Source organism: Lachnoclostridium phytofermentans, assembly GCF_000733755.1.
In the GTDB taxonomy this organism is placed as follows: Bacteria; Bacillota; Clostridia; order Lachnospirales; family Lachnospiraceae; genus Lachnoclostridium; species Lachnoclostridium phytofermentans_A.
Genome location: NZ_JPOF01000007.1, coordinates 173,015 through 288,357 on the forward strand (window position 1 = coordinate 173,015; position 115,343 = coordinate 288,357).

General features: G+C 35.0%; 94 protein-coding genes, 1 pseudogene and 3 riboswitches (1 of these 98 cut by a window edge). Of the genes and pseudogenes, 87 read left to right on the top strand and 8 right to left on the bottom strand.

Going from position 1 to position 115,343, the window contains the following annotated elements; all coding sequences use genetic code 11:
- Positions 1–293 precede the first annotated feature (293 nt).
- The 34 genes and pseudogenes from CC92_RS0116725 to CC92_RS0116900 all read left to right on the top strand — a co-directional run bounded on the left by CC92_RS0116725 (position 294) and on the right by CC92_RS0116900 (position 43,880).
- Positions 294–1,802, top strand: coding sequence for a Na+/H+ antiporter NhaC family protein (locus tag CC92_RS0116725; RefSeq protein ID WP_031420495.1), 1,509 nt, complete (start codon positions 294–296; stop codon positions 1,800–1,802).
- Positions 1,803–2,173: 371 nt separating this feature from the next.
- Entirely contained in the window at positions 2,174–2,656 is a 483-nt protein-coding gene (locus tag CC92_RS0116730; protein WP_029501494.1) for a hypothetical protein, read from the top strand.
- Positions 2,657–2,872: 216 nt separating this feature from the next.
- Positions 2,873–4,234 (top strand): MATE family efflux transporter, encoded by a 1,362-nt coding sequence (locus tag CC92_RS0116735; protein ID WP_029501493.1) that lies wholly within the window; start codon positions 2,873–2,875, stop codon positions 4,232–4,234.
- 114 nt (positions 4,235–4,348) lie between these two features.
- A complete protein-coding gene (locus tag CC92_RS0116740; RefSeq protein WP_029501492.1) occupies positions 4,349–5,923 on the top strand; it encodes an IS1182 family transposase in 1,575 nt (524 codons plus the stop codon).
- A gap of 469 nt (positions 5,924–6,392) precedes the next feature.
- On the top strand, positions 6,393–7,118 hold the full coding sequence (locus CC92_RS0116745) for a helix-turn-helix transcriptional regulator (protein ID WP_029501491.1): 726 nt from the start codon (positions 6,393–6,395) through the stop codon (positions 7,116–7,118).
- Between the two features lie 163 nt (positions 7,119–7,281).
- Positions 7,282–7,530, top strand: coding sequence for a lipoprotein (locus tag CC92_RS0116750; RefSeq protein ID WP_029501490.1), 249 nt, complete (start codon positions 7,282–7,284; stop codon positions 7,528–7,530).
- 101 nt (positions 7,531–7,631) lie between these two features.
- Positions 7,632–7,802, top strand: a complete 171-nt coding sequence (locus tag CC92_RS22640; RefSeq protein ID WP_156037023.1) for a hypothetical protein — start codon at positions 7,632–7,634, stop codon at positions 7,800–7,802.
- Between the two features lie 1,105 nt (positions 7,803–8,907).
- Entirely contained in the window at positions 8,908–11,409 is a 2,502-nt protein-coding gene (locus tag CC92_RS21860) for a PstS family phosphate ABC transporter substrate-binding protein (RefSeq protein WP_051650580.1), read from the top strand.
- A 92-nt stretch (positions 11,410–11,501) separates the two neighbouring features.
- A complete protein-coding gene (locus CC92_RS0116770; protein WP_029501487.1) occupies positions 11,502–12,419 on the top strand; it encodes a DMT family transporter in 918 nt (305 codons plus the stop codon).
- Between the two features lie 12 nt (positions 12,420–12,431).
- Positions 12,432–13,424 carry a YitT family protein gene (locus CC92_RS0116775; RefSeq protein WP_242841309.1) on the top strand — a complete coding sequence of 331 codons (993 nt, stop codon included), beginning with the start codon at positions 12,432–12,434 and terminating at the stop codon, positions 13,422–13,424.
- Between the two features lie 252 nt (positions 13,425–13,676).
- Entirely contained in the window at positions 13,677–15,623 is a 1,947-nt protein-coding gene (locus CC92_RS0116780; protein ID WP_051650579.1) for a cellulase family glycosylhydrolase, read from the top strand.
- Positions 15,624–16,225: 602 nt separating this feature from the next.
- Positions 16,226–18,394 carry a glycosyl hydrolase gene (locus tag CC92_RS23250; protein ID WP_051650578.1) on the top strand — a complete coding sequence of 723 codons (2,169 nt, stop codon included), beginning with the start codon at positions 16,226–16,228 and terminating at the stop codon, positions 18,392–18,394.
- A 334-nt stretch (positions 18,395–18,728) separates the two neighbouring features.
- The gene (gene cls / locus CC92_RS0116795; RefSeq protein WP_029501484.1) at positions 18,729–20,258 is read left to right on the top strand and encodes a cardiolipin synthase; all 1,530 of its coding nucleotides are present in this window, start codon (positions 18,729–18,731) and stop codon (positions 20,256–20,258) included.
- 58 nt (positions 20,259–20,316) lie between these two features.
- Positions 20,317–20,529 (top strand): annotated as a pseudogene (locus CC92_RS23255) (DUF2500 family protein); the annotation flags it as partial.
- Between the two features lie 342 nt (positions 20,530–20,871).
- Positions 20,872–21,924, top strand: a complete 1,053-nt coding sequence (locus tag CC92_RS21870; RefSeq protein WP_051650577.1) for a helix-turn-helix domain-containing protein — start codon at positions 20,872–20,874, stop codon at positions 21,922–21,924.
- A gap of 439 nt (positions 21,925–22,363) precedes the next feature.
- A complete protein-coding gene (locus tag CC92_RS0116810; RefSeq protein ID WP_029501482.1) occupies positions 22,364–22,813 on the top strand; it encodes an ATP-binding protein in 450 nt (149 codons plus the stop codon).
- 8 nt (positions 22,814–22,821) lie between these two features.
- Complete coding sequence (locus CC92_RS0116815; protein WP_029501481.1) at positions 22,822–23,721, top strand: LytR/AlgR family response regulator transcription factor; 900 nt, start codon at positions 22,822–22,824, stop codon at positions 23,719–23,721.
- A gap of 131 nt (positions 23,722–23,852) precedes the next feature.
- Complete coding sequence (locus tag CC92_RS22645) at positions 23,853–24,011, top strand: hypothetical protein (RefSeq protein WP_155998573.1); 159 nt, start codon at positions 23,853–23,855, stop codon at positions 24,009–24,011.
- 84 nt (positions 24,012–24,095) lie between these two features.
- Complete coding sequence (locus tag CC92_RS0116825; RefSeq protein WP_029501480.1) at positions 24,096–24,899, top strand: biotin/lipoyl-binding protein; 804 nt, start codon at positions 24,096–24,098, stop codon at positions 24,897–24,899.
- A gap of 181 nt (positions 24,900–25,080) precedes the next feature.
- Positions 25,081–27,234, top strand: coding sequence for an NHLP family bacteriocin export ABC transporter peptidase/permease/ATPase subunit (locus CC92_RS0116830; RefSeq protein ID WP_029501479.1), 2,154 nt, complete (start codon positions 25,081–25,083; stop codon positions 27,232–27,234).
- A gap of 21 nt (positions 27,235–27,255) precedes the next feature.
- On the top strand, positions 27,256–29,847 hold the full coding sequence (locus CC92_RS0116835; RefSeq protein WP_029501478.1) for an ATP-binding cassette domain-containing protein: 2,592 nt from the start codon (positions 27,256–27,258) through the stop codon (positions 29,845–29,847).
- A 185-nt stretch (positions 29,848–30,032) separates the two neighbouring features.
- Complete coding sequence (locus tag CC92_RS0116840; protein WP_029501477.1) at positions 30,033–30,332, top strand: STAS domain-containing protein; 300 nt, start codon at positions 30,033–30,035, stop codon at positions 30,330–30,332.
- A gap of 26 nt (positions 30,333–30,358) precedes the next feature.
- Complete coding sequence (locus CC92_RS0116845) at positions 30,359–31,663, top strand: radical SAM/SPASM domain-containing protein (RefSeq protein WP_029501476.1); 1,305 nt, start codon at positions 30,359–30,361, stop codon at positions 31,661–31,663.
- Between the two features lie 103 nt (positions 31,664–31,766).
- Entirely contained in the window at positions 31,767–31,919 is a 153-nt protein-coding gene (locus CC92_RS22650; protein ID WP_155998571.1) for a hypothetical protein, read from the top strand.
- Between the two features lie 21 nt (positions 31,920–31,940).
- On the top strand, positions 31,941–32,903 hold the full coding sequence (locus tag CC92_RS0116855; RefSeq protein ID WP_029501475.1) for a radical SAM protein: 963 nt from the start codon (positions 31,941–31,943) through the stop codon (positions 32,901–32,903).
- 42 nt (positions 32,904–32,945) lie between these two features.
- A complete protein-coding gene (locus CC92_RS0116860; RefSeq protein ID WP_029501474.1) occupies positions 32,946–33,194 on the top strand; it encodes a hypothetical protein in 249 nt (82 codons plus the stop codon).
- 201 nt (positions 33,195–33,395) lie between these two features.
- A complete protein-coding gene (locus CC92_RS21875; RefSeq protein ID WP_051650576.1) occupies positions 33,396–34,937 on the top strand; it encodes a PP2C family protein-serine/threonine phosphatase in 1,542 nt (513 codons plus the stop codon).
- 132 nt (positions 34,938–35,069) lie between these two features.
- Positions 35,070–36,884, top strand: coding sequence for a B12-binding domain-containing radical SAM protein (locus CC92_RS0116870; RefSeq protein ID WP_051650575.1), 1,815 nt, complete (start codon positions 35,070–35,072; stop codon positions 36,882–36,884).
- Positions 36,885–37,097: 213 nt separating this feature from the next.
- Positions 37,098–38,834, top strand: a complete 1,737-nt coding sequence (locus tag CC92_RS0116875) for an ABC transporter ATP-binding protein (protein ID WP_051650574.1) — start codon at positions 37,098–37,100, stop codon at positions 38,832–38,834.
- Positions 38,835–39,228: 394 nt separating this feature from the next.
- Positions 39,229–40,068 carry a hypothetical protein gene (locus CC92_RS0116880; protein WP_029501470.1) on the top strand — a complete coding sequence of 280 codons (840 nt, stop codon included), beginning with the start codon at positions 39,229–39,231 and terminating at the stop codon, positions 40,066–40,068.
- Positions 40,065–41,021 carry a U32 family peptidase gene (locus CC92_RS0116885; RefSeq protein ID WP_029501469.1) on the top strand — a complete coding sequence of 319 codons (957 nt, stop codon included), beginning with the start codon at positions 40,065–40,067 and terminating at the stop codon, positions 41,019–41,021. The genes CC92_RS0116880 and CC92_RS0116885 overlap by 4 nt, the downstream gene beginning before the upstream one ends.
- A 78-nt stretch (positions 41,022–41,099) precedes the next feature.
- The gene (locus CC92_RS0116890) at positions 41,100–41,753 is read left to right on the top strand and encodes an ATP-binding cassette domain-containing protein (protein WP_029501468.1); all 654 of its coding nucleotides are present in this window, start codon (positions 41,100–41,102) and stop codon (positions 41,751–41,753) included.
- A gap of 148 nt (positions 41,754–41,901) precedes the next feature.
- The gene (locus CC92_RS0116895) at positions 41,902–43,353 is read left to right on the top strand and encodes a M1 family metallopeptidase (RefSeq protein ID WP_029501467.1); all 1,452 of its coding nucleotides are present in this window, start codon (positions 41,902–41,904) and stop codon (positions 43,351–43,353) included.
- Between the two features lie 143 nt (positions 43,354–43,496).
- Positions 43,497–43,880 carry a YbaN family protein gene (locus CC92_RS0116900; protein ID WP_029501466.1) on the top strand — a complete coding sequence of 128 codons (384 nt, stop codon included), beginning with the start codon at positions 43,497–43,499 and terminating at the stop codon, positions 43,878–43,880.
- A gap of 159 nt (positions 43,881–44,039) precedes the next feature.
- Here the strand turns inward: CC92_RS0116900 and CC92_RS22655 are convergent, their stop codons facing one another.
- Together CC92_RS22655 and CC92_RS0116910 are read right to left on the bottom strand one after the other, a co-directional pair.
- Entirely contained in the window at positions 44,040–44,204 is a 165-nt protein-coding gene (locus tag CC92_RS22655; protein WP_155998569.1) for a hypothetical protein, read from the bottom strand.
- A 355-nt stretch (positions 44,205–44,559) separates the two neighbouring features.
- On the bottom strand, positions 44,560–45,840 hold the full coding sequence (locus CC92_RS0116910; RefSeq protein ID WP_029501465.1) for an aminotransferase class I/II-fold pyridoxal phosphate-dependent enzyme: 1,281 nt from the start codon (positions 45,838–45,840) through the stop codon (positions 44,560–44,562).
- A 965-nt stretch (positions 45,841–46,805) separates the two neighbouring features.
- Here CC92_RS0116910 and hflX point away from each other — a divergent pair.
- The 7 genes from hflX to CC92_RS0116945 all read left to right on the top strand — a co-directional run bounded on the left by hflX (position 46,806) and on the right by CC92_RS0116945 (position 53,471).
- Positions 46,806–48,107, top strand: coding sequence for a GTPase HflX (gene hflX / locus CC92_RS0116915; RefSeq protein ID WP_029501464.1), 1,302 nt, complete (start codon positions 46,806–46,808; stop codon positions 48,105–48,107).
- A gap of 151 nt (positions 48,108–48,258) precedes the next feature.
- Complete coding sequence (locus CC92_RS0116920; RefSeq protein ID WP_034218551.1) at positions 48,259–48,762, top strand: RNA polymerase sigma factor; 504 nt, start codon at positions 48,259–48,261, stop codon at positions 48,760–48,762.
- Position 48,763: 1 nt separating this feature from the next.
- A complete protein-coding gene (gene lepB / locus CC92_RS21880; protein ID WP_051650573.1) occupies positions 48,764–49,528 on the top strand; it encodes a signal peptidase I in 765 nt (254 codons plus the stop codon).
- Between the two features lie 161 nt (positions 49,529–49,689).
- Positions 49,690–51,138 carry an FAD-dependent oxidoreductase gene (locus CC92_RS0116930; protein ID WP_029501461.1) on the top strand — a complete coding sequence of 483 codons (1,449 nt, stop codon included), beginning with the start codon at positions 49,690–49,692 and terminating at the stop codon, positions 51,136–51,138.
- A gap of 171 nt (positions 51,139–51,309) precedes the next feature.
- Entirely contained in the window at positions 51,310–51,825 is a 516-nt protein-coding gene (locus tag CC92_RS0116935; RefSeq protein WP_029501460.1) for a DNA-deoxyinosine glycosylase, read from the top strand.
- Positions 51,815–52,366: a hypothetical protein gene (locus CC92_RS0116940; RefSeq protein WP_029501459.1), complete on the top strand. Its 552-nt coding sequence runs from the start codon at positions 51,815–51,817 to the stop codon at positions 52,364–52,366. The genes CC92_RS0116935 and CC92_RS0116940 overlap by 11 nt, the downstream gene beginning before the upstream one ends.
- An 82-nt stretch (positions 52,367–52,448) precedes the next feature.
- Positions 52,449–53,471, top strand: a complete 1,023-nt coding sequence (locus CC92_RS0116945) for a M42 family metallopeptidase (protein WP_029501458.1) — start codon at positions 52,449–52,451, stop codon at positions 53,469–53,471.
- Between the two features lie 184 nt (positions 53,472–53,655).
- On the opposite strand, the gene CC92_RS0116950 is transcribed toward CC92_RS0116945, so the two are convergent.
- On the bottom strand, positions 53,656–54,528 hold the full coding sequence (locus CC92_RS0116950) for a LysR family transcriptional regulator (protein ID WP_029501457.1): 873 nt from the start codon (positions 54,526–54,528) through the stop codon (positions 53,656–53,658).
- 340 nt (positions 54,529–54,868) lie between these two features.
- Between CC92_RS0116950 and CC92_RS0116955 the strand changes: the two genes are divergently transcribed.
- Positions 54,869–55,843 carry a Gfo/Idh/MocA family protein gene (locus CC92_RS0116955; RefSeq protein ID WP_029501456.1) on the top strand — a complete coding sequence of 325 codons (975 nt, stop codon included), beginning with the start codon at positions 54,869–54,871 and terminating at the stop codon, positions 55,841–55,843.
- A gap of 15 nt (positions 55,844–55,858) precedes the next feature.
- Positions 55,859–56,686, top strand: a complete 828-nt coding sequence (locus CC92_RS21155; protein WP_034218550.1) for a GNAT family N-acetyltransferase — start codon at positions 55,859–55,861, stop codon at positions 56,684–56,686.
- A gap of 139 nt (positions 56,687–56,825) precedes the next feature.
- Here CC92_RS21155 and CC92_RS0116965 read toward each other — a convergent pair whose 3' ends face one another.
- Positions 56,826–58,388 carry a right-handed parallel beta-helix repeat-containing protein gene (locus CC92_RS0116965; RefSeq protein ID WP_029501455.1) on the bottom strand — a complete coding sequence of 521 codons (1,563 nt, stop codon included), beginning with the start codon at positions 58,386–58,388 and terminating at the stop codon, positions 56,826–56,828.
- Between the two features lie 251 nt (positions 58,389–58,639).
- Between CC92_RS0116965 and CC92_RS22660 the strand changes: the two genes are divergently transcribed.
- The 30 genes from CC92_RS22660 to CC92_RS0117120 all read left to right on the top strand — a co-directional run bounded on the left by CC92_RS22660 (position 58,640) and on the right by CC92_RS0117120 (position 91,364).
- Positions 58,640–58,780, top strand: a complete 141-nt coding sequence (locus CC92_RS22660; RefSeq protein ID WP_155998565.1) for a hypothetical protein — start codon at positions 58,640–58,642, stop codon at positions 58,778–58,780.
- Between the two features lie 332 nt (positions 58,781–59,112).
- Positions 59,113–59,318, top strand: a riboswitch (cobalamin riboswitch).
- Between the two features lie 369 nt (positions 59,319–59,687).
- Positions 59,688–60,446, top strand: a complete 759-nt coding sequence (cobM, locus tag CC92_RS0116985) for a precorrin-4 C(11)-methyltransferase (protein ID WP_029501452.1) — start codon at positions 59,688–59,690, stop codon at positions 60,444–60,446.
- A gap of 49 nt (positions 60,447–60,495) precedes the next feature.
- A complete protein-coding gene (cobJ, locus tag CC92_RS0116990) occupies positions 60,496–61,260 on the top strand; it encodes a precorrin-3B C(17)-methyltransferase (protein WP_242841308.1) in 765 nt (254 codons plus the stop codon).
- A gap of 79 nt (positions 61,261–61,339) precedes the next feature.
- Positions 61,340–61,553: riboswitch (cobalamin riboswitch) on the top strand.
- 382 nt (positions 61,554–61,935) lie between these two features.
- The gene (locus tag CC92_RS0116995; RefSeq protein ID WP_029501450.1) at positions 61,936–63,165 is read left to right on the top strand and encodes an ABC transporter substrate-binding protein; all 1,230 of its coding nucleotides are present in this window, start codon (positions 61,936–61,938) and stop codon (positions 63,163–63,165) included.
- The gene (locus CC92_RS0117000) at positions 63,162–64,184 is read left to right on the top strand and encodes a FecCD family ABC transporter permease (protein ID WP_029501449.1); all 1,023 of its coding nucleotides are present in this window, start codon (positions 63,162–63,164) and stop codon (positions 64,182–64,184) included. The genes CC92_RS0116995 and CC92_RS0117000 overlap by 4 nt, the downstream gene beginning before the upstream one ends.
- A 30-nt stretch (positions 64,185–64,214) precedes the next feature.
- Positions 64,215–65,354 carry an ABC transporter ATP-binding protein gene (locus CC92_RS0117005; protein ID WP_029501448.1) on the top strand — a complete coding sequence of 380 codons (1,140 nt, stop codon included), beginning with the start codon at positions 64,215–64,217 and terminating at the stop codon, positions 65,352–65,354.
- Positions 65,355–65,372: 18 nt separating this feature from the next.
- Positions 65,373–66,815, top strand: a complete 1,443-nt coding sequence (locus CC92_RS0117010; RefSeq protein WP_034218549.1) for a cobyrinate a,c-diamide synthase — start codon at positions 65,373–65,375, stop codon at positions 66,813–66,815.
- A gap of 69 nt (positions 66,816–66,884) precedes the next feature.
- On the top strand, positions 66,885–67,511 hold the full coding sequence (locus CC92_RS0117015; protein ID WP_029501446.1) for a precorrin-8X methylmutase: 627 nt from the start codon (positions 66,885–66,887) through the stop codon (positions 67,509–67,511).
- Positions 67,508–68,704 (top strand): cobalt-precorrin-5B (C(1))-methyltransferase CbiD, encoded by a 1,197-nt coding sequence (gene cbiD, locus CC92_RS0117020; protein ID WP_029501445.1) that lies wholly within the window; start codon positions 67,508–67,510, stop codon positions 68,702–68,704. Before CC92_RS0117015 ends, cbiD begins: the two co-directional genes overlap by 4 nt.
- 19 nt (positions 68,705–68,723) lie before the next feature.
- Positions 68,724–69,737, top strand: a complete 1,014-nt coding sequence (locus CC92_RS0117025) for a cobalt-precorrin 5A hydrolase (RefSeq protein ID WP_029501444.1) — start codon at positions 68,724–68,726, stop codon at positions 69,735–69,737.
- Positions 69,731–71,704, top strand: coding sequence for a precorrin-6A reductase (cobK, locus tag CC92_RS0117030; protein WP_029501443.1), 1,974 nt, complete (start codon positions 69,731–69,733; stop codon positions 71,702–71,704). The genes CC92_RS0117025 and cobK overlap by 7 nt, the downstream gene beginning before the upstream one ends.
- Positions 71,705–71,752: 48 nt before the next feature.
- The gene (gene cobT / locus CC92_RS0117035) at positions 71,753–72,820 is read left to right on the top strand and encodes a nicotinate-nucleotide--dimethylbenzimidazole phosphoribosyltransferase (protein WP_029501442.1); all 1,068 of its coding nucleotides are present in this window, start codon (positions 71,753–71,755) and stop codon (positions 72,818–72,820) included.
- Positions 72,817–73,344 (top strand): bifunctional adenosylcobinamide kinase/adenosylcobinamide-phosphate guanylyltransferase, encoded by a 528-nt coding sequence (locus tag CC92_RS0117040; RefSeq protein WP_029501441.1) that lies wholly within the window; start codon positions 72,817–72,819, stop codon positions 73,342–73,344. Before cobT ends, CC92_RS0117040 begins: the two co-directional genes overlap by 4 nt.
- An 8-nt stretch (positions 73,345–73,352) precedes the next feature.
- Positions 73,353–74,138: an adenosylcobinamide-GDP ribazoletransferase gene (locus CC92_RS0117045; RefSeq protein ID WP_029501440.1), complete on the top strand. Its 786-nt coding sequence runs from the start codon at positions 73,353–73,355 to the stop codon at positions 74,136–74,138.
- A complete protein-coding gene (locus CC92_RS21160; RefSeq protein ID WP_034218547.1) occupies positions 74,116–74,532 on the top strand; it encodes a bifunctional adenosylcobinamide kinase/adenosylcobinamide-phosphate guanylyltransferase in 417 nt (138 codons plus the stop codon). The genes CC92_RS0117045 and CC92_RS21160 overlap by 23 nt, the downstream gene beginning before the upstream one ends.
- Positions 74,510–75,121, top strand: coding sequence for a histidine phosphatase family protein (locus CC92_RS0117055; RefSeq protein ID WP_029501439.1), 612 nt, complete (start codon positions 74,510–74,512; stop codon positions 75,119–75,121). Before CC92_RS21160 ends, CC92_RS0117055 begins: the two co-directional genes overlap by 23 nt.
- A 133-nt stretch (positions 75,122–75,254) precedes the next feature.
- Positions 75,255–76,256 carry an adenosylcobinamide-phosphate synthase CbiB gene (gene cbiB, locus CC92_RS0117060; RefSeq protein WP_029501438.1) on the top strand — a complete coding sequence of 334 codons (1,002 nt, stop codon included), beginning with the start codon at positions 75,255–75,257 and terminating at the stop codon, positions 76,254–76,256.
- 121 nt (positions 76,257–76,377) lie between these two features.
- Complete coding sequence (locus CC92_RS0117065; RefSeq protein WP_029501437.1) at positions 76,378–77,427, top strand: pyridoxal phosphate-dependent aminotransferase; 1,050 nt, start codon at positions 76,378–76,380, stop codon at positions 77,425–77,427.
- Between the two features lie 28 nt (positions 77,428–77,455).
- Positions 77,456–78,997, top strand: coding sequence for a cobyric acid synthase (locus CC92_RS0117070; RefSeq protein WP_029501436.1), 1,542 nt, complete (start codon positions 77,456–77,458; stop codon positions 78,995–78,997).
- Positions 78,994–79,518, top strand: coding sequence for a cob(I)yrinic acid a,c-diamide adenosyltransferase (locus tag CC92_RS0117075; RefSeq protein ID WP_029501435.1), 525 nt, complete (start codon positions 78,994–78,996; stop codon positions 79,516–79,518). The genes CC92_RS0117070 and CC92_RS0117075 overlap by 4 nt, the downstream gene beginning before the upstream one ends.
- 317 nt (positions 79,519–79,835) lie before the next feature.
- Positions 79,836–80,396: an NADPH-dependent FMN reductase gene (locus CC92_RS0117080; RefSeq protein WP_029501434.1), complete on the top strand. Its 561-nt coding sequence runs from the start codon at positions 79,836–79,838 to the stop codon at positions 80,394–80,396.
- A 659-nt stretch (positions 80,397–81,055) separates the two neighbouring features.
- Positions 81,056–82,333, top strand: a complete 1,278-nt coding sequence (gene serS, locus CC92_RS0117085) for a serine--tRNA ligase (protein WP_029501433.1) — start codon at positions 81,056–81,058, stop codon at positions 82,331–82,333.
- A 148-nt stretch (positions 82,334–82,481) separates the two neighbouring features.
- A complete protein-coding gene (locus CC92_RS0117090; protein WP_051650572.1) occupies positions 82,482–83,852 on the top strand; it encodes an MATE family efflux transporter in 1,371 nt (456 codons plus the stop codon).
- A gap of 26 nt (positions 83,853–83,878) precedes the next feature.
- Positions 83,879–84,040, top strand: coding sequence for a hypothetical protein (locus CC92_RS23520; RefSeq protein ID WP_334290892.1), 162 nt, complete (start codon positions 83,879–83,881; stop codon positions 84,038–84,040).
- 255 nt (positions 84,041–84,295) lie between these two features.
- Positions 84,296–84,808, top strand: coding sequence for a hypothetical protein (locus tag CC92_RS0117095; RefSeq protein WP_029501431.1), 513 nt, complete (start codon positions 84,296–84,298; stop codon positions 84,806–84,808).
- Between the two features lie 444 nt (positions 84,809–85,252).
- Positions 85,253–86,239, top strand: a complete 987-nt coding sequence (locus CC92_RS0117100; RefSeq protein ID WP_081841991.1) for an ABC transporter ATP-binding protein — start codon at positions 85,253–85,255, stop codon at positions 86,237–86,239.
- A 68-nt stretch (positions 86,240–86,307) separates the two neighbouring features.
- The gene (locus CC92_RS0117105; RefSeq protein WP_029501429.1) at positions 86,308–87,099 is read left to right on the top strand and encodes an ABC transporter permease; all 792 of its coding nucleotides are present in this window, start codon (positions 86,308–86,310) and stop codon (positions 87,097–87,099) included.
- On the top strand, positions 87,083–87,877 hold the full coding sequence (locus CC92_RS0117110; RefSeq protein ID WP_029501428.1) for an ABC transporter permease: 795 nt from the start codon (positions 87,083–87,085) through the stop codon (positions 87,875–87,877). The genes CC92_RS0117105 and CC92_RS0117110 overlap by 17 nt, the downstream gene beginning before the upstream one ends.
- Positions 87,878–87,978: 101 nt before the next feature.
- A complete protein-coding gene (locus CC92_RS0117115) occupies positions 87,979–88,233 on the top strand; it encodes an RDAC family protein (RefSeq protein WP_029501427.1) in 255 nt (84 codons plus the stop codon).
- Positions 88,234–88,487: 254 nt separating this feature from the next.
- Positions 88,488–91,364: a helix-turn-helix transcriptional regulator gene (locus CC92_RS0117120; protein ID WP_029501426.1), complete on the top strand. Its 2,877-nt coding sequence runs from the start codon at positions 88,488–88,490 to the stop codon at positions 91,362–91,364.
- 451 nt (positions 91,365–91,815) lie between these two features.
- On the opposite strand, the gene CC92_RS0117125 is transcribed toward CC92_RS0117120, so the two are convergent.
- A complete protein-coding gene (locus CC92_RS0117125; RefSeq protein ID WP_029501425.1) occupies positions 91,816–92,406 on the bottom strand; it encodes a hypothetical protein in 591 nt (196 codons plus the stop codon).
- 187 nt (positions 92,407–92,593) lie between these two features.
- Positions 92,594–92,681: riboswitch (cyclic di-GMP riboswitch) on the top strand.
- Between the two features lie 160 nt (positions 92,682–92,841).
- Between CC92_RS0117125 and CC92_RS0117130 the strand changes: the two genes are divergently transcribed.
- From CC92_RS0117130 to nudC, 3 genes are all read left to right on the top strand, one after another.
- The gene (locus tag CC92_RS0117130; RefSeq protein ID WP_051650571.1) at positions 92,842–95,241 is read left to right on the top strand and encodes an EAL domain-containing protein; all 2,400 of its coding nucleotides are present in this window, start codon (positions 92,842–92,844) and stop codon (positions 95,239–95,241) included.
- Between the two features lie 288 nt (positions 95,242–95,529).
- Entirely contained in the window at positions 95,530–95,952 is a 423-nt protein-coding gene (locus CC92_RS0117135; RefSeq protein ID WP_029501423.1) for an Hsp20/alpha crystallin family protein, read from the top strand.
- Positions 95,953–96,239: 287 nt separating this feature from the next.
- Positions 96,240–97,097, top strand: a complete 858-nt coding sequence (gene nudC, locus CC92_RS0117140) for an NAD(+) diphosphatase (RefSeq protein WP_029501422.1) — start codon at positions 96,240–96,242, stop codon at positions 97,095–97,097.
- A gap of 254 nt (positions 97,098–97,351) precedes the next feature.
- Here the strand turns inward: nudC and rsgA are convergent, their stop codons facing one another.
- Complete coding sequence (gene rsgA, locus CC92_RS0117145) at positions 97,352–98,431, bottom strand: ribosome small subunit-dependent GTPase A (RefSeq protein ID WP_029501421.1); 1,080 nt, start codon at positions 98,429–98,431, stop codon at positions 97,352–97,354.
- Positions 98,432–99,319: 888 nt separating this feature from the next.
- Between rsgA and aspS the strand changes: the two genes are divergently transcribed.
- From aspS to CC92_RS0117165, 3 genes are all read left to right on the top strand, one after another.
- Positions 99,320–100,645: an aspartate--tRNA(Asn) ligase gene (gene aspS / locus CC92_RS0117155; RefSeq protein WP_029501419.1), complete on the top strand. Its 1,326-nt coding sequence runs from the start codon at positions 99,320–99,322 to the stop codon at positions 100,643–100,645.
- A 130-nt stretch (positions 100,646–100,775) separates the two neighbouring features.
- Positions 100,776–101,903 carry an SGNH/GDSL hydrolase family protein gene (locus CC92_RS0117160; protein ID WP_029501418.1) on the top strand — a complete coding sequence of 376 codons (1,128 nt, stop codon included), beginning with the start codon at positions 100,776–100,778 and terminating at the stop codon, positions 101,901–101,903.
- A 127-nt stretch (positions 101,904–102,030) separates the two neighbouring features.
- Positions 102,031–102,990: a tocopherol cyclase family protein gene (locus CC92_RS0117165; protein ID WP_029501417.1), complete on the top strand. Its 960-nt coding sequence runs from the start codon at positions 102,031–102,033 to the stop codon at positions 102,988–102,990.
- Between the two features lie 179 nt (positions 102,991–103,169).
- Here CC92_RS0117165 and CC92_RS0117170 read toward each other — a convergent pair whose 3' ends face one another.
- Entirely contained in the window at positions 103,170–104,096 is a 927-nt protein-coding gene (locus tag CC92_RS0117170) for a hypothetical protein (protein ID WP_029501416.1), read from the bottom strand.
- The gene (locus tag CC92_RS0117175) at positions 104,093–104,653 is read right to left on the bottom strand and encodes an RNA polymerase sigma factor (protein ID WP_029501415.1); all 561 of its coding nucleotides are present in this window, start codon (positions 104,651–104,653) and stop codon (positions 104,093–104,095) included. The genes CC92_RS0117170 and CC92_RS0117175 overlap by 4 nt, the downstream gene beginning before the upstream one ends.
- Before the next feature lie 397 nt (positions 104,654–105,050).
- Here CC92_RS0117175 and CC92_RS21885 point away from each other — a divergent pair, with 397 nt between their 5' ends.
- The 8 genes from CC92_RS21885 to araA all read left to right on the top strand — a co-directional run.
- Positions 105,051–105,611, top strand: coding sequence for a DUF1836 domain-containing protein (locus CC92_RS21885; protein ID WP_051650570.1), 561 nt, complete (start codon positions 105,051–105,053; stop codon positions 105,609–105,611).
- A 65-nt stretch (positions 105,612–105,676) separates the two neighbouring features.
- Positions 105,677–106,318 (top strand): hypothetical protein, encoded by a 642-nt coding sequence (locus tag CC92_RS0117185; protein ID WP_051650569.1) that lies wholly within the window; start codon positions 105,677–105,679, stop codon positions 106,316–106,318.
- The gene (locus CC92_RS0117190) at positions 106,303–107,721 is read left to right on the top strand and encodes a flotillin family protein (protein ID WP_029501412.1); all 1,419 of its coding nucleotides are present in this window, start codon (positions 106,303–106,305) and stop codon (positions 107,719–107,721) included. Before CC92_RS0117185 ends, CC92_RS0117190 begins: the two co-directional genes overlap by 16 nt.
- A 225-nt stretch (positions 107,722–107,946) precedes the next feature.
- On the top strand, positions 107,947–109,482 hold the full coding sequence (locus tag CC92_RS0117195) for an alkaline phosphatase (RefSeq protein WP_029501411.1): 1,536 nt from the start codon (positions 107,947–107,949) through the stop codon (positions 109,480–109,482).
- 201 nt (positions 109,483–109,683) lie between these two features.
- On the top strand, positions 109,684–110,832 hold the full coding sequence (locus tag CC92_RS0117200) for a YibE/F family protein (RefSeq protein ID WP_029501410.1): 1,149 nt from the start codon (positions 109,684–109,686) through the stop codon (positions 110,830–110,832).
- A 394-nt stretch (positions 110,833–111,226) separates the two neighbouring features.
- Positions 111,227–112,822 (top strand): xylulokinase, encoded by a 1,596-nt coding sequence (locus CC92_RS0117205; RefSeq protein WP_029501409.1) that lies wholly within the window; start codon positions 111,227–111,229, stop codon positions 112,820–112,822.
- 357 nt (positions 112,823–113,179) lie between these two features.
- Positions 113,180–114,286, top strand: a complete 1,107-nt coding sequence (locus tag CC92_RS0117210; protein WP_029501408.1) for a GntR family transcriptional regulator — start codon at positions 113,180–113,182, stop codon at positions 114,284–114,286.
- An 11-nt stretch (positions 114,287–114,297) separates the two neighbouring features.
- A protein-coding gene (gene araA / locus CC92_RS0117215; protein ID WP_029501407.1) for an L-arabinose isomerase crosses the window boundary here: on the top strand, positions 114,298–115,343 show its 5' portion. The gene runs 451 nt beyond the window's last position; the window shows 1,046 of its 1,497 coding nt (coding positions 1–1,046); the start codon lies at positions 114,298–114,300; the stop codon falls past the right edge of the window.

The window sequence follows — 115,343 nt, forward strand, 5'->3', positions numbered from 1 at the left end:
TACTTCCTTATGTAGAATTTTAGTCATGAAGCAGCGCTAAGACTGTTTCATGGCTATTTTTTATTAAGGAGGACATTATGATATACATTAAGAGAAGATGGTATAGTTTCTTTATTGCCCTATTTGCAGTAATGATGCTTTTTGCACCGATCACCTGTAAGGCAGAAGAAGATACTAACTTTGGCTCAGTTAACGAGGCAGAGGAATACATCTTAGAGCAAGAGGAGATAGCAGGTACTGCAAGCGAAAACATAGAGCAAGCAGAGCTTTATATCAAAGAACAAACAATTCCAATGTATGCTACAATTTGGGCTTTGGTACCACCAATTGTCGCAATTGCGCTGGCATTAATAACGAAGGAGGTTTACATCTCGTTATTCATTGGTATCTTGACAGGTGCATTATTCTATGCAAACTTTAATTTAGAAAAGATGATTAACACTGTCTTTGTATCAGGTGTTATCAGTAAGTTGTCCGATTCCTATAATGTTGGAATCTTAATCTTCCTTGTTATCCTAGGTATCATGGTATCACTGATGAATAAAGTTGGTGGTAGTGCTGCGTATGGCAAATGGGCTAGTCAGAAAATTAAGTCAAGAAGAGGTGCTATGTTATCGACTTTCGGTCTTGGAGCATTAATTTTTGTGGATGATTATTTTAACTGTTTGACGGTTGGTAGCGTTATGAGACCAGTAACTGATAAGTTTAAGATCAGTAGAGCGAGACTTGCTTACATTATCGATGCAACAGCAGCTCCTATCTGTATTATTGCACCGATTTCCTCTTGGGCAGCAGCAGTAACTGGTGTTGTTGAGGGGACTGATGGATTTGCTTTATTTTTAAAATCGATACCATATAATTTCTATGCGCTTTTGACCATTGTAATGGTAGTGGCTATGGCAATCATGCAGTTTGACTTTGGGCCAATGAGAAAGCATGAGGAAAATGCACTGAAAGGTGATCTATTTACCACAGATAGCCGTCCATTTGAAGAGGGAGAAATAGTATCCAATGGAAAAGGAAAGGTAATCGATCTTATTCTTCCAGTTATTGTTTTAATCATTTGCTGTGTAGGCGGAATGGTTTACACAGGTGGTTTTTTTCATGGAGAAGCTTCATTTATAGAAGCTTTTGCAAATTGTGATGCTTCTTTAAGTTTAGTGTATGGATCTTTCCTTGCTCTTGTGATTACGTTCTTTTTCTATATTCCTAGAAAGGTATTAACATTAAAAGAATTTGCAGAATCTTTTAGTGAAGGTTTTAAAGCTATGGTTCCTGCAATTTTAATCTTAATATTTGCATGGACATTAAGTGGAATGACTCGTATGCTAGGAGCAGATGTTTTTGTGGCAAATATAGTTCAAAATAGTGCCGAAGCATTACAATTATTCTTGCCAGCGATAATCTTTGCAATATCCGTTGGTCTAGCATTTGCAACCGGTACTTCTTGGGGAACTTTTGGTATTCTTTTACCAATCGTAGTTGCGATACTTGATCCAAGTAGTGAGATGCTCATTATTTCAATTTCTGCTTGCTTAGCAGGTGCTGTTTGTGGGGATCATATCTCACCTATTTCAGATACTACAATTATGGCATCAACAGGAGCTCAGTGTGACCATATAAATCATGTTTCTACACAGCTTCCTTATGCGTTAATCGTAGCAGCGGTAAGCATGGTTTCTTATATCATCGCTGCATTTGTTCAAAATGTTTGGATTGCGCTTCCAATAGCGATTGCAATCATGTTATTAGTTATTTTCGTACTAAAAGCAAAGTACGGTAAAGATGAGGGAATAGAATAAATTTAAATAAAATATAACAGAAATGAGTTTTGTAGGATACTCCTGCTTTCATTAGAGCTAACTAGAATAAAAACTAGATGCTGGATTGTTAGAAAGCAGGGGTATTTTTTGTTATTCATGACAAGGAAATTTTCGTGAATCGTGCTTTTTCTTCTTTTCTACATGTAGATTAATATAGTGCAAGTAAGCAAGCAAGTAAGTATAAATTAAGTAATTAAGTAAGTGATAAGAAGTATGAAATTGATTTATGTTTACAAAATTCTGGAAATAGTCTACTATAATAATAGTGCTTAAGGCAATCACGACAGGATTACTGTAGTCTAGTTTGTCATACACGAGAGTGTCTTTAAATAAATTAATGGAGTGAGTTTATGAATAGATTTTTAGTGATAGTTTCTGTTATAGTTGCCATCTACGGAGTTTACAACATCATAAGACCAATTTTTATAAGGAAGAAGTTACGAGATGGATATCAGATTATGTTTTTAGCTTCCAAATCGGTTTATTACTTTATCATTGTCTTTGAGTTGGTCTCTATCATGATGATTATCGCATATATTTATGAAAATCACATGGTATATATTTTGCTTGCTAGCCTATGTTTTACCAGTGGATGTACAGAACTTTCTAAAAGCTATATTATATTTTTAAAAGAAGGTTGGTATATCAATGGAACTTACTTTACATTAGAAGAAGTTATGAACCATGGAGAATTATATATTTTACCTCATTTGAATTTTAGAAGTATTTTTAAGGTAGCAACAAAAAATAAGAAAGCCTATGGATATGTCTGCAAAAAGAAAGAAAGTATAATAAGTAGTAGAATCAAGTCAATAGGAATAAAAAAAACTTAATTATGAAGTAACCTAATCTTTATGAAGTAATCTAATTTTTATGAAGCAACGTAATCTTTATGAAGCGACGTAATCTTTATGAAGTAACGTAATCTTTATGAAGCAACCTAATTTTTAAGTTACCTTATCTTACTATTGATTAATAATAGAAACCTTGTTATCATAGAAATATTGACGTCAAAAAGAAAATAGAAGAAATTACATAACGAGGAAATTATGTTTAAATTTGAAAACAAAGAAAAAAACTACTTATTATTACAAGAGAAGAAATTATATCAGGCATTTTTATATCTTGCACTACCAGTAATGGCTGCAAATCTACTAAAATCAGTACACGATTTAGTCGATACCTACTTTATAGGGCAGTTAGAAAACTCGGTTGCTGCACAAGCGGGGATTTCTCTTACTTGGCCATTGCTTAATATTTTTCTTTCTTTAAGCGTTGGATTAGCTGTTGCTGGAGTTGCTATTATTAGCCAATTTCTAGGTGCTAAGGATAAAGAGTCTGCGAGAGAGTATTCTGGATTGTTATTTATTCTTAGTATAGGGATAGGTCTAGTTGTGAATGTATTACTGTTTATATTCTCTCCGATGGTTCTTCGGTTAATGGGGGCAAAAGGAGGTGTCTATGACTCGGGTCTAATATACCTTCAAGTACGTTCTTTTGAAATGGTATTTCTTATGTTATTCACCGCTTTTCAGTCTATGAGACAGGCAAGAGGTGATACAGTATCACCGGTTATCTTCTCTGTTATTTCCATTCTTATTAATATTGTACTTACTGCATTATTTACCAGTGTATATAAAATGGGAGTCTTTGGCGCAGCAATTGCGACATTAATCGGACAAGTAGCAATTGCACCAGCCTTACTATATATGATGTTTCGAAAGTCAGATGAGCTCTCCATTGAAAGAAAGCACCTTAGAATAAAAAGGGGTAGCATGAAAAAATTGATTCTGATTGCTATGCCTTCTGCAGCTAGTCAGGCGTTAAGTTCATTAGGATTTTTAATTTTACAAGCTGTAATCCTAAAATATGGCGATGTAGTGTCAGCAGCATTTAGCTTAGGAAACAAGGTATCGAATCTATTATTAATACCGATTATGGCAATCGGTTCTATCTTAGCAGCTTTTGTCGGTCAGAACATTGGTGCAAAAAACAAAGAGAGGGCAAGAAAGTCTTATCATGCCAGCAGAAATATAGCCTTGATTCTATCCGTTGTTGGATGCCTTATCATCTTTCCGTTCCGAGCTCAGATGTTAAGTTTATTGACTAATGATGCGGATACACTGAAAATTGCGTTGGAATATATGATATGGGTGCTGTTAACTCAACCATTGATGGCACTTTTTCAAAATTATATGGGTGTTTTTAATGGCTCAGGTAATACAAAGTATTCTTTTATTATCGCGTCAGTAAGGCTTTGGATGATACGTTTACCTCTAATTTTTTTCTTTAAGTATTTTACAGATTTAGGTCGAAGTGGAATCTGGTATGCAATGGTGATTAGCAATATTGTAATATTAATGTTGGCACAGGTTTTATTTCGTAAAGTTGATTTTGAGAGAAAAGTATGATAATCATATAAATATTAATAAGGGGCTGTGAAAAAAGCACCTAACTAGAAAAGAGGATTTTTAATTCACGTTAGTGAGTTAAAAATCCTCTTTTTGTGGTAAAATTTATCTGCAATGAAAAATCAAACCACAACTTATTCTAAATCAAAACAAGGCATTTTGCCAATGTTTATTTCAGATTTTCTTGATATTTGTGATCCGGTTTTGACATTTGACGAATTCATGGAGGGAATTGACTTAGCTAAGTATCTGAGAAACATACCAGAACATGAAACTGGGCGCATCAGATATAATCCCGTCAACATGCTGAAAACGGTGCTTTTTGGATTTATGACCCAGGGCTACATGTCACTAAGAGAACTGGAAGATAACTGCAGAGTAAATATCAGATTCATGTATTTAATTGATAACGAAAGACCTTCCTACAGGACTTTTTCCTATTTCATCAATGATGTTTTAGGTGACTCCATTGAAGATATTTTCAACGATATCAATAAAAAGATTTTTGAACAGGAAAATGTAGACCTCAACCACCTTTACATAGACGGTTCAAAATTTGAAGCAAATGCGAATAAGTACAGCTGGGTATGGAAAAAAGCTACTGAGAAATCCAGATACCGACTGTTTGAAAAGATAACTGCCCTTTTTCATGAAATCAATACAGACCTTGAATGGTCAGGGCTTAAAATAGAAGCAAACGTAGAGTATGCACCTGAACAGCTACGTGAAATAGCTGATCAGTATGCCAAGGTTTGGAACGTTGATAGATCCGATTTTGTTTATGGAAAGGGACATCGAAAAACCTGTCAGCAGAGGCAGTATGAGAAGCTTTTAGAGTATGCCTCAAAGCTGGAGGAATACATAGAAAAGGTGAATATCTGTGGCCCTGCACGTAACAGTTATTCCAAAACAGATCATTCCGCCACATTTATGAGGATAAAAACGGATTACATGGGAAATGATCAGTTACTTCCGGCATACAATGTACAGGTTGGGGTAGCTGATGAATATATAGCAGTTGTTGACGTTAACCAGTATCGTTCAGACATGGACTGTTTTGTACCACTCATGGAGCAATTCAAAAAGACATATGGATTTTACCCGAAATATCCAACTGCGGATGCCGGATATGGTTCATATAATAACTATATTTACTGTGAACAGCATGATATGGAAAAATACATGAAATTCACTATGTTCAAGAAGGAAACCGAAGATAAAAAATACCATAATGATCCGTTCAGAGCTGTCAATTTCAGATTTAATTCGGAAGGATACATGATATGTCCAAATGAAAAGAGATTTATTTTTTCTCACCGAAGAGCAGTACGTGGAAATGAATACGGACGTCAGGAAGAAATCTATGTCTGCGAAGACTGCAGCAACTGTCCATATACAGCTCAATGCAAGAAAACAGAGAATAATCGTACTATAAGAATCAATCAAGAACTGACAGCGATGCATCAGGAAGTGATTGAAAATCTTGAAAGTATACATGGTGCACTTTTAAGAATGAATCGATCCATTCAAGCAGAAGGAACATTTGGAATCATGAAAAATGATCGAAACTATAAAAGAATTGTCAGAAGAGGAATCAATTCTGTACGATTAGAGATTTTTTTAGTTTCTATCGGACAAAATCTATATAAATATCATAATAAAAAGATGCGACTTCAAAAATCAGCATAAAATCCAAAATGCTGATTCTATGGGGTAGGGGGATTTATGCTCTTTTTTAGAGTGTTGATTTAGATTAAAAACAACTAGAGACGTCGGTTAAACCGACGTCTCTGTGTTAGGGGCTTTTTTCACAGCCCCTTTTTATGTACTATTCTGTAGTAGAGAATGGCAAACGGCTTCTCAGAATAAAACCCAATAAATACCATTATTTCATTTGTATTATAGATGAAAAAGCATTATAATTGAAGTGATTTATTGCATATTATTTATTAAAATAGGTATTTATGGATTATTAAATGATACCGAGTTTATTATATAAATTAGTTATCACAATAAGAAGCATCCAGTATCTTTATAATACGAATTTTTATGAGTGCTGACCAATTTGGTAAGTAAGGTTCAGTTTTCGGAGTAGTGTAATCGAAAGACGGTAGATATAGGAGTATAATATAAAAATTTGACATATAGGTGGAAAAGTTTGATTCTGGCTGTGCTACTACCTAAAGTGCTGATGTATGTAGAACCGAAATTAAGAAGTACGCATTCTTACCTGAATCCGACCATCCTTCTTATATTGTTTATCATGATAACCTTAGCTTTCAGTTACTATTTGATCAAACGAAATATCGCTACGGTACCTACCTGCAAAAAAGTGAAAGCACCTAGAAAGGCATACTCGCTGATGCCAGTGGTTTTTGTAGTCTTTGCCCTTAACGATATCATAGCACCAGCTGCCCTTCAACAAATGAGTAGCTTTCGAAGCATTTCTTTCTACCGGATTGGCATCCTCCTTTCCGCTTTATATTACTTTGTCACATCAATTTTAGTACATATTTTTGAGCAGAGTAAGTTGTTGGTTCCAACGGTATGGATGGCGTTTATTTCCGTTTGTATTGTAATTCTTTTTTTTATCCTATCACCCTTTTTCTTTAAAATGCTGTACTCAGGGGAATGGATAGATGACGCCTATCGTGAGGATGTCAGTCAATGCTCACGACTTGAAGCAAAGCTAAAGGATTATAAGCTGACCCCTGCTGAAATAGAGGTGTGTAGTCTTCTTCTTGACGGATACACTCTTAGACAGATTTCAGGAATGCAATCTAGAGCATATGCGACCATCAATACTTATTGTACCTCCATCTATCGAAAACTTAATATCAACAGCCGGACAGAGCTTCTTATACTCCTACAGGAGTATAAGTAATAACGAATGGCTGCAAAAATCCCCTCTCATTAGTTCTAATGAGAGGGGATTTTGCTTATATCACGTAAAATACTGAAGTGACACCAGATTTGGAGGGAAAGCAAAGCAACTCCCCCTCATTGGTAAGATGACCATACTGAAATAATTATAAGGAGAGAGGACTATGAAAAAGATATTAATTGGCTTATTGGCTTTTGTGGTGGTATTTTCACTTACTGGATGCGGTGCTAGAGAAAAATTAGAGAAAAAAGCGGAAGAGGAATTTACGGAAAAGATACTGGAGGAAGCCGGTGCTGGAGACGTTGACGTCGACGGAGAGAAGATTACCATTAAGGGAGAAAGTGGTGAGGAAGTTACCTTTGGGGGTGGCGAATGGCCTACGTCGGAGCTGGCGAAAAGTATAGCGGATTAAACGACGTGGGTATTGGTGTTTCTATTGTATACGCAGATGAAGTGATGACGATTACAGTATTTGCATCCCAGCAGGAATGATTTACTAGGAATATTTGAAGTATGCAGCAAAACAAAATTGTGTACTTAATTCCATGGGCGAATAAGTCATACAATTATTATAAAAAGGCAGGTCGAAACCTGCCTTTTTCCGTGAGAAAAGATTGCATGAGAGCTGATGGTAGAGAGAATATCTATATATTAACATTAGTAGATCTTGGATTAAAAAAATGAGGACTAGCAGTTCCAAGATGTGATAAAAAGGTATATATTTTAAAGCGAAATAATGACTATCTAAGTTTTTCGCCGCAGTGAGGACAGAAGAGTAAATCGCTGTTCTGGCCTTTGCGTGTATCGAGTAGATGATTGCACTTTGGACATCTCCAATGCTTTATAAGTAAAATTAATGAAGTTACAATCAGGATTAATCCAATGCTAGCAACAATGTAGAAGAGATTAAGATTAACCCTCATAAAAATGATACTTAAATAGCTTACAACTATACCTAAAATAAGTAATCGAATGATTTTTCCTCTCTTTTCAAATATATTCATATAAATTTACTCCTTCCATTTAGATTAGGTGTTTGCTAAATGCCGCAACGCGTATAATACTGGATATTTTTCCTTACAAAATAAATAACTCCTCACTGTTTTATGGTGATATTTAAGTACGAATAAAAGTAATAATCACACACCAAGAAAGGAGTTGATCTTATATGATACCATACAAACAGCTATTTCAATATTGACAAGAAAAATTACACTTTTCTGCAATGGAAAGTCATAATAATCTTTGCTTTTGATAATATGAATTATAGTTCTAAAATAGTTTAAATATTACCTAATAAGTATAAATATTAAAGAGTCATTATATCACTAATGTAATTATATGACAAATAATTATTACAAGCAAGGTGAATCATATTATTGGGGATATGAAGTAAAGCGCTTATATATTGCGGCAACATTAACCGATACATTCCATGATTAAAAAATAAACCTCCTTCAAAAAGCAGTATATTTGAAGGAAATTTTTCATCACCGACAAAACAGCGAGAGAAAGGTGAAATAAATTTAAATATCTATATGCAGCAGGAGCTAATTGTGGCGCCTGCTGTTCTTACCTTTGAATTCAGCTACCCTATTGCTAGGAGACATTTTGATCTTATGATGATTTCTTTTATATAGCCAGGGAATTATTGTAAAATCAAAAACATTACGATATAATTATGATAAGACTTACGTATTATTCTTATTATGTATTATTTATTGAAAGAGTATAGAAGAATATAGGGAAGGCCGACGCAAGTTTTAAATTATATCTTAGGGGGGATTTCATGAGGTTATTGAAAAGAGGAATGATTCGTTTTATCCTGATTGTAATGCTTTTAACAGCATGTAAGAAAACAGAAAAAGAGCGCACTAGCGAGGAGGTATCATTTCCAACCGGTATGGATATAGTAACGGATCAACCTACACAAACAGTGTCACCATTACCAACAAAAACGGGTGTTCCTACAAAACCACCATCACCAACCAAAGTAGTGATTCCCACCAAAACTCCAACACAAATCATGGAAATGCTTACCTTTGACGTTCAACCAATCAACGTTCCACAAGATATGGAAGTACCTTACATGACGAAGGAGGAATTTCCAAGATTAGATGGTTCTACAGCAAATATACCATTAGGGGAAGCTTTATATTGTTACATAACGAACGCAACCATAGAAGAAGCCAAGGAAAATTTAAAATTTTATAAAACACCCCAGTCATATCGTAATTTAATCTATGAATCCTCGGATATTCTTATCGTATACGAACCACCCCAGAGTATATTAAAAGAAATACAAAGGTACGATACGGAATTGGAATTTAAGCCTCTAGGCAGGGATGCATTGGTGTTTCTTGGAAATGAATCAAATCCCGTAACGAATCTAACAAAAGAACAAATTACGGATATTTATACAGGAGTAACTACGAATTGGAAAGAACTAGATGGTGTAGAGAAAGAGATTCTAGCTTTTCAGCGTCCAGAGTCTTCTGGAAGTCAAACATTAATGGAGAAATTAGCGGTATCTTCTGATAAAATTATGAGAGGACCAACCGTAGTAAGCCCTGAAGAGATGGGCTCTTTAGTAGATGCAATTGCACAATACAATAATGAAAGCAATGCAATTGGATATTCTGTTTACTACTATGCTAAGAATATGTATCAAAAACCAGGAATTAAATTTTTCGCCATTGATGGTGTTTTGCCAACGAATGAAACAATCCAAAGTGGTGAGTATCCGTATGTAAATGATTTCTATGTAGTGATTCGTAAAAGTGAACCGAAAGATTCCAAAGCACGTTTACTTTATGAATGGCTAACTTCATTAGAGGCTCAGAAATTAGTAGCCAAAGCAGGTTATGTGCCAGTAGTTAAGGTTGAGCAAGAAAAAGTAGAACAATCTGTGGATTCCTCCTTGCCAAAGTCAGTTTCGATTGGAGAGGATGAATTCGTGATAATACATAATTCGAATGCTCAGAAAGAACCACTTGGTGATGTATTACTAAATCACAACTTAGAAGAAGAACTGATTTTCTCTGGAAAACGAGTTGTAACAACCAATTTGCTGTGTAATAATAAAGATTTGCTAATTTTAGAGAGTATAAAGCCACAGCTTAAGCTGAAAGAGGATAGTCAGTACCAGTATGAATTGTACGATTTAGAGAGTAGGAAGTATCTTACCGACCGGAAATATGACAATATACATCAAATAGATAGTGATATCTATGTCGCTAGAGTTAGTGATGGCGAGGAAACAACCTTATCCATTTTATTCTCTAAGAAAAAACGGCTGGATTTTAAAGAAAAAAAGTATCAATACTATCAATATGTAGTTTCAAAGAGCAGATTATTTGTTTTTGATTATCAAGAAATAAAGATCTATGATAAACAAGGGATGTTGATAAATACATTACCTTTCTTAAATGATGGATATTTATCTGAAGTGCAAGGGTCAAAAAAAACTAATTATGTAGAGATATTTAATAGACAAGATGGCTCGTACTTGATAAACGAACAAGGTGATTTTATTAAGGCTGATACATTTTTAAGAAATACTGAGTGGAAATCGAAAGCTGGGGAAATCTCAGATGTTTTTCTTGATGAGAAGGGGACAATATGGGCTGCAATATATGTTGATGGTAATCTACTTGTGGTTTCAATGTCAGGAGATGTGCAATTTAAGTTTAAAGCTACCAAGGAAGATTCATGGGTATCTTTCCATTCAGGGTATATTATGTTTTCAAATAAAGAAATGAATGAATATAAAACACATTACTTCACTTGGGATGGGGAAGAGATTGGTGTAAATGAGGGAGAAGAATTTGGATTCTTAAATTACAATCTGATTGTCTGCCGTCAAAGTGGCTTTACGATGTATAGCCAAAAACAAAAAGAACATTATGATATCAATGTAAAGAATTATAGCAGAGATAACTTTTGGGGGAGTGAAAGTTATACGATTCCAGACTTGGTATCCTTTGATGCAAAAGGGAAGAATGGCGAGTTAAAAGAATATACTTTTTATAAAGGTAAACTTCTATTGAACAAACGTACTTATGCGATACGAGAATTAGATGATTACATTATTATAGGAGATACTAATTATAGCTATGTCTTTACAAAAGAAGGAAAGAAAGTGTATGAGGGGAATAAGGAAGAAATGATACGCGAACTTATCCTTGGAAAAGAATTGTATTTTTATGTAGAGCAGGGAAATTATAGGGGCATTAAGGACATAGACGGAAATTTCCTTTACAGAACCTATTCTCCAACCTTGGATGATTAGAACTTAGTTAGTATTTTGTGTAAACAATAAAATAGTGCTTGTATTGTGGTAACCTTCCGTATACAATAGGAAAGGATGGGGAGGTTGTCACAATGCCACGAAAGACTTTAGGGCATGCTTTTGCTCTATTTACGATTATAATTTGGGGAACAACTTTTATAGCAAGTAAGATGTTATTAACAGAATTTTCGCCTTTTCAAATAATGTTCATGCGTTTTCTTGTTGCTTATGTTGTTCTACTTCTTATGAATCACAAATTACATAAGATAATATGGAAAGATGAGATTATGTTTTGCCTACTTGCCATATTCGGTAGCACCTTGTATTTTATCTGTGAGAATATTGCGTTAACCTATACTTTGGCATCCAATGTCAGCATAATCATTGCATTAGCTCCGATAATAACGGCATTATTGGCTCATTTTACAACGAAGGATGAGCGGTTACACAGAGGAATCTTTCTTGGATTTTGCATTGCTTTTATTGGAGTTATTTTAGTGGTGTTTAATGGAACCGTGCTACTTAAATTAAATCCTATAGGGGATATTTTATCGTTGCTCGCAGCAGTTATGTGGGCAGTGTATTCTATATTACTAAAACGTTGTGTACATAAATACGATGGTATCTATCTGACTAGACGAGTTGTATTTTATGCAATACTTACGACCTTACCTTTAATTATGGCGGAAAACAAGATTTTTCCGTTAGAGACATTAAAGGAACCGAAACTATTTTTCAGTTTGATGCTTCTAGGAATCTTAGGGAGTGGTATTTGTTATGTTACATGGAACTACGCAACAAAATGGCTTGGTATCGTAGTTACGAATAATTATATTTATCTTAATCCGTTTGTTACAATGGTTGCAGCAGGAATACTCTTAGGAGAAACTGTGACTATTATGGGATTACTTGGAGCGGTTCTGATTATTGGTGGAATTATTGTATCCGAAAAGCTCTCAAATAAAGAAAATCAAGATGTTAAAAATTATGAGATTGGGAAGGAATTATAGGAACGTTTTGTCATGAAGGAAAATGAAAACATGGGGATAAAGGTGGAAGAAGCACAAGCGAAGGGAAGGAAAGAGTTACAATCAAAGGGGCAGGAAGAAGCACAGACTGTTACAGTTAAGCTCGAAACAAAGGATAAAGTTGAAAGTGTGGAGGAACTTAACCCAATTAAAAAGATAATAAACGATTATTTATTAATTACGTTTAGTGTTATTCTTATTATGATGGGATCTTACTACTTTAAGTTTCCAAACGATTTCACATTTGGTGGTGTTACCGGTTTATCTGTTGTAATTGGTAAACTAGAGTTAATGACACCTGGTGCTGCCAACCTAGCACTAAATATCATCTTACTATTTTTTGGATTTCTCTTTTTAGGGAGAGGGTTTGGTTTAAAAACAGTATATTCCAGTTTATTACTATCTTTTGGACTATATATTATGGAGTTTATTGATCCAGTTACAGCACCTCTTACGGATGAACCATTCTTGGAACTTATTTTTGCTGTAGCACTTCCAGCAGCCGGTGCAGCAATATTGTTCCGCATTGGTGCATCGGGTGGTGGTACTGATATCATCGCGATGATAATAAATAAGTATACGAAGATTTCTGTGGGAAAAGCTTTACTATGGTCAGACGTTTTAATAACATTAAGTGCAGTATTCGTATTGAGTTTTAAAACTTTCTTATTTTCAGTGTTAGGTATGTTTTTGAAATCCTTTGTTATTGATGATATGATTGAGAGTATGAATCAGTGTAAATATATGAATATAATTTGCACAAAACCAGATCTTATCTGCGATTATATCACGCATGATTTAAAAAGGAGTGCAACGATATGCCAAGCGGAGGGTGCATATAGTCACTCTCAAAAAAGCTTAATTTTGACTGCTATGAAGCCAGCACAGGCAAATAAATTAAGAATTTACCTTGCGAAAGTTGATCCTTCCGCATTTACTACAATTATAAAAACGAGTGAGATAATTGGAAAAGGATTTTTAAAATAAATATCTTTCCAATATTAATATGAGCGAAAGCAGTCGATTGCTTTCGCTTTTTTTTAGTAGATAGGAAATTGCAAGGCTATTTCCTATCTATTAAAAGCTCTACGAGGGATGCGCACTCACCCTATGGGGTTGGCGCGACAAAGAAACTAAAACTATAGGTAAAACAAGGAAAATAATCTGGGTATTCAGAGAGTAAAACTCTAATTATAATAATTATGGTAACTATCATAATATTAACGGAGGGTTTACATTATGAGGATTTGGAAAAAGATTGTAGCAGCTAGCTTATGTGCAGCACTAGTTTTTACGGGACTAGGTGGATCAAGATTAACTGTGAAAGCAGAGGAAGAAACGGTCAGTACATCGCAAGCTTATGTTAATGCCATGAACCCTGGATGGAATCTGGGAAATACGTTCGATGGATTCGATACTGGCGGAGACAGAGGCGAAGAGTCATGGGGGAATCCTAAGGTTACAAAGGAGTTAATCGCAACAATAAAGGAACAGGGATTTAACAGTATCAGAATACCATTTACAAGTGTTATGAGGACTGGAGAAGCACCAGACTATAAACTGGATGAAGTATTCCTTGCTAGATATGCAGAAGTTGTGAACTGGGCATTAGAGGAAGGACTTTATGTTATGATAAATCTTCATCATGATTCTTGGAACTGGGCAGCTGCAATTGGAGCAGACTGGGATGGCGGTGCATCGATAGTTCGTTACAAAGCGATATGGACTCAGCTTGCAGATTATTTTAAAGATTATCCAGACAAGCTTTGTTTTGAATCATTAAATGAGCCACAATTTTGGAGTGGAGATGAGGCAAGGCAATTAGAAATCAATGATGAAGTGAATCAAGCATTTTATGATATTGTAAGAAATTCTGGTGGTAAGAATGGAACTCGTATGTTAGTATTACCTACACTCAATACGAATGATTCTCAGAGCAGATGTGATGCCCTTTATAGTATGATGAAGGAATTAAAGGATGAAAATATCATTGCTACATTCCACTATTATGGATATTGGCCATTTAGTACTAACATAGCAGGAACAACTACTATGGATGCAACTGTAGTGAAGGAATTAGAAGCAGCATTTAACCGTGTTTACAATACGTTTACTAAGAATGGTATTGGTGTGATTTGTGGTGAGTATGGGTTACTTGGATTTGATAAGTCGTTAAATGCAATTGAACATGGTGAAGTATTAAAATACTTTGATTACATAAACTACTACTCCAATAAAACCAATATCCCGCTAATGCTTTGGGATAATGGACAGCATATGAGTCGTACGGAATATGTTTGGGGTGATCAATCTTTATATGATACGATCAAAGCTTCCTTAACAGGACGCTCTTCTTATACAGAAACAGATCGAGTATTTCTTACCGAGGACTCTTTGAACAAGAATATACTCTTAAACTTAACTCTCAATGGAAATAAGCTAAAGGAAGTATATTACGGCGACGAATTATTAACTAATGCAAAAGATTATGTTTCTACTCCGAATAAATTTATCTTAAAGTCAACATTTGTGAAGAGTATAGTTTCTGGTGAATATGGGGAAGTCGCGAAACTTCGCTTAGTATTTTCTGATGGAGCTGATTGGATGCTTTATTTAAATTACTGTAAGGCTCCAGTTGTTTTAGAAGGCAGTGGTGATAAGTCTGGTTATGTAATACCAGTTGAGTTTAATGGTAATGTACTTTCTACGTTGGAAGCAGTCAAAGAGGATGGAAGTGGTGTTGGCCCTCAAAACTGGACTAGTTATAAGGAATATGATTATGCTTTCTCAGTAGATTATAAAGCAGGAACCGTAAAGTTTACGGATAAGTTTTTTAGTGAAGCTGAGGATAGTACTGTTATTGTAACCTTACATTTCCAAAATGGTACAACAGCAAAAACCCAATTTACAATCGAAGGTGATAAGGTTACCTTTGCAAAAGATGTCAATACTGGTGTTGACGATGAGGAAACGGAAGTAACGGAACCAGAGAAAGAAGATACGGAGAAAGAAAATCCAGAAAAGGAAGAAGCTTATACTGTACAAAAGGGTGACAGCCTTTGGAAGATAGCAAAGAAACTTCTAGGAAAAGGAAGCGAATGGACTAAATTATATCAATGGAATAAAGATAGTATTAAAAATCCAGATTTCATACAGATTGGACAGAAATTAGTGGTTAAGAAGTAGTATAGGAAGGTATAGAAGTAGATTTAAGAGAAAGCAATCTTAATAAAGTGGCTCTTTAAAAAGTACTTGGATAAAGATAAAGTAGCTGATAGATAAAGTGCTAAATAGAGAAGGGAACTATTAATAAAGTAGCTCTTAGATAAGTAGCAATACTAAATTAGCTATGAGTAAAATATTTAATTGAAATATTTGTACATACCAAGCGAGTTTCCTACTTAATGAAGATAATATAAAGTAGAAAACTCGCTTTTGACTGCTACACTATAAAATTCAATACACGGTAAATAATCACTGCAAGAGTGAGAATCTTGTAATATAGTAATAAATAATAACAATTTATCAAACAAAATGAAGATATTATACAAAAAGTCCGTCTAATTTTGTCTAAAATTAATATTGTCAAATATTGGCATGTCCGATATAATTCAAGTAGGAAAAAATAGTAATTGCAATAGACTGTGAAGCAGTACTCTCGGAAAAGATTAATATCAGAGCAAATCTGGTTTGTACTTTTCCTTTAAAATAGAAGTTCTTCTTACATAAGCCGATAGTTTTGATTTTTTTGAATTTCCGAGTGTAAAAAAATCAAGGAGGGTATTATAATGATAAGAGGTAAAAAGAGAGTAATTGCAATGGCTGTATCTTTATGGGTTGCTGTAGCCTTGCTATTTACTAGTGTACCTGGACCTATGGGGTTAATGACAGGTGCAAAAAGCGGTACCAAAGTACAAGCTGCTGAGAGATTTACGACGAAATTAGAGGCAGAGAATGGTACGATGACTGGTGCTGTTACGACAGCTAGTACAAGACTTGGGTATAGTGGGACTGGATATGCTACAGGGTTTAATCAAAGTAGTAATAATTCTTGGTCAACATCTGTAGTGATTCCAACAACTGGTCACTACACCTTCACAATCAGAAGTGCTGCAGACAGTTATAAAGAAAATTATCTTTATATTAATGGAACACAAGCTGGAATTATTTATAGTACAGGTGATAGTAAGTGGGGAGATACTGTCATCGAAAGTGTATATTTAGAGGCAGGTACGATCACTTTATCCGTTAAGGAATCTTGGGGATGGTTTGATTTTGATTACATTTTAATAGAGGCAGGTAGTAGTGTAGATAGCTCTATTTATCAAAAAGCAACTTCTACTCTAGTGAATCCGAATGCTAATCAAAAAACAAAAAATATTATGGCATACCTTAAGAGTATCTATGGGAAAAAGACATTATCAGGTCAGTCTTGCACGTTAAACGCTAGTACTGAAATTGAAACTATTTATAAAACAACTGGTAAATATCCTGCAATTCGTATGCTTGATTTAATCTTTTGTTCTCCTGCAAGTGACTGGCACTCCACAGGTGAAGTTGATTTAGCGCTTGATTGGGATAAAAAAGGAGGCCTCACGACCTTTCAGTGGCATTGGCATGCTCCAAAAGGTGGCGCATCCTTCTATACCAATAAGACAACCTTTGATTTATCCAAAGCCGTAACAACGGAGAATATTAGTAGATTACCTTTGGCAGATGTAAAAGCTCTGTATGATGCGGGTAAGATATCAGAAGAATGTTATCTGATGGTACGTGATATTGATGCAATCTCTGGTTATCTAAAGCAATTAGAGAACGCAGGTGTTACTGTTCTTTGGAGACCACTCCATGAAGCGAGTGGTGGATGGTTCTGGTGGGGAGCAGCAGGAAAAGATCCTTATCTTTGGTTATATCGATTAATGTTTGATCGCCAGACTAATTATCATAAATTAAACAACTTAATATGGGTATGGAATGGACAGGATGCTGCTTGGTATCCAGGTGATGCATATTGTGATATTGTAAGTACTGATATTTATGCAGATAATCGTAATTATAGTGCACAGACTGCTCAATTTAAGAAAACGGTAAATTATGCTAGCGGAAATAAGATGGCGGCTCTTAGTGAAAATGGTGTAATGCTTGATCCAGCGTTAATGACGAGAGACAATACTTTCTGGTTATGGTTTGCTGTGTGGTATGGAGATTTCCTTATTGATTCTTCAGGTAACTTAAATGGAACCTATACCGAGGCTACTATGGTGAATAAGGTTTATAACAGTAGTGAAGTTATAACCTTAGACGAACTTCCAAATTTTAATGGAACAACGCCGACGGTGACACCAACAGTAACTCCAACAGTAACTCCGACGGTGACCCCAACAGTAACCCCAACAGTAACCCCAACAGTAACTCCTACAGTTACACCTACAATAACGCCAACAGTGACACCGACGGTTACACCTACAGTAACACCAACCGTAACGCCGATTCCTGGGAATTTCACTTTAACTTTAACCAATACAGGGAATACGAATGTTTCAACAAATACGATCAATGCAAATTATAAGATTAAGCATGAAAAAGGAAGCGATATTGACTTATCCAAGTTAGTAATTCGTTATTATTATACGAAGGAGGGAACTGTGAAGGAGAACTTTTACTGTGATACAGCTGCAGTACAGTTAAACAAGGCTCCATGGTATGCCACATATAATACAGTGGTTACCGGAACCTTCCAATCAATGGCGGTTCCAAAAACGAAAGCAGATTCCTATCTTGATGTGACGTTAAATACAACGGATAAGCTATCAGCAGATTCTACTCTAATGGTCAATATTAGGTTTACTAAGAATGACTGGAGTCTATATAACCAAGAGAATGATCATTCCTATGGAGATAATACCAAGGTTGTAGTGTATTATAATGGGAAAGTGGTACTTGGTGTGGAGCCGTAGTGGAAAGAAAAATGGATGAATATATCAGCTTTTTTATTATCATAAATAATAAAAACAAATATAATGTGATTTTTAAGAAATCATAATGGAAAGGTCTTTTGCTTACTATGTTTAACGTACGAAGCAAAGGACCTTTTTTATAAAAGTTAGTAAAATAATGTAAAAACCATATTGTAAAAAAGGCTATTTGTGATAAAATAATGTTAGAATGTTTTTTATTCTTCTTATGTGGTTACTTTACTGTCTAATCCAGTAGATTACTATAGGAAAGTAGAAGGCTTTGAATTAATTAGATATAAGCGTACATAAGGTTATTTTTACTAAGGAGATAGGAATGAGATTTTTTAAAAAGATAGGTAGTCGAATCGTAATTGTAGGATTGTTAATAGGAATACAAATCCTCTGGTTTTTAGGTTTTATGAAGTATCTAACAGAGTATTCTGTTGTTATAAATTTGTCCCTAAAACTTATTAGTGTGATTGCTGTTCTGTATTTGGTGAGTAAGCGAGAAAATCCTGTAAATAAGTTGGCATGGGTAATACCGATTTTGTGTTTTCCACTATTAGGTGGACTTATGTATATTCTATTATATGAGAGTAAACCAAGTAAACACTTGCAAAAAAAGTTCCAAGAATCGGAAGAAAGAATAAAACCTTTGTTAACACAAGACGTAAATGTGCGTCAAAAGATTATAAAGGAATCAAAGAGTGTAGCAAGCCAAGTAGCATATTTAGCAGACACTGCAGGATTCCCTATCTATGAGAATACAGAAACAACCTACTATTCCTCTGGAGAAGCTAATTTCCCAGATTTATTAGATGCTATAAAGAGTGCAAAGCATTATATTTTCTTAGAGTATTTTATTATTGAAGAAGGCACCATGTGGAATACCATACTTGAGGTGTTAAAGGAAAAGGTGGAGAGTGGAGTACTTGTTCGAGTACTTTATGATGACGTAGGCTGTCTTATGACGTTACCGGCTCATTATGACAAAGAGTTACGCAAGATGGGTATTGAATGCATGGCATTTAATCCATTAGTTCCCTTCTTAAAAGTTACGATGAATCATCGAAATCATCGAAAACTAACAGTGATTGATGGACATACAGCGTTTACTGGTGGAATTAATTTAGCAGATGAATATATCAATGCCATTCATCGCTATGGATATTGGAAAGATGCAGGAATTCGTATAAAAGGCGATGCGGTTTGGAGTTTAACTGCTATGTTTTTAACTACTTGGAATGGTTTAAAGCATTCCGATGAAACTTTTGAAAAATATATGCCGACACGATTCGATACTAAGAAGTATCAGGTAAAGGGTTTTGTACAACCGTATGGTGACACACCGTTAGATAACGAAACAGTAGGAGAGAATGTTTATTTGAATATGATTCATGCTGCGCTTGAGTATGTTTATATATTTACTCCATATTTAATCATTGATAATGAGATGGTCACTGCTTTAACTTTAGCTGCAAAACGGGGGGTAGACGTAAGAATTATTACTCCTAGTGTTTCTGATAGTAAGATGGTTTTCTGGTTAGCTGAGTCCTATTACCTTGAATTGATGGAAGGTGGTGTGAAAGTATACTATTATATGCCAGGTTTCTTACATTCCAAATGTTTTGTGTGTGATGATATGGTTGCAACCGTTAGTAGTATTAACATGGATTTTCGTAGTTTATATTTGCATTTTGAAAATGGTGTCTTCCTTTATAATACAGATTCAGTTCTAGAAGTGAAAAAGGATGTCATCAATGCACTGGAAGAATCTAAATTATTAACGAAAGAAGAATTACATCGCAACTGGTTTCTACGATTGTTAAGAATGATTTTAAGATTATTTGCACCGTTACTATAAGTGTATATTTTTAGAAGATTAATTTATATTAATAAACAAATAACAAAAAAGTCATGGGACGAGATATGAGTTATATTTTCAGTTAAAGAATGGAAAATATCTAAGTTTTTTTGTACCAAAGAAGTTGTATGATACAATGAATGAGGGAAAAGAAGGCAAATTACAATATCAAGGAGAGAATCTAATCGGATTTTCGAATCAAAAATTATATCATCAGAATGGAGACGAATCGAAAGGATTTGTTTCTATTGGTGATGATTTTAAAAAGTAATAGGAAACGGTATCACCTTATAGATAGGGGATACCGCTTTTTTATTCATGACAAGGAAAAGTTCGCGAATCGTCCTTTTACTTGATAGTATATAATAGGTTGAAATTATCTAGATCATCATGTATAAATATATCTTCCACATAGTCTCTCAGAATCGCCCCAACACTTTTCTCAACCACCAGTTGAATGAACTGTTAGGATAAGTTATTGTAAGGTATGAGAAGAATTGATATGCTTATATAGCCGGCAAAACAAAAATATGAGATTCAATCTTTAAGTCAGATTGTGTATCATTATGTTAACTATATATAAAGGTGCAAATGCGTCAGAATGGAGATTCATATGGAATTAGGAAAAAAGATAAAGAGTTTACGTATACAAAAAGGAGTTACACAAGAAGTATTAGCAGAAAAATTAGGAGTTACTTATCAAGCAGTATCAAAATGGGAAAATGAGCAAACGATGCCAGATATTAATCTGTTACCAGAAATCTCAATTTACTTTGGCATAACGATTGACGAATTGTTTGAAATGTCGGAGGAGTCACAATTAGAACGCATCCAAAATATGCTTTGGGACGAGCGGGTACTTAGTAAAGATGATTTTATTTATGCAGAGCGTTTCCTTACTGAGTATACGAAGACCTCTAAAAAAGAAAAGAAACAAATAGCAGAGGGGTACCGCCTACTTTCTGAACTCTATAACCATCGTGCAGCAAGTGATCATGAAAAAGCAGTAGAATGTGCAAAATTATCGTTAAGCTATGTAGCAGAGAATAAAGATGCTCATTGTAATTTAGTAGAAGCATCGAAAGGCGCGATTGATGACTGGAACTTTAAGAATCATCATAGTCTCATCTCATACTATCAAGAGTTTACAAAGAAAAACCCGAATTACTGGTCTGGATATCTGTATTTGATGGATAATCTGTTGGAGGATTACCGTTTGGATGAGGCTAGAGAAGAATTGGAAAAATTCAAAAAAGTACGCCCTTGCTACTTGGTAAAACAATATGAAGGAAGGATTTATTATTTAGAAGGAAAAACACAAGAGGCATTTCAGTGTTGGAATCAGATGGTGGAAGAAAATCCTAGCGAATGGCTTGCTTTCTCTTGTAGAGGACACAATTTTGCAAAATTGGCTCGATATGAAGAAGCAATCCCAGATTTAAGAAAAGCTTGTGAATTGCAGCCAAAACCTCGATATACAGATAACTATGAGGCGATAGCACATATCTATGAGATTCTTGGGGATTATAGATCTGCAATTAAAGAGTACGAGAATGAAATTAAACTTCTTCGTGAAGAATGGAAGATAGAATTTGGCGAGACTGTTGAAAAGCCAAGGAGAGAGATAGAGAGATTAAGAAGAAGGATGATGGGGGATTCTAATTAATAGAAATATTAAACTTATGTTTTCTTTTTATTGTTAATAGAAAGAAGTCTTACCACTATTTAGCGGTATGGCTTCTTTTTGCTAATTCAGTTTTTGTATTATCTATAAAGAGTACTTGATATGGTAACTATTTATTATATATATTGATAAATAGAAGAATACAAAATAATTATATAGAATGGGTAGATAAAGATACTATTTTATATCAAGAGTAAAAAATTGGTAATATATAAAAAATGACTTGCATTTACAAATAATGGATGATATATTGATATTAAATCTAAATAATTCTTTTATTAATCATGTAGTAAAATCCAATAACTATAAAATTAATGAACTAGAATTTTTCTTATTATGAAGTACTTAGTATTTTCTATAATAAGAAAGGAAAAATCTTATTCTTAACTGTAAAAATATGTAAATCAAAGGGGAGAATTCATTGGTTAATGATATGTGCAAAAATAAAATCAAACTCATATCGGATAAAATAACATTAGATGCCAAAATTGAAAACTCTATGGAAGCAATGAACTTTATTGATAATATGTTAAAGTTAATTAACTGTTCAAAAGATATTTATTACAAGGTTGTCATTATAGCGGATGAATTATTTTCTAATATTTCGAACTATTCTTTTCCGAAAGGTGAGGGGAAATTAGTCATAACCTATACAATTGATATGTCATCGAAAGAAATTAATCTTTCTTTTATCGATGGTGGGATACCGTTTAATCCACTGACAGTAGAGGAACCTTCCGTAATTGGAATGGCTTCCGAAAGAAAAGTGGGTGGGTTAGGAATACATATAGTGAAATCGTATGCAGAAGACTTATCGTACGAATATAAAGATGGATGCAACATTATAACGGTTAATAAAAAATATAGATAAGATGGGTGATGGCTGTGATTATCGATTATAGAATTTTGTTATATAGTGAAGATACAAAATTCCTTGAAGGGTTAAAGTCTGCAATAACTGATATTATGAATTTGTATCATATAAAAAATTACTCCATTTGTGCTTTTGATAATATTTATTATGTTACAAATTATGTTTATGTTCATAAGAAAAAGGTACATATATTTTTTCTTGATATAGTACAACCTAAGAATATAGCAATATCTTTCGCTTCATTTTTAAGAAATATAGGGATACAGAGTTCCATTGTATATATTGGCGATGAATATATCTCAGATACCAATCGATGTAAGATAAAAATTGTAGATTACCTGGTCAAACCAATCAATATAGAGGTAATAAAAAACTTATTATATTATGATTATCAATGCAATTTTATCGGAAAATACATTTATTTAAACAAGAATTCAAATAACTATAGAATTGATATTAACAATATTGTATGTGCAGAAGTATCAAGAAGAGGAATTAAGATTTATTTTGATAAGATTGGTGAATTAAAACGCTTGTCAAAATCGCTAGAGTTAAATAAGGATATCGATTTTGAAGAAAAATCATTATTTTATGCAGAAAAGATTTCTTCTTTTAAATACAGATTAGATAATCGGTATTTTATTCAATGCCATCAAAGTTTTCTGATTAACATTAAAAAAATAATATCATTACAAAGATATTATGCCATTGTTGATAATGGTACAAATGAAGGTATGTATATTGATATAAGCAAAAATAATTGGAAATTAGTTAGAGAATTGTATGATAAAATACATAAAATAAGTGAGTTGGATCATTTTTTGGACCAAAGTGAATTAGAAATGGTACAAGCAGGGAATCCAACAACTCTGTATCCAGAATTATTCCATGAACGTGAATTGTGATTTAGATTTTCCTGAATAGGAAAAAAATCTAACCAAATAAGCAAATAGCTTGAACCATTAAATATTTCTCTATAATATTTATATCAGTACAGCATTTGATGTACTAAAAAAAGGAAAGGAAGGTATGAGTTATGTCAGAACAAAACCTTGCAGAAGAAATGGAGAAAAATTTAGAACAAGAACCGGTAAGCGAAGAGAAGGTTGAAAATGCAGAATGTGAATTAAGTGAAACTGATATTGAAGGTGTAGAAGGCGGAGCGGTAGCCTTAGCTGGTATGTATACATACTAAGTTTCATAATTTAATTGTTATTTGATGCAGTAATAATATCCTCAAGATATTATTACTGCATCAAGTAAGAAAGAGGAATCTTGTATGAATAACATTTTTCGAAAATCATCCTTAGATAAGTTATCTTCTGTTGATCAATTAGATAAGATGATAGGCGTTTCTAAGGTTTCATCATGGTTTTGTTTGTCAGGAGTCGCAATCATAATGATTGCTGCCTTAATGTTTTTATTCACTGGTAAAATATATAGCGAAATAAAGATGGATGGAATATATATTGGGGATGGAAAAATTAATAATATCTATTCCTATTCTCAGGACTATGTTAAGAGCATCTATTATGATGTTGGAGACAGGATTAGTAAGGGTGATATTATTGGTTATATTGGAAATGAAAAAATAATATCTGATTACAATGGAATAGTAAATGAATTATACATAGAATATGGTCAACTTATACAAAAAGGTGATTTACTTGCGGAAATAAGAGAAGTAAATGATAAAGATAAGATTGTAATCGCATATATAGGATTACAGGATGGGCGTAAATTACAGGAAGGAATGAAGGTAAATGTTGTCCCTAATATAGTAAATGAGGCTCAAACAGGCCATATGACAGGAACTATACATAAAATAGGATTATATGGTGTATCAAGTGATGAGATGTACAGAAGGTTGGGTGATTGGAATTTAGTGAATTATTTTATGAGTCATCATAATAGTGGGTCTTTACTAGAAATTATTATTAAGCTTGATACAAGTAATAATACAAAAAGTGGATTTCAATGGTCTACGAATGCAGGAGAAAAAATTGAATTAATGGATAACTTATTAACGAATATACGAATTATTATTCAAGAAAAAACACCCGCAGAAAGTATTTTTAATTAGTAAATGTTATCAAGGGGCATTCTTGCTGTCGTTAAACATGAAGTTAGTGTAAAATAAAAAGCAATTTTCACTCGGATATTTTTGACTGAGTAATCCTGACTACTGAGCAGGCATGTTTTGTTAGTGAAACGATTGCAACAGAATGAAAAGTTTAAAATGTAGGAACGAGAAGGATTGTATTATGGAGAAGAAAGAGAAAAGACATCGACGAGCAAATGTTCCAATCGTATATCAAATGGAAGTTACTGAATGTGGAGCAGCTTCCCTATCCATGGTTTTACAATATTACGGTATTTATATACCGCTTGAACAAACCCGTGTAGATACCGGAGTGAGCAGAGATGGGTGTAAAGCGAATAAAATTCTTCAAGGAGCTAAAAAATATGGGTTTAAAGCTAGTGGCTATAAGATGAGTCTTGACGCTCTTTTGAATACAAAACCTCCTTGTATCATCCATTGGAATTTTAACCATTTTCTTGTTTATGAAGGTAGAAGAGGAAAGTATGTTTATTTATCTGATCCGGCAGAGGGTAAGAGAAAGATAACGATTGAAGAACTGGATGAAAGCTTTACTGGTGTAGTTTTAAAGATTACTCCAGATGGCACGAAGGTAAGTAAGAAAAAAGATAAATCACACTTGGATATAATAAAGGTCAGATTAAAAGGAAATGAAAAGAATATTCTATATCTATTTCTTTCAGGACTTTTTCTTGTTATTCCTGGAACCTTAATTCCTATGTTGTTTCAATTCTTAATTGATGAAGTAGTGTTATCGAATAATTATGGAATTGTTCCCCTTATTATAACTATTATGTTAATATTAGCTACCGTACAGATGGGATTTAGATTTTATAGAAGTATTATTTTAATAAGACTTCAGACAAAGATGACCTTAAAAACAGCATACTCATTTTTACATTTTATGTTTCAGCATCCCATGAGCTTTTTTGATCAAAGGTTTGCAGGCGATTTAACAGAACGAGTAGAAAGCAGTAATAGTATTGATGAATTTCTGGCAGGTGAACTTGCTACTAATATATTAAATATTGTTATTGCATTTTTTTATTTCATCGTATTATTTCAATATAGCGTACCATTAACACTGATAGGTGCATTCTTTACAATAATCAACTTTATGATTATAAGGTTAACATCAAAAGTTGTTAGCAGAACAATAACAAAAGTGCAACAGGATAGAGGAAAACTAATTGGGGTTTTATATTCAGGGATAAGTATAATATCAACATTAAAAGCATCCGGAATGGAGAATAAATACATAGGCCGTGTTTTGGGATACTATTCCAAATACATGAGAGGTAAGCAAAAAAACACTAAAATACAAAAAATCCTTAATGTAATACCTAATATATTAGGGCAGATTAGTAGTATTGTTGTATTGATTATTGGTGCTACTATGGTGATAAAAGGTAATATGACAATAGGGGGATTAGTAGCATATCAGACCCTACTAACACTATTTTTAGATCCAATCAGTGAGATAACTGGATTTGTTGAGCGCTTACAGACAATGAAAGCAGATGTAATGAGAGTTGATGATATTTATAAATATGGCTCCACGGAAAGTAAGATTAGGTTACCGATACTCCCTTTAAATCAAAAGTTGGCTGGTAAAATTACGTTAAAAAAAATCACTTATGGATATTCTAGTCTAGAAGCGCCACTAATCACTGATTTTCATTTTGAATTACCAACTGGCAGAAGTATAGCTTTTGTGGGTGGTTCAGGAAGTGGTAAGTCCACAATAGCAAAATTACTGAGTGGACTTTATAGACCATGGGATGGAGAAGTATTATTTGATGATATCAACATTGAACAAATACCACGAGAGATTATTGCTACCTCTGTTGCAACTGTAAGCCAAGATATCTCGATATTCTCTGGTACGATTAAAGAAAATATAACGATGTGGAATACAACAATTCGCGATGAAGATATTATTCGAGCTGCAAAAGATGCGATGATCCATGATGTTATTACTCAAAAACCAGGCGCATATGAATACCACCTGGAAGAAGGTGGTAGAAATTTAAGTGGTGGTCAAAAGCAAAGGCTTGAGATAGCAAGGGCGTTAGTTTTAAATCCAAGTATTCTTATCATGGATGAGGCTACCAGTGCTCTGGATTCGTTAACGGAAAAAACAATTATTGATAACATAAAACGACGTGGTTGTACTTGTGTAATCATAGCACATAGGTTAAGTGCGATTAGAGACTGCGAAGAAATACTAGTTATACATAGAGGAGAAGTGCTACAAAGAGGAAATCATGAGGAACTAATTGTGCAGGAAGGAGTATATAAAGAATTGTTTGGATAATGAGTAAAGGTGGAGAATTGTATGGAAAGAAAAATTCTTAACGGTGGACAAATACTCCTAACCTTAGAAGAAAATTACTTGTATGAGGTTATTGAGGGGACTGCATTAATTTATATCTCATTATTAAAAAACAATGATGAGTTAGGGAAAAGATACTTTTTAAAAGAAGCAAAACAGGGAAAATTCTTGATACCTAGTTTTAAGTTTTTGGATGAAAATGAGGGAACATGGGTATTTTTAATTACCGCTCAAAAAAAGGTTGTGATCGAAGAACATCATAGTGAGTCACAAGAAGCGTATAATTTAGCAATTGAACAATTTTCAGAGGAAATTTCCTTAGAAATACAATCTGCTTCCTATTTTGGTGATGAACTTTTAGAATTGATACAAAGAAAGTTAGTTGCTGAAGAAATCTTTATCTATCGTACCAAGCAGGAGTTAGAAAAAGAGTACGAAGATGGCTTACAATCGATAGCCAGCATCTTTCACAAGGAGGGATACTTAAGCCAAAGTAAAGCGCAACATAATTTGTACGATGCAGTCTCTATTCTTTGTAAGAAGGGGGATATAAATCTTTGTTCCTATGATACAGTTGTAGAGTCTTGTGGGAAAAGATTTACAATAGAAGACCTTGCAAGGGTATCTCATTTCATGATTAGAGAGATACGATTAGAGCCAGATTGGTACAAAAAGGATTATGGAAATATACTAGTTTATAAAAAAGAACTTGATGAATTCGAGATCCCTATCGCATGCGTTTCCTGTGACGATAAAGGCTATGTAGAATATAACGTTGTCGAAGGAACAACGAGTAAAATAACAAGTATCAATTCAATGCATTATGCTAAGACTGCTTATATGATTTATAGACCTTTTCCAAATAAGCATTTGGAATTAAGGGAGTTAATCAGTTATTGTAGCAAAGGGTTAAGAAGTAAAGACATGTTATCTATTATGCTATTATCATTAATCATAATGGCAATTGGACTTTGGATACCATATTTAACACAGGTGATATATGATAAATATATTTATTATAATAACACATCAATGATATATCAGATTGGTATGGTGGCAATTGCATTTACCTTGGGAGAATTAATGTTTGATATCTTTTCTAGACTAATTCTTTATAAAAACAGCAATCGCATGGAAATGATGATACAAAGCGCAATGTTTGATCGATTATTTAATTTAAAAATCAATGTCTATAGTAGATATGAGACTTCTGATTTAATAAGAAGAACATTGAGTACTACAGACATTGGAACGATTGTTTTGGATGAAGTTATTATATCCTCATTTATCCATTGTTTTTGTATTGTATATTTGGTACGCATGTATCAATACTCAGAAAAGTTAGCCTGGATTGGATTACTAATAATATTAATAGGTCTAATATTTAGTATATTAATTTCGCTACTTCAAACAAAGTATAAGAAAAAAATAATTGAGTTTAATACGAATGCATCCTCCATTATGTACCAAGCAATCATGGGAATCAGCAAGATTAAAATTTCGTCTGCAACGAATAGGATTTTGAATAAATACATAAAGGAAAAAGTAAAATCAAAAGAATTGGATATGAAGTATGAAGTATTAGCGACTGCTGATCATTGTATCCATTTATTTTTATCTATTTTAAGTACGATTCTGTTTTATAAAATAGCTTTCATGAATCAATTAAATATTACAGTAGGTGAATTGCTTGCTTTTATTTCCGCTTTTAATTTGCTTTTTTTTTCAGTTAGAAAGTTGGAAAAAAATTTTGCTAAGATTCTTCAAGTTCAGCCTCTTTACAAGAAAGCAAATTTACTATTAGCAGAAACTCCAGAGTCAATGGAGGGGAGCCGTTCTATAGGCAATTTAGAGGGAAAAATCGAATTAAGCAATGTATCTTTTCGGTATGATTCTAATGAACCAATGGTGATTTCTAATATATCGTTAACGATTAATAAAGGGGAATACATTGGAATCGTTGGAAGTTCAGGATGTGGAAAGTCCACTCTTCTAAAATTATTATTAGGCTTTGAAAGTACTACAAGTGGAAAGATATATTATGATGATATGGATTTGGACACCTTAGATAAAAGAGAACTAAGAAAACGTTTAGGTGTAGTGTTACAAGAAGGGCAGTTAATTTCAGGAAGTATTTATGAAAATGTTGTAATTGCAAGCAGCGCCACTAACAAGGAGCAATATAGAGAAGAAGTGGAAAAAGTACATCAAACGATTAAGATGGTAGGATTGGAAGAAGATATCAAACAAATGCCAATGGGGTTAGAAACTGTTATTACAGAACAGGGTGGAACAATCTCTGGTGGTCAAAGACAAAGGATTCTTATTGCCAGAGCTATCTTTTATAATCCTTCTATCATATTTTTTGATGAAGCTACCAGTGCACTTGACAATATTAATCAAGCTTTAATAGCAGAAAACTTAGATAAACTTAAGTCGACTCGAATTGTAATTGCGCATAGACTTTCAACAGTGATGAATTGTGACAGAATTATAGTAATGGACAAAGGACAAATTATTGAAAGTGGTACCTATGATGAATTAATTGGTTTAAAGGGTATGTTTTATGAGCTATCAATGCGACAAATTGCATAGAACGAGTTTAAATATCTTGATATGTACGTGTGATAAAGCACACAGATGGAGCTTTATTTAAGCAGTATTCCATCGGCTTGCAGATGGAATATGCATGGGTATTCGTCTGAAAAACCAAGATTTTTCACACACGAATTGGTGCTGTATCCTAAAATCGCCGGATAGCAACAGAATGGAGGATTAGAATGAAGATAATGGAGGAAGAAATTAGAGACAGTATTAAAATCAGCATCAGTGGAAATGTGGAAAACAACACGTGCAAAGAGTTTCAAAATCATTTACTTGAAACCTTTCAAAGAACGAAGAAAGTTATTTTAGATTTCGGAGAGGTGAACTATATTAATAGTATGGGTTTGAGGGCACTTTTGTTAACGCTTCAAAAAGCTGAGAATGTTCAAGGGGAACTTATTGTAAAAAATGTGAATGACAATATCATGGATTTATTTCGAATAACAGGTTTTGATGAGATGCTTAGAATAGTGTAAGCAGTAAGCTTTAAAGGGGTGTATAGATGAATTTATATGTATCAGAAATTGATGATGAGAAAAGTATCGTTTTTTTCCCAAAAAATCTATCTCTTTTTCTCACAAGTAATAGTATAGGAGAAACAGCAAAAATGATATCGGAAGGCAAAACATATGATGCTGTGAGAGAGAATTATAGGGAAGTAACGCAACATGATTATGATAAACTACGATCGTTATACGAGGACACTAGTTTAGATGTGGGGCTCAATTTAAATCACAAAAGACTGCAACGTTTGGTTTTAAATATCAGCAATGACTGTAATATGGATTGCGCTTATTGCTATGCCAACGGAGGTAATTATCATGAAAAGGCTGATATGATGTCAACCAAGACTCTGATAAAAATATTAGAGACAATGTATGGTAAGTTTCAGGAGATTGAGCTGATTCAATTATTTGGTGGAGAACCTATGCTAAATGAAGCAGCAGTTGTAGCAACCTGCGAATTTATTAAAAAGAATAAAAAGATTACAAAAGTAGGAATGGTTAGTAACGGTACAATTATAACGGAAGATTTAATAAAATTAGTAAGTAACAATGAATTAAGCATTACAATTAGCCTTGATGGAGAACAGGTTCATGATGAACTTAGAAAATTTAAAAACGGTAAAGGTACGTTTGAAATTATCAAAAAAAATATATTAAAGCTTAGAGCAATATCAAAGGAACCTTCCTGTATCGAAGTAACTTATTCAAAATATCATCAGGATAAAGGCATCAGTATAAAAGATATTAGCAAAGAAATTAGAAATCAATTTCCTGGAGTATGGGTACATATTGTAGAAGTAGCGAGTACAGATGAGAACTATAAAAACACTGGAGTAACAAATATATTGGATTCTGTAACGGAAGAATTAGAAACGATACATAGGCTAGAAGAAGTTTCTCTTACCATGGTAGATCGCTTTATGTCGCCTTTAAAAAGGAAAAAGACATGCAATCATTTCTGTAATGCCGGATTTGATTCAATCAGTGTGACTACTAAGGGAGATATCTATCCATGCTCAGCGATGATTGGTAAGAAAGGGCATTATGTTGGAAATATCTACGATGAAGAAAACGCTTTGTTTGACTCTATTGAAGAGATGCGTTTGAAATATCTTAATCATGACAGAAGAATGGATGGAAAATGCAAAGAATGTTTTGCGAATACAATATGTACTGGATGCTTGTTCGATAATTATATTAATACTGGAGAATTGCTCGTAGCCAGTGAAGAATTTTGTGCGAAAGCGAGGGCATGTGCAGATAAAATTCTGAAAGGTATTGTTCTAATTCGTAATAAATAATTCCAAATATGTATAGAAATTACCCAAATCAGAAAATGTATTGTTTCTTATTCGTGTACGATGTATAACATAAATATAGTAAAAAAATGGGAGATGGTATAGTATGAAAAAGGTAGAGCAGGGGAAAGTAGAAAAGGAGAAAAAGTTAAAAGAGGTATCTAGTATTCAAGAAAAGGATATTACGGATAATTTATCTGCTGAGGATTTAAATGAGGTACAAGGTGGGGTGGCTCCAATCTTAGGTCCTATTAAATAGTAATAGATCAGGGGGATTAGAATGTATAATCATTTTACAATCATTTTACATAGAAAATGTACTGCAAGCTGCGATTTATGTTGTGTTCAATCGAAACCTAGTTGCCAGGAGAGTCTGGATATTGATAGGGTTAAGGATTACATAAGCTCATCTATTTATTGTGAGAGCATTAAATCGATTGGTATTTCTGGAGGAGAACCATTTCTGGAGTACGATAAGGTAAAAGAACTAATTACCTTGATAAAAAATACTGGGAAAAAGGCTTCTTTAATGACAAATGCTTATTGGGCTACCAGCTATGTTGAAGCCTATGACAAGCTCACCGAGTTAAAAAAATGTGGCCTAAGTTCAATTGGGTTAAGTTACGATTACTTTCATTCTCCTTACATTAAATCAGAAAATGTTAGTAATGTATTGTTGGCAGCAAATGATATGGAATTGAATGCTGGACTTAATATAGTAATCAGCAAAAGTCATTTGGCAGGAGAGGCAATCGATTCTTTAGGGGCTGCCACGAAAGAAGCACAAATAATGATTTTTCCTTGTCAAAAAGTTGGTAATGCAGCGATAAATTTTGATGACACGGAATATCTTCGGACAAGAAAATCAGCTGGCTGTTACTGCAAAAAAGGAAGAGGTTATTCAGTAACCTATGACGGTACAATTTTACCATGTTGCTCACCATCAGTTTTTAGTACAGCATTATCAATTGGTAATTATGAAGACTTAGATGTTACCTCGACTTTAGACAAGTTAAAAAGAAACCCTTATCTTTATCTACTTAGAACTTATGGATTTGACTATTTTATTGATATAGCTAGAAACAAGCTAGATATCGAAGTCCCAGAGTATGTTGTTTCAGCTTGTGAATTATGTGCATTATTTTTTAATGAAAAGAATATAAAGAAATTTGATAGCTATATTGACCTAGATCTTGTAAAGTTCCATGGTAGATTTAAAGAAAAAAGCTTAATGAGGTTTTAAATATTTATATATTTAAAATAAATAAAAAATGGAGGATATGTAATGAGTAAGGAGTTAGTAACCCAAATTATCGATTTACTAAACAAAGATGAAGTATCTCAAAAGGTAAAAGCATGTTCAACTAAGGAAGAAATTTATGAGACATTAAAGCCAGAATTAAGTCAATGTTCTGTTGATGATTTTTATGTAGCACTTGATGAAGTTAAGAATCAAAGTGTAGAATTTAATGATGCTGAGCTTGAAGGCGTTGATGGTGGATTTTTAGATCTTCATTATCATGCTGCAAAATAATCTTAGTATAATTTGAATCAAAAATAATAGGAATAGAAAAGATCTTTAGTGCAGATGAGTAAGTATCATACCAATAAAGATCTTTTCTTATATTATGAATTTAACATGCAAAATTCATGATCATGATCTACATAAGCCTTGGGCATGGCAGTTTTATGATATCGTAAATTATTGAATTTGTTGAGAAAGAGGAGAAGCGGAATGTTTTTCGAGCTGTTTATGGATGGCATACGGAAATATTATTTGGATGATTTATATCTGATCATTTTATTTCTTGGAATGATGTGTCTATTTCACTGTACCTTAGTCAGGAAATACAACTATAAAAAAACAATATTAGGGTATTTGGGATTAACTCTATGCTTATATATAAGCTTTCGTATACTTTTTGCTACTCAGTATACTGTGTTTTATACGTATCAAGATTTTTTTCAAAAACATCAATTATTATATGATATCTTCTATAGTTTTGGCATTTGGATGTTTTTTGTTCAAGTGGTATATTTAGTAGTTGGTGCAAAAATGTTATATGAGGTAACGACATGGAATGCTATGTTTTCTGGAGTATTCTATTACTTATATGTAAGTTTGTTTGCGGATTATGTTATGCCATTAACATTAGTAGCAGTATGTCCAAGAGTAGGGAGTAGTGGATATTACTACTTATTCGAAATTGGAGGAGGAATCCTATATCCTATTGTTGGTATCATGCTTGCTTTTGTTTTATTTATTATTTACAAAAAATATATTTGCAGATATATCATTACGATTTTTTCTCTTCCATCGAATCAAATGAAACATTTGAGTGCAATACCTATCATTTCATGTATCACATATAATGTATTTTATTTATTAATGAGTTACGTCAAAGTCTACCCAAATACACCAGATGGAATTTTGTACTTCATCGTTATATTTGGTACTAATATTATAGTATATACCATTATGTATATCGCTATGTTTTTTGGCATTTTTTCAACAATTCAAACGACAAAAGTAAAAGCAGAGTTAGAAATTGCAGCTCAGATCCAAAAAGAAAATCTTCCGGATGAAGATATGACCTTTGAGTGTAAGGAAAAGGTTGAAATATATGGCTATATGAAAACAGCATTTGAAGTTGGTGGAGACTTCTATGACTATTTTATGATTGATGAAAATCATGTAGCTTTTTTGATTGCTGATGTTTGTGGTAAAGGTATTTCCTCAGCCTTGTTTATGATGAAAGCAAAAACTCTAATAAAGAATTGCTCCTACTATAGTAAAGATCCTAGTGAAATTCTTACGGCAGTGAATCATCAGTTGGAAAGTGATAAGTACAAGATGTTTTTAACTGTGTTTTTAGGTGTAATTGATTTAACAGATGGAATGCTTAGTTTTACAAGTGCAGGTCATAACTACCCATTTTATAAGCAAGTTGGAAGTTCTTATGAACTTTTTATTATAAAAAATGATTTTATTCTAGCTGGAGAAAGAAAAATAAAATATCATACGAACCATAAAAAGTTAGAAAAGGGAGATGAATTGTTTCTTTACACGGATGGCATAACGGAAGCAAAAGATTCTAAAGGAATTTTATTTGGGGAGAAAAAATTAGAAACGATTTTAAATAGTAAGGAAATACAAGAGCTTCCTATGAGCCAGAAAATAGACTTTATACAAAAAGAAATTGATAAATTTACTAAGAATCAACAATATGATGATATAACAATGCTAATGCTTAAAGTAAATGAATCGTTAGCATAAAAAAGAATACGTTGCGTTAGCAAAAAAATAAGGTGGATAGTATGAAAATAAAATTGATTTTTACACGCAAGTTTGTGCTGCGCACCGCAAACTTGTTATGCGCAAAAACCGTGCGCAAGAATGGGGATTATGATGAAAATTGTTTTTGTGAATTTATCAGATTATAACAACATATATGATGGTGGGATACCTCTGGGTATACTTTCTCTAGCAACTATAATCTCAAAAGAAACGGATTATCATGTTGGTATCATCGACTTCTGTCGTTTATATTATGATAAAGAGATAGAGTTACATAGCAAGTTCTTATCTAACATTAATGAAAATTGTAATTATATACTAAATCAAGAACCTGATATTATAAGTCTGTATACGATGTGTAACAACTTTCATGTTGCCTTATTAGTAGCAAAAGAGATAAAAAACAGAAACAAAAATATAACCATTTTATTAGGTGGACCCCATGCTACGGCTGTTGCAAAAAGTACTCTTAAAAAATTTGGGTATATCGATGCGATTGGTCTTGGCGAAGGGGAAAAAACTATTGTTAGTATTATAGAGGGATGTACACAGAATAGTTTTCTTAACTCGAAGGGGATAGCATACAAGAAAGAAGATAAAATTGTTGTGAATGAATATAATGAGCTATTAGAAAATCTCGATGAAATACCAATGTTAGATTACAGTCTTTACCCTCATACAATAAAGGGTAACTTAAATATTGATATAGGTAGAGGGTGTCCTTTTAGTTGTAGTTTTTGTTCAACAAAAACATTTTGGAAACGTAAATTTAGAATGAAATCGAGCCAAAGAATATTAAATGAAATTCTGTATGCAAAAAATCAATTAGGAATATCATCTTTTGGATTCGAACATGATTTATTTATGACAAATCATAAATTAGTGAAAGAGATTTGCGATCATATTATTCAGAGAAATTTGGATATCACGTGGGGATGTAGTTCTCGACTAGATACAATTAATGAGCAGTTAATTATAAAAATGAAAGAAGCAGGCTGCAAAAATATATATTTTGGTGTGGAAACTGGGTCTGAGAACTTGCAGAAGTTAATTAATAAAAATCTTAAGATATCACAGCTTAATAATGTAGTTAGTTTATTAAACAAGCATAACATCAAAGCCACCTATTCTTTTATTTATGGATTTCCACAAGAAACAGAAACAGATTTAGAATATACGTTAAGTGCAATATATTCAATCTATAATCAAGGAAACAAATTATTTAAAAAAAACTTAGTTACAGTCCAATTTCACAAGTTATTATATTTCCCTAGTACAGAATTGACAGATGTTTATTTTAACAGTTTACAAAAGCAAAATTATTATGGACTAGAAGTATCTTTAGGGAAAAAAGAACTGGAATGTGAAGAAATAGTTAAGATGATTGAGGAAAAAGAGATATTTCCCCAGTACTTTTATTACTCTAATGAATTGATAGAAAAAACAAAATTACTGGATATATTTATCAACATGTTAGTAAATCCATTACTATATCTATTTGAAGGTACCTACAGGCTTTTATTAAATGAGATGCAGGGAAAACATTTATTTATATATTATGAATTTCATCATATGTTTTCTGAGCAAATTTTTTATGAAATCAAAGATTTATACAAAATAGATAGAAAGAAATATAAAGAAAAGGTTCTATCCACATTTGAATCGTTTATTAGTACATATCAATTTAAATATATAGAAGAATCCTTAATAAAAACTATATTTTTATTTGAGAAAGAAATTATGTTAGGAAAAGTGATGAAAGATGGAGAAAATAAAAACATTACCTATCCATATGACATCATTTTAATCAGAAATAAGCAACTAACTCATTCACCTAAGAAAGCTACTACTGTTATTATGCAAAAAAGAAAAGGAATATTACAGGTGATAAAAGAAGATGTTCCACTACTATCGATAGGTTCCTAGAAAGCATAGATAAGGTATAAATAATGATAGAAAAATTTTGGTTAAGTAATACATAAAATTATAGAGGTTGATTTAAATGGGTAAATATGGTAGAATTCTTAATAAATGTAATTAATTACCATTAATTACAACGTTTTAACAACTCTAAATCAAAAAGCTTTAAGGGGAAGTCAATGATTTGGATAGGAAATTCATAAAACGAGGTGGAGTAATATGGACAATAATAGTAAAGAACTTCTGAAAAGAAAAGGGAAAAGGGAGTATAAGAAACAATTTTATCACAAAAATCACATTAATTTTATAGGTGCAATCATCGGAAATTTAGGGATAGCAGCTATAAACATTGGAATTGCTTTTATCCTGCAGATTATATTAGATGTAGCGACTAGAGGCGAGTTGGATAAATTAAAGAAAGTTATTATTGGAACGGTAATATACCTAGGTATTATTGTAATTGTTCTTACTTTTAAGCGCTTCTTTTATAACAGATTTATAAAGAAAGCAATATATCAATACAAGAATTATGTTTTTAAACAAATCATGAAGAAAAACATTAACTCTTTTAACAAAGAATCTAGTTCTAATTACTTATCTGCATTCAGCAACGATTTAACTTCTATAGAACGAAATTATTTAGGTAGTAATATGGATATTGTTTATCAGTTAATACTTTTAATTGGTGGGCTATTATCTATGGCTTATCTGAATTGGAAGATGCTTCTCTGTGTAATCGTAACAAGCCTTTTATCTGTAGTACTTACCGTATTATTTGGCGGAAAGTTAGCAGCTTATGAGGTAAAAGTTTCGGATCACAATGCTAGCTTTGTTGCTATGATGAAAGATTTATTATCAGGTTTTTCTGTAATAAAAAGTTTTAAAGCGGAAAAAGAAATTAGTACTATATTTGAAGAAGCGAACAATTCACTAGAAAGTGTGAAAAAAGCTAGAAGAGATATGTCAGATTATATTTCATTGTTATCGTTTTCCTCAGGTTATTTAGTGAATGTATCTATCTTTGCCTTAGGTGGGTATCTAGCTATAAAGGGAGAAATATCAATAGGTGTTGTTGTAGCAGTAATTCAGCTGGTTAATTATGTTGTAAATCCAATTCAAGCGTTAGGGGAAGATATTTCTGGGAGAAAAGCTGCGAAAGCTTTACTTAATAAAATTCAACTAATAACGGAACTATCAGAAAGTACGGTAGGTACAGAAGTTATTGAAGATTTTAATAACGGTATAGTTTTAGAAAATGTTACTTTTGGTTATGAAGAATCTAGTAATAATCTAGAGAACATTAATTTAAAATTTGAAAAAGGCAAAAGCTATGCTATCGTAGGTGGAAGTGGTAGTGGTAAATCTACACTTTTAAATCTACTTTTAGGTTATCATACAAATTACACGGGTAAAATTTGTTTTGACGATAAAGAGCTTAAAGAGTTAAATGCCGATAATTTATATGATTTAGTTTCTGTTATCCAGCAAAATGTATTTGTATTTGATAACTCTATTATAGATAATATCACGATGTTTAAGAAGTTTAATGAAAGTACGATAGAACGTTCAATAAAACAAGCAGGCTTAGATAAACTTATTATTGAAAAAGGACAAGACTATTCTTGTGGCGAAAATGGTGTCAATCTTTCCGGTGGAGAAAAACAAAGAATATCCATTGCCAGATCTCTGATTCGTGATGCTAAAATATTGCTTATGGATGAAGGTACATCGGCTTTAGATAATAGTACTGCGCAGATGGTGGAAGAGGCTATCCTTGGAATTGATAAATTGACAAGAATTATTATCACACATAAACTAAATCCTAAAGTGCTTAATATGTATGATCAAATCATTGTATTAAATAAAGGGATGATTGTCGAACAGGGTTCTTATAAAGAGTTGATGGATAAGGAAGATTATTTTTATAGATTATATAATATTGCTAATGCAGTATAATGAAATTGAAATTAAAAATTTTTTGGTAGCATAATAAAAAGCATAGTAAAGCAAAGTAAAATGCTATGTAAAAAGAATTGTAAGAAGCAAAGTAAGAAGCATAGAAAAAAATAATATAAAGCATAGTAAACAGGTAGCTTACGAGAAAGAATAAGCTACCTGTTTTTTTATATAAAGGGAGAAATTTGAATATATTTTATTTGTTTGGTAACGATAGAGAATAAACGGGTTGATGTAAGGTGAATTAATTTGTTTTACAACAATCTCTATAAATACAACTAGAAAGTCAATATGATAAGAATAAGAGTGAAAAAAGTCCTTCACTCAGCAAGTTTGTGTCTGTAAGCATCCAAAACTTGAGAGAGTAAGAGACAGCGCAGAAATGAGGTGGGTAATGGAGAAAAAGCAATGTTTAAATCTCTGTGAGATACTAGAAAATATTATGACGATAGCTCCCAAGGTAGATACTGTAATACAAAAAGTGATGGAACTGGCAGGTTATACGGAATGTGAACGTATTTATGTCGGTTCCTATTTTTGCAGTCAATATGTACTTAATTTATCAGCAGAGCTGATGAAAAAAGTGATAGTGGAACTAAAAAACATAGGTATAAAAATCACCTTGGTATTACCTATATTTACAGAAAAAGATTTAGAAAACGGTAAGGAAAAAATCCATGAATTCTCTACCTATTATAATAAGGGAATAGATGAAATCACAGTGAATGATTATGGAATGTTAGATTATATTCATAACAAATATCATATGAAGATTAATCTTGGAAGGCTTATGTTTAAGGATTATCGTGATCCTCGTTATGAAGAATATTACCGTCAAACAAGTAAACCAAAGTATTTTACATCCTATTTAAAGAAAATATGCGATGAGTATCAGGTGACAGGGTTAGAGCTTGATATTACACATGAGAGTATAGAGTTATCCGACGCACCATCTAATCTTGAGCTTGCGATCCATGTGCCCTATAGCTATATGACAGTAGGAATGGTTTGTGAATTTGCTTCTATACCGTATGAGATAACAGAAAAATTCCGTCCGAATCTTCCCTGTCATAAAGAATGTTTGAGAAACCGAATTAATTATCAGATGTTAAAAGACAGAAAATATATAAAAATAGGGCGAACAGTTTATTTTGAACATAAGGATGGAATAGTTTGTGGAGATAGAAGTTACCGTGAAATATATTCGCCTATTGATTTGGAGGTGAAGGAATGAATATCTTAGTTCCACTAAATAGTGCAGAACATCTGAAAGATTATATGGATTGTGGTACCAGAGAATTCTATATTGGGTTCTATGATAAAGCGTGGACTGAAAACTTTGGTGAATATGCGGATATCAATCGTCTTACTGGATTTAAGGAAAGTGCCAATCCGAATAATTTAGACGAAATGATAAAAGTAATAGAGACAATCAAAGAACTAGATGGGATTGTATTTGTGACGTTTAATTCCAGTAGCTATAATGAGCAGCAATTGGAGTTTATACGAAGTTATTTTAAACAATTAGCAAAAACTAGTGTCGATGGAGTAATTGTTTCATGTATTGAACTGGTTGATATTGCAGTCGAGGAAGGATTGTATGCCAGCATCAGTACCATAAGCGGTATCTATAATTCCGATATGGCAAGATTTTATTATGAACATGGAGCAAGTAGAATTATATTACCAAGAGATTTATCACTCGATGAGATTGAAAGGATAAAGAAAAATGTACCACAGCCGGAGTACGAGGTGTTTCTAATGCGAAATGGTTGTACATTTTCTGATTCCAACTGCCTTGGGTTACATCGGAGGGAACTTAATTCTTTTTGTAGTTGTTTATTAGGATCGAAGAATGAGTTTGTAAAACCGATTGAGGAATTTGAACTTCGACATCAGATGGAATTAAATAATATCCTTTATAACCAGTATTATCACAATATGGCTTGTGGAATGTGCGCTATCTATCGGTTGTTAAATATGGGCATTTCTGCATGTAAGATAGTTGGACGATCTGATGATTGGGGATATATCTGTGCAGATATTAAGGCCATTAATGAGAATATTCAGATTGCTACTGATTGTAAAACGGAAGAAGAGTATAAAAAGCGCATGGTTTTTCCGGATAATAGCAGGGATATTTGTAAGCTTGGTTTAAGTTGCTATTATCCAGAAGCAAGATTTTAATAAGACATAGGATTGACATGATTTTTTTTATATGATAGAATGATACGCTTTTAGTAGTAAATATGAAAGGTAATAGTTATGAGTTGTGAAATACAAATAGATAAAATCTCAAAAAGGTTAGAAAATAGAAACATTTTGCAAAATGTGAGTTTGAATATAGAAAAGGGGGATACCATCGTTTTTTTTGATACAGGTGATGGCGAAAAGTCTGCTTTAATACAGTTATTATGTGGAGAACTGACTCCAGATCAAGGGAAAATATATTTTCGAGGGGAACAATTGGGAAAATATAGTGAAATACCAAAAGATGTTGGAATTGCTATCCATCCAATGGGCTTTATCAGAGAGTTTAACGGTTATAAGAATTTAAAATATATTGCTGGAATTAATGGAACTATCGAAGATAAAGAAATCTATGAGTCTATGAGAATCGTTGGCTTGAAACCTGAGAGTCGCACAAAAGTTGGTGATTTTAGTACACGTATGTTGCAAAAGTTAAGTATTGCTCAGGCAATAATGGAACGACAAGATATCGTAATCTTTGATGATTTATTTACAATAGAGAATATAAAGAATCATCGAGAACTCCGTAAAATTTTTCGATTATTAAAAGAACGAAACCTCACCATCCTATTAACAAGTGAAAAAAAAGAATTTATAGATACAATTTGTGATAGAGGATACTTGCTTCAGAATGGAAGAATAAAGGAAATGATATTAAAAGAAAAATAGTAGTAGAAGTGAAACTAATGATAACCAAAAGTTCAGTTAAGATGATTTCACTTTCTATTTTCAGAAATGTATTGTAAGGTTATGGTAAATATGGTATTCTTCGTTTGATGAGTTCTAGTTAACTTAAATGAAGGAGTGGGAGTATTATATGAATCAGGGAGATATGGATAGTAACGAATGTAATAAGAGAAGGAGATCAGCCATCAGATTGATGTTTCTTGGTATTATGATATTATGTATTGGGCTGACTGGGTGTTCAAGTAAACAAAAAAGTTCTGAAACGTTACATGATGGGCGTACACTTTATGAGCTTGAGGGAACATTAGATACGAAAGAACATGTTTTAAACTTCACAGAAACAATTACATACCAGAATAATGAAGAAGTTACACTTTCAGAGTTATATCTTCATATCTATGGAAACGCATATCAAATTTATGATAGTACCAAAGGAATTCAAGTATTAACTGTTAATAGTTTATCAAAAGATACACTTACTTATGAAGTATTAGATCAGAATCAGTTACTGAAAATAGTACCTGAAAAGCCGTTGGAGCCAGGGAAAGCAATTCAGTTTAAGATAGACTGTAAGTTTTTAATACCTGATTTGGTGGATCGCTTTGGTTATTATCAAACACAGTATTGCTTTAGTTTTTTTAATCCGCAGATGGCAGTTTACGACGATGCTGGATGGGATCTCGCACCAATGAGTTTAGTAGGTGACGGAAGATATCATGACATGTCAGATTTTCGTATTAAAATTACGGTACCTAAAGATTATGTAGTTGCTTGTGGCGGAGTTGAACGGAAGAAAGAAGTAAAAAATGAGTCAGTGACATATACATTTGAAAATAGTAATGCAAGAGATATCTGTATGTCAATATCAGATCAGTATGAAATTGTGGAAGATGAGATCAATGGTATCAAAGTTTATGCTTACTTTGAAAAGAATGTGGTCAGTCAAAAAAGTAAAGATTCTACAATGCAGCAAATAAAGGGATCACTTGATTGTTATGAAACGGTTTTTGGTGACTATCCATATGATACATTTCGTATGGCAACGATTACGCAAAAGCCTAATATTAGTGTGGCCATGGAGTATAGTGGATTGATCTATATGCCAAGAGAAGCCTTCTTAGATAATCAGTTTGCTAATTATGAAGAAGTACTAAGTCATGAAATTGCTCACCAGTGGTTTTACGGAATTATCGGAAACAATGAAACAACAGAAGCTTGGTTAGATGAGGGGTTAACAACCTTTGCTGTTGGAGTATATTTAGAAAAAGTAAAGGGAAAAGAACAGGCAGAGGACTATTCTACTAAGGGTCAGTACTTAAAATTAGACCCAATCCCAATTAATAAGGAGATTACAGAGTATCAGAATACTGCTTATTATATGGTTTGCTATTACAAAGCACAGTATTTCTTATATGAGCTAAGAGAACGAATGGGAGAAGAAACTTTTTATAGTGCGATAAAAGAGTATTATGATACCTATGCGTTTAAACAGGCTAATACAGAAGGATTTATAAGCATAATGGAGAGTAACTCACCTGTTGATATTAGCGACCTTGTAGAAACTTATGTAGCATTGCCATAGTAGGTAGGTAATAAGTTTCAACTGAAGCAAGAAAAGTGTTTTCTCACGATAAGCTTAATGATAAGCCAATCGTAATATGATCTGGATTGATAAGATAATGTGATTCCTCATATAATATAGAAATAACTAGGTTGAGGTGTAGTATGAAAAAACATTCGATAAAACGATATTGTTTGTTATTGGTTGGAGGAGTTGCACTCTTTTTAGGTGGAATAGGATTATTTTTGCCTGTATGGCCAACAACACCCTTTGTTGTTTTAGCTGCTGGATGCTTTGCTGGAAGTAGTCAAAGAATGTATGAGCGTCTAATTAAGTCTAAGTATTTTGGTGAGTTTATACGAAATTATCGTGAACATACTGGAGTTTCTAAAAAGTCAAAACGTAATGCTATTCTCTACCTTTGGATCATGATGTTACTATCAGCAGTTATTATACAAAATCCATGGATGTATTTGGTGCTAGGCTTAATTGGAATTGGAGTAACGCTACATATCACTCTTTTAAGGAAGAAGCATGGCGAGGGTTAATGTAGATCATAGTAGGGTAAGAGGAAGAAGGAGAAATTAACCTAAAGGGAATTTAAAAGAAGGATATGATACTTAGGAAAGTGAGTGTATATCGAAATCCATATGGGTGCAATTGCTTCCATGAGTACGATTACAATAACACTCACTTTTTTATTGTTGTTAGTTATTTGACTTATTCTTAGATAATTGCTTTTGTGTTATATATGAACTGTCTGATGAGTTGGAAGCATTGCTTGTAGAATTAGAGCAATTATCATCTTTATTCTTTCCTTGTAATTGTTTCTCTCTTTCTTTTTCATAACGCTGTTGGTATTGTTTACTCATAATAACCTCCCAATCTTCGTAAATTTCCTTGCACCAACCGATACTAAGTATGCAGATACATAAACTCAGGGTGAATAAGGAACGTTTTTAATTTTCACTAATTACAATAATAGTATGACATGAAGTGACGGAGTTTATATTGTATCTTTATGTAAATATTGGTAACATATGTTACTTATTACTGAGAATGACTGGCCAACAGCAGATTTGAATATAGATCAATTTAACTTTTCAATCCAATTATTTAGTATACAGCTATGGATGAAAGAATTGTTGGAACGTAAAGAGAGATAGCGCCTCTGTTGTGGTGCTATCTCTTATATAAAGGTAAACTATTAAACTTTTTACTTTATTACTATGCAAGTAATTTTTCAACACTAACTAACTTTACACATAAAACAAAAAGTTCCGCTGCTTGTTTTAACTCATCTAAGGTAGGAAAGGATGGGGCAATACGAATATTGCTATCATGAGGATCTTTACCATATGGATAAGTTGCTCCAGCACCAGTCATAACAACTCCGGCATCTTTAGCCTTAGCAACGATATCTTTGGCACATCCATCCATAGATTCAAAGGATATAAAATAACCGCCTCTTGGCTTAATCCAACTTGCGATTCCAAGGCCACCAAGTTCTTTTTCTAGAATATCAATTACAGCTTCGAATTTTGGTCTCATAATATCTGCGTGCTTTTTCATATGAGCATGAACATCGTCTAAACTTTTAAAGTAACGCACGTGACGAAGTTGATTTAACTTATCATGACCGATGGTCTGCAAGGCCAATTGTTTTCTAATATCTGCAAGGTTATTCTTAGATGTCGCAATTGCTGCAACGCCAGAACCTGGGAAACTAATCTTTGAAGTTGAAGTGAATTTATACACGATATCAGGGTTACCAGCTTTTTCGCATTCTGCTAGAATTTCTAAGCAGAAATCATGTTGGTCTTCATATAAATGATGTACGTTATATGCATTATCCCAATAAATTCTAAAATCTTTTGCAGCTGGTTTCAGTCTTGCAAATCGCTTTACTGTTTCTTCAGAATAAGTGATTCCTTGTGGATTAGAGTACTTTGGTACACACCAGATGCCCTTAATAGAGGCGTCAGAACTTACTAGTTCTTCAACCAAATCCATATCAGGACCATCAGTCGTCATAGGTACATTGATCATTTCGATTCCAAAATGTTCTGTAATTGCGAAATGACGGTCATATCCAGGGACTGGACAAAGGAATTTCACCTTATCTAATTTGCACCAAGGAGTGCTTCCCATAACTCCATGTGTCATAGAACGGGAAACCGTATCATACATTATATTTAAACTGGAGTTTCCATAAATAATAATGTTATCAGCAGGCACCTCGCTTATTGCACCTAGAAGTTCTCTTGCTTCTTTGATACCATCAAGAATACCGTAGTTTCTGCAATCTACTCCTTCTTCACATATGAGGCTTACGTCACTATTTAAAACATCCATCATACCCATGGAGATGTCTAATTGTTCTACAGAAGGTTTCCCTCTTGACATATCAAGTTTTAGTCCCATTTCCTGGAATTTCTTATATTTTGCTTCTAAATCAGTTTTCAAACTGGTCAACTCTTCTTTGCTCATAGATTGATAAGTTTTCATATCCTTACACCCTTCCTTTTGCAATTGTAGTTGCTGTATACATATTCGTTCTATTCATATTTAAATCATATCAACCTTACCACACGATGATACATATGTCTACTATATTTTCTTGAGTATTTGATATTTCTTACCAGCTATAAGTGGATGTTATGATAGGTATAAATAATACTAATCAGTGTATTTTTACACTAACAACCGAAAGATGAAGTGTAATAATAGTTTTTATTTTTCTATTTCTCATAGAATCATTCTTATCAAGTAGTTATAGGAAGCTATTTCTCGTTTGACAGAAGATTAGCAATGTGATATTGTTATTATATTAGTGTGACAAAGGAGAAGATACATGTTTATTAGTCGTTTAAGATAAGTTTATGAAAAGAGCAGATATTGTTTTAGAAACCCTGAAGCAAGGCTTTTTTGTTATGCTTAAACGGCAAATATGTTTCATTTCTATGAGTGAGGTCTAATTTTTTATTCCTGTATTAGTATAGTATACTGAGGTGATAGGAGATTAATTAAACTAGACAATAAAGATACTCATGATATTGGTACGTTAAATGCATCTATAGCAGACAAAGGCCTATCTAGGTTTTGTCTGTTTTTTTTATTCATGACAAGGAAAAGTTCACGAAGTATACTTTTTCTTGATGTAAATCTATTCGCTATTGTGCAGTAATATTTCTTTTCACAAACAAGGAGGTTTTGGAGCATGATTATTTTTATTAGATTACGTTATTAGTACTGGATTATGGTACTCGGATTAATAAAAACGTTTATCATAATCCTTTTCGTGCAAAAGTGTGAAAGGTGAACTTCACACGCAAGTTTTTATTCATAATAAGAAGAGCTCAAAAAGCGTGTTTTTCTTATATGAAAATTAGTGGAACTTGTCAAAAGAAAAGTATGTAGGCATCCAATGATGGTTTCTTACAAACCATCATATAGTAAAGGAGATTATGATTATGAAACAAATCGGAATTATAGTAGGAGTAAACGTTAAGAATGAAGAGCATTTCAGTGAGGGAATGCAGGAATTAATCGCATTAAGTGATGCGTGTGATATTGAGATTGTTGATAGTTTAGTACAAAATGCAGATAGCATAAATAAAGCGACTTATCTTGGAAAGGGGAAGCTTGCAGAGCTTTCCGAATTAGCGAGAGCACAAGGTGCAGAGGTTGTTATCTTCAACGGAGAATTAACAGCATCTCAAATTCGTAATATTCAAGAGGTGGTCGATACGGTGGTACTCGATCGAACCAATCTGATCTTAATGATATTTGCAAGTCGTGCAAAGACGAGGGAAGCAAAACTTCAAGTGGAAGTGGTAAGATTACAGTATGAATTACCTCGATTAATTGGAGCAAATGAAAACCTATCGAGACAGGCAGGAGGTATTGGCGGTGGAACCGGAGCTGGTGGAAGGAATAAAGGTGCTGGTGAAACCAAACTAGAACTTGATAAGCGAAGAGTAGAAGAAAAAATCAATGTGATGCAAAGAGAACTGGAAGAGCTTATCACGCAACGATTAACTCAGAGAAATAAGCGTAAGAAGAATGAGATAAAAACTGTTGCATTAGTAGGGTATACCAATGCAGGAAAATCAACGGTAATGAATTATATGGTTCAACAATTTATCGGTAAGGAAGAAAAAGAAGTTTTAGAGAAGGATATGTTATTTGCCACACTAGAGACTTCTGTTCGTAAAATTAAGTTAAAAAGCCGAAAAGAATTTTTATTATCCGATACCGTTGGTTTTGTAAGTAACTTGCCACATAAGCTGGTGAAAGCTTTTCGTTCTACATTAGAAGAGGTATGTGAAGCTGATTTGCTTATTCATGTAGTAGATCGCTCGAATGAGGATTACAAGAGTCAGATAGAGGTAACAAACGATACCTTAACTCAAATAGGGGCGGGTCATATTCCAGTTGTCTATGCTTATAATAAAGCAGATTTAATCAAAGAAGAGGATATGTTAGAAAATAAGGAAGGTAGATTATCGTTAGATTCTAAGGAAGACATTGTGTTAATCTCAGCTAAAAAAGGTGATGGTATGAATGCATTGATAGAACTTATTAGCAAGCGTTTATATCCGAATGAAGTAAAAACCAAGGTTTTAATTCCATATCATCTAGGTTCGTTAATAGCAAAGATAAATGCTTCGACAAATATCCTTTCTTCCACCAGTAAGGAAGAGGGAATGATATACGAAATCGAGTGCAATGAGCAATTTTTTCAGCAGGTTGAGACTTATGTTATAAAATAAAAAAGAGATGCTATCATAGATATGATATACTATAAGGGAATATTTCAGGGACTATAATATGAAATATTCCCTTATTATTTTGTAACCTTTTCAATTGTATTGATACTAATAGATAGTGTGGTAATAAAACTCACACAGATGGAGGCAAAGGATGAAGGAAGAGTTTCAACAGTTATATGAAAAGTACTATTCTCGAGTCTATTACTTTTTGCTTAAACAAGTTCATAACCGCAAAGATTTAGCAGAAGAACTTACCCAAGAGACCTTTTATCAAGTATTTATCTCATTGCACCGATACCGAGGAGAATGTGATATTGTGACATGGATCTTACAGATTGGTAAGAACACAAGTTATCGTTACTTTAAAAAGAATCCGTTTCATGCTGATTACGATAGTGAGGTAATAGTTACAAAAAGCGAGATCTCAAATGTTAAGAGTGTAGAGCAGGAGTATGAGGATAAAGTAAGGGTAGAGTCAGTAATTGATTGTATTAAGCAGTTGAAAGAAAATTATCGGGAAGTTATGTTATTAAGACTTCAAGAAAATCTTTCCTTTCGAGAGATAGGGGCAAAACTACATATTAGTGAAAATTCTGCAAAAGTAATCTATTTTCGAGGAAAAGAAATGATAAAAAAAGAGTTGGGGGATGAATAGTATGGAAAAACAGACATGCATATTAGTAAAAGAATTACTTCCTTTATATCAGGATAAAGCAGTCAGTGAAGAAAGTAATCATATTATTGAGGAGCATCTTAAAGAATGTGACTCGTGTAAAGTATTATTAGATGAAATGAGAAAGGAGGATGAATTAGAAGAAGGAATAAACCAACCCACTGAAGAAATTAAGGGGGATTATAAGAAGGAAAGAGAAAATTATATTAATTTAGCAAAACGTCTAAAGAAACGCCGAAGAATAATCATATGCAGTACAATAGTTGCAGTTCTTTTTCTATTTATTTGCTTTACTTCGTGGTTTCAAACATTTTTTATTGCAGGAGGGATGGAACCAACCTATGAAGCTGGAACAAACTGCGTGGTAAATAAGTTGATTTACAACTTCCGCGCTCCAAAGAGAGGAGAGGTTGTGGTATTATCCCATCATGATATTGTTATAATGAAACGCATCATTGGAGAACCTGGTGATACCATAGATATTAGACATGGCAAAGTTTATATAAATGAAGAATTATTAGACTCAGAATATACTTTTGGGTCTTTAAACCAGAAAGGCAATATTAAATATCCGATTGTTCTAGGCGAGGAGGAGTATTTTGTTCTTGGAGATAATTATGAACAATCGCTTGATAGTAGATATTTGGAATTTGGTCTAGTTTCTAGAGATAAAATTTTTGGAAAAGTAATGTTTCAAACAAAGTTTAGTTTGATTAGAACAACAGTTACTACAGCTACAAAGGAATAAGGATATGTTTTAGTACTTGTTCTCATAAAGATGCAGAAACAATGTAATACTAGGAAGGTATAATATGTTCCACATAAGTATGAGTGAATTGATAGCAAGCAAAAATTAACACACATATGTTGTTGGGAAAAGGCGTAATAACGCCAGAATCGAGGTTTCATATGGTATCTTTATGGGAAGAAACTTATTCCATTGCAAAAAGAGGTGAGTTGACTGGTAATTTATCTACCGAAGTAGCAGTGATTGGTGCAGGAATAGCAGGTATATTGACTGCTTATTATCTTACAAAAAGAGGAATACAAACGATTGTTGTAGAAGCAAATCGCATTGGGAGTGGTCAAACAAAGGGGACGACAGCAAAGATTACTTCACAGCATGAAGATATCTACCATAAACTCATAGAGCAATTTGGAGAAGAGAAAGCGAAGCAATATGCTTTTGCTAATGAACATGCAATAGCAGAATATAAAAATTTAGTAAGTGAACTACAAATTGATTGTGATTTTGAAGAAAAAAGTTCCTATCTTTATACGTTAGAAGATACTACGCTCTTACAAGAAGAGGCTATTTCAGCAAGAAAACTTGGAATTGATTCGGAGTATATTACTGAAACAGAGTTGCCTTTTCAAGTGAAAGGTGCAGTAAAATTTGCGAATCAAGCTCAGTTTCATCCGTTAAAATTTTTATCAGCGGTGGCAGAGAATTTAACCATTTATGAAAATACAAAGGTACTTGAGGTAGAGGATAACATACTTCGAACAAACAGAGGCGAAATAACAGCAAAATATATTGTGTTTGCATGCCATTATCCTTTTATCAATGCTCCAGGATTTTATTTCTTACGGATGCATCAAGATCGATCTTATTTTCTTGCATGCAAGAATGCAACTACGTTAAATGGAATGTATCGAAGCTTGGAGAAGACAGGATATTCGTTACGATGTTATAAAGATGTCCTACTATTTGGTGGCGGTAGCCATCGAACCGGTGAGAATTCTCATGGTGGACAATATAGTGCTTTGCGAAGCGCATTAACACAATTTTATCCAGAGGCGAAAGAGTTTACTCATTGGTCTGCACAGGATTGCATGACATTAGATGGGGTACCATATATCGGTCAATTTTCAAGTGGTAAACCAAACTGGTATGTGGCAACTGGCTTTGGTAAGTGGGGAATGACCAGCTCTATGGTCTCAGCACAACTTATTTCAAGTCAAATAGCTGGTGAAGAAGTGTGGTATGCACCGGTATTTTCTCCTGAAAGGTTTACCCCAAAAAGCAGTGCAAAGGCTTTGCTAGATGAGGGAATGCATGCAATAAAGGGGTTAACAAGAAGGATATTTCAGCTTCCTAAAGCTACAGAAGAAGAGCTTCCATTAGGGCATGGTGGAATTATTGAAGTGGAGGAAGAAAAGTACGGAGTTTATAAAAATGAAAAAGGCGAAATTTTCATCATAAGTCCGAAATGTCCGCATCTTGGTTGTCAGTTGGAGTGGAATCCAGATGAGTTAAGTTTTGATTGCCCATGTCATGGTTCTAGATTTACTTATACTGGGGAATTAATTGATAATCCTGCGCAGACCGACGTTGTTGATAAAAAAGGAGATTGATTCCTTGATTTTAAGATAGGAATCTATTACACTAATGGAAAGAAGAAGTAAAGCGAGTTTATATCGTTTAGAAGAACAGATATGCTATCAACAAACAAGCTTGTGAGAATCACAAGCTTGTTGTTTTAGATAAAAAAGATTATGGCTTTTATAGCAGAATAAGAGGTTACAATGGGTGATTATCAGCATGTTTCGCATACCTTTAAGCCGGTTTTTAATGAAGACAGTAAAATCTTAATATTAGGTAGTTTTCCTTCGGTAAAATCAAGGGAGCAGGAGTTTTATTATGGGCATCCCATGAATCGGTTTTGGAGGATGTTAGAAGTGTTATTAAAAAAAGAGGTGCCACTGGATAGTTCAAAAAAAAGAGATTTTTTATTAGAACATCATATAGCATTATGGGATGTCATTGATAGTTGCGATATTATCGGCTCTAGCGATAGCAGCATCAAAAATGTGATTCCGACTGATTTAACAAAAATATTGTCAGTAAGTCCGATACGTAATATTTATGTGAATGGTAAAACTGCAAAAAGGTTATATGACCGATTCAGTGAATCAGTTACTGGAATAAAGGCGATATGTCTTCCCTCCACCAGTCCAGCGAATGCTATGTTTTCGCTTGAGAAACTAGTAAACGAATGGAGAATAATTCTAGAGCCTTTGGGAGGTGCTTATGAGAATTGAGGTCTTACAAAAAGAAATCATAGCGCGCGGTGGATTCATGATTACGCAGGTTACAGATGGGTTTGAACTGTATCCTTATCATATCATAACTGGTGATAAACTTAAGATACATGAATTACTAAAAAAATTGAAAGATTTCAATGGAGAAGAAAATTCCTATGTGGATTTTTACTTTGAATTATTATCGAATGATGAGCAAGAGAGGATAAGAGAAAGGTTATCAAAGGAAGAAAAAGAGTTATTAAACCAATTTCTTAGAGAAGGTAAAGAAAGAGTAGGCCAATTCTCTATAGAAGGAAAAGGCTTAGCTCAGGCTTTACAAGAGAATCAAAAACCTTTGTATTTTCAATTAACAGATGACATGCTTAAGTTAACAGCAGAGCTAAGTACGACAGAAATCCTATTTAGCTCATTTTATTTTTGCGAATATCCTGTGGTTGTATGGACCAATTATGAAGGGAAACATCCGATTTTCTTTAAAGACAAACCAACACAGAGATTCCTTTCTGAACAGGGGATAATTTTTGACATGGATATGTAATGGTATTATAATAAGAGATAGGTTAGAAAATATAATAGAATACGAAACGAGCATAGTTGATTTATATGTAGAGGAGAACTGTATGGAAACAAAAGAATATATCATAAAAACGTTAGAAACTTTGGTGAATATACCAAGTCCTTCTGGATTTACAAAAGAAGTGATGGAATTTGTTGAAAAGGAAGCAAAACAATATCAATATTCTTGTGAATATATCAAGCGAGGAGGATTAATTATTACGGTTCCAGGAGAAAGTAGTGATTGTCTTGGCCTATCTGCACATGTAGATACCCTTGGTGCCATGGTTCGTTCGATAAGTAATGATGGTTTTCTTCGTTTTACTTGTGTAGGTGGTTATACAATGAATAGTATTGAAGGAGAGTATTGCAAAATTCATACAAGAGAGGGCAAAGTGTATACTGGAACTATCCTTTCCAAAAGCCCATCAGTACATTCTTATGATGATGCAAGAACACTTGAACGCAAGGATCGAAACATGGAAATTCGCATCGATGAGAAAGTAACGAATAAAGAAGAAGTTCTAAATCTTGGTATTCATCATGGGGATTACATTAGTTTTGATGCACGTTTTGAATATACCCCAAGCGGATTTATAAAATCCAGACATTTAGACGATAAAGCTAGTGTTGCAGTGCTTTTAGGTTTACTAAAAGAGCTGTCAGAACAAAAAATTACACCGAAGAGAACCTTAAAGATATTAATAAGTAATTTAGAAGAAATCGGTATGGGAGCCTCTTATATACCTGCTGATATTAGTGAATTTATTGCAGTTGATATGGGAGCCATTGGAGACGATTTGGCAGGAAATGAATACTCAGTATCAATTTGTGCCTTAGACTCCTCAGGACCATATGATTATGAGTTAACAACGGACCTAATGAATCTCGCAAAAGAGAATCAGATTCCTTATGTTGTAGATATCTTCCCTCATTATGGTTCCGATGCATCCGCAGCTATGCGTGGAGGAAATAATATTAGAGCGGCGCTAATTGGTCAAGGAATTCATGCTTCTCATGGTATGGAGCGTACCCATGAAACAGCACTAATAGCTACGTTAGACTTATTAAAAGCATATGTAAGATAAGAGTTAATTTCACTATGTAAGTTATCAATAGAATAAGAAAAGAACAACAATAAAGAACAACGATAAAATACAATAGTAAAGAACAACAATAAATAAAAAACAAAGAAGCACGCCAAAATAAAATAGTTTTGGTGTGCTTTTTTTACTTAATATAAGGTAATATATTTCTATCAAATGGAGCATTCTAATCGAATTGTGGAATGGAATCTAGGAACTCATCAATTACAGACTTGTCCCCAACATTATCTTTTCTTAGAATATAGCTATTAATTTTGGGTGTATCAAAATCAAGTAGTGGAATCATAATCAGCTGACCATTCGCCAAATGCTGTTTAACGAAGCTTTTTGGAAGAAAGCTAAAGCCAATTCCATCTAATAGATATTGTAGAAGAGTTGGGCTCTTGTCAATTTCAAATCGAAAGTGATGATGCTTTGGGAATAGCTCACGAATGTAGAGACCTACATCTTGCAAAGCAAAATTGCAATAAAGATAATCAGTGCTCACCAATTGTTCTTTGGTAATGCCATTGGCATATTCTATGTTTTTTGGATGAGTTACAAGAACTAACTCATCGGTATGAAAAGAACTACACTCGAAGTATTTTTTATTCACCGGTACATAAGTAAATGCAAGGTCTATTAATTGATCTTGAAGCATTTGGACTAAAGTAAAGGAATGGTCAATCGTAACCTTCATCGATACATCAGGGTGATTTACAACAAAGGAGCGTATCGGTTCATATAGATGACACTCGTACACTGTATTTGTAGTACCAATACGCAGAGCGGCACGAAATGAATTTTGTGTGCTAAATTCTTGTATCGCAGTTTCTTCAAGTTCGACAATACGCTTTGCATACTCCAAAAAAATTTCCCCGTCTTTGGTTAAAGTGAGATTATTCCGTTCTCGAAGGAATAATTTTTTTCCTAATTCTTTTTCTAACTCCATGATGCGGTTTGTTACTGTCGATTGAGCAACAAATTGTTGCTCTGCTGTTTGAGTAAAATTTTTTATTTTTGATAACAAGAGAAAGGTTTTTAAATTTTGAGTTTCCATAGTAACCTCCATTCTGTTACAAAAGTGTGAAAAATCTTGATATTTCACACTTACCTCATTCTGGCTATTCACCTTATCATGTATCCCAATTTTATGCTAGCATATAGTCCCAGTTTACATTTGTTTTTCAACGGATAAGCTTCTTCTAGTATTAATAATTTAGATTAAAGTTAATGTTTAAATCAGATATATTAATTATATAATGTTCCCAAGATTCAGTCAATTGGCTTTCGAAAACGGTATAATTTTTACCATATTTATGTTACAATATGAAATGGGTGAATATATTTGTTACTTATAAGATTAGTATCAAAGAGGTAGAGAAAGGAAGGATTTTGTTATGAAAAATATTGCAATTTTAGGTGCTGGAAGAATTGCTAAGATGATGGCTCAAACTGTAAATGGAATGAAAGATGTAAAGCTATATGGTATTGCTTCCAGAGATATCAATAGAGCAGAAGATTTTGCGAGGGAATTTAACATAGAGCATGCCTATGGTTCCTATGAAGAGATGTTAAAGGATCCGAATATAGATTTAGTTTATATTGCAACGCCACATTCTCATCACTACGAACAAGCAAAGTTATGTTTAGAGAACGGGAAGAATGTCTTATGTGAGAAAGCATTTACGGCGAATAAAAAACAAGCAGAAGAAGTACTGTCTTTAGCGAAAGAAAAAGGACTATTAATCACGGAGGCAATTTGGTCTCGTTATATGCCAATGGCTCAAATAATAAAAGAGGTTATGGATAGCGGAATCATTGGCACTCCAACCTCATTAATTTCAACGTTTGGTGCATTGGTAAGTGAAAAGCCAAGGCTTAAAGAGCCTGCGTTAGCTGGTGGAGCGTTACTTGATCTTGGTATTTATCCATTGACATTTGCACTGATCGCATTTGGCAATGAAATCTCGGATATTAAGACTTCTGCTGTATTAAGCGATGCTGGCGTGGATGAACAACATAGCATTATCTTGACTTATCAAGATGGCAAGATTGCAACCCTTTACAGTTCTATGATTAGTGCGATGGAATCTAAAGCCATTGTTTATGGAACGAAAGGTTATCTAAAAATTCAAGGTATGACAAATTATGAGAGCATTGAAGTATATAATGCAAGCCGTGAATTAATAAAAACGATTGAAAGACCAGAGCAAATTACCGGGTATGAGTATGAAGTAATGGCAGCTCTCAAGGCAATTGAGGAAGGTAAATTAGAATGTTCGCAGATGCCACATATGGAAACACTTCGTGTGATGGAACTTATGGACGGTCTAAGAGCTAGATGGGGAGTACATTATCCTTTCGAATCCTAAGAGAATAGGAGAACTATGATTGATCAAGAAACATATGATTTAATAAAGCGCAAGTTAAGAGACTTTAAGTTTAATTCTTTAGAGTATACAGAATATGAATCTATTGCGGATTATGATATAGCAAAAGAGGATGAAGAAGGCCTCATACTATTTGGTAAACAAGAGGAAACTGGTAAATTCGAGGTTCACTGGGCAACAAACCAAGTGGAGATTCTTACAGAGCAGGTAAGTAAATCGGGAAATGATATTTTAGTAACCTTTCTACCATTCGAATGGAGAGACTATCTTGTTAGCCAAGGCTTTTATGAGTATGGATTTTTAAGAGAGTATTGGATAGAACAAATAAACAAGGTGGATACCGAAGGAATACAGATTAAGTACCTAGGAGAAAATCGTGAGAGAGAAGCCTCCGAGGTAACTTATTCCTGTCAGTGGCAGAGCAGAGAGTTTCGTGGAGAGAGCGAAGAATGGGTAAAACAATGGCTTAATGGGACTTGTCCTGATGCATCTAATTGTAGCAAAACCAATATTCTGGTTCAAGAAGAAGCTGGAGTTCTTTCCGGTATCGTATGTGTTGGTATCTACGGGGAGAACTCAGTACGTGGGAAAGTTGTCTGGGTTCGTGAACTCGCAGTGAACCCGAAATTCCAGGGAAAAGGAATAGGGCAGAATCTAATATTACAAGCGATAGCCTATGGAAAAGAGCAAGGAGCAGTCCGTTCTTTTCTTATGGCAGACGAGTTGAATGAACCAGCAAAGCATGTATATAAAAAGATTGGATATGTCGGCAGTGAAACGGAAATCCAGCTTGATATGATTTATGGAAAAAGTCCTGAAGAATAAGGAAAATGCGACAAAACCTTATTTCATGATGAATGGATGTTGAATCAGATAAACTGAATAAGATAATAGAAAGAAAAAGTTTAGGGGATGTATCGGTTTTACGGATGCATACCCTAAACTTTTTTGTAGCAATGTTTGACTATTTTTTTACCTTAGGTGTATTATTTTTCACTGTATGTCCAGCTTTTAGATTTGCATAGATAGCTTGAGTGGCTGCTACACCAGAAATCTTATTCCAAGTAATGTTACAGTTTTTTGTGGTTGAATTAAGGTAAATACCATTCTTCGCGGTAACCTTTATTGTGTTCTTATAGATTTTTAGATTCTTAGTATTAGAAACCCCGATTCCTCCATAATGGCTTCCTTTTGCTCCCGCTTTACTTATCTGATTCCAGTATAGATTTCCAGAATCACTATGGTCAATGCAAATAGAATAGCGATAGGTATCAGTGATGTAGTTACTTCCAATGTAACAGGTTGGAGAGTATTCAACAAAAATACCATAGCGGGCGGTTTTTGTTATGTGATTCTTTTTGATAGAGACATTCGATAATGGTCTGGCTTTACTACCAATAATACGAATACCGTCTCCCCAAGAAAGGGTAGAACCCGATTGATATTGTCTCATATTCTTTATCGTGTTTCCTTCGATTACAATGCGATAATTCTTTGGAAGTGGTTGTTTTTTCGTACTGGGTAGAGCAGGCAGGTAATTCGTAGCTTCATTAGAGAATGACGTATAAACAAGCACGCCAACCGCAGCTCTTTCTATAGTGTTATTTTTTATATTGGTGTTTACATAGTTGTAGGCTTTAATACCAGCTTCCGTTAGATCATGAAGTTTATTATTCTCAATGTTTATGTTGGTATGAAAAACTCCTTGAACAGAAGTATGAGAACCAATACCTCTTGGATAGTTGTAGATTTCATTATTTCTTATCGTAATTGTATTACAAGGCAGATCGTCATATACGATAGAGTTTGCTTGCATGGAGGGAACGATGGTACTGTTATGAACAATATCAAGCTGGATTGCCTCTTTTAATGTGGTACCATTATAACCATAGAGCTTGCAATTTTCTATCGTGCCATTCTTAACACCAGCCAAAGTGATAAGATGGCTCTTATCTGGTACATTACGGATGGTTGCATTTTTAATAGTAACATTAGAAGCGTGAATAAATCGAAAACTCTCCGTACCTTTATTGTAACTAGAAATCTTAGAAGAATCCCAGATACCACCATTGATGGTGATATTTTCTGTAGTTGTATAACCGCCTTTATCATTGCTCATATCATTTGCAAGCAGGGCTCCGCGTTGATGATTTTTCATCAATTTGGCTCCGGCAGAAGCAATAATAGTAGTATTGGAATAGATTCGAAGCTCGCTCTCTAACAGGTAGGTACCATTCGGTATTCGTACGGTTAAATTGTAACCGTTCTCCTTGTTATAATCTAATATTTGCTGAATTTCTTTCGCGGTTGCGTTTACAGGAACAGTAACATCAAAATCAATTCTTTTTGCGCCTAATCTAATGGATACCTCTGTCGACACATCGTTTGTGAGGAGATAAGAGGTTGATTGAAATGAAGCAGGTGTAGTATAGGAAGTAGCATGAGCTATAGGGATATTATTGTTAGAGATAAATCCGGATAAAACTAGAACAATTGACAGAGTGCTAAACTTTACTTTGTATTTCATATAAATTACCATTCTTTCGTATTTTAGATATCTTAAGTATTTCATTAACGTGCGACAAAAAGGAGTCAAAAAGAGTACAACTTTTTGTCTTTAAGTCAGAAAATAAAATGAAACAATTTCGTAATAATATTGTAACATTTCTTGCTTAAATAATCCATTGACTTTTACTGGTTAATTTCTGGAATTAGTATAAACAATCATATACAGAACTAAAAATCGATAGATGTTTGGTTCTAGGGAGATCTCGAATAATGACATTAAAAGCAGTACGTATCTTAAAAGAGTGTGATATTATTGTTAATCCAGGCTCCAATAAAGAGAACGGTCTGGCATTTAAGATTGCCAGTCAAGTGCTTGCGATGGAGAAGAAAATCATACTGGAAGTTGACTAAGGAATCGAGAACTTTCCGGAAAAATCATTCTACTATACGATAATCATGGCGAAAGAAAAATAATATCCAGAGAATACAGTCTTCTAAAGAAAATAATTTAGATAAAAAAGAGGAAAAAGAGGAAAAAGAACGTTATAAATAAAAGTAATAAATTTTGTAATGTACTTTACTTATGGTCTTAATTTCGATATAATAAAAACGGATATAATTTCCATTTTAATGACAATTAAAATTATGCTTGCTTTGTTGAATGGTGAGTTGAGGATGACGCAGGCATAAGTACCCATGTAAAAAAATATTTTTTTCACATTGATGTAATGAAATTCTATCTTAACAATATAATGTAGAGAGGTGCCTTGGCATAGTATTTATGGCCAGGGATAATAGGGAAATGGGTGAGAAACCCATGCGGTCCCGCCGCTGTAATGGAAGAGCATACTTCACTTACCAAGGTAAGTAATGTCACTGAGAAATCGGGAAGACTGGAGTATGTGTTGAAGCCAGAGCCAGAAGACCTGCCTCACTATAGGATATTACACAAGGCTACGGTGAATGGCTGGTGTAGAAAAGAAGCTCAGTTAGAGTTTTTTTATTATGCCTTTATGCTATTTTGCGTAAGAGGCATTTTTTTTACGCAAAATCATAAGTACTTTTCTTATAGTATGGCTAAGTCTTAAAAATCCTTGAGCGATGGAGAGTGATGTTAGCTTTTGGTATGTAAGGAAAAAGATAGGGAGAATTTATGCCAAGAAAAATTTTATTCATGCTGGAAAGGGGGGTGCGCAAGATGTAGACCATGCATACACATGGGCAGACCGTATTTTGTTTTCCATTTATGATTTTATAGTCCAGTTGATTTGTAAACATATCGAAAATGCAAAAGAATGTGTAAGATAAGGAGATTTTCATGGTTAATTTTGTTGGAGCTGGAAGTGGAGCCGTAGATTTAATAACAGTGCGTGGATTACGCTTATTAGAAGAGGCGGAGGTCGTTATTTATACTGGGTCCTTGATCAATCCAGAAATTTTGCAAAGTACAAATAAGGAATGTCTGCTATATAATAGTGCTACGATGACGTTATCAGAGGTTATTAAAGTGATGGTGGATAACAGAGAGAAAAAAATAGTAAGACTTCATACCGGGGATCCAAGTATATACGGTGCAATTAGAGAACAGATGGACCGTCTAAAAGAAGAAGGAATTTCTTATGAGGTCTGTCCCGGAGTTAGCAGTATGTGTGGTGTGGCTGCAGCATTAAAGGCAGAATATACCTTACCCAATGTATCACAAACCGTAATAGTTACCAGGATGAGTGGCAAAACAGAAGTTCCTGTGAAAGAAAATATTCGTGATTTATCAAAGCATCAGGCTACTATGGTGATTTTTCTTAGTTCTAATCTAACGAAAGAATTAAGCGAGGAATTAGTACTGGGAGGATATGATGAGAATACCCCTTGTGCTATCGTCTATAAAGCAACCTGGCCAGAAGAAAAGATAGTACGCGGTGTAATTAAGGAGCTTCCTACGATGGCGATAGAAGCGCAGATATCTAAAACAGCCCTGATTGTTGTAGGTGGATTTTTGGGAGATGATTATCATCTATCAAAACTCTATGATGAGAATTTTTCCACGGAATACCGTAAGGCAGAAAGGGACTTAACCTAATCTTGGATGTTGAAACAAATTTCCTGTATGATTCATGAAAAGATGAATTATGATGAAACAAACAATGAAGGTTACAGAAGGAGAAATTATGCTATATGTAGTTGGCTTCGGGCCCGGAAAACTTGACTATTTTACTAACGAAGCACAGGAAGCAATCAAGGAATCTGATTTGATTGTTGGATATACGACCTATATTGATATTATCCGAGAATATTTTCCGGAAAAACAGCTTAATCATACTCCGATGAAAAAAGAAGTGGAGCGATGCAGATATGCAATCGAAGAGGTTCTAAAAGGAAGGACTGTTGCAATCGTATCCAGCGGAGACAGCGGGGTTTATGGGCTTGCTGGTTTAATCTATGAATTGTCTGTCGAGTATCCTCCAATCGAGATAGAGATAATTGCCGGAGTAACAGCGGCTTTAAGCGGAGGAGCAATTCTTGGAGCACCATTAACACATGATTTTGCAGTGATAAGTCTTAGTGATTTATTGACTCCTTGGGAGTTAATTAAAAAGAGGATTGAATTTGCATCCGAAGCTGATTTGGTAATTTGTCTATATAATCCTGCCAGTAAAAAAAGAGCGGATTACCTAAAAATCGCATGTGAGTATATGATGCATTACAAGGCAAAAGATACAGTATGTGGCTATGTAAAAAACATTGGACGTCTTGGACAAGAGGCAGTGATCTGCACATTGGAGGAATTAAAGGATAAGACGGTTGATATGTTTACAACAGTATATATTGGTAATTCCAAAACAAGAATGATCCAAGGGAAGATGGTCACGCCGAGAGGATATAGGATTTCATAAGATATGACATAGTAGAAGAGTAAAATAGTTTCACAAAGTTTGACATAAAAAAAGATGTAGTATATAATCTTGATGATCGCGTTATAATTAAGAATACGGTTCGAACGTTATCCTATATTAGGTAACGGGTAGATTAATAGGGAAGTCGGTTAGAATCCGACACAACCGCCATTACTGTATTTGACGGTGCCATAGGATAGGCACAAGTGAAAACAAAATGCCATTGGAGGAAACTCTGAGAAGGCGTTTTCATGTCATAAGTCAGGAGACCTGCCGTATTTTTGCTGTCATCAGCAAGGTTTAACCATTCTTGGGCAAGTGGAAGAATGCAGCCGTTATTATTATTACAAGGAATGCGATAGTTTTGTGTTGCTTGTAGAGTGCAGTGTAAGTGAATAAATCTGCTCATATGTTAAGATAATTTGCGAAATCAAACCTCAGAACCATCCTACGAGGTGAAATAGTGTAGCATTACTTAGCTATAGAAATAATAATACAGAAGCATCTTCTTTCTATGATAAAAAATTACAGGTGTAATTTTTTATCATATAGAAACAGAGGATGTTTTTTTATTGCTTATCTTTTGTACATAAGGCAATAAGGCTTTTGTTAGACATATGAAATCAACGTCGAATCATCACTAAGCGCAAGTGCGTAAATTTTGGGAGGATTCATATGAGATTAAAAGCAAATGCAGTAAAAAGATTAGTGTTGGTAGCATTATCAGCAGTTTTGTTAGCAGGATGTTCTGCTAAAGATAGGTCAGCGGAAAGTCCACAAGCTACGGTAACACCGGTAGCAGATAACAATTCCGTGGGTGATAAGGAGCAGGCAGAACATAAGGATTCAGAGAAAGAGGAACAAAGTGCAGAATTAGTATTTGACCATTCAATGAAATTAGAATATGCTAAAAATTTTCAAGTTGACTATTATGTCGGGGGCTATAAGCTAATTACCATTAGTGATGGGAAGAAGTTTTTAACTGTACCGGAAGGTGCCAAACTTCCAAGTGGTGTTGAGGAAGGGGTTATCGTATTACAGATGCCTTTAAATAATCTCCTCATTTCATCGACACCAACGATGTCCTTACTCAATGCAATCGGTGGTCTTGATACCGTTACAATGACTACAACAGAACGTGAGTCTTGGTATATCGAGGAAGTTTGCAACAAGATGGATCAAGGAGAGCTTATGTTTATCGGCTCTTATAAAGAGCCGGACTATGAATTACTTGTCGCCAACAAGCCGAAGTTTTCAGTTTTCTCTACGATGTTATCCAGTGTTCCAGAGGTTGCAGAGAAGTTAGATGAGTTAGAAATACCATATTTACTAGATCAATCAACCTTTGAAGAACACCCATTGGCTCGTGTGGAATGGGTAAAGTTATACGGAGCATTTCTTGATTTAGAAGCTGCAGCGGAGAAAGTATATAAAGATCAAGTTACCATGGTACAGGAAGTAAGTGCGGCAGAGTCTACTGGTAAAACTGCTGCTATATTTTACATTACATCTAAGGGAGTTTTACATGTAAGACAGGGCGGTGATTATGTTGCCAAGATGTTTGAACTTGCAGGCGGTGAGTATATCTTTGCTGATATAAATCCAGAAGAGTCTGGCACTCTTAAGATGGAGATGGAAGAATTCTATGCAAAAGCAAAGGATGTGGATTATATCATCTATATCTGGAACCTTGGAGGCAAACCAGAGAACCTAGAGCAGTTCATTGGCTACAGTGAAATCTTTCAAGATTTTAAAGCGGTAAAAGAAGGCAATGTATGGTGTACAACTCCAGACTTTTTCCAGATTTCAGATACTCTTGGAAGTATGATTAAAGACATGAACACGATGGTAACTCTTGAGAACCCTGACGTTGATAAATTAACTTACCTTTTTAAGTTACAGTGAGAGAAGAAATAAGGCAGCAGGTCCGTTATCAGATTGTATTTCTCTTATTACTAAGTCTGGTCGTTGTTGCGCTAATACTTAACATTAATACGGGGAGTATATCCATCTCCCCGTTAAGGATTTTTCGAATCGTATTCTTAAGTGCTGAGTCAGGAAGTACGGAGAGTAATATTATTTGGAAAATTCGCTTGCCAAGGTTATTGGCAGCGGCTGTTTTAGGGGGAGGATTATCCGTATCAGGTTTTTTACTGCAGACCTTCTTTCGAAATCCAATCGCAGGACCATTTGTACTAGGAATCTCATCCGGTGCTAAGATGTTTGTCGGATTTGTAATGGTCATTCTACTAAACTATGTTCCGCAAATACCTGTTGCTGTTGTCGTTCTTGCTTCTTTTGTAGGTTCGCTTTTATCTATGGGGATTGTACTGCTGTTTTCCAGAAAGGTTCGAAGCATGTCCATGTTACTGGTAATCGGAATAATGATTGGATATATTTGTTCTGCAGTAACGGATTTTATGATAACATTCGCCAGAGAAAGTGATATTGCGAATCTGACACATTGGTCTATGGGAAGTTTCTCGGGGATGAACTGGACAAATCTAAGAATTGCAACGATTCTTATCTTAATCGCAGTCGGAATTACGTTTTTTATATCAAAACCATTGGGAGCTTACCAGCTTGGGGAAGGTTATGCACAGAGTATGGGAATTAACATCAAGTGGTTTCGAATCCTAATAATTACCTTATCAAGCTTATTATCTGCCTGTGTCACTGCATTTGCCGGACCAATATCCTTTGTAGGAATTGCGGTTCCGCACATTACAAAATTGATGGTGAAGACAGCGAAGCCAATGATTGTCATTCCGGCAACCTTTTTATGTGGTGCTGTTTTTTGCATGTTTTGTGACTTGATAGCACGTACTGCATTTTCACCAATTGAACTATCAATAGGGACTGTAACAGCAGCCTTCGGAGCACCGGTTGTTATTTGGCTGATGGCAAAACGACAGTCTAAGTAAAGGTGTATCGGCCTAAGAATTGAGGAGCAAATGAAGGAAAACTACTTTTTTCAAACAGAAGGATTGTCCGTTGGATATCATAACAAAGTACTAATCCGGGATATTTCATTCGGAATTAAGAAAGGTGAGATATTAACCTTAATTGGTCCGAACGGTTCCGGAAAATCAACCATACTAAAAAGCATTACCAAGCAATTATCTGCAATTAAAGGGGTAGTTTATCTGGATAAAAAAAATCTGTATCAGTTATCCAGCAGAGAAACTGCGAAGAAGTTATCCGTTGTGTTAACTGAACGAATCAAGCCTGAGATGATGACTTGTGAAGAAGTGGTGTCTTCCGGGCGCTACCCGTATACAAATCAGTTTGGAACTTTGACGAAGAGAGATCATAAAGTAGTCATGGAAGCTTTAGAGAAGGTACATGCCATAGAGTTAAAAGACAAAGAATTTACCGATATCAGCGATGGACAAAGGCAGCGAATCTTACTTGCCAGAGCCATCGCTCAGGAGCCGGAAGTAATTGTTCTTGATGAACCAACCTCTTTTTTAGATATCAAGCATAAGATTGAGCTACTTAGTATTCTATCTGAGATGGCAAAAGAAAAACAGATTACGGTGATTATGTCGTTGCACGAAATAGATCTAGCTCCTAAGATTTCAGACCGCATCATGTGTGTAAATGGAGAAGTAATCGAGCGGTTTGGAACTCCAGAGGAAATATTTACTGAAAAAATAATTAGAGAATTATACAGCATGCAGGAGGGATCTTATAATATGCTGTTTGGAAGTGTTGAGCTTAAAAAACCAAGCGGTTCTCCGAGCGTCTTTGTAATAGCAGGCGGTGGTTACGGTATTCCTATTTACCGCAAACTGCAAAAGCAAGGCATTTCTTTTTACACAGGAATTCTGCATGATAATGACATAGATTATCAGGTTGCTTCTTCGTTAGCATCGGAGGTGTTCGTGGAAAAGGCTTTTATGCCAATCCGTGAGGAACTTATAAAGAAAGGACAAATAGCAATCAAAAACTGTGAGTTTGTATATGAGGCAGGCACTCCGATTGGAGATTTTAACAGAGCGAATCTGGAACTTCTAACTTATGCAAAAGCATTAGGGAAGATTAGAAATGAAAAAGATGCACTTAAAGTACAAAGAAGTAAGAATAATTGATAGAGAACATAAAAGAAGATGGTTAGTGACTATGAAAAGGAGGAATGCAAGATAGAGGATAAAGTGATGCCTTATCAGATTCCAAGGATTTTAATTGCTGGAACCAATAGTGGATGTGGTAAAACAACGATAACCTGTGGTATATTAAACGCCCTTAAATTAAGAGGATATTCTCTTTCTTCTTTTAAATGCGGTCCAGACTATATTGACCCGATGTTTCATTCCCGCGTAATAGGAGCAAAGAGCTCAAATCTTGACCTTTTTTTCTGCAATGAAGACGTAGTGAAAGGTTTGCTGTATGAACGGTCAAAGCTAAGTCAAATAGCTGTTATTGAAGGTGTTATGGGGTATTATGATGGAAGCACAGTAAAAGGGATGGAAGGAAGTTCCTATCATATTGCATCGGTTACAAAGACGCCCGTAATTCTAGTATTTAACTGTAAAGGAATGGCAAACAGTATACTTGCCATGGTAAAGGGATTTCTAACCTTTGAATCAAAACATCAAGTGGTTGGAATTATTTTAAATCAAATTACAGAGAGTGTTTTTTTAGTAATAAAAGAAGAAATTGAAAAAGAGTTTGGTTACAAGGTTGTAGTTCTTGGAGGAATACCAAAATTACCGAAGGAATGTCAATTTGAAAGCAGGCATCTGGGGCTTATTACGGCAGATGAGATTAAAGGTCTTCAAGAAAAACTAAATCTACTTTCAAGTATCATGGAAAAGCATATTGACATGGTGCAATTGATTCGTATTGCCAATCAAGCAGAGCAAATCGTGATTCCTACCAATTGGCTTGGAATAGCAGAACCTATTTTCAAGGTAGATATTGCAGTCGCTTACGATAAAGCATTTTGTTTTTATTATGCGGAAAATCTAAGTCTGCTGGAATCCTTGGGGGCAAAGCTTCATTACTTTAGCCCGATTGCAGATAGAATGTTACCAGAAGGTATGGATGGGCTTATCCTTGGTGGCGGGTATCCAGAGCTTTATAAAAAGGAATTGTCTGAGAATAAAGAAATGAGAGAGTCCATGAAATTAGCATTAAAAAAAGGACTTCCGTGCATAGCAGAATGCGGCGGTTTTATGTATCTGAATCAAGATATTGACGGAGAAGATATGGTAGGCTACCTAAGCGGCAGTTGTAGGAATCAAAACAGGTCGCTGCGGTTTGGCTATGTTACTCTAAAGGCAAACAAAGATCAGCTTTTAGCAAAAGCCGGGGAGGAAATCCGCGGTCATGAGTTCCACTACTATGACTGTACAGATAATGGAACAGATTTTTCTGCCACGAAGAAAAATGGAACTAGTTTGGAAGCCGGTATTTCAAATGACAATCTCTATGCAGGATATGTACATTTGCATTTCTATAGCAATATAAGTGCAGCAAGAAACTTTATAGCCCGCTGTGCTTTATACAAAGATTCTGTAATAACCTCAGCCATTCAGGAAAAATCGTAGAAAAATAGGCATGCAGTCGATGAACACATAGGAAGTATATGAAAGTTTTTTAGAGAAATGGAGTAGACGATGATTCATTTAAAACCAATGGAAATTGAAAGCAGAAGTTTAGAGATTATTACGGAAGAGTTACATGAAAAAAAGATAGAACTAAAATCTTGCGAAGAAGCAGTAATAAAGCGTGTTATCCATACTTCTGCGGATTTTGATTACGCCAAAAATCTGTGCTTTTCTGAAGGTGCAGTTGAGATTGCATTAAATGCACTTCGTAAGGGATGTGATATCGTAACCGATACAGAGATGGCAAAATCAGGTATCAATAAGACCATCTTAGCTTCTTTAGGAGGTTCTGCACATTGTTTTATGGGGGATGAGAAAGTTGCTGCAATTGCAAAAGAAAGGGAAACTACAAGGGCCGTTGTATCGATGGAAGTAGCAAGAAATTTACCAAAGCCATGTATCTTTGCCATAGGAAATGCTCCAACTGCACTATTAAGACTTGAAGAACTTATCAGGGAAGAGGGGTATCAGCCAGTATTGATCATTGGTGTTCCTGTCGGATTTGTTAATGTAATCGAAGCAAAAGAATTAATTATGACAACCAATGTTCCTTATATTGTTGCAAGGGGAAGAAAGGGTGGAAGTAATGTAGCGGCAGCTATCTGTAATGCCTTACTTTATCAAATTAAACGATGAATTATGAGATAATAAAAGATTCTAAAAAACTTCGCTGTGGTTATACCACAGGCTCTTGTGCTGCGGCAGCAGCAAAAGCAGCACTTTTGATGCTGCATACGAAGAAAGATCTTAACTCGGTTTACCTGATTACGCCCAATGGATTGGAACTGACATTGCCCGTTTTTGATATTACCCGTGAGGAAAATAGTGTCTCCTGTGCCATTCAAAAAGATGCAGGTGATGACCCAGATGTAACAGATGGGATGTATATCTATGCCAAAGTTACCTTAACGGATAAGGTTGGAGGAAATACATATCTTGCAGCCAACAAAGCAGATAAGGGAGAGCAAAGTGAAATTATGTTACGTGGTGGGCAAGGAATCGGAAAGGTGACAAAACCGGGACTTGATCAACCGATTGGAGAAGCTGCGATTAATTCGATTCCACGCAGTATGATTAAGAAGGAAGTTCTTGAGGTAAATGAAGAGTACGGATATTTTGGCGGTGTAGACATTGAAATTTATGCCCCAGAAGGGGAAGAGAGAGCAAGGAAGACTTTTAACTCACAGCTTGGAATTCTTGGAGGAATTTCGATTCTTGGGACTACAGGAATAGTGGAACCAATGAGTGATAGTGCGATTATAGATACCATTCGGATTGAATTAAACCAGAAGAAAGAAGAGGGAATCAAAAGGATTATCATGACGCCAGGGAATTATGGAGAAGATTTCATAAGAATGAGTCATGAGATTTCACCCCAGTTTATGATAAAGTGCAGTAATTTTATTGGGGAAGCCTTTGACTTTGTAACTGAAATGGGCTTTACGGATGTCTGCTTGGTAGGACATATCGGTAAGCTGATTAAGGTAGCAGGGGGGATGCTAAACACACATTCCAGATACGGGGACTGCAGAGCAGAGATATTTGCTGCGAATGCAGCTGCTTGTGGATTACCACAGAAGGAAGTGATGGAAATTCTTGAAAGCGTGACAACGGAAGAGATGATTACTATCGTCAAGCAGTATGAGAAGGAGTACTCTACTCTGCTTCTTGATACGTTAATACAAAAGCTTTTAGAAAAAATAGCTTATCAGCTGAACCGAAGAGTCAACCAAAGGGTAAGGATTGGAGTAATGACGTTTTCCTCAAAATATGGGTATCTGGGAGAAACCGAAGGTTTTTCTGACATAGTATCAATAATTGCAGTGTAAACGTAGAAAGGATTTCGAAATGAAGATAGCCATATATGCATTTTCAAGGCAGGGATGCAGTGTCGCAAAAACAATAAAAGACCAATATGTGAGTGAGGTTTACACGATAGAGCGATTGGCAGAGGAATATTCCTTTCTACCGATAGAACAGGGGATTACCGAATCAGTAGGGCAATGTTTTACACGAGTTGATGCTTTGATTTTCATCGGAGCTTGTGGAATTGCAGTACGTGCTATTGCACCTTATGTAAAGTGTAAAACAACGGACCCAGCGGTAATTGTAATTGATGATCAAGCCATCCATGCGATTTCCCTTCTATCCGGTCACCTCGGTGGTGCTAACGAGTTAACGAAAGAACTAGCCACCTTACTTGGAGCAACCCCTATTATTACAACAGCAACCGATGTGAGCGGTAAATTTTCTGTGGATGATTTTGCGAGGAAACATGGCTGCATTTTAGATAATCTATCACTGGCAAAAGAGGTCTCAGCGAGGATATTAATTGAAGATATCCCTTTACTTAGTGACTTTTTTTATCCAAAGGAAATGCCCTTTGGACTGAAAATCGCAGAGGAACTAAAAACTCTTGGCATCTATCTGACATATCATAAACGAGCCCCATTTGATAAGACACTTCGACTAATCTACCCATCCCTGCACCTTGGGATTGGATGTCGGAGAGGGGCTTCACTTGAGACGATACAGGAACTGATTAATGAAGTTTTTATAAGCTATGAACTGGAACAAAAAGCAATCAAAAGTATCTCCTCCATTGATTTAAAAAAAGAGGAAGAAGGTATGATAGCACTGGCGAAGCGCTACTCGGTTCCTTTTGTCTGCTATTCTTCTGAGCACTTAAAGGAAGTCCTGGGTGAGTTTACGGCTTCGGATTTTGTGGCATCTGTCACAGGAGTAGATAATGTCTGTGAGAGAGCAGCGGTTTTATCCTCTGGCAGTAAGGAGCTTACCGTGAAGAAAAAATCAAAGCATGGCGTTACAATTGCAGTTGCGAAGGAGGAGTTTCGTTGGTAAGAATCGGTGTATTTGCAGGCACAACGGAAGGGCGAAATATTGTAAATTATTTAATTAGTCAAGGTGTAACGGTAACTGCTTTTGTGGCTACCGAGTACGGGGAAACACTGCTAAATACAAGTAATGCTGTGATTCACTGCGGTAGAATGGAACAAGATGAGATGGAGCTTATCATGAGAGAGAATCGTTTTTCTCTGATGATAGATGCCACTCATCCATATGCCCAGGTAGTAACAAAGCATATTGTTTCAGCCTGCGATAATACAAATACAAAATACCTTCGGTTGTTACGAAAGAGTGATCTGTCAAAACAGGAAAGTTTTGATAGTATTGATGAGATAGTGAATTATTTAAACAATCAAGAAGGAAATATTTTATTAACAACTGGAAGTAAAGATCTAAAAGAGTATTGCAGAATTAGAAATTTTAAAGAACGTCTTTATGTAAGAGTGCTGCCTATGGAGGATTCTCTAAAAATCTGTTCTGATTGCGCAATCATGCCTTCTCATATTGTAGCAATACAGGGACCATTTTCAGAAGAGTTTAACCGCAGCCTAATCAGGATGTATCATATTTCCTATCTGGTAACGAAAGACTCTGGATTACAGGGAGGATTACAGGAGAAAATATCTGCCGCAAAGGAAGAGGGGATAAAAGCGCTTATACTTGGAAGACCTGTAAAAGAGCAGGGATATTCCTATGAGGAGACAATTGAATACTTAAAGAACACATTTCAATTACACTTAAAACCAAAGTTCTATCTCATAGGGATAGGAACGGGCGCAAGGAAGCTTCTTACCATGGAGGCAATAGAAGCTCTAAAACAAAGTGACTGCGTCATTGGTGCGAAACGTATGGTGGAAGCAGTGTCAATGTATGCGAAGAACTCTTATCACGAATATGTTCCGGAGAAGATTCTGGAATTTGTTAAGATCCATCCAGAGTATCAGCAGTATGCAGTTGTTTTATCTGGTGATATTAACGTATATAGTGGTGCCAAAAAACTTCGCACCGCACTAAAAGACTACGAGGTAGAACCGATATGTGGTATCAGCAGTGTTTCATACTTTTTATCTAAGCTTCATGAATCCTTGGAAAATGTGACCTTGCTAAGTCTTCACGGAAGAGAGGGAGCTTTGATTGCTACGGTACGTACATCGCAAAAGGTGGTTGTATTACTTAGCAGGGAGAATTCGATTCGAACAGTGTGTGAAGAATTATGTGAATACGGGTTAAGTAAGGTGAAGGTTACTCTTGGAGAATGCTTATCTTATGAAGAGGAAAGAATTATCGAGGGAACTGCAGAAGACTTCAGGCATATCATGACGGATTCTTTATGCTTAGCGTATATTTATAATGCAGATTACGAACAGACAATAACGCCTGGTATCCCTGAGGAGCACTGGGTTCGAGGAAATATACCAATGACGAAAGAAGAAGTCAGAATAATCTGTCTATCAAAGCTAAAGTTAAAAAAAGATGCGATACTCTATGATATCGGAGCAGGTACAGGTTCCGTTGCGATTGAAGCAGGACGTTTTTTATCGGAGGGGAAAGTGTATGCCATAGAAAAAGAAGAAGAAGGGATTGCGTTAATAGAAGCGAACCGGAAGAAATTTATGGTGGATCAAGTGATACCGGTGCATGGTATAGCTCCTGAAGTATTTGATGCTTTAGAAGCTCCAACACATGCCTTCCTTGGAGGTACCAATGGAAAACTAAAAGCTATTCTTAAAGCATTACTTGTTAAGAATCCGAAGGTACGAATCGTAATTACAGCAGTTAGTTTGGAGACAATTGCAGAGGCTGTGACTTGTTTGAAGGAATTTGATTTTTGCGAAACTGACGTAGTTACACTTTCCGTCAGCAAAGCTAAGAAGTTAGGATCACATCATTTAATGTATGCACAAAATCCAATTTCTGTATTTACTTGTCAGTACCCAAGGAATACAATAGAGAAAATATAGCAATAAAAAAGAGTTTTTATAGGAATAAGAGGTAAGGAAGGTTTAAGCATGGAGCGAGAAATTGATTGCAAACTTATCATAAGTCAGCTGAATACAAAAGAATTTAACGAAATGGAAGAAAGAAAAAGCGAAGCAAAAGAGTACTGGGATAAGATAGCGAAACCGCTCTATGGATTAGGTTATTTAGAGGATGCGATTGCAACACTAGTTTCTGTCAATCCTAAGATTACGCTTACGAAGCGTTGCTGTCTGGTTTTTTGTGCGGACAATGGAATAGTAGCACAGGGCGTTACCCAGACTGGAAGTGAAGTGACAGCGGTTGTAGCTAGGAATATTCTTCATGGAAGAGCGAGTATTAATCATTTTGCTAAGGTGGCAAATACAGAAGTTATTCCAGTTGATGTCGGTATGCTTACAGAAGTGGATGGAATGCGTAATGTAAAGTCAAGAAGAGGAACAAGAGACTTTTCTAGGATGGAAGCCATGACAGAAGAGGAGTTATATAGGTGTATTGAAGCAGGTATTCTGTTAGTGAAAGAATGCCAAGAATCAGGTTATGAAATTATTGCTACCGGGGAGATGGGGATTGGAAATACGACAACTAGCAGTGCTGTTACGGCTGCCCTCCTTAAAGTTCCTGCAAAGGATGTAACAGGAAAGGGTGCCGGACTTAGTAAAGAAGGAATTTTTCATAAGGCAAAGATTATAGAAGAGGCAATTATCCGTCATAATTTAAAGCCGGAGGAACCTTTGGAGGTCTTAAAAAAGGTTGGAGGATTTGATTTGGCTGCCATGGTTGGTGTCTTTCTTGGAGGAGCCTTTTATGAAGTACCTATTATTATCGATGGCTTTATCTCATCAGTGGCTGCACTACTTGCAACCAGATTGTGTAGATCCTGCCAATACACAATGGTAGCTTCTCATCAGTCAGGAGAACCAGCGGCACAAAGGATACTTGACGAACTAAAACTTAATCCTATCATCCAGTGCCGTCTTTCGTTAGGAGAAGGAACCGGAGCAGTTGCAGTGATGCCGCTACTGGAAATGGCACTAAGTGAATACCGTAGTATGCCAACCTTTTCAGAGATACAAATCAAGGAGTATAAGCCATTATGAGATACTTAATCACTGGAGGCAGCGGGAGTGGTAAGTCTGCCTATGCAGAAGAATTGGCTTCCACTCTTTTATTGCCTGTGTACTATCTGGCTACGATGCAAGCGTATGGGGAGGAAGGAAAGAAGCGTGTGAAAAGACATCGTTCCTTACGAAGCGGAAGAAACTTTCATACGATTGAGAAGTCCTTAGCGGTAAATGAAGTAACCATTCCGAAAGAAAGTGTTGTATTACTGGAATGCTTATCGAACCTTCTGGCGAATGAAATGTTTGATCCAATGGGAATTGGAACAGATGGGATAGTGGATGGGGTGTTAAAACAAGTGAAGCTACTTTCTGAAACTACAACACACTTAATTGTTGTATCCAATGATATTGGTTTTGATGGATTTGTTTACGACGAGGGTACTTCCTTGTATATCAAAGCGCTCGGAGAGCTACACGCGAGATTAGCGGAAAACTTTGAGAATGTAATTGAAGTAGTTTGTGGGATTCCTTTGAATCATAAGGCGATGGTGCCAGAATAGAGGTTATTATGAAGTGGTTAAATTCATTATGGATTGCATTTAGCATGTATTCTAAGATTAGAGTTCCTAGGAAGGAATGGGAAGAATCCTCCATGCGATATGCGATATGCTTCTTTCCAATGATAGGAGGTGTCATTGGAGGAGTATTCTTTCTGACCTATCAAATAGGTCATCTTCTTACTCTTAGTGATATTTTAATTGCAGCATTGCTAACTGCAATTCCGATTTTGATAACCGGAGGAATTCATATGGATGGTTATTGCGATACCATGGATGCCATTTCTTCTTATCAACCCAAAGAAAGAAGATTAGAAATTTTAAAGGATCCACATTCTGGTGCATTTGCGATCATTCACAGCGTAGTTTATTTTATATTGTATTTTGGAATGGTATCCATATTAACGGTTAAAAGCAGTATAATCCTTGCCATATTCTTTGTTGTATCGAGAGCCTTAAGTGGTTTAGCGGTGGTTCGATTTCAGACAGCAAAGAAAGATGGATTGGTAGCAACATTTCAGCAAGCAGCGCACAAAAAGAAGGTAACAATTAGTATGGTTATCTACTTAGTACTTGCGATAACAGGTATGTTATTGGTTTCTCCGGTTCTAGCAGCCGTAGGCATGCTGGCTGCTTTGTATTGTTTTTTTCACTATAAGAAATTGTCATATCAATTGTTTGGTGGTACGACAGGAGATTTAGCAGGTTACTTTTTAGTGCGTTGTGAATTGATAGCTGGATTGGCTGTTGTAATTACAGAAGGAGTGATAATCTATGGAGCTGGTCATTGGTGGTAGAGCCTCAGGAAAATTAGAATATACTAGGAAGATTTCAGGATTACCGATGGATACTGTTGCAGATGGCGTAATAGATGAGACAAAGCAGATTCTCTATTCTTTACAGGAACTCATTCGGGACTGGATGAAGGTAGATTATCCTTCATTTACAGAAGAAGAGATGATAGTAAAATATCTGGAACGACTTTGCAGATATCTAGAGAAAACTCCGAATTGTTTTATTCTCTGCGATGAAGTTGGACTTGGTGTAGTGCCTATGGAAGCTTTTGAAAGGAGTTATCGGGAGGTAGTTGGGCGAGTACTCTGTGAGATTGCCAAGCTTAGTAGAAAAGTACACCGTGTATATTATGGAATTGGAGTGATAATAAAAGATGAAGCAAATTGCACTTATTAGGCATGGGCTAACGCAAGGAAATCTCCGCAAATGCTATCTTGGTAAGACGGACGAACCCTTATGTGAAGAGGGAATCAATGAACTTTTATCAAAGAAAATAAGAGGTTTCTATCCAGATGCAGAAAACATTTATTGTTCTCCGATGCTTCGCTGCCAGATGACCGTAAATTTACTTTATCCTAACAGAGAATTTAAACTGGTATCTGATTTTAGAGAATGTGATTTTGGTCTATTTGAGGGGAAGAATTATAAGCAGCTTTCCGTGGAGCCATTATATCAGCAATGGATTGATTCGAATGGAAAGGCTCCGTTCCCATTAGGAGAATCAAGAGAAGCCTTTGAATACCGCTGCAGGGAAGCTTATAAACAAGTGATTAAGGAACTTTACCAAGAGACAACAACCTCAAATAATAAAATAAACAGAACTGTTGACGCAGTTTTTATCGTCCATGGTGGAACTATCATGGCTATCTTATCCGCATTCGCAATAGAAATGAAAGATTATTATGCCTGGGGCTGTGAGAATGGGAATGGATATCTGCTAACCGCTATGGAAGATGGAAGGTTAGAAGTAATTTCCGAGACTTAGGGGGGACGGATAGTTAGAGATAGCACGGATGGTTAGGATGGTGTGAAAATAAAATTAATTATCACACGCAAGAAGTACTTGAATAGCACTAATCCGTCAGGTGCAAAATACAAGCACAAGAATGGAGAATTTTATGGATTTAACAATTTTAGCATTTTTCTTAGGATTTCTCATAGATTTAATCCTTGGAGACCCTCATTCTATTCCACATCCAGTATGCTTTATTGGAAAGCTGATATCTTCTAGTGAAAAGATGTTACGAACATATTTTCCAAAAACGAAACGTGGTGAATTGATTGCTGGAGGCTTTCTTTGCGTTGTAGTAATCAGCATCTCAGGATTCCTACCTTTTTTATGTCTGTATTTTTCTGGATTACTTCATCCAATGGTAAGGCTTATTCTGGAGACAGTGATGTGCTACCAGATTTTTGCTACCAAATCACTCCGTGTAGAAAGCATGAAAGTTTATAAGGAATTAGATAAGGAGGATCTTACAAAGGCAAGATATCAGCTTTCCATGATTGTCGGTAGAGATACGAAATCTTTAACGGAAGAAGGAATTATAAAGGCAGCTGTAGAAACTGTGGCGGAGAATACTTCGGATGGAATTATAGCACCAATGCTTTATCTAGCACTGGGAGGACCTGTTTTAGGATTTATTTATAAAGCAATTAACACCATGGATTCTATGGTTGCCTATAAGAATGAGAGATATCTTTATTTTGGTAGGGTAGCAGCTAGGTTGGATGATGTAGCTAATTTTATCCCATCAAGAGTATCTGCCTTGTTTATGATTTTGGCTAGTGGTATTTGTAAGATATATTATGCTATCTTTTCTTCCAATATGGAAGGTAAGATATATTCCATGAAGAGAGCAGTCAAAACCTTTTTAAAATATCGTTATCAACATGCCAGTCCGAATTCTGCCCAAACGGAAGCAGTTTGTGCAGGAGCCCTTGGAATACAGTTAGCAGGAGATGCTTATTATCATGGAGTTCTACATAAAAAGGAGTTCATTGGTGATTCGGTCAGAAAGATTCAAAAGAATGATATCAAAAGAGCCAATGTATTATTATATGTAAGTGCATTCCTTTGTATGGGTGTCTGCCTGATTGTTAAAATCGGGATGCTGTAAACAGGATACATCAAGTCCATTCCGTAAGTGTGTATACAGTAAGTTTGTGTCTGCAATATAACCATAAACATGTACGTGCAAGAAAAATTAATTTTACGTATGTGCAGAAATGAGGTCAAATATGTTATTACATCAGGAAAATCCCCATGGAGGTGATATCTACCGTCAAAAGATACGGTTAGATTATTCTGCAAATTTAAATCCCTTTGGTACCCCACCTTTGGTAAAGGAAGCTATCATTAAGGCAAGCGAATGTCTTTCTCAATATCCGGACCCTTATTGTGAGGAACTAAGACAGGCGATTGCTAGGAAGGAAAAGGTATCAAAGGAGCTTATATTCTGTGGAAATGGTGCTGCAGAATTAATTTTTTCCTATGCGATTGCAACTAAGCCTAAGAAGGTACTAATAATAGCTCCAACGTTTTGTGAGTATGCGCAGTCACTAAACGGTCTGGAAGCAGAGATTACTTATTATTATTTAAAGGAAGAGAGGGGATTCACTCTTCCCAAAGATATTTTAGATAGGATTACAAGAGAACTCGATACTGTTTATTTATGTAATCCCAATAATCCCACTGGGAAATGTGTTTCCTATGATTTGTTAAAAAAACTACTTATGAAATGCAAAGAGCACAGTGTCAGACTATTTGTGGATGAGTGCTTTTTAGAATGGGTAAGGGGTGCAATTTCGCTGGTAGGGGAATGTAGCAAGTATCCAAACTTATTTGTACTAAAAGCGTTTACAAAAAGTTATGGGATGGCGGGTGTTCGGTTAGGTTACGCAATTTGTTCTGATTACGAACTCTATCAGAGGATGAGTGAAACTAGTCAAACTTGGAATGTATCTACCTGTGCGCAGCTTGCAGGAATAGCCGCTTGTAAATGTGAAGATTTTTTTCTAAAAGCTAAGACACAGATTGAGTTAGAGAGAAGTAGGTTACTTCATGGTATAAAAGAATGTAATATACAGGTCATAGAAGGAGAAGCAAATTTTCTCTTACTGAAAGCAAAAATTGACTTATATAACAAATTATTAGAGCGTGGAATCTTAATACGAGACTGCAGTAATTTTATTGGATTGACCAAAGGCTACTATCGTATCGCAATAAAATCAAAAGAAGAGAATGATATTTTGATAAAAGAAATGAAAGAACTAAGCAATAAAAACTAAGTAATAAAAAATGTGAAGGAGAGCAGCCATGGCAAAGTCAATAATGATACAGGGAACCATGTCCAGTGCAGGGAAGAGCCTTTTAGTAACAGCTCTTTGCCGTATTCTAAAGCAGGATGGCTATAAGGTGGCTCCATTTAAGTCACAAAACATGGCTTTAAATTCCTTTATTACGGAAGATGGTTATGAGATGGGAAGAGCACAAGTGGTACAGGCGGAGGCAGCAGGTATAAAGCCAAGCGTATTGATGAATCCAATTCTTCTTAAGCCGACGACTGATGTTGGTTCTCAGGTCATAGTAAATGGAGAAGTACGTGGCAATATGACAGCTTCTAACTACTTTAAATACAAGAAAGAACTTATTCCTGAAATTATGCATGCATATCATACGCTTGAGAAAGAGTATGACATCATTGTAATTGAAGGTGCAGGAAGTCCTGCGGAAATCAACTTAAAATCAGAAGACATCGTAAACATGGGAATGGCACGTATGGCAAAAGCTCCAGTTCTTTTAGTGGGGGATATCGACAGAGGCGGAGTATTTGCCCAATTATATGGAACCATTGCTCTATTAGAGGAAGAAGAACGTGCGATGGTGAAAGGAATGATTATTAACAAGTTCCGTGGAGATGTAAAAATTTTAGAACCTGGTCTTACGATGCTAAGTGATAGGCTAAATCCAATTGCTGATATTCCTTTTGTTGGAGTGGTTCCCTATACGAAGGTTGATATTGAAGAAGAGGATAGTATCTCGGAACGTTTTCTTAAAAAGATGGCAAAAAAGATTGATATCGCTGTGATTCGTCTACCAAGAATCTCAAATTATACTGACTTTCACAATCTGGAACGTTTTCCGAACGTATCAGTTCGATATATAGCGAAGGTTTCTGAACTATTAGAACCTGATATGATTATCTTACCAGGAACGAAAAATACAATTGCTGATTTAAAATTTTTAAGGGAATCTGGTCTTGAGGCTGCCATTTTAAAGGCACAAGCGAAAGAAAGCTTAATTTTTGGTATCTGTGGTGGTTATCAGATGTTAGGGGAAATGCTTCGTGACCCTTTTGGAGTAGAAGGTGGTGGAGAGATAAAAGGGCTATCCTTGCTCCCTGTAGATACTGTTTTTTCTAAAGAAAAAATTAGAAAGCAAAACAGAGGAACTTTTGGTGAAGTAACGGGTATGCTATCTGGATTAACCGGGAAAACTTATCAGGGGTATGAAATTCATATGGGAGAGAGTACATGGATATCCAAAGTCCCAGTTAATGATGGCTCTTTCTCAGATAAAGCTGCTAAAAAGTATGTGGAGGATAGAGCTATCACTTCTGTTTTACGATCCAATGGAGATAACGTATATGGAACCTATCTGCATGGTATTTTTGACGAAGAGGGTATTTGCAAAGAAATCATAGGTACCCTTTGTGAGAAAAAAGGGATTGCTTTGGATGAAATTTTTGAATTCAGTTATAAAAAACATAAAGAAGAGCAGTATGATAAGTTAGCAGATGCTGTAAGAGATGCTCTAGATATGGAAAAAATTTATCAGATTATGGAGGAAGGCGTATGAAAGAAACAGGAATGATTCATATTTATTGTGGTGATGGAAAGGGAAAAACTACTGCTGCTATGGGATTATCCGTACGTGCAGCTGGAAGTGGTTTAAAAGTCCTTATCGTACAGTTTTTTAAGGATGGAACTTCATCAGAGTTTCAAATCCTTCGTGAGGTTCCTAACATTACTGTTTTAACAGAGAAACGAAACTTTGGATTTTTTAAGTTTATGAAAGAAGAGGATAAGATAGTTGCAAAGCAAGCATATCAGGATCTCTTGCAAAAAGCTGTCGCAATGGCAAAAGATGTTGATATTTTGATTTTGGATGAAATCATATCTACGTATAACTATGAAATGATTCATAGAGACACGCTAGTAGAATTTTTAAAAGAAAAACCAAGAGATTTGGAAGTGATTCTTACAGGAAGAGATCCCAAGGAGGAATTACTTGATCTTGCTGACTACGTTACCGAGATGAAGAAAATAAAGCATCCTTATGACAAAAATCAACCAGCGCGATTAGGAATTGAATTTTAATAAAGATATCAGAGAAGAAAGAGTGGCAAAGTCACTTTATACATAGATAGGAAATTGCAACGCAATTTCTTATCTGTGAAAAACTCTCAGAGGGATGCGCACTCACCCTAGGGGTTCGGCGCGACAAACTATTTTCACCTCTAAGTATAAGATTTGATAAGCCTGAGTGGCGATACTAGGAAGCTTGACCTTCTTTAATTATCGCACTATAATAAGAATAATCAGAAGTTGAATTTTAAAACTCTGATAAAAGTTAATTTTTGCAATGTTAACAGCTATAATATAAAAATTTACATATAATTAAGGAGGTAATAAAAATGAGCGTAACAATTGGTGTTTTTGTTGGTAGTCTAAGAAGAGATTCCTTTTGTAAAAAGGTAGCAGCAACCTTTCATTCTCTTATGCCAGAAAAATATGAAATGAAAATAATTGATATCAGTAAGTTACAGATGTTTAATCAAGATTTTGATGAGGATGGGACAACCCCGAAGGAATGGGAGAATTTCCGAAAAGAAGTAAAAGAATTGGATGGTTTTTTGTTTGTAACACCAGAATACAATCGTTCAATTCCACCTGTTCTTAAGAATGCATTAGACATTGCTTCAAGGCCATATGGGCAAAATGTATGGTCAGGTAAGCCAGGAGCTATCCTAAGTGTTTCACCAGGAAATATAGGAGGATTTGGCGCAAATCATCATTTACGTCAAGTATTATCATTTTTAAACGTATATACGATGCAGCAACCAGAAGCTTATCTTTCGAATATCGTAGATAGTTTAGATGAACAGGGAAATATCTCAAGTGATAGAACAATTAAGTATATGCAAGAGATTGCAGGTGCTTTTGATGCTTGGTTGGATAAATTTATTGTGAAATAAAAGCTTTATCACCTAAATTATTCATGTTGATTTCATTCGTGCTGTGTTTCATTCCTTTGTGCAGTGTTTCTTTCCTTTGCACCTTTGTGGAAATAACGTTGAAGGATACTAACAATGTTCACATGAATAATTTAGGTTAGTGGGTGTAGTTTGAATTAGCATTTTACCTTGAGCCAATTTACTTGATATAAGTAATAGAATAAGCTACATGATGTAAACAATACAAAATATCTACTTGAAAATATAGAATAAATAGTTTATAATAAGCAAAACTATAAGTTATAGCGGTGATGATAAAAGCTACGATTTTGGTATTTGTTCAGAGAGCCGATGGTTGGTGAGAATCGGTCAAAGAAAAAATCTTTCCACTTTTGGAGCCGGCAGTGAAAGCTGCAAGGTTAGTACCCTTTAGAGTACTTTATTGAGTGGCCGAGTTATCGGCAATTTGGGTGGCAACGCGGAATCCTTTCGTCCCATGTGAAAATGCATGAGGTGAAAGGTTTTTTTATATCCTTTTTACCTCAGCACGCAATGTGACAGGCGATATAGAAATAACTTTCTTCAGAGTAAAATTAGGAAAGAATAAGACAATAATTTATCTTTAAATATCACAGTCACGAGATACATTAATTTACTGTAACGTAAAAAGGAGGATACACATGTTAGATTTAAAATTTGTTAGAGAAAATCCTGAAATCGTAAAACAAAACATTAAAAATAAGTTTCAGGATCATAAGCTTCCATTAGTAGATGAGGTTATTGAATTAGATGTGGAGTCAAGAAATGCAAAAGGAGAAGCAGACAACTTAAGAGCGGATCGTAATGCAATTTCTAAAAAAATCGGTGGTTTAATGGCTCAGGGAAAACGAGAAGAAGCGGAAGAGATGAAGAAACTTGTTACAAAAGAGTCTGAGCGTTTAGCCGAGCTTGAAGCAAGAGAAACTGAGCTTCAGGAAAGAATTAAGACAATCATGATGACACTTCCAAACATCATTGACGAAAGCGTACCAATTGGGAAAGATGATAGTGAAAATGTGGAGATCAAGCGTTATGGTGAGCCTGTGGTTCCTGATTTCGAGATTCCTTATCATGCAGAAATTATGGAAAAATTCAATGGCTTAGATCTTGATAGTGCTAGAAAAGTAGCAGGAAATGGCTTCTATTATTTAATGGGAGATATCGCAAGACTTCACTCTGCAGTAATTTCTTATGCAAGAGATTTCATGATTGATCGTGGATTTACTTACTGTATCCCTCCATTTATGATTCGTAGCGATGTTGTTACTGGCGTTATGAGTTTTGCTGAGATGGATGCCATGATGTATAAGATTGAAGGGGAAGACCTTTACCTTATTGGAACAAGTGAACATTCCATGATTGGTAAGTTCATCGATACTATTTTACCAGAAGAGACACTTCCACAAACATTAACAAGCTATTCTCCATGTTTCCGTAAAGAAAAAGGGGCTCATGGTATTGAGGAGAGAGGAGTTTATCGTATCCATCAATTCGAGAAGCAGGAAATGATTGTAGTATGTAAACCTGAAGAAAGTATGATGTGGTTTGAGAAGCTATGGCAAAATACTGTTGATTTATTCCGTTCTTTGGATATTCCTGTGCGTACCCTAGAGTGCTGTTCTGGTGATCTTGCAGACCTTAAGGTAAAATCCATCGACGTAGAAGCATGGTCTCCAAGACAGAAGAAGTACTTCGAAGTTGGTAGCTGTTCTAATCTTGGCGATGCTCAGGCTCGTCGTTTAAAAATACGTGTGGTTGGTGAAGGTGGCAAGTACTTTGCTCATACTCTTAACAACACAGTAGTTGCTCCACCAAGAATGTTAATTGCATTCTTAGAGAATAACTTAAATGCGGACGGCAGCGTAAACATTCCAAAAGCATTACAGCCATATATGGGCGGAAAGACCGTAATCAAATAAGAAGCATCAAATAGATATATATAGCTAAAATAAAAATGCCAAGGTAACATTAGATTTCTAAATTACTTTGGCATATTTTATGTAATTGAATGCAATCTACTATTTGGGAATACGGTGAAACGTTGTATAAGTAGAATAGGAGTTTTAGATGCAAAAGAACACAAAAGAAATAAAGAAAAATCAAGACCATGTCATGAAAACACTTCTCATGGTTGCAATTCCAATTGCCTTACAGAACTTAATTAATGTAGGAGTAAGTACCGCGGATACATTGATGATTGGAAATATTAGTGAGGTGCAGTTATCGGGAATCTCCCAGGCGAATTTGGTCTATTTTATTTTTACTACAGTATTGTTTGGACTGGCATCTGGTTCTGTAGTATTGAATGCTCAATACTTTGGTAAAAAGGAAATGGAGCCAATTAAAACTATATTAGGATTTATGATTCGTGTTGGTATCATTATGGGAGCCCTGATGGGACTGGTTGTGCTTGCCTTTCCAAATCAAGCAATGTCTATTTTTACGAATGAACCTGAAGTTATTATGTATGGCTCAAAATATCTTCGTATCATTGGTTTTTCTTATCTATTCTCTGGTTTTACCGGAGTGTATTTAATGGGGCTTCGTAGTATTAAGAATGTAAAAATTTCAATGTACATCTATGGAATCTCACTAATCACCAATGTGATATTGAATTATATCTTTATCTATGGAAAACTAGGATTTCCACGAATGGAGATTGAAGGAGCGGCAATCGCGACCCTAATTTGTAGAATTCTAGAGAGTGTTTTAGTTGTTATTTATATGTATAAAGGTGAGAAAGTACTTAAGATGAGATTATCTTACATATTTAAGAAATCAAGACAGTATTTTCGATCTTTGGTACGTTATAGTGCACCCGTCCTTATGAGTGAGGTAAACTGGGGACTTGGTATTGCTGTACAGTCTGCAATTATAGGCCGCATGGGTGTTAGTTTCCTTACAGCCTCCAGCCTCATTAATGTGGTACAACAGCTAGCCGGAATCATTATGATTGGTATTGGTGTAGGATCAAGTATCATCATAGGAAATCTAATTGGGGAAGGACGAGAAGAAGACGCGAAAAAGCTAGCCAATAAGTTAATACGTGTCAGTGTGGTATTAGGTGGGATTGTTGCTTTTGCTGTAATCTTATTGCGTCCAATCGCTCCAACCTTTATTGAGGCTTCCAAGGAAACAGCGGAATTGATTCGTCAAATGCTGTTTGTATCTGCTTACCTCTTATTCTTTCAAGCCTTATCTGTATTAACTATGGCCGGAATATTACGTGGAGCAGGGGATACCCTTTACTGTGCTACATTTGATGTATTGACCTTATGGATAATAAAACTTGGCGGTGGATTACTTGCAACCCTTGTACTTCATCTTCCGCCAGTATGGGTTTACTTTATACTAAGCAGTGATGAGTGTGTGAAAGCACTCTTTACGGTACCTCGTGTCTTAAAGGGGCGTTGGATTCATGATACAACACTTCATTAAGGTTATCAGGTCTTCCAAAGCAACAAGTGATTGGAACCGGAACAGCGATTGATTCAGCCAGATTAAAGCATTTTCTAGGTGATATTCTACATGTTAATCCAAGAAGCATACAGGCTTATACGATGGGAGAGCATGGAGGTTCACAGATGTGCCTTGGTCATCTACTGTTAGAATATCATATATATTAGTGTATAAATTGGTGTTTGAGATACACTGAATCAAGAAATAAATATGTCGAAAGAAGTCGATTATGAATGATCGATTTCTTTCGTCTTATCTGATAAAATTATATTGAGAAAGTAAGAGAGTGAAAGATTTTAATTTGACTACATAATTATCATACTTTCATTAAGCAGGTTTGTGTCCGTGCTGCATCCACAAACTAAATATACATAGTATCTTGCAAGCAAGACAATAAGCAGCGCAGAAGAGGGAGGAAAAGAATGCAAAGATTAATAACAGAGGCATTACGTAATCAATTTGACTCCACATTTCATATGGCGCATGTACTTGTTAACATTTGCCCGGAGGATGTTTGGGCATCCTCATATCATGAGGTGCCATTTTGGCAGCAGGTATTTCATTATGTTTTTTTTATCGATTTCTGGATGCGTGAACGATACGATGAAAGTGAGTGGCGTTCCATGATTTTCGAGGAGGCTTATACCCCGGATTTGTATGGTAAAAGTTTTGAAGGACTCTTTATTTCTAAAGAGAAAATGCAGGAGTACCTTGAGGAAATTCAAAAGAAGACGACACGTATTTTTGATTCTTTAGAGGATGAAAAACTGGGTACTTCAGTTTACAATAATCATCCACTATATACCTATGCTGATGTAATTGTTGGTCAAATAAGGCATATCATGTATAATATCGGTTATCTAAATGACATCTTACGAGGGCTAGGGCTTCCAGAATCTGATTGGTACGCTTATAATGAGAAAGCAGGTTCGTAGAAAGTGTTTTTACGAGAAGTAAGGAATTTGTAGGAAACCTAGAGGAAGTCGTTAAATTATTAGAAAATAATGGTTGACATCTAGTAAATGAGGTGTTATTCTAAACAGAAATATTTTAAGGAGTCAGATCAAACATGAGAAATTTTGTATACGTCTTTTCCATTTGTATTCTAGAACTAAGACATTAGCCGTGGCTATGATGCATAGTCACAAAAACAGGGATTATCCCTGTGGCAGAGATGTCTTTTGAGGCTATGCGGTAAAGACGATACAATACAATATAGTTGTAGTTGAAACCGCTATGATAACGTAACAGGAGTATTATATTCTGAAACGTTAGGGATAGCGGTTTTTTTAACTCATAACAAGGAAAAGTCCGCGAAGCGTGCTTATTCTTACAGTAATTTCATTTCATCATGTTCTGACTAACAAGGGAGGAGAACTATGGAGCAGAGAATGATAATTCAGGCACAGAATTTATCTAAGACATTCCGAGTGAAAGAAAAACGAAAAGGGCTTAGGGGAAGCCTTCGTTCTATTGTAAAGCCAAGTTATAAGGAAATTAAAGCGGTGGAGGATATCAGTTTTCATATCGCAGAAGGTGAGATTATCGCATTTATTGGCCCAAATGGAGCTGGAAAAAGCACCACGATTAAGATGCTAACCGGAATCCTATATCCAAGTGGCGGAGAAGCCATGGTGGATGATATCAATCCCTGCAAAAAAAGAAAACAGCTTGCCTATAAGATAGGTACCGTCTTCGGGCAGAAGGAGCAGCTATGGACGCATCTAACTCCCTACGATAATTTCAAGTTCTTTGGGGCTGTGTATGACATCGCAGAGAAAGAAGTAGAAGCCCGGATAGAGGAACTAAAAAGTACCTTCGAATTAAGTGAATTTATCAACACTCCAGTAAGGAATTTATCACTCGGACAGCGCATTCGCTGTGAGATCGTGGCATCCTTAATACATAAACCAAAGATATTATTCTTAGATGAGCCAACGATTGGGCTTGATCCGGTGGTAAAGGAAAATATCCGTACTTTAATTAAGAAGATGAATAAAGATTATGGTATGACAGTATTTTTAACCAGCCATGATGTTGGAGATATCGAGAAATTATGCAAAAGAATTATTATAGTAAATCATGGGAAAATTGTGCTTGATGATTCTATGGAAAAGGTAAAGTACCATTATCTTGATAAGAAAATAATTGAGATAAAGATGAAAGAGGAGATGGCACTTCCAAGAATTGAAGGGGTAACAGTTTTAAAAAGTAAGGGTGTGAATCTAAAGATTGAAGTAGATACGAAGATCATCAGCATTCAAGAAGTTTTAAAATGGCTTGATACAGACAACTTGATGGATATCACAATATCTAATGTTCCACTTGAGAGCATAATTACTCAAATATATAAGGAAAGAAGTTAACTTTAATGCTACTTATTCTTAAAGTCACTTTCAATTGGAAATGGCGCTATGGCCAGAATCGAGGAAATATGAGAAAATATTTGTTTATCTACAAAACAACCTTAATGGAAACCTTACAATATTTAATTAATATTTTTCTAGGATTTATATCCTTTTTTCTTATCATCTTTGTATTTTTAAATCTTTGGCAATACATATATTCTGATTCGTCCAATCTCATCGACGGTTATTCGATGTCGCAGATGGTTTGGTATGTCATACTCACAGAAATTATGTGGTTTGGAAATCGGAACGCAATGCTGACAAACCAAATCAGTAATGATATTAAAAGTGGTTCAATCGCCTACGGGTTAAACAAACCTTATAATTATCTGTATTATACCATAGCAAAGCATTTTGGCGATGTAACAATTAAACTATTTTTATATTTATTTGTCGGTATTATTATGGGGCTAATATTTGCAGGGCGATTACCAAACTTTCAATTTCGAAATCTTCCTTTTATAGCAATCACGTTTTTACTTGGCTTGTTTGTCAATGCTTTAATACGTATTGCGATTAGTATTAGTTCTTTTTGGATAGAGGATGCAAAACCAATCCACTGGATGTACGATAAACTAATCTTGGTGATTGGGACTTTGTTTCCAGTAGAAATGTTTCCTATCTGGCTACAACCGTTCATAAAGTGTTCTCCGATTTTTGTCATCACTTATGGACCAGCCAAGTTAATTATTGATTTTAGTATGGAGATGTTTCTCTCGGTTGTATTTGCGCAGGTTATCTATATTGTAATCGTTGTTTCGATATTAACAGTATTATATCAAAAAGGGGTGAAGCGCTTAAATGTTAACGGTGGCTAAGAAAGAATTAAAATTAGTAGGGTTGTCTGTAAAATATAATTTGATGAAGGAAATGATAAATCGTACCAGCTTTCTAATGAATGTTATTTTTATGATCTTAAATAATGCAAGTTTTATTATTCAATGGCTGATTCTATTCCAGTTAAAAAAGGATATTGGAGGCTATGAGATGAATGATGTTTTAACTCTTTGGGCACTGACAGCTAGTACCTTTGGGATTTCTCATATCTTCTTTTTTGGAGCATATCATCTTCCGAATCTCATAATGAATGGAAAGTTAGATGCTTTTTTAGTTCAGCCAAAGAATACGTTGCTAAGCATTTGCAGTTCAAAGAGCAGTACTTCTGCAATAGGAGACCTAATCTATGGATATTTGGTTATTATAATCTTTGATTTTAGTATTCAAAGACTATTGCTATTTACTTATTTCACTGTTCTAGGTGGAATAACCTTGACAGCTTTTTCAGTAATTGTTGGAAGTTCCTCCTTTTTATTCGTTCGAGGAGATATTCTTGCAGATAATCTCAATGGGGCAATGATTAATTTTTCAACTTATCCTGAAGGAATATTTAAAGGTACTGTTCGACTTTTGCTCTATACCATTATTCCGGTTGGAATTGTAAACTATCTGCCGATTCTAGTATTAAGAGAATTTAAAGCCATTTATCTTGTTGCTGTTACAGTATTTGCAATATGCTTGACAGCCCTTGCTTTTTGGGTATTTCAGAAAGGCTTAAAAAGATATTCCTCTAGTAATCTGATGAGTGCAAGAGTATAATGAGAGAAAAAATTCAAGGAAACTCATTGCTAAGCTTCATAACTTATATTCAGCAAAATTAAGATTATAAAAAAGAATATAAAGATTAATGGAGGTATTAAATGAAATATATTTCAATTGCAGAAGTGATTAATTTAAATCAGAGTATTAAGGAGACAAATCTGCCTTACCAGATACATCTAAGAGATGCTTGTGGAAAACAATCTTTATGGATAGAGTGCCAAGAAGATGCAGATGGTAAGAATGGAAATAAAAAGCAAATGCTAGAGGATTTATTAATGGAATATTTTCATTCTTTGCACTTTACGATAGAATTTAGTGATGATAGGATTAATTTTTGGATATCAGCAGATTAAGAGAGAGGCTTTCAATAATCAAAACTTATTGATTAACTCGATAAGCAGGTAAGGAAAATTTACGCCATCCTACTCTCCTTTTTTAGGGAGAGTAAGATGGCGTTTTTTCTTTACATGAATTGTATTGCAGTAACATAGATTCAATGGAATTTTCCAAGAGATAAAGGTATAATTTAAATTAGTAAATATGTTTGCAAAAATTATCAAAAGATAATTTCCTTTCTATGATATTTTTATAACAGGAGGAATGTTACATGAGGTTTGAGGAGATGGAACAACTGGTCTTAGTAATGCAGGAGTATATCAATCATAATTTAGTGAATGAAATATCCTTACAAAAGCTAGCGGATCTAATTGGATATACGCCTTGGTATGCAGCTAAGATGTTTAAACAGGTGATAGAGCAGACACCTTATGAATACATTCGCCAGAAACGTATGAAGCAAGCAGCGCAGCAGTTAATAAATAGTTGTAGTCGTATGATTGATCTTGCACTGGAATATCAATATGAAAGTCAGGAGGCATTTACTCGTGCTTTTTATCAAGAGTATGGGGTTACACCTGGCAAATTTCGAAGGGAGTATCCTATGGAAGAAGAGAAAGGTTCTACGAAAAAGCATTACTTTATCAGTCAGAATTGGAAATTCGATGATAGCCTAACTGATTGTTCTGGTGGAATTGAAAATCTGAAGGTTTTTTCAAAAGAAAAGCGGAACTGTTTTCTTTTAAAAGGGAAAGGCTGGCGTTGGAACGCAATTATAAGTAAGCTTGACCGATTGGAGACAGGAGCAATCTGTGAATTTTATGTCTGGGTAAAATTTGATTACCTCGGTAATGCTGGCGCTCAATGTTATTATGAAATATATGAAGAAGAACACTGGGAAGATAGGGTGAGGATTTCACTATCTCCTGATAACAGATATATGATTGGAAAAGCAGATAAGTGGAATCTATTTCGGCTACCATATCTTGTGAAGCATGGGAAAAAACTTACAGCGTATTTGATTGCTTCTGAATTTAATATAAGTTTGGCAGACACCTTCGAACATGATATGTCATTGCCTGGGATAAAAAGACCAGAACAAGTCAGTATCGGTGAGAAAAGAATGATTACGAAAGAGGATAGACTGGTTGATCATAGGAAAGATCAATTGCGGACATTTCATGGCTGTATGTCATATCTGATGGATTGTCTTGGTGAGGACAATGAGTTGTATGATTACTGGTTTTTCAATATCATTACCGGAGATTTATTTACTCAAGCACATAGTGATGATTTGCAGACGTGTGTACTGGGATTATCAGATGCTTGGCTTGGCAGAGAAATGATAAAAAAAGCCTTTGAAGGGGTTGGTTATGACTATTTTTACATAGGAAAAGAAGATATCATTTATGATTTGGATAAGTCTTTTTGTCAGGTGGCAGAAAGTCTTGATAGAGGGATCCCGGTAATCTCGAGAGGATTTGAAGGAAGCACAAATTATTGCATTATCTGTGGGTATGAGGCAAAAGATTGTGTTTTATATATTCTTCATGACGATAAAATTAAACCGGTAAAGCAGACAAAGTTATTACAGGAAACAAAAGAACTTATTTTTGCTGGTTCAAAAACAGCTGATCGGAATTTGGTACACGTACTTACAAGAGCAATCATGGATATTCCAAATTGTATTACTAGAGCATCAAAAAATGGTATGTCATATGGTAAGCAGGCTTTTCTTGACTGGGCAGATAGTCTTGTAGATGGTAGAATATCTGAGTTAACAGATTGTAATGCATGGAATATTTATATTAGTTACTTATGTATGGCAGGTGAGAATTGTTATGCTGGTTCTCCAATGATTCGTGACTTAATGTTCAAACGAGTAGATATCGTGGAAACTCCTGCTTTTTCATTATTACCAGACCTACAACGTATTTTTGATAAGGAAAGAAAGATTTATCAGGCTTTACTTCGAATGGGTGCAGGATATGAAATTACGATAGAGCAACTTAAATCACCAGAGAAGATGCGTCCTGTGGCAGATAAGATTAGAGAATTTGCAGACTGCCATGACGAACTTTTAACTATTTTTTTAAAGGATAGTGCCCAAAGAGAGGGCTACACTTTACTAAAAGACTGTGTGAATAATCTAAAAAGTAGTTCGGTTACTGTGATACCAAATGCAAAATTAATAGGGAAAAGAACGGTAATTTCATCTTGTATTGAAAAGGATACAATGACAGAATTGAGAGAGCAAATGCATAGAAATGGTGAGATAAAGCAGCTTTCTTCCATACCAAATCTCATTCCAGAGAGTACGATAGGTATGATTGATTCCTATTTTCCTACGACGAAGGAGAGTTATGAATATTGGTATGGGGTGCTTTCTCCCAAGGATACTTTAGTTCCTGATGGTTTTGGATGTCGTGAGATACCGCAGACATTGCTTTATAGAGGAACGAAGGAAGAGGAGCTGAATCTTAATGTGCCACTTCAGTTTAAAGAAGTACATTGTTTATGGAATAACAATCAAGGTCAAGGCTGGAATGGTACATTATATATGGGTGGAAATGCTTATCTATGCTGTCCTCTTTATGAAATATTTGAATGGTGGGAATGCTTTAATCGTATGGCTATTGTCCATTCTGACATACAGGAATTACCAGCGATGAAATTTGTTGGTATTCGCTATAGTGATAAAGATAGACTGGACGGAGATTTCGTGCATCTATGGAGAGAATGGAATGATAGCGGTCGTTTTGATCATTTACATGAACTGGTTACGGAGGAATTCCGTAAAGAATACCGCGACGCGGACGCTTGTATTGGCATGTCGAAATACTATGACGACAATACAACAATATTCTGGATTGGTATGTTTTTAGATACCTGGATAAAGGTTCCGGAGGGATTTGATTCCATGGAATTTAGTCCTTCTAAGCTTGGTGTTTGTCGTGTATTCGGGAAGGAAGGGAACTCTTACCCAACAGAGACCATGTGTGAAGAATATCTGCGAAAGGAAGGATATCAGATTGCCTGTGACGAAACAGGTGCAAGTTGGTATATGACACGATACGGTGGTTATGAAGCAACACAGGAAGAGTTTACAGATAAGATAACTTTTGATATTTGTAAATTTGTAAAGTAAGATTTGTCTTAGATTCATGGAAGATTCTTCATGGAAGGTTATTCTTTTTCCTGGATCAAGGGTGGAAGATTAAGGGATTAAAAATTACTTATGTTAAAGTATTGACAGGTATCGTAAAGTAGCTGTTCACCAGTAATTTTATTCAGGGTGTATAGCTACTTTATTAACATTTTCATAGAGTTAATTTAGAGGATGTATTACTCTAATTTCTTTTATTAATTCCGAGCAAATTGATTTTAAAATGGTAGTTGAATGAATTTATAGTGTTGTTTAGAGTTTATTCATAAACAAATTTTTTGGTAAAGTAAATTTTATAGTAAATTAAATGTTGTAGTAAAGCAAATGTTATAGTAAAGCATTTTTTTATAGTAGAGCATTTTTTATAGTAAAGCATTTTTTTATAGTAAAACAAATTTTAAAGTAAAGTATTTTTTATTGTATATCATTTATTTTATTGTATCGCATTATATGAGAAAATCATATATCTGTCGCGGTTATCATTATTATGAATGGCAAAAACAGCGACATCCTTTTCTAGTTGAAAAGGAGTTTGTTGACTCAAAAAGTTGGTATACTCCTCATCTGGATAATATAGTATTAAGGATACTTTACGAGGATTAAGATGTACGGAATCTAAAATATGATGAATTACACTACTAAAGATGGGGAAAGAAAACGGATTAAAAAAATAAAATATCGAATCCTTCGCACCAATCTCATAAGCCGTAGCGTAGATAGCCTCAAATCGAATCGCTTCTTTATGAGGACCATTGTAGTTTTCTAAATTTTTTATCGCACACTGATAAAATACATCATTATATTCAACACCAACCGTTCTACAACGAAATCGGTGATGAATATAAAAATTCAACCTACCTTTTCCACATCCAAAATCAACAAGGATATCATCCTTACTAAGTGGATAGGCATTAAATAATTGTTCGAGTACTTCGTAAGGTGTCGGTTCATAACGATGAAAATGATAGGTATCTTTCCCATCTCGTTGAATACCTTCTGTCTGTATATTTAGTAGTTTATCCATAAAAATACCTCATTTTTTATCTATTTTATACCAAGAAAGACGTAAGAGAAAAGCAAATATTTATGATATCGCTATTGTCTGATTCTATTTAGAATGGTATAATAGTTAGCATATCAAATTTTATCAATGTAATTCAAGGGAAATGCAATTATTTTAGTAGATTCTTTTCTATTAAATCATTAATAAATTTATAATTTAGTAAACTTATTGAAAAATAAGGACGCAAAGCTATGGGTCTAAGGATATTAATTATCAATGATTGCCAGGTTGCAAACAAGAGTCCAGGTGAATAATCTGGATTTTTTTATCGCTACACATATAGGTAATATTACCTATATTTCATAAAAGATAGGTATAGAAGATAGAGAATGCTCATGTTTTATATGTGATTGTTCCTAATTGTAGTCTAGAAAAGAGACTTGCTTGGAGATGTTTATGCTAGATAAAATAAAAATAAAAATAATATTAATCATGGGCGTAGTATTATCAATTACTTTAATTGCTAATTTTATGTTTAGTAATCAAATATTAAAGGATGAATTAAGAAAAGCATTTTCAAAGGAAGTGTTAACCACTACACGAGGATTACGTGCTCAAGTTGTTCGAATGTTATACTCTGGTACTGATGTAGAAGAGATTAATAGTTTTGATGAACAAAGTATCGCTACCTTAGAAGAAACAGAAAATTTAAAATTTGCAATTATCATAGATTTAGATGGCAATATTTTATTTCATAGTGGTTTAAATAGTGATAAAAGCTTAACTTCTCTTACCAACTATTTAAAAAGTTTGAGTCAGATGGATGGAGAGACTACTATTGTTGAATGGGACAATGAGAAATATCATATATGTTTTCTACCTGTCATAGTAAAGGGTGAAACAGATTCCTATATTGTAGCAGGGTATTCTAGTAATAGTTACCTAAAACCATTAAGATATCTATCCTTATATACTTTTGTTATAGCAATACTACTACTTATGGCGGCTATGGGAATAAGTATCTATTTGTTAAATCGATGGATTACCAGACCTTTAATACAACTTCATAAGGCTACGAAGGATATCGTAGTTAACGGAATGGACGGAGTTTCAAAGGTTGAGATACAGCAAAAAGATGAGATAGGTAAATTGGCAAATTCTTATAATCAGATGATAGAGTATCTAAGGCAAAGTACAGTTTCTAAAAGTTATCTAAGCAATATAATTACAAATATTTCAGATGCTTTAGTGGTTGCTGATACTAACTTTTGTATTGAAACTGTGAATGAAGCAACGAAAAGGATGTTCGGTTATTCAGAAGAAGAGTTGATTGGAACTTCAGTATCTATATTTTTTCCTAATGTTCAAGCACAAGTGCTAGAACATTGGAAAAACACTATCATAGGAAATGGACAATACAGTGATTATGAGGTGGTAATCCATTCCAAAGAGAAGAATGCAATACCTGTTTTAGTAAGCAGTTCCGTAATGATAGAAGAAAACTCTGGGCAAATTCATTTTGTATGTATTGCTAAGGATATCTCAGAGCGTAGAAAGGCTGAGGAATCAATACGTTATCAAGCAAATCATGATATGTTAACTGGGCTTAGCAATCGATACGCACTTGAAAAGGAAATCAAGGCATGCTCAAAGAGAATATTATTTAATCCAGAGGAAACATCACTGTTTTTGTATTTAGATTTGGATAAATTTAAAATAGTCAATGATGTTTGTGGACATCATGCAGGCGATGAGCTGATTAAGAACCTCTCTAGCATGATGAAACAAAATCTCAGAGAACAAGATATCCTCGCACGCATTGGAGGAGATGAATTTGGTGTGTTATTAAATGAGATTAGTCCGGAAGAAGGCTTAAAAATTGCGGAAATCCTCTGTGAGACTGTGAAAAAATTCCGATTTATCTGGGAAGAAAAAGTATTTACATTAGGGGTTAGTATCGGCGCGGTAATTATTAACAAAGAATTATATGAGGTAGCTAAAGTGATATCCGCCGCAGATCAGGCTTGCTATATATCAAAGGAAAATGGCGGAAATCGAGTACAACTGTTTAGTGAATCAGAACAAGAATTTTCTCTTAGAGAAGAAGAAATGCAAGTTATGCCTAGCATAACAAAAGCCTTTGAAGAAAATAGATTCTGTTTGGTTTATCAAGAAATTGTTAATGTATCAGATTCAGTATTAAGTGGATATGAAGCTTTAATTCGAATGAAAGATGAACATGGGCAGTTAGTATCTCCTGGAACCTTTTTGCCAGCAGCGCAACGTTATAATAAGTTGACGGACATTGATCGATGGGTAATAACAAACTTTTGTACAAACTATGCTACTTATCAGAGTGATTCTGCTGGAAATGATTATATCTATAACATCAATATTTCCGCAATGTCGATTAATGCAGAAGACTTTCTAGAGTTTATTTGTCGTCAATTTAAAGCATATCAGGTACCACCACAATGTGTTTGCTTTGAAATTACAGAAACATCTGCGGTATCTAATTTTGTTAAAGCAAAAGAGTTTATTCAAGAGCTAAAGAAGTTAGGTTGCAGATTCGCACTCGATGACTTTGGAAGTGGTTTATCTTCCTTTACTTATTTAAAATATTTACCTGTTGATTATATAAAAATAGATGGAATTATTGTAAATGATATCGATAAGAATAAAATTGATTACGCACTGGTTTCATCAATTAATGAAATTGCACACTTAATGGGAATGAAGACAATAGCAGAATATGTAGAAAGTGAGGCTATATTTCAATGCCTTCATGAGATTGGCGTTGATTATGCACAAGGGTATTGGGTAGGGAAACCAAAGGGATTATCAAAGGTGGTATAGTAGAATGATAGGAAAGCGAACAAGCGATGACTTGTTCGCTTTTTCTTTAGGACTTGTTAAGATTATTACAGTATGGAAGAAAAGTTAGCGAAGTGTACCCTTTTCTTATTAATAATAAGTTGGACTCTTACGAATAGCATACTCTTTTTAATTCTAATCAAATTTTAATTAATTCTATATTGACTATATGTTCTATAAGTAGTATAACATATACAACAAGGAAAACAAAGTAGAGTTCTAGATTCCTTGTTTCACATAGATAATAATAAATAGAATGGAGTGATTGTTATGTTAAGACCAAGTATTTTTCAGAGAGAGCAATATAATTTGAGTAACTATTTTGACGAATTTCAAAAGAGTTTCTTTGGTGAATTAGGTGGTATGTTTAACAGCTTCAAGACGGATATTTTAGATAAAGGTGATTATTTCGAGCTGCAAGCAGATCTTCCTGGATTTTCTAAAGAAGAGATTGAAATCGGTATTCAAGGTGATTACCTAACCATTTCAGCAGAACATAAAGAAGAGAGTAAGGAAGAGAAGGATAATTATATACATCAGGAGAGACGATATGGTTCTTACCAGAGAAGTTTTAATGTAGCAAACATCGATACAAATTCGATTAATGCAGAGTATAAGGATGGAGTACTTAATTTAAAACTTCCAAAATTGGAGCAAATTGCAGATAACAATAGAAAAATTGAAGTAAAGTAATAAGATATTTTAGTCAAATCAGTGCTGATAACAGAGGTACTCTTCTTAAGGAATCCTTCGAATAAAAAGCGAGAGTAATTCGATTATTATATGGGATATTTTTAATTCCATTCAATCGAATTACTCTTTTTTTATTCATTTTTCATTATACATGGGTAATTCTTTTTGGTTTTCCACTTTTCTTTGAGATACCCCTTCTTTTTCTATTTTTATTTTTCTTTTCATATAGAATTGTTTAGAGTATAATGGATTTCATTATTGACTTTTAATACATTGGAGGAATTCCCATGATTCATGACATTGAACCTTATCAATTTAGAAACGAATTTATAGATAGAAAACCACAAGAGAATGATTTATGTATTTGGTTTTCAAAAGGGGAGGTTTTTTTATTAAAGGGTAACGAGTGTCCTTTTCCAACATTTAAGGAATTAATTAGCCTACAACCCTCTTTCAGTAAGTTGCTATATGAGGAAGCAGAGTACTTATTTCAAATAGATGACCAAATGTTTTATATGTTTGTTTATGATAACTTAAAGGAACCAACAACAGAAGACCAATTTGAAAAACAAGAGATATTTCGTACATTAAAGCAAAAGCATTATGCTTTTGCAGGTATTACCGCTTATCAATTATATCGCTTTAGGTTAAATAATCGTTACTGTGGAAGATGTGGATCAGAGATGAAACACAGTCTGAAAGAACGTGCTTATACCTGTGATTCCTGCGGCAAGGTTACTTATCCAACAATTTCACCAGCTATCATTGTCGCGATTACAAATGGAAATCAGTTACTCTTAACCAGATATGCGAGAGGAAATTATAAAAGATATGGTTTGGTAGCAGGATTTGTTGAGGTTGGAGAAACTTTAGAGGAAACAGTAAAACGTGAGGTAATGGAGGAAGTTGGTTTAAAGATTAAGAATATACGTTACTATAAAAGTCAACCTTGGTCATTTTCCGATTCTATGATGATTGGTTTTTATGCCGAATTAGATGGAGATGATAAGGTTACTTTACAAGAAGAAGAGCTTGCTGAAGCCACTTGGTTTAAAAGAGATGAAATTCCTTATAACGAAAGTAGTGTTAGTATCGCGCAAGAACTTATTGATAATTTCCGTAATGGAACTCATACAAAGGTTTAATTTGATATTCATGTTACAGGGGATTTAACCCCTGAGCAATTTTATTTACGACAAGGAAAAGTTCGCAAAGCGTGATTTTTCTAGTTGTATGAATGGAGATATCTCAGTTGTTATGTTATTCAGCAAGAATTAAAAAACGTAGAAATCCCTACCTAAAAGATAAGAAATTCTACGTGAAACAATACTTGCGTAATTGCAATGCTTTATAGGATCATTTTCTAATTCCAGATAGTATTTTGCTAAGAATAATAAAATCAAATATTTATATTTTTTCTTGAATAATGTTGCTGCTTAGAAGCATTTTTACCTGCTGTTGTTCTAGCAAATTGATAAGCAGCTTTTTTTGCACTATGTCTTACTTCCCTTTGTAGTTTATGGTAGGACCTAAGTCTGTCAGAACTTAAGGAACCGTCTTCAATCGCTTGCTTTACAGCGCAGCCAGGTTCCTTATCGTGTTTGCAATCTTGAAATTTACAGTAGTTAGATAAGGATTCGATATCTTGAAACGTAGAGGAAAGTCCTGATTCCACATTCGATAATCCAAGCTCTCTCATTCCTGGTGTATCGATAATCATAACACCATTGGATAGGCAGATTAATTCACGATGAGTTGTTGTATGACGCCCTTTGTCATCATCATCTCGTATACCGCATACTTTCATCACTTCTTCACCAGAAAGTGCATTCACAAGTGAGGATTTGCCAATTCCAGAGGATCCTAAGAATACAATCGTAGTACCGGTGGTAAGATATTCGCTTAGTTGCCCTAAACCTTCTCCTGTTACTGCACTGATTGCTACCACCTTTACGCCAAATGACACTTGCTCCATCTTAGCAATCTGTTCCGATACATCCTCACATAAGTCCGACTTTGTTAGAACTATGATTGGTGTAGCTCCGCTTTCGTAAGCAGTAGAAAGATAACGCTCCATTCGTCTGACACTAAAATCCTGATTCAAAGACTCCATTAAGAATACATAATCAAAATTTGAAGCAATAGATTGAACTGCCTCATTACCGGAATAGTTACCGAATCCAGGATTACTTCTAGTAAAATAGCTTTTTCTATTTAAGATGCGGTAAATAATATCATCACCATGCTCGTTATGCTTAATTAGTACAAAATCACCAACGGCTGGGTATACGAGATATTTTGAGTTCTGATAAAATAATGAGCTTTTTAATCTTGCACTACTTTCTCCGAATTCACTGAACAGCTCGTAAGACTCCTTATGAACGGCACTAACTCTTGCAGGAATTAAAGAAAGTTCGATATCGTTTTTTGTTATTTGTTTTTTGAAAAATTCAGTAAAGCCTAGTTGTTGTAAATTCATTGTAGTTTCCTCCTAAAAATAGGCACAAAAAAAACACGCCTTCACGTGTTTGTGCGATTTCCCTATTGCTTTTTAAGCGTTTGGTTAAGCAAAGTTTGCAGATACTATTCTACATTGCCTATTACACATACAAGATCATGAAAGGTTACGAAGTATTGTTTATTTGATAAAGACCTCAACATTTTTATTCATCATTAGAAACACCTTTCCCTTCTGATACGTCTGCGTATCGAAAAACTGACAATATTTACATAATTATTATTACCATAGTTATATAATAATGTCAAGAATTTTTCAATATCAGTCATGTAATAAGAGTGAACATAAGTCATGTAATATATTCAGGACATAAGCCTTGTAATTTATATTAGGACACAAGTGATATGATTTTAAGGTTGACATATTAAAATTAAAGTGGTACATTATGTGCTAATAATCATGACCAAATATTAGGTAAGTAATATATGGTTGGGATTAAAAGAAAAAGGAAGGTATCTATTATGTTGATAAGTCCGATGTCAATTCTAAATAGGGACGATGATAGATAGCGCTTGCAACTTTGAATGATCTTGATAGCCGACGGTTTTCATTTCATCATAGGTGTAAGCGCTAAAAGTGTTGCACCTATGTGGAGGATTTGATGTCGGCTTTTTTATGGGGAGATGGGACGCTGTCTCCTTTGAATAGACCTAGGTTAAATAAAAAAGTTGATTTGGGAAGGACCACATTGGTAATTATTACGAATGTGGTCCTTTTCGCATTTTTACAGTTTAATAATTATCTTTCTTTCTTAAAATTCTACCTATATGGTGTGCAACAATCATTTGTTTTGGAATAACTCAAAAAAAATAAAGGAAAGTGACTTATCTAAAAACTAGGAGGGATTTTATGAATACGATAAAACCAAATATGATTAAGAATGAAATTGAAGCTGAAGAATTAAAGAATTATATTGGTAAGAATGTTACATTACATGGAAGTATCTACAAAATAAGAAAAATGAGTGGATTTTCATTTGTATTATTACGGACGAAGAGATCGGTAGTTCAATGCATCTACTCAGAAGAATTTTCAACATTTGCACTGGAGGAACTAATGGAAGAATCCACTGTGAAGATAGAAGCAAAGGTAGTATTGGAAGAACGTTCTAGGGTAGGTTATGAGCTTCATTTACTTTCTATTGAAGTATTATCAAAACCATTTGAGGAATCTCCTGTGGTAATTCATAATAAGAGGGTCGAGGCTTCTATTGATACGCTTCTAAACTACCGCCCGATAACATTACGAAATGAAAGAGAAAGGGCAATTTTTAAGTTACAAGAAGGAATCGCGATGGGATTTCGTAAATTCTTAAGTGAACAAAAATTTACAGAGATTCATAGTCCTAAAATAGTTCAGATGGGAGCAGAAGGTGGTGCGAATATTTTTTCCTTAAATTATTTTGGAAAAGAAGCATATCTTGCTCAAAGTCCTCAATTTTACAAACAAATGATGGTAGGAGTGTTTGAACGAGTATATGAAATAGCTCCTGTATTCCGTGCAGAAAAACACGATACTTCAAGACATCTAAATGAATATACCAGTGTTGACTTTGAAATGGGGTACATCGAAAGCTTTGAAGAAATAATGCAGATGGAAACAAGTATGTTACAAGCTACGCTTCATTTCCTAATGAATAATTATCAAAATGAGTTATCTCTATTAAATATAACCATACCAGTAATAAAAGAAATTCCATCAATAAAGTTTATAGAAGCAAAGGAGTTGGTAGCGAAGGAATATAATCGAACAATACGTGATATGACTGACTTTGAACCGGAGGAAGAGAAGCTTCTTTGTGAAATCATTGAGAGGACAACCGGGAGTGAGTTTGTGTTTGTTACTCATTACCCAAGTAGTAAGAGGCCGTTTTATGCTATGGATGACCCTGAAAATAAAAAAGAAACTTTAAGCTTTGACCTTCTATTTCGTGGTTTAGAGATAACAACAGGCGGTCAAAGGATCCATACTTATGAAGAGCAGGTTGAGAAACTTAAAAAGAGAGGAATGAATGTGGAAGATTTTCAAAGTTATTTAATGATGCACCGATATGGTATGCCTCCACACGGTGGCTTAGGCCTAGGCTTGGAACGATTTACAAGTAAACTTTGTAATTATATTAATGTTCGATATGCAACACTATTCCCAAGGGATATAAATCGCTTACTGCCTTAAGATAGATTTAAGTCAACATTAGATTGCAATATTTTATATATGATATAATATGGCGAGTATGACTTGACATTCATATTCCAGGATAATATTATGGAATAAAATGGTGGTTTATAATGTAAGGAGAAATACGATGGGGAATATAAGAAAGGTTCCATTCGATGGGGTGGAGCATTATAAGATTCATGGAAGAACAACAAAGGAAAGAAATCCGTTAACTTTTTTTTGGACGGGAAGTGGAATTGAGGTTAATGTATCTGGTTCAGAAGTTTGGGTTGAATTATATTCAGATTACGATTGTTTTGAACCTTGGATTAGTATCTTGGTGAATGGTGAAGTGATAAGTAGGCAGATGGTATTGAAGGGAATGCAAAAAATATGCCTATTTCGTAACATGAACCCAAAAGTGATAAAGAATATCCGACTTGTTAAAGATGTTCAAGCAATGCCAGATGATGAAAAGCATTGTCTTCAATTATACTCTTTTGAATTAGACGGTGAATTCTATCCAGTGAAAGAGCGAAAATTTAAATTAGAAGTGATAGGGGATAGTATAACGTCTGGAGAAGGGGCTATTGGCGCGGTGTGTGAAGAGGACTGGATTTCTATGTGGTTTAGTTCTCAATATAATTATGCAACACTATTAGCAAATAAAATAGATGCTGATGTTCGAATTATATCCCAAAGTGGTTGGGGTGTAGTCTCTAGTTGGAATAACAATCCTTATGGAGCAATTCCTCCAATCTATGATAAAGTCTGCGGGCCATTAAAGGGAGAGAGAAATACAGCGCTCGGAGCACATGAAAAGAATGACTTTCAAGCTTGGCAACCAGATATAATCGTAATAAATCTTGGCACAAACGATGGTGGAGCATTTGAACAGCCAGAATGGAGAGATGAACAAACAGGTGAAACATTTAAGGAAAGAAAGAATGAGGATGGTTCCTATCAGGAAGAGGATCTAGAACGCTTTGAATGGACAGTTCGAGCATTTTTAAGAAAACTTAGAAGATTAAATCCAAACGCTTACTTACTCTGGGTTTATGGAATTCTCGGGAATTCACTGTTATCTTCCTTACAAAATTCTATCCATACCTACCAAACAGAGTGCGAAGACTATAGAGTTTCCTTGCTTGAGCTACCCAATATGGAAGAAAAGGAAGTTGGTGCAAGATATCACCCAGGAAAAAAAGCTCATGAACGTGTGGCTACTATAATAAGTGAAGAAATTTTAAATAGGTTATCAAAGCCTGAGAGATAGCTTCCATGGATTTAAACGAAAGAAGATTATTTAGTAGTAACAGATTCTGAATAAATTATAGAAATCTGAGAGACATTAGTACGAGAGGAATTTTTATGATTTTAGTAGGAAGGAACTGAATTAGCTTATGAAATATTTTTATGGAGATAAAAAGAAATCCTCTTACTTTGAAGGATGGTATATCAAACAACAAAATGAGGAGGAAACCATAGCAATCATTCCTTCCTTTCATATTGATGAGCATGGAACTAAGAGTTCCAATATTCAAATCATATCAAAAGAAGGGGCATATTCCTTCTCTTTTCCATATAAAGATTTTTATGCGAGTAAGCGGAGATTTTTTGTGAAGCTTGGAAAAAGTATATTTACAGAAAGTGGTGCAAGGATAAATCTTCATACGAAAGAATTAACAGTTACTGGACGACTATTCTTTACAAAGAAAACACCTGCTAAAATGAAACCTGACATTGTATTAGGGGCATTAGTAAAGCCAAATGGCTCTGTATTTCACCCACTACGATATTCTATTATGGGCTACTATGATTATGTACCATTTCTTCCTTGTAAGCATGAGGTTGTGAGTATGCTCCATGGAGTATATGGGACGATTGTTATCAATGGAAAGAGATTTGATTTTCGAGATGGGTTAGGGTATATTGAAAAGGATCGAGGACATTCGTTCCCTACCTCTTATTTATGGACCCAATGTAGTTTCAAAAAGCCATCGGTAGGCAGTATCATGGCATCAGTTGCAGAATTACCATTGCTATCAACTACATTTGTAGGTTGTATTTGTGCAATCTGGTATCGAGGAAAGGAGTATCGAATCGCAACTTATCTTGGTGGAAAAATTGTTTCCTATTCTAAAAAAGGATTCTCAGTCATTCAGGGAAAGTATTTGCTTGAAGTCACTGTGATGAAGCACCAGCCACATTCGTTACAGGCACCTAGGAAAGGCGCGATGAGGAGATGGATTAAGGAGAGTGTGGCATGCAAGGTTAGATACCGCCTGTATGAGGATGGAAAACTTCTCTTTGAGATTATAAGCAATAAAGCAGGCTATGAACATGTGATTATGAAAGGTTAGCGTGCATGATAGAGATATGAAAATTAAACTCCCTTTGCATCAAATCTGAGGTTGAAATGCAAAGGGAGTTTATAAAAGATTATCGGAACATGCCTTTAGTTCCGATAATATAACTTATGAGAAAATGCGAAGCTATTTCTCATAAAAGGTGCGCTTTTAGCACCGTAAATCGATAAAATTTATTCTGCAACCCCAGTTCCGTCATTGGTATACACAATTTCATATCCTTCACAATTCTCTAGTACATAGGTAACAAATTGATTTACTTTTTCCGTGCCAAGGAAAAAAGCTTTACCAGTATCTAAAATATTAGTCGTAAGGTATCCATCCTCTGTAACACTTAAACTAATATTGTGATAACCAAGCAGAGGGATATCTACACTGATACTCATAAGCGACGCAAAATTATGCGAATCGAAATCTTTTATCGCAGGTAGTGTGGTATCAGAAAGTAACATTTCCCAGACCGTTATATCCTCTAGGTTTACAAATTCTATTAAGGCATACTCCCCATTGTTTTTTGGGGCTTGATACCAAGCAGAACCAAAGGAAATGATATGCTTAAGATTTAGATCCTCTAAAAACTGTGAAAGCGTATCGGGTTGATAATATGGATTAATGTAGGTATACCACTCGTTATTTCCCTCAAACGAAATAGCGACTGCAGTATCCGTAGAGATACCATTGATAGCAAAAACAGAAGCATTGATTTGATGTTGTGTTCCAGTTTGCTGCTCTATGCCTGTTAGAGTGACTTCCGTTAGAAGGTCACCAATGTTATCTTTCTCAATGGAATTTACGGTTGTACTATAAATTGTATTGTTGAAAGGTAACTCCGGATATTTTTCACTGATGGTTAATTCATCCCAAGTTGGTATTTTACCTATCTCCGTGGATGAGTTCGTTCTTGATATTTCTTTGATCGGCCAAGTTTTATCATTTGGTGAGCGAAGTAGAAGAAAACTGCATAGGGCAACGATTCCAAAGCAAGCTGCTATAGAACCATATTTCACAATGAAGTTTTTTTGGTTAATAGGACGTTCGCTTTGTTCAATATAAGATTCCTCGATACCACCAATTGCAGTAAATAAGCGTTCATTTTTCATAGTGAAATTCCCTCCTTTTCTAAATATTCTTTTAATTTATTACGGCTACGAAATAGACTAGCTCTGACGTTATTTTCTTTCATATGAAAGCGGGTAGCAATTGTAGTCATTGATTCTACTGCCCAGTACCTTCGTATAAAAATGCTTCGTTCTCGTTTCGGTAAGCTACCTAAAAATAAATTAATGGATTGAATCAGTTCAGTATCTTCCATAATTTTTTCTGGGCTATTTCCGGAAGGAACGCATTCTAACAATTCATCGAGTGCAAGAGGAGTTTCCCCATTCCCGCGTTTCATTGTTTTTCTTGCTTTATATTTGTTAAAAGATAAATTCCGTGTAATCTTTGCTAAAAAAGAAGAAAAATGAGTCGGGTATAATGGAGGAATAGCATTCCATGCCTTTAGCCAAGTATCATTCACACATTCTTCTGAATCCTCACGATTTAATAGAATATTATGAGCGATGGAAAAGCAATAGGAGCCATATTTATCAGCTGACTTTGTGATTGCTTCTTCACTTCTTTGATAATAAAGGTCTATAATCTCACTGTCTTTCATTGGATTACCTCCTTTCATGATTTGTGATCGATATACATTTATGCCTTCACTAATATAGACAACATAAAAATAGATTTGTTATTTTTATTATAACAAAAAATATAATAAAATTCACAAAATTAAAGTTAGCTAGTAAGTGTATACATAGAGGATGCTCTTGGAATTTTGCTCCGATGTTAATAAGATTCCCATAGATTAAATATACAGAGAGAGCGCCAGCTATTTTAAGATTAAAAAGTATTTAAAGTTTACTCGAAAATGATTTAATACCAGATTAAGCTTCGATTAAATTAGCATGACAGTGATTGACATTCATATGAATGGCTGGTAAAATTTAATTACAGGAAAGGAAAAGATAGACATTATATGTAAGGTCGTGTAAACTGGAGGTGAAGAAATGGGAATTAGTTTTCCAGGGACAGTAATTGAGCGACATAATCTAACTTCAAGAGAGTTTTTTGGCGTATTTCGTGTTACAAAAGGCTTGATGTTAGCTCAGGTTAGAGAGATTACTGGACTGGATACCACAACGATTCAAAACTGGATTAACCGAGGCTGGGTAAAAAATCCGATCGATAAGCGTTATTCGGAGAACCAATTAGCAAGTATCCTACTTATCCATATGTTACGGGATGTGATGAAACTCGATCATATTGCTAAGTTATTCAATTATTTGAAAAAGAAAGAGTTTGGAGATAGTGAGGAAACGCTACTGATATCAGAAGCAGAATTATATCATTGTGTCTGTGATATGTTAGATAACATTGATTATGATATCATTCTTACACCAAAAGAATTAGAAAAAGAAATATTTAAAAAACTAAGTACATATGTTGAGCCGTATGAAGGTGCAAAAAAAAGATTAGTCAATGTTCTAAAGATTATCCTAGTGTACTATGCTTCAGCGATTGTAAAGCGTGAAGCGGATTTGATTTTTGCTGATATTATGAAAGAATAAGGGGATCATGATAGTTTTTTAATTATGATAACAATAAGCGAAAAAGCGCTAGAATTGAGGTTACTATGAAAGAATGGTGGGATAGTTTAAGTCAGATGAGTCAGGTATTTGCTACAGTTGCGATACCAGCGACTGTAGTAATGGTATTACAGACCATTTTGTTATTCTTTGGAATAGGGGATGGCGACGATGTAGAAATCGCTGATGATGTAGATGATATTAGTTCCGGTGCCCTAGACGGTTCCGACGGATTGTCGTTATTTACCATTCGAGGAATTGTGGCTTTTTTTGCAGTAGGCGGGTGGACTGGAATCGCAGTTGATAATGCGAATGGTTCTGAAGCCTTAGCAATCATTTTATCATTACTTGCAGGAAGTGCAGCTTTATTTGGAATCGCATATCTATTTAAATTTGCATTTAAACTACAGAATAACGGTACGTTATCCCTTGAAAATGCAGTAGGAAAAACTGGTGAAGTCTATATTCCAATTCCTGCGAATCGTGGAGGTACAGGCAAAGTTATGGTAACAGTACAGGAAAGACTTTGTGAACTTTCTGCAATTACCTCGGAAGATAGAGAACTAAAGACCGGGGAATATATTCGTGTCATCGAAGCCATCGATGAGCAGACAGTATTGGTTGTTAGTCATGAAAGTGATGAAACAATAGAGAAAAAAGGAGGAATTTCAAAATGGATCCATTCGTAATTTTACTCACAGTGATAGCAGTATTCTTGTTTACCTCAGTGGTGGTTATATTATCAAGATACCGCAAATGTCCTTCCGACAAGATCTTAGTTGTTTATGGTAAGGTTGGTTCGAATAAGGACGGCACCTATCGTAGTGCAAAGTGTATTCATGGTGGTGCAGCATTTATCATGCCGGTTATTCAGTCCTATGAATATCTTGATTTAACTCCAATGTCCATACAGGTTGATCTAAAGAATGCATTATCAAAACAAAATATTCGTATTGATGTTCCATCTCGTTTTACGGTTGGTATTTCAACGGAACCTGGTGTTATGCAAAATGCGGCTGAACGTTTATTAGGACTAAAGCTTGTAGAGATTCAGGAATTAGCAAAGGACATTATCTTTGGTCAGTTACGTCTTGTCATTGCAACCATGGATATCGAAGAAATTAACACAGACCGTGATAAATTCCTGGCTGCGGTATCGAATAACGTAGAAAGCGAATTAAAGAAAATAGGTCTTCGTCTGATTAACGTAAACGTAACAGATATTACAGATGAGTCTGGCTACATATCTGCTTTAGGAAAAGAAGCAGCAGCGAAAGCAATTAATGACGCTAAGATTTCGGTAGCGGAAGCAGATCGTTTGGGTGCAATCGGTGAAGCAAATGCAAAGAGAGATCAGCGTGTACATGTTTCGCTGGCTGATTCCGAGGCTATCAAGGGAGAAAATGAGGCAAGGGCTTCTGTTGCAGAATCGGAAGCTACCTTAAATGAAAAGAGAGCGGAAGCCTTACGTCGTTCCACAGCGGCAGAAAAGATTCAAGCGGCAAAAGCGTTACAGGAAGCGTATGCAGCAGAAGAAGAGGCAGAAAAGACTCGTTTTGCTCGTGAGCAGGCAGCGTTAGAGGCTGATGTCATTGTTAAGACAGAAATCGCAAAGAGACAGAAGGAATTACAGGCAGAGGCAGAAGCTGAACAGATTAGACGTAGAGCACAAGGTGAGGCAGATGCTATCTATGCTAAGATGGCAGCAGAAGCAAAGGGTGTTCAGGAAATCTTAACAAAACAGGCTGCTGGTTTTGCAGAAATTGTAAAATCTGCTGGCGGTGACACAAATGATGCAGTAAAACTTTTAATTGCAGATAAGTTAGAAGAAATTGTGAAGATACAAGTGGAAGCAATCAAGAATCTTAAGATTGATAAGGTTACTGTTTGGGACGGTATGGGGGGTAAAGACGGAAGCCCTACTACAGCGAATTTTCTATCCGGAATGTTAAAATCAATTCCACCAATGAACGAGATGTTTAAGATGGCAGGAATGGAATTACCAACTTTCTTAGGAAAAGATTTAGATAATTTGGATGAGGCTGTTGCAGCAGAGAATACCGTTACAGTAGAAAAAACGGAAGAAAAGTAGAAACGGTTATTAACCATAACAAGGAAGCCCTCCGCTTACAGCGGGGGGACTTCCTTTTTTGTAGCAGGAGTTTAGATTCTTTTAAAATACCTCAGAGTGGCAAAGAGGTAGAGCTAGTAGCACTAATTTTTTACGTAAGTTTTACTGTTAAGTATCTAAACTTTTGACAAACCCGTATTAGGATAAAGATGTAATTAGATAATCTATAATACTAGGGAGGTCAATATGAAAAGATTTTTAAAAAAGCTCGGAGCAGCAGTTCTTGCGTCTACTTTACTTCTATCAGGTGCCTATGTAGGAGCATCCAAGTTACCTGCAGAAGCGGTTTCTGCAAAAGAAACAAATGTTGTAGTACCGAACGGAGTGAAAACACCAAAGTATGTGTTTATGTTCATTGGTGATGGAATGAGTTATCCACAGATTCAAATTGCATCCAGCTATTTAGGGGCCTTAAAACAAGACCAAAAAAGTAACATACTATTAGGAAATGAATATCTAAACTTTATGAATTTTGATGTGGCAGGCTCTGCTGTTACATACGATTCTACCTCGTTTTGTCCAGATTCCGCATCTACAGCCACTTCATTATCGACTGGAAATAAAACCTACAGTGGAACAATCAACATGGATGAGACTAAGAAAATAGAATTTGAGACAATAACTGAGAAAGTAAAAAAACAGCTTGGTTATAAAGTAGGAATTATCACTTCCGTTAATTTAAATCATGCTACACCAGCAGCTTATTATGCAAAAGTAGCAAGCAGAAGTCAGTATTATGATATCGGACTTCAAATGGTGGAAAGTGGATTTGATTATTTTGCTGGTGGTGCATTATTACAACCAACAGGAAAGAATGGTGATCAGGAAGACATCTATAAGGTGGCTCAAAAAGCTGGTTACAAGGTGGTAAAGACACAGGCAGAAGCAGAAAAATTAACTGACAAATCAGGAAAAGCAATCGTTATCGGTGAAAACCTTGCTGATGCGGACTCTTTATCTTATGATTTCGATCGTACAGAGAATGAATGGTCATTGGCAGATTACGTACAAAAAGGAATTGAAGTGCTGGATAATGAGAAAGGCTTCTTCATGATGGTAGAAGGCGGTAAGATTGACTGGGCATGTCATGCTAATGATGCAGGTTCTACCATCAGTGATACGTTAGCCTTAGCAGATGCGGTACAAAAGGCAATCGATTTTTATAATCAGCATAAAGAGGAAACGCTAATTATTGTAACTGGAGATCATGAGACTGGCGGATTAACCATTGGCTATGCAGGAACCAATTATGATACATTCCTAACAAATCTAGAAAACCAGAAGATATCCTATGCAAAGTTTGACAGCGAATATGTTGCAAAGTATAAGAGAAATAATACTACCTTCAATAATGTGTTAAAAGATATTAAAAAACTGTTTGGTTTGATGACATCCTCTGACCTAGCAGCAAAGAATAATCCAAAATTAGTGCTAACGGAGTATGAACTTAACTTAATAAAAGAAGCTTATAATAAGACAATGGGTTATACAGCTAAGGAGAATACTCAAAGTGAGTACATCATGTATGGTACTTATGAGCCATTAACTGTAACAATTACTCATATTCTTAACAATAAGTCTGGTGTTAACTTTAGTTCTTATTCTCATACTGGACTTCCAGTTGCTGTACTTGCACAAGGGCAAGGTTCCCAGATGTTTGAGGGTTACTATGATAATACAGTAATCTATGATAATTTAGCCGCTTTATTAAAAGTGAAATAGCGATAATAAAAGCAAATAGAAAACAGGAGGGATGCGAAAGGCTATGCTTTTTGGCATCCCTTTTCTAGCAACATTGGATCTTATTATAGGGATTGATACGCTTAACCTATAGAAAAGATGTCTGTAAACCTACGACGAAAAGGGTTTGCTTACCTTATCTAATCAATAGCAAGTGTGGTATAAAATTAGAGGAGAAGTGCAATGAAGACTTGGACTAGGGAAAAGAAAAATTATTATGCTCCGGTATTTGTCAGCGTTGTGATATGTATCGTGCTATTTCTCATACCAACAGGGTATGAAGGAGCAATTATCTATCAAGGAACGGATCGTTGTACCGCGAAGGTCATTAGTGTCAATAATGACCGAATTATTGATACAGGATTAATTCGATCCGGAGAGCAGTTGTGTGAAATAAAGCTTTTGGGTGGTAAGTTTGAGGGGACTATAGTAGAAGGAATTAATACATTGAATGGTTCCCTTGAGAATGACAAAATATTTGAACCTGGGGATAAAGCCCTTGTCGTAATTGATTATGATGGCGATGAGGTACTGTTTGTTAACATGATTGACCATTATCGAATGAATAAAGAGATAATATTGGCGGTAGCCTTTGTTCTCTTCTTAGTATTATTTGCAAAAGATACCGGAGTGAGGGCAGTGCTATCCTTTCTGATTACCATTTTATCAATTTGGAAGGTATTAGTTCCGCTTTATCTAAAAGGGATTAACCCAATTTTTGCAGGATTACTTCTAACCATTTTTCTGACGGCGTTAATTATATCTTTAGTGTATGGATTTCATAAGAAGTTTGTAGCAGCGACTCTTGGAGCTATTATGGGAATTTTAGTTACTTGTATTTTAGGTATCATCTTTACAGATCAATTTAAAATTCATGGGGCGATTATGACAAATTCCGAAAGTCTACTATATGCAGGCTATCAGCATCTTAGTCTGACTAAGATTTTTATGGCAAGCATTTTTATTGGTTCCTCTGGAGCTATTATGGATTTGGCGGTAGATATTACAAGTGCTGTGAATGAGGTGGTACAAAAATGTCCGGATATTACTAAAAGAGAAGCCATAAAGTCTGGTATGAACGTCGGCAGGGCTGCAATGGGTACCATGACAACAACATTACTTCTTGCTTATTCTGGTGGCTATATTGCATTGTTAATGGTATTTATGGCACAAGGCACTCCGATTTATAATATTTTGAATTATAAATATGTGTCCTCAGAAATTTTAGACACGATGGTAGGTAGCTTTGGACTTGTTTTAGTTGCTCCATTTACAGCGATTGCGGCAGGTATTTTACTAACAAAAAAAACAGAGGATAATCAAAAAGGATAGGGGTGCAACATAGATTTGCTACTCAACTTTTTCTGGTAGTATCAGATATGTGAATAGATTTGATAGAAATAAGCGTTTTCATGTAAATAAAAACAAGAAGTACGTACAAGAGAGAACCTTAAAAAAGTCAAGTTGTATCCTTTACTTCTATTCAGTATAATGATAATATGGCTTTAATAAAAGGTTCTCCTTTTGCATTGGAAATGAATTATCGGAACATGATGTTATGTAAGATAATTGTTCTATAAGAAATTACCTATAAATTCCGATAGAAGGTGTTCCTTTTACAGTGTGAAGTCACCTTTGCAAGAATAATCTATTTATGAAAGCATTGAATGTATTTCAAATAATAGAAAACATTACAGTATTATGATACATAATTAGGAGGAATGGTATGGGTAAAGAAATGAAAGATGCGATTCTTACAGGAAAAACAACACTTGGAATAGAGCTTGGTTCCACAAGAATAAAAGCTGTTTTAGTGAATGAAGAAAATGAGCCAATTGCATCAGGAAGCCATGACTGGGAAAATCAATATGTTGATAATGTATGGACCTATCATCTGGAGGATATCTGGAGAGGCGTTCAGGGTAGTTATGAACAGATGACAAACGATGTGATGGCAAAGTATGGCGTTGAGCTGACAACAATAGGTGCTATTGGTTTTAGTGGCATGATGCATGGCTATATGGCTTTTGATGAAGCGGGAGAATTACTTGTACCATTTCGGACTTGGAGAAATACAATTACAGGACCAGCATCTGAACAGTTGACGAAAGTATTTCAATATCAAATACCACAACGCTGGAGTATTGCCCACCTATATCAGGCTATTTTAAATGGAGAATCTCATGTAAAAGATATTAGATTCCAGACAACATTAGCAGGATATATTCACTGGAAGCTTACAGGGGAGAAGGTATTAGGAGTCGGAGAAGCTTCTGGAATGTTTCCAATTGATATACAGACCAGAGAATTTAATAAAGGAATGATAGGTCAATTTGATGAACTAATTTCATCTTATCAATATCCTTGGAAGTTAGAAGATATTCTTCCAAAAGTATTAGTTGCAGGTGAGTCAGCAGGAGTATTAACGGAAGATGGAGCAAAACTTCTTGATGTCTCAGGCAAATTAAAAGCAGGAATTCCGCTTTGTCCTCCAGAAGGGGATGCCGGAACGGGTATGGTGGCAACCAACAGCGTTGCAAAGAGAACAGGTAATGTTTCTGCAGGTACGTCTGTGTTTGCAATGGCTGTACTAGAAAAAGAGCTTTCCAAAGTATACGAAGAAATTGACCTTGTGACCACCCCAAGTGGAGACCTTGTAGCAATGGTACACTGCAATAACTGTACCTCTGATTTGAATGCCTGGGTTTCAATCTTCAAAGAATTTGCTTTGGCAATGGGCATGGAAGCTGATATGTCAAAGATATTCTCAACTCTATATAATAAGGCCTTAGAGGGAGATGCAGAGTGTGGTGGATTACTGGCATACAATTATTTTTCAGGAGAACACATTACGCATTTTGAAGAGGGACGCCCATTGTTTGTTAGAACACCAGAAAGTAAGTTTAACCTTGCTAATTTTATGAGAGTCCATCTGTTTACTGCACTTGGTGCTTTGAAGATAGGTCTTGATATCCTGGTTAAGCAAGAACAGGTACAGTTGGATGAGATTTATGGTCATGGTGGTTTATTTAAGACGAAAGATGTTGGACAAAAGATTATGGCTGGTGCAATTAATGTACCTGTATCTGTTATGGAGACCGCTGGGGAAGGTGGAGCATGGGGAATTGCAATCTTAGCTTCTTATATGATTCGAAAAGCAGAAGGTCAGACATTAGATGATTATCTTTCTAAGCATGTGTTCGAGGGAAAGACTGGTAGCAAGATGCAGCCAGATCCAAATGATGTAGAAGGATTTGAGCAGTTCATCAAACGATATATCAAAGGTCTTGAAATTGAGCGAAAAGCAGTGGAGTTGTTGTAGGAGATTCTTATTATGCTCAGTAAGAATTTAACTGTAAGAATTCAACTGTAGGTTACAACAATAAAATCCAACAATAAATTACAACAATAAATTCCACAACAATAAATTCCGCAACAATGTATTACAACAATATATTATAACATTATATTACAACAGAAAATTACAACAGTATATTACAAGTAAAAGATATAATAATATTAGGGAAGAACAACACTTTTGAGACCGTACCAAGCAGTGTTGTTCTTTTTTAAAAAAACAACTTGTATCTTAAAACATACAAGCAATATAATGAATATAAGGATGTAATTAGGAAGGAAAATACCGTTACACTAATGCAAGCGTAGGAATGGAGTTGAAATGAAGATCGATAAAGGTAAAACGAAATATTATGCGTTAATGGAAGAGCTGAGAGAAGACATTGTATCAGGAAGAATTAAAGAAGGTGAGAAGTTACCTTCGGAGAATGAACTATCAGCACAGTATAAGATTAGTAGACATACGGTCAGACAGGCACTCTCTATTCTTCAGAGCGAAGGGTTTGTAGTAGCAGAGCATGGTAGAGGAACATTTTGTTCCAAACGATTGCAGACAAGAGCTGGTACCAAAAATGTTGCAGTAATTACGACCTATCTATCCGATTATATCTTCCCAAGACTAATTCAAGGGATAGATCGAATTCTGACGGCAAATGGATACAGTATTATCTTAAAAACCACAGGTAACAGCCGTAACAATGAGGCAAAGTGTTTAGAGGATATTCTAACCAAAGATATTGAGGGGCTTATCATAGAACCAAGTAAGAGCCAGATGTATTGTAAACATGCTAAGTTATATGAGGAACTTGATCAATATAAAATTCCTTATGTCTTTATTCAAGGGTGTTTTACACAGATGGAGGATAAACCACATATTTTAATGGATGATTGTAAGGGTGGCTATATGCTAACCAAACATCTAATTGAACTTGGACATCGACATATTGCTGGTGTATTTAAAGTGGATGATAGTCAGGGGAAGGAACGGCATAAGGGATATGTAAAGGCTCTTCAAGAAGCAGGCATTCTTTATGATCCTGATATGGTGATTTGGTTTCATACGGAGGATCGTATCAGTAAACCAACCAATACGATTGCGATGATGGTAGATCGTCATGTCCTTATGGATGGTATTGTCTGTTACAATGATCAAATTGCACTTGAAGTGATAAGAACCTTAAGATCAAAAGGGTTAGAGGTACCAAAAGATATATCAGTAGTCGGCTATGATAATTCATTAATCGCGCAAGATAGCAGAGTACGACTAACCACAATAGCTCATCCTCAGGAAAAGCTCGGGGAGATGGCAGCAGAATTACTACTAGAGAAGATGCGTGGAATTTCGGATGAGGAGAGTATGATAACAAGACTAATTGAACCGGAACTTATTGTCAGGGAGTCCACTAGGTCAAGATTTAATCAAATATAGGAGGTATAGTGATGAGTACAAACAAGAATTACAAGTTTTGGTTCGCAACTGGTTCTCAGGATTTATATGGAGACGAATGTCTTCGTGTGGTTGCAGAACACTCAAGAAAAATGGTGGAAGGGATGAATCAATCTGGGTTATTACCATTTGAAATTGTATGGAAGCCAACCTTGATTGATAATGCTTCGATTCGTCGTACATTCAATGAAGCAAATCAGGATGAAGAGTGTGCTGGTGTGATAACCTGGATGCATACATTTTCACCAGCAAAGTCATGGATTCTAGGACTACAAGAATATCGCAAGCCATTGATGCATTTACATACTCAGTTTAATCAGGAAATTCCATATGATACGATTGATATGGACTTTATGAATACAAATCAATCCGCACATGGAGACCGTGAATTTGGTCATATTGTGAGCCGAATGGGAATAGAACGTAAAGTTATCGTAGGCTTTTGGGAAGACAGGGATGTTTTAAAACGTATTGCAAGCTGGATGAGAACAGCAATTGGTATTATGGAAAGCAGTCATATTCGTGTAGTTCGCGTCGGAGATAACATGAGAAATGTAGCGGTAACCGAAGGCGATAAAGTAGAAGCTCATATTAAATTTGGATGGGAAATTGATGCCTATAACATTACAGACATCGCAGAATATGTACAGGAAATTAAAGAAGCAGAGATCGATACCTTAGTAGAAGAATACTACAGCAAATATGATATTATCTTAGATGGTAGAGACGAGCTTAATTTCCGTAAGCATGTGGCTGCACAAGCAAAGATTGAGTTAGGATTCGAAAAATTCTTAAAAGATAAGAATTATCACGCAATTGTAACGAACTTTGAGATGTTAGCTGGTTTAGAACAGCTCCCAGGGTTGGCTATCCAACGTCTGATGGAAAAGGGCTATGGTTTTGGGGCGGAGGGAGACTGGAAAACCGCAGCAATGGTTCGTTTAATGAAGATTATGGCAGCTGGTACAAAAGATGCAAAAGGAACCTCGTTTATGGAGGATTATACCTATAATCTAGTGCCTGGAAAAGAAGGAATTTT

Coding starts and splice junctions, on each gene's coding strand:
- CC92_RS0116725 (WP_031420495.1), top strand. CDS start 294: ATGTATGCTACAATTTGGGCTTTGGTACCACCAATTGTCGCAATTGCG.
- CC92_RS0116730 (WP_029501494.1), top strand. CDS start 2,174: ATGAATAGATTTTTAGTGATAGTTTCTGTTATAGTTGCCATCTACGGA.
- CC92_RS0116735 (WP_029501493.1), top strand. CDS start 2,873: ATGTTTAAATTTGAAAACAAAGAAAAAAACTACTTATTATTACAAGAG.
- CC92_RS0116740 (WP_029501492.1), top strand. CDS start 4,349: ATGAAAAATCAAACCACAACTTATTCTAAATCAAAACAAGGCATTTTG.
- CC92_RS0116750 (WP_029501490.1), top strand. CDS start 7,282: ATGAAAAAGATATTAATTGGCTTATTGGCTTTTGTGGTGGTATTTTCA.
- CC92_RS22640 (WP_156037023.1), top strand. CDS start 7,632: ATGCAGCAAAACAAAATTGTGTACTTAATTCCATGGGCGAATAAGTCA.
- CC92_RS21860 (WP_051650580.1), top strand. CDS start 8,908: ATGAGGTTATTGAAAAGAGGAATGATTCGTTTTATCCTGATTGTAATG.
- CC92_RS0116770 (WP_029501487.1), top strand. CDS start 11,502: ATGCCACGAAAGACTTTAGGGCATGCTTTTGCTCTATTTACGATTATA.
- CC92_RS0116775 (WP_242841309.1), top strand. CDS start 12,432: ATGAAGGAAAATGAAAACATGGGGATAAAGGTGGAAGAAGCACAAGCG.
- CC92_RS0116780 (WP_051650579.1), top strand. CDS start 13,677: ATGAGGATTTGGAAAAAGATTGTAGCAGCTAGCTTATGTGCAGCACTA.
- CC92_RS23250 (WP_051650578.1), top strand. CDS start 16,226: ATGATAAGAGGTAAAAAGAGAGTAATTGCAATGGCTGTATCTTTATGG.
- cls (WP_029501484.1), top strand. CDS start 18,729: ATGAGATTTTTTAAAAAGATAGGTAGTCGAATCGTAATTGTAGGATTG.
- CC92_RS21870 (WP_051650577.1), top strand. CDS start 20,872: ATGGAATTAGGAAAAAAGATAAAGAGTTTACGTATACAAAAAGGAGTT.
- CC92_RS0116815 (WP_029501481.1), top strand. CDS start 22,822: ATGGCTGTGATTATCGATTATAGAATTTTGTTATATAGTGAAGATACA.
- CC92_RS22645 (WP_155998573.1), top strand. CDS start 23,853: ATGTCAGAACAAAACCTTGCAGAAGAAATGGAGAAAAATTTAGAACAA.
- CC92_RS0116825 (WP_029501480.1), top strand. CDS start 24,096: ATGAATAACATTTTTCGAAAATCATCCTTAGATAAGTTATCTTCTGTT.
- CC92_RS0116830 (WP_029501479.1), top strand. CDS start 25,081: ATGGAGAAGAAAGAGAAAAGACATCGACGAGCAAATGTTCCAATCGTA.
- CC92_RS0116835 (WP_029501478.1), top strand. CDS start 27,256: ATGGAAAGAAAAATTCTTAACGGTGGACAAATACTCCTAACCTTAGAA.
- CC92_RS0116840 (WP_029501477.1), top strand. CDS start 30,033: ATGAAGATAATGGAGGAAGAAATTAGAGACAGTATTAAAATCAGCATC.
- CC92_RS0116845 (WP_029501476.1), top strand. CDS start 30,359: ATGAATTTATATGTATCAGAAATTGATGATGAGAAAAGTATCGTTTTT.
- CC92_RS22650 (WP_155998571.1), top strand. CDS start 31,767: ATGAAAAAGGTAGAGCAGGGGAAAGTAGAAAAGGAGAAAAAGTTAAAA.
- CC92_RS0116855 (WP_029501475.1), top strand. CDS start 31,941: ATGTATAATCATTTTACAATCATTTTACATAGAAAATGTACTGCAAGC.
- CC92_RS0116860 (WP_029501474.1), top strand. CDS start 32,946: ATGAGTAAGGAGTTAGTAACCCAAATTATCGATTTACTAAACAAAGAT.
- CC92_RS21875 (WP_051650576.1), top strand. CDS start 33,396: ATGTTTTTCGAGCTGTTTATGGATGGCATACGGAAATATTATTTGGAT.
- CC92_RS0116870 (WP_051650575.1), top strand. CDS start 35,070: ATGAAAATTGTTTTTGTGAATTTATCAGATTATAACAACATATATGAT.
- CC92_RS0116875 (WP_051650574.1), top strand. CDS start 37,098: ATGGACAATAATAGTAAAGAACTTCTGAAAAGAAAAGGGAAAAGGGAG.
- CC92_RS0116880 (WP_029501470.1), top strand. CDS start 39,229: ATGGAGAAAAAGCAATGTTTAAATCTCTGTGAGATACTAGAAAATATT.
- CC92_RS0116885 (WP_029501469.1), top strand. CDS start 40,065: ATGAATATCTTAGTTCCACTAAATAGTGCAGAACATCTGAAAGATTAT.
- CC92_RS0116890 (WP_029501468.1), top strand. CDS start 41,100: ATGAGTTGTGAAATACAAATAGATAAAATCTCAAAAAGGTTAGAAAAT.
- CC92_RS0116895 (WP_029501467.1), top strand. CDS start 41,902: ATGAATCAGGGAGATATGGATAGTAACGAATGTAATAAGAGAAGGAGA.
- CC92_RS0116900 (WP_029501466.1), top strand. CDS start 43,497: ATGAAAAAACATTCGATAAAACGATATTGTTTGTTATTGGTTGGAGGA.
- CC92_RS22655 (WP_155998569.1), bottom strand. CDS start 44,204: ATGAGTAAACAATACCAACAGCGTTATGAAAAAGAAAGAGAGAAACAA.
- CC92_RS0116910 (WP_029501465.1), bottom strand. CDS start 45,840: ATGAAAACTTATCAATCTATGAGCAAAGAAGAGTTGACCAGTTTGAAA.
- hflX (WP_029501464.1), top strand. CDS start 46,806: ATGAAACAAATCGGAATTATAGTAGGAGTAAACGTTAAGAATGAAGAG.
- CC92_RS0116920 (WP_034218551.1), top strand. CDS start 48,259: ATGAAGGAAGAGTTTCAACAGTTATATGAAAAGTACTATTCTCGAGTC.
- lepB (WP_051650573.1), top strand. CDS start 48,764: ATGGAAAAACAGACATGCATATTAGTAAAAGAATTACTTCCTTTATAT.
- CC92_RS0116930 (WP_029501461.1), top strand. CDS start 49,690: ATGGTATCTTTATGGGAAGAAACTTATTCCATTGCAAAAAGAGGTGAG.
- CC92_RS0116935 (WP_029501460.1), top strand. CDS start 51,310: ATGGGTGATTATCAGCATGTTTCGCATACCTTTAAGCCGGTTTTTAAT.
- CC92_RS0116940 (WP_029501459.1), top strand. CDS start 51,815: ATGAGAATTGAGGTCTTACAAAAAGAAATCATAGCGCGCGGTGGATTC.
- CC92_RS0116945 (WP_029501458.1), top strand. CDS start 52,449: ATGGAAACAAAAGAATATATCATAAAAACGTTAGAAACTTTGGTGAAT.
- CC92_RS0116950 (WP_029501457.1), bottom strand. CDS start 54,528: ATGGAAACTCAAAATTTAAAAACCTTTCTCTTGTTATCAAAAATAAAA.
- CC92_RS0116955 (WP_029501456.1), top strand. CDS start 54,869: ATGAAAAATATTGCAATTTTAGGTGCTGGAAGAATTGCTAAGATGATG.
- CC92_RS21155 (WP_034218550.1), top strand. CDS start 55,859: ATGATTGATCAAGAAACATATGATTTAATAAAGCGCAAGTTAAGAGAC.
- CC92_RS0116965 (WP_029501455.1), bottom strand. CDS start 58,388: ATGAAATACAAAGTAAAGTTTAGCACTCTGTCAATTGTTCTAGTTTTA.
- CC92_RS22660 (WP_155998565.1), top strand. CDS start 58,640: ATGACATTAAAAGCAGTACGTATCTTAAAAGAGTGTGATATTATTGTT.
- cobM (WP_029501452.1), top strand. CDS start 59,688: ATGGTTAATTTTGTTGGAGCTGGAAGTGGAGCCGTAGATTTAATAACA.
- cobJ (WP_242841308.1), top strand. CDS start 60,496: ATGATGAAACAAACAATGAAGGTTACAGAAGGAGAAATTATGCTATAT.
- CC92_RS0116995 (WP_029501450.1), top strand. CDS start 61,936: ATGAGATTAAAAGCAAATGCAGTAAAAAGATTAGTGTTGGTAGCATTA.
- CC92_RS0117005 (WP_029501448.1), top strand. CDS start 64,215: ATGAAGGAAAACTACTTTTTTCAAACAGAAGGATTGTCCGTTGGATAT.
- CC92_RS0117010 (WP_034218549.1), top strand. CDS start 65,373: ATGGTTAGTGACTATGAAAAGGAGGAATGCAAGATAGAGGATAAAGTG.
- CC92_RS0117015 (WP_029501446.1), top strand. CDS start 66,885: ATGATTCATTTAAAACCAATGGAAATTGAAAGCAGAAGTTTAGAGATT.
- cbiD (WP_029501445.1), top strand. CDS start 67,508: ATGAATTATGAGATAATAAAAGATTCTAAAAAACTTCGCTGTGGTTAT.
- CC92_RS0117025 (WP_029501444.1), top strand. CDS start 68,724: ATGAAGATAGCCATATATGCATTTTCAAGGCAGGGATGCAGTGTCGCA.
- cobT (WP_029501442.1), top strand. CDS start 71,753: ATGGAGCGAGAAATTGATTGCAAACTTATCATAAGTCAGCTGAATACA.
- CC92_RS0117040 (WP_029501441.1), top strand. CDS start 72,817: ATGAGATACTTAATCACTGGAGGCAGCGGGAGTGGTAAGTCTGCCTAT.
- CC92_RS0117045 (WP_029501440.1), top strand. CDS start 73,353: ATGAAGTGGTTAAATTCATTATGGATTGCATTTAGCATGTATTCTAAG.
- CC92_RS21160 (WP_034218547.1), top strand. CDS start 74,116: ATGGAGCTGGTCATTGGTGGTAGAGCCTCAGGAAAATTAGAATATACT.
- CC92_RS0117055 (WP_029501439.1), top strand. CDS start 74,510: ATGAAGCAAATTGCACTTATTAGGCATGGGCTAACGCAAGGAAATCTC.
- cbiB (WP_029501438.1), top strand. CDS start 75,255: ATGGATTTAACAATTTTAGCATTTTTCTTAGGATTTCTCATAGATTTA.
- CC92_RS0117065 (WP_029501437.1), top strand. CDS start 76,378: ATGTTATTACATCAGGAAAATCCCCATGGAGGTGATATCTACCGTCAA.
- CC92_RS0117070 (WP_029501436.1), top strand. CDS start 77,456: ATGGCAAAGTCAATAATGATACAGGGAACCATGTCCAGTGCAGGGAAG.
- CC92_RS0117075 (WP_029501435.1), top strand. CDS start 78,994: ATGAAAGAAACAGGAATGATTCATATTTATTGTGGTGATGGAAAGGGA.
- CC92_RS0117080 (WP_029501434.1), top strand. CDS start 79,836: ATGAGCGTAACAATTGGTGTTTTTGTTGGTAGTCTAAGAAGAGATTCC.
- serS (WP_029501433.1), top strand. CDS start 81,056: ATGTTAGATTTAAAATTTGTTAGAGAAAATCCTGAAATCGTAAAACAA.
- CC92_RS0117090 (WP_051650572.1), top strand. CDS start 82,482: ATGCAAAAGAACACAAAAGAAATAAAGAAAAATCAAGACCATGTCATG.
- CC92_RS0117095 (WP_029501431.1), top strand. CDS start 84,296: ATGCAAAGATTAATAACAGAGGCATTACGTAATCAATTTGACTCCACA.
- CC92_RS0117100 (WP_081841991.1), top strand. CDS start 85,253: ATGGAGCAGAGAATGATAATTCAGGCACAGAATTTATCTAAGACATTC.
- CC92_RS0117105 (WP_029501429.1), top strand. CDS start 86,308: ATGAGAAAATATTTGTTTATCTACAAAACAACCTTAATGGAAACCTTA.
- CC92_RS0117110 (WP_029501428.1), top strand. CDS start 87,083: ATGTTAACGGTGGCTAAGAAAGAATTAAAATTAGTAGGGTTGTCTGTA.
- CC92_RS0117115 (WP_029501427.1), top strand. CDS start 87,979: ATGAAATATATTTCAATTGCAGAAGTGATTAATTTAAATCAGAGTATT.
- CC92_RS0117120 (WP_029501426.1), top strand. CDS start 88,488: ATGAGGTTTGAGGAGATGGAACAACTGGTCTTAGTAATGCAGGAGTAT.
- CC92_RS0117125 (WP_029501425.1), bottom strand. CDS start 92,406: ATGGATAAACTACTAAATATACAGACAGAAGGTATTCAACGAGATGGG.
- CC92_RS0117130 (WP_051650571.1), top strand. CDS start 92,842: ATGCTAGATAAAATAAAAATAAAAATAATATTAATCATGGGCGTAGTA.
- CC92_RS0117135 (WP_029501423.1), top strand. CDS start 95,530: ATGTTAAGACCAAGTATTTTTCAGAGAGAGCAATATAATTTGAGTAAC.
- nudC (WP_029501422.1), top strand. CDS start 96,240: ATGATTCATGACATTGAACCTTATCAATTTAGAAACGAATTTATAGAT.
- rsgA (WP_029501421.1), bottom strand. CDS start 98,431: ATGAATTTACAACAACTAGGCTTTACTGAATTTTTCAAAAAACAAATA.
- aspS (WP_029501419.1), top strand. CDS start 99,320: ATGAATACGATAAAACCAAATATGATTAAGAATGAAATTGAAGCTGAA.
- CC92_RS0117160 (WP_029501418.1), top strand. CDS start 100,776: ATGGGGAATATAAGAAAGGTTCCATTCGATGGGGTGGAGCATTATAAG.
- CC92_RS0117165 (WP_029501417.1), top strand. CDS start 102,031: ATGAAATATTTTTATGGAGATAAAAAGAAATCCTCTTACTTTGAAGGA.
- CC92_RS0117170 (WP_029501416.1), bottom strand. CDS start 104,096: ATGAAAAATGAACGCTTATTTACTGCAATTGGTGGTATCGAGGAATCT.
- CC92_RS0117175 (WP_029501415.1), bottom strand. CDS start 104,653: ATGAAAGACAGTGAGATTATAGACCTTTATTATCAAAGAAGTGAAGAA.
- CC92_RS21885 (WP_051650570.1), top strand. CDS start 105,051: ATGGGAATTAGTTTTCCAGGGACAGTAATTGAGCGACATAATCTAACT.
- CC92_RS0117185 (WP_051650569.1), top strand. CDS start 105,677: ATGAAAGAATGGTGGGATAGTTTAAGTCAGATGAGTCAGGTATTTGCT.
- CC92_RS0117190 (WP_029501412.1), top strand. CDS start 106,303: ATGGATCCATTCGTAATTTTACTCACAGTGATAGCAGTATTCTTGTTT.
- CC92_RS0117195 (WP_029501411.1), top strand. CDS start 107,947: ATGAAAAGATTTTTAAAAAAGCTCGGAGCAGCAGTTCTTGCGTCTACT.
- CC92_RS0117200 (WP_029501410.1), top strand. CDS start 109,684: ATGAAGACTTGGACTAGGGAAAAGAAAAATTATTATGCTCCGGTATTT.
- CC92_RS0117205 (WP_029501409.1), top strand. CDS start 111,227: ATGGGTAAAGAAATGAAAGATGCGATTCTTACAGGAAAAACAACACTT.
- CC92_RS0117210 (WP_029501408.1), top strand. CDS start 113,180: ATGAAGATCGATAAAGGTAAAACGAAATATTATGCGTTAATGGAAGAG.